Genomic DNA, 115,343 nt, shown 5'->3' with positions numbered 1-115,343 from the left:
TGCGTGCTGCTCGTATGATTTGGGCGAAACTGGTTAAACAATTTAACCCGAAAAACCCAAAATCGATGGCATTGCGTACACACTCGCAAACTTCAGGTTGGTCGTTAACTGAGCAGGATCCTTTCAACAACGTTGGTCGTACAGCAATTGAGGCAATGGCATCAACATTGGGTGGAACTCAAAGTTTGCACACAAACGCATTGGACGAAGCGATTGCTTTACCAACCGATTTCTCTGCACGTATTGCACGTAACACTCAGTTGTACATCCAACAGGAAACTGAAATTTGTCGTTCGGCCGATCCATGGGCAGGTTCGTACTACGTTGAAGCATTAACGCACGAACTGGCACAAAAAGCATGGGCGCTTATCGAGGAAGTTGAAAAACTGGGTGGTATGGCCAAAGCAATTGAAACAGGTGTTCCAAAGATGCGTATCGAAGAAGCTGCAGCACGTGCACAAGGACGTATTGATGGTGGATCACAAACAATTGTAGGTATTAACAAATACCGTTTGGAGAAAGAAGATCCGATCGACATTCTAGATATCGACAACACTGCAGTTCGTAAATCGCAAATCGAGCGTTTGGAAAAACTGCGTGCTGAGCGTAACGAAGAAGACGTACAAAAAGCGTTGGCGGCAATTACAAAAGCTGCCGAAACAGGCGAAGGCAACTTGTTGGCTTTGTCGGTTGAAGCCGCTAAAAAACGTGCTTCGTTAGGTGAAATTTCAGACGCTTGCGAAAAAATCGCAGGACGTTACAAAGCAGTAATCAGAACTATTGAAGGCGTGTATAAAGCAGAAGCACAAGACAAGTCGGAGTTCCAGGAAGCTCAGGCTTTAGCGAAGAAATTCGCAGAAATGGAAGGTCGTCAGCCACGTATTATGATCGCCAAAATGGGTCAGGACGGACACGACCGTGGTGCAAAAGTTGTTGCTACCGGGTACGCCGACCTTGGTTTCGACGTGGACATGGGACCATTATTCCAGACTCCGGAAGAAAGTGCTAAACAAGCCGTTGAAAACGACGTGCACGTTGTAGGTGTTTCTTCACTGGCAGCCGGTCATAAAACACTGGTTCCTGCCATTATTGCTGAGCTGAAAAAACTGGGTCGCGACGATATTATGGTTATCTGTGGAGGAGTTATTCCTGCACAAGATTACCAATACTTGTACGATGCAGGTGCAGTTGCAATTTTTGGCCCTGGTACCAGCGTTGCAGGTGCTGGTAAAAAAATCCTTGAGATTTTGATCGAAGCTTATAAAGAAGACTAAGGGATTCGCGGTTTTCAACCGCGAGCACGGAGGTTACAAACCTCCCAACCCGTTAAGATATAAAGCCGGTTCCGTTTGGGACCGGCTTTTATTTTGCCTGAAATATCCAACCCGTACCGGGTTGTGTTCGCAACATCTTACGTTGTTGCTACTAAAATCGAACGCATACTGCGTTCATTTTCTTTTCGGTAGATTAATTCAATTGAATAAACTCGGTACGAGTTTGATTTTAATAGCAACAGTATCAATAGCAATCCTTAAAAAGAATCCGGTACGGATTTGATTATAGTAATAGCTCCAAATTACAACGGCAAAACCAAAACCCGGTACGGGTTTGATATACCACCGGCTAATCAAAAAATTCAAACAGATAACTGGTATCGAAATCCACCTCAAACTTCTTCAGGAAGTCAAGATATTCCTCCCGAAATGTTTTCTTTCGATGATGTTCCTTCTGATTCAAAATGTAATTCACCACCCTATCAATCTGCGATTTGCTGTATGAAAAACAACCATACCCCGCCTGCCATTGAAACTTCCCCGGAAACCAATTCTTATCGTTTATAAAATTCGACGATGCACGTTTTATTTCTTTAATTGTTTCCGATGGTGAATGCTTTGGATTGAAACTCATAAAAACATGAACATGGTCGGGCATTCCGTTAACAGCGTAACTTTTATGCCCCATCGAATTGATTAATCCGGCAATAAACGGGAAGACTTCTTTTTGATAATCTGGTTGAATCAAAGCCTCTCTGAATTTAACTGCAAAAACAAATTGAATATAGATTTGGGTGTAAGTGCCTGGTGACATTTTTCTTTTAAAGGTACAAAACTGAACATGAAATATCCAACCCCTGTCTGCCGACAGGCAGGCGTACCGGGTTGCGTTTGCAACATTTTACAATGTTGCTATTATAATCGAACGCATACTGCGTTCTTTTTCATTGCATTCTAATTCTTTCAATTAATTTAAAACTCGGTACGTGTTTGATTATAGTAACAACACCAACCACAATCCAAAAAAAGAATCCGGTACGGATTCGATTAAAAGAATAGCACACAAAAAGATGCAAAACAAAAAATACATCGAGCGATTTATCACAAAACTCAACATTGGCTTACAATAATGACATCAATCAGCTCGCAAAAATGAAATTATGCTACTTTTACCGACACAATTAAGTCATAATTAAAATCATCTACAATGAGAAAAAAGCTCTGTTCTATTTTACTATTTCTGTTCAGTATTAGTAGTGCATTCGCACAATACACACCGTATTACCAGTACACCTTGCTGCCTCCCGAAGTGATGGATGAAATCATCGGGGAATCATCAGGCGAAACGGCAATAAATCATGTCATTGAAATGGTTGGTTATCAACGCAACCGTCCTGCAAGCGAATATGATTCAGCATACTTCCGCGAAGGCAAATATGTGTTAGACAAATTAAATGAATATGGAATTGCCGGGGCAAAAATCGAACGTTTCGACGGCGGTGAAACCTGGGACGGAATAAAAGGCGAACTATGGGAAGTAGAACCGGGAAGAATAAAACTGGCCGATTATAAAGACATTGCACTTTCGTTGGCAGAAGGAAGCAAACCAACCGATGTAACAGCCGAATTGATTTGGGTAGAAGAAGGTCTGGAAAACGACTTTGAAGGATTGGATGTAAAAGGCAAAATTGTCGTAACATCAGGAACCGTTAGTAGGGTGCATAATACAGCTGTAGATAAAGGTGCTCTTGGTGTTGTTGCCTTTGGCTCGAGCCGCGAGCTAACTGCTCCACTTGCTATTCCTGCAAGTGGAATCAGAGGCGAAAACGCAACTTTTGGTTTTTACCTCACACCACGTGAAGGTTACAAATTGCGCGACCGTTTGATTCATGGCGAAAAAATTAAAGTACATGCTGTTGTCGAGTCGCAAATGTTGCCCTATGATTTGCAGGTTCCAACCTGCGTTATTCCGGGTTTCGATCCTGACGCCGGCGAAGTTATTCTTTCAGCACACATTTTCGAAGGTTATACCAAACAGGGAGCCAACGACAACGTTTCGGGCGGTGCGGCCATTCTTGAAGTGGCTCGCATTATAAACCAGTTGGTTGCCGACGGTCGTATTCCACAGCCAAAAAGAAGCATCCGTTTTATTTGGGTACCTGAATTCTCGGGAACAATTCCATGGGTAAGTGCGCATGCAGATATTATGGAACAAACGCTTTGTAACATCAACCTCGACATGGTTGGACTGCATCTGAAAAGCAACAACTCGTTCTTTAGCATGATGCGCACCACGTTTGGGAATCCGCACTACATAAACGATGTAATGGAAAATTACTTTGTATACATGGGCGAAGTAAACCGCGAAATTCTTGCCAACAGGAAAAACAAAAGAATTGCCAACCAGATTATCGCTCCTAGCGGAACCGACGACGCATTCTATTATCAGATCGAGCAACATTACGGATCTTCTGACCACGAAGTTTTCAATAACTGGACAACTCATGTACCGGGAGTTATGCTGATTACCTGGCCTGATATGTATTACCACACTTCGCAGGATACGCCAGATAAACTCGATGCCACACAAATGAAACGTGCAGCAGTTATTTCTGCAGCCGGTGCTTATAACATTGCTTCGGCTGATGAAGAAATGGCCGGATCGATTGCGGAAACTTCATTTACTTACGGATCGAAAAGAATGGGAATTGAATTGGGTCGTGCTTTGGATGAATTGAAATATGCCGATGCTGAATCGTTTGAATCAACTTGTAAAAAAGTAAAAGCCTATCTGGAAACAACTTCCAATAACGAGTTGGCAACACTTCAATCGGTAACAGAACTGGCACCTAACAGTAAAACGCTTGCCACACAATTGGAAACACTATCTGCATCAACGAAACAGCTTTTCGATGCAAACACAGTAGTTCTTGATAATCAAATTACTCTGGCAGCGGCAAAACTTGGTGTTAAAGTTCCTACGTACAAGCTTACAAAACTTGAAAAAGAAGCCAGCGAATTTATTCCTGTTCCTTCTGAAAAAATCAAGGTTGGTGCTTACCGTGTTGAAGGTGCGGTGCGTGAGTTACCAAAAGAAATTCAGGAAAAATATGCATATAAAAACATTGCAAGTACTACCGAACTTTGTACTTTGATAAATGGCAAAAACAGTGCTTTGGATATTAAAAAGATGCTTGATACCGAAAATAAAGAAGCCTCGGATTTGCAAGACATTTTAAATTATTGCGCGTTGCTGAAAGAAGCAGGACTTATTAATTAAATGATTTCATGAAATAGATTCATCGCATGACTCCAAGTCATACGATGAATAAGAATAGTTGAAGCCGGTTCCGAAAGGGGCCGGCTTTTTTATGGAATAAGCAATTAAACGTAGGTTTCAATTCTCGGCTCTGTCTCAACCTCCCATTTTTAAAAAATTTCAAAAAAAATCGGATTCAATGTAACGAATCACCTAATTTCAGGTATTCATTTCAGTTGATTGATTTAAACATTTCGATTTTAAGCTTGAATGACTAAACAACTTAGCGACGAAATACTGATGAAGCACCTGGCGCGCGGCGATAAAAAAGCGGCGGGCAAACTGTACGACAGGTACCATAAAAATGTATATGGCTACTTCGTTAGGATGACTAACGATGCCGAAGTTGCCCGCGACCTGACGCAGAATGTTTTTCTGAAGGTGCTGAAATACAGTCATAGCTGGACAAAAGATAAAGTATTTGCTTACTGGGTGTTCCGCATCGCACGAAATATTTTAATCGATCACTATAACGAATCGAAAAAGTTCTTTAGCGCGGATGATGTAACAAGAGTCGCTGAACTCGATCAGCAGGATTCGGTACGGGCCATGGAGGCTAAAGAGTCGTTTGAATTTGTGCTTGAAGCCATGAACCAATTGTCACCAGCCGACCGGGAACTAATTGAACTAAACCGTTTCCAGGGCTTTTCTTACAAGGAAATTGCACAAACGGTAGCTTCTAACGAAAACGCAGTGAAAGTGAAAACATTCAGGGCGATACAAAAACTAAAAGAGATTTATACGAACATAATGATTGAATAAAATGGATTGCAACGAGGTAAAAATAAATCTTCCGGAATTTATCGACGGAAAGCTCAATAAAAGCACTTCTGATATGGTAAGCAAACATTTGGAGACTTGTGCTTCGTGCAGAGAACTTCATAGAGAATTGAAATCCTTCCTGCAATTTGCCGGTTCGTTTCCTGAACCAGAACCGCCAGCAGGAATGAAAGAAGAATTCATGCAAATGGCTGAATTAGAACGTGAACCGAAAGGAAGAGCAATCAGAATTCCGGCATGGGCAAAAGTTGCCGCCATGGTATTAATAGTGTTCGGGACCTTTGCATCGGGCTACTTTACCGGATCGAAAAACAACGAAGTTGGCGAGTTAAAAGCAGAAATGGGGCAGTTGAAACAAGATGTAATGCTGGCCGGTTTGCGCGATTATTCGGGGCCACAAAAGATACAGGCTGTTTATGATATTCAATCATCGGGACAGGCAAGCGAAACATTTGTGGATGCACTTGTTCATACCATGAACAGCGATAAAAATGTAAACGTCCGACTGGCAGCAATCAGCGCACTGTCGGAAATGATGGACAAAAACGAGGCGATAAAAACAGAACTTATAAAATCCTTGTCGGTACAGGATAATCCACTGCTACAGATTTCGCTCATCCAGGTGCTGACAGAATCAGGTGTGAAAGAAGCCAAAGATGAAATAGAGTCGATTTCGAACGATGAAAACACCGACCAGCATGTTAAGGAATACGCAAACAGTATGATTAAAACCATAATATAATCCGAAGCAAGGTTTAATGCCGGCAAACCAGTTTTCGGAAACATTCAGGAATTATTAAAACCAATTGTGAAACAGCCAGATGAACACTTTGTGAAAAGAAAACAGAAGGCAAATAATTAAAAATTAAGAAGATGAAAAGAGTAATATATTTAGCAGCAGCACTTATTTTTCCCTTGCTGACTTTTGCGCAGGGAAATAAATATGAGTACACACCAAAGGTGAAAAACCGCGTGGAAATTAAAGATGTTCTGGGAGAAATTACACTGAAAAATGCCAGTGGAGATGCCATTGTTATTGAGTCGGATTTTGATATGGAGAAACCCGAACGTGCCGACGGATTGAAACTTTTGGGTGCACAGGAAGACAACACTTACCTTGGGATTAGCGTGACAGAGGAGAACGGAGTTGTAAGTATTTCGGGTGTTACCAACAAGGTGAAGGATTTCGCCTACACCATTTCAATTCCGCAGGGAGTCGCGGTAAGTCTGGATTACCACAGCCCGTTTGCAAGTTCCGATATTGAAGTAGATTCTTACAAAGGAAGTTTTGAAATTAAAACACTAACAGCAGCTGTAAAACTGAATAACTGTGAAGGACCTTTTACAGTAAGTTCAACCAGTGGCGATATTGAAGCGGTATTCAGCAGTCTCAACCAAACCGAACCGACTTCTCTGGCTTCCGTTAGCGGATTTATTGATGTTACGGTTCCTGCTGCCAGCAAAGCAACTTTCGAAGTTAACAACGTAACCGGGAACATTTATAACAATCTCGATCTTAAAAGTGAAGCGGGTGAAGATGATGACTCAAGAGCCGACGGTTTGGGTGCCATCAAACACCGTAACCACAGCAGTTACACCTTGAACGGTGGCGGACAGAAGTTGATTTTGAGAGCAGTTTCAGGCAATATTTACCTACGCAAAAAGTAAGAAGCCATGAAAAAAGCAGTACTAATTACAGCCCTTCTTTTAGGAGTGGCCACGGTGGGGTTTTCCCAGAAAGTTGTCGACAAAAAGATAGAAACAGAAGGAAAGAAAACAGAACTGAAACTGGATTTTGCCGATAATATCAGGATTGAAGCCTGGGATAAAAACTACGTTGAATTCCATTCAACTGCCAATATCGACGACAATCAATACAACGATTTTTATGAGATAAGCGTGAGCGAAACATCTGGAAAAGCTGAAATTATTGAGAAAATTGACTTCGACGGAATTAAAGAAAAAGTGGGCAAGAAAGAGCTTTGTAATTTTGAAATGGACATCGAATATTCGGTAAAAGTTCCGAAGAACCTCAACTTTAGTGTGAAAACCATTGCGGGAGAAATTGAATTGATCGCCTGCGAAGGAAAAATGGATGTAAATTCCATCAGTGGATTTATCGATTATTCCATCCCGAAAAATCTGGATGCACAGCTGAACCTGTCAACGGTAACCGGCGATGTTTATTCAAACGTTCGTTTTGAGAGCGGTGATGCGGATGAAATCTCGTGGGTTGGCACCAATCGTAAACTGACTTTAAACGGAGGAGATAAGGATATCAAACTTAAAACAGTAAGTGGCGACATCTATTTGAGAAAATATTAACGACCTTAAGAATATATAAGTATTCAGGTAGCCGGTATCCTTTGGGACCGGCTTCTTTGTGTAATATTTTTAATGCCGGAGAAAACAACACAAAAAAAGCGAATCCTTCAGGATTCGCTTTACCAAAACTAACTAATCTAACTACCTAAACTTATGAAAATATTATTTGAGAGCAATGCCGTATTCATATACTCCGTTGTCGCTTACCAATACAGCCTCGTAACTTCCTTTCTTCAATTTCGAAAGATCGACGGCATGATTAACGGCAAATGCCGATCCCAGCTCATCCTCATGGATCAAACGATTACTTTGCTCGTCGAACACATACAACTTAACATCTCCTGCTGCATGATTCAGATACGAGATTTGCAATTTATCATTACTGTATCCAAAATACGGATCAACTTGTTTTACCTGATCTACCACTTTAACATCACCATTTTCAACGGCAAGAGTAGTTGTATTACGCTCATTGTCGAGTTTAACCGTAAGGAGATATTCCCCATTGCTAAGTCGCGAAAAATCGTAGGTATTCAAAACCACTTTCAGCGGCTGCTGAATTTGTTTGTAGTAAACAATATCGTTGCTGCTATTGCGGATTTCCATTTCGAATTGAGCTTCCACCGCATTAGTAACACGAACATGTGCTTCCGCACCTTCACCTGCTGTAACTTTCACGTTCAGATTCCCTGTCGCCATAACTGCTCCCGCCATAATTACGAGAGCTACGGTAAAAAGAACTTTGTTTAACTGTTTCATAACTACACTATTTAACTATTAATAATTATTTTCTAAAGCTATTGACAGCAATATATGGAGAAAGTTTAATTAAAAGCTGTTAATTCATTGTTAAGGATCTTTATGTGTTTTATTATCAAGAAGTAAGGCTCGTGTTAATACCATGTTAAGTCCAAAAAAGAGGATTTAATCACCATTTCCTTAACCACAGAAATTACCGTTTATTCCCCAAAACCTACCGCTTATTCCTCAAAACCTACCGCTTATTAATTATCTCGAACTTTATTCCAATTAATCCTATCTTTGTTCAACCATGACAAAGTACAATGCCATTATCATTGATGACGAGGCAAATGTGCAGGAAGCATTAAAAATATTACTTCAGCGCAACTGTCCGAACGTTAATATTTGCGCAACGGCAGGTTCTGCCGGCCAGGGACGTGAGTTATTAAAAAAATGGGATGTACAGTTGATCTTTCTCGACATTTCGATGCCCGGTGAAAATGGATTCGATTTTTTGGCCAGTATCCCAAAAGAAGATTATGCCATTATTTTTACCACTGCATATGAGGAATACGCGTTGCGGGCAATAAAAACCAATGCCATTGATTACCTGCTGAAACCCATCAATCCCGATGAGTTAAAAGATGCCGTATCAAAGGCCTCTTCTCATCTTGATTTGCGTCTGCATCATAAGGAAATACAGAAGACCTATGAAGAGTCGTTAAACAATCTTACCATTCAGGCGCACGACGGTTTTCAATATGCTCCTAAAATTACGGTGATCGAGAAATTCGGATTTCAGATTATTGAAGTTGATAAGATCAGATACATCGAAGCCGACGGCTCCTACTGTGTTATTCATTTATCAGGTTTACAAAAAGTTGTGTCAAGCAAAACTGTTGGAGAAATAGAAAAGGTTCTTGATCCTTCGGTTTTTATCCGCATACATAAATCAACATTATTAAACATAAGTTATCTGCGCGGTTTTTCAAGTTTTGAAGGAAATTTTGCTATTTTAGATGATGATACCCACTTGGTTATATCGCGAAGAAAGTACAACGAGTTTAAAGATGCTGTTGACAACTTTTCTAAATCTATCGATTAGTGAATAAACGCCTTCTGATATCAATCTTTACCTTATTCATCGCTCCAATCGTTTTTGGGCAAAACCCTTTAATTACCAACTACACCATTGCCGACGGGCTGCCAAGCAACAAGATATTTTGCGTATTACAGGATAACGACGGATTTATGTGGTTTGGCACCAATGCAGGTGTTATTCGTTCTGATGGCAACTATTATAAGCATTACACGACAAAAGATGGACTAAGTTATAACAGCACTGTTCGGATGAAAGAAGACATGGAAGGAAGAATATGGTGCCTAAACACTGATGGCTCAGTAAACTATATTTCGAACAACCAAGTTTTTAACGAGTCGAACACACCTTTTCTTGGTGAAATAAAAACGAACTTTTATTACTACGATTTTTACCAGGATAGAGATTCTACAATTTATCTATTTAACGGAGAAGGCGGTGTTAGTATCATTAAAGGCAATAAATATCTGGATTTTACTTCGACCTATTCTGATGGTTCTCTTATATTCAACATCAGCAAAAGTGAGAACAATAATTTTATATTTTGGGAAAACAAGCGAATTGTGGAAAGATCTCCGATTGACAAAATCGTTGCAGTACACCCACTCGACTTTATTATCAAAAGAGTAATTTCTCTTGAAGACGGGCACTCCTACGTATGCGACCTGACCGGCAATATACACTTATATAAAGGCACTGAATTACAAGTTAGAGATTATATAAAAACAGATTCAGAAAACATCAACGACATTCTTGTTACAGGCGAATACACCTGGGTTTCAACCTTTGATAACGGACTATATTGTTTCGAAAAAGACAGTTTGATATTCCATCAAAAATTATTAAAAATCCAAAACCTGGTTTTGGATGATTATGGTAACATATGGACCGGTTCAAATTCTTATGGTGTTTTTAAAATCAATACCAATATCTTAAAGTATCCTACAATAAGCAACGATAGGTTTAATGGCAAAGCAGTTAGGGGTATTGCCGCATCGAATGATAATTTTATTTGGCTTACCAATGGCGAATCAATCTACGCTTTAAACGAAGGGGAACTGTTTGAGCGGCAACTGCCTTTTGGCCAGAATATATTAGACAAACTTTACCAGTTACCCGATAATACATTACTCATCAGCGGAACCAATACTCCCCTGTATTTCACAAAAAATATTACAGTCGATAAAAAGGACAACAATATCACATTCGATAAACCCGAAAGAACACCCATTCAGATTAAAAAATTCATACCCGACGTTGTCCATTCGAAAGTTTACTTCTATTTAAATGATGACCTGTTTTTTCTTGAACATGAAAAAAATTTCGTACAACATCGGTTAAATTCTGATTGGGGGCGTATACGAAACGCCTTTATGAATTACAGAAATGATTTTGTAATAAATGGCAGCAGTAACTATGTTATTGCAGACAATAAAGTTGATACGGAAACTGTTTATAGCCAGTTTAATGGTAAATGGATTGTATCGAACGCAACACTCGATTCTACAAGTGAAGTACTTCAGATTGAAGACGCTGATGATACCGAGCTGATGTTAATCCGAAATGAAGAATCATTCAACTTACTGCCAGATTTAACAAACCTCATCGACCTAAAGCTGGAAGACCTGATAAGCTATAAAAACACGCTTTTTTTATTTACTGTAAAAACAGTCTATTTTATTTCCGATCCATTAAATGCAATAAGTGGTGACGCTGTTGATATCAACCGGCTAAACATCGAATTCAACAATATCAATAACCTGTTTTGCCACGATGATAAATTATATGTTGCTTCAGATGATGGCCTCACAATAATTCCGGTAAGCGAATGTGAAAATACCGATCCGGTGCCAACAAAACCTTATGTATCAAAGGTATTATTAGATGATGAGGAAGTGTCACTCAATGAGGAAGGAATAAGTTATAGAAACAAAGACCGGCTTAATATTGAATTTTCCAGTCTAAACTTTTCATCGTCACCTGCGAATTACGCATACATGCTTGAAGGTGTAAATAACGATTGGATTACAGGAACCGCCAACCAGGTGGTTTACCTCAACCTAAAACCGGGCGAATACACATTTAAGTTAAAATCCCGCAAAAACATGGAACCTTACAGCGAGGTTATTGAACTTCCTATTGTTGTAGTCCCCACCTTTTACCAACTTCTTATAACAAAAATAGTAGCCATCCTAATTTTACTTTTCCTGGGATTTCTTGTTGTCCGAAGTTATTATCGCCGCCAACTCCTTGTGCGTGAAAAAGACAACCAGTTGGTAACACTCGAAAACCGGGCGCTACAATCGATGATGAACCCGCATTTTATTTTTAATTCATTGGGATCGATACAGAAATTCTTGTTGCAAAATAAGGCGGAAGAAGCCGGAACCTATCTCTCTCAATTTGCCAGGCTGATACGTCAAACCATGAACTCAATTAAATCGAACTCGGTACTGCTGGAAGACGAGGTAGACCGGTTAAGAAATTATATTGAGCTGGAGAGAGTGAGGATGGAAAATCGGTTTGAGTTCGCAATCGTAATTGACCAGAAACTGGAAGAAGATGATTATAATATTCCATCGATGATTGTTCAGCCATTTGTTGAAAATGCAATCTGGCACGGCATTTCTCAGCTCGAAAACAATGGAAAAATAACGATCCGCTTTAATTACTTAAACGAAAAAAGTCTGGAGATTGTAATAGAAGATAATGGTATCGGTTTCGAAAAATCAAAAGCTTTTTCGAGAACAAAAGACCATTTAAATATGGCTTCTACCCTTACGCAAAAGAGAATTCAGTTAATTGGCGAGAAGTACCGTATTAAAACGAAAATCGAATACGAAGAGTTATATCCGGGTGAGGTAAATCCGGGAGCAAAAATTACACTTTTGGTTCCAATTGTGAATTAGGCAAAAACCGTTTATTACTTAAAACCTACCGTTTATTACTCAAAACCTACCGTTTATAAATTACCTAAAATAGTTTAAAAGCAATTTAGTAATATTGATCTGTCATTAAAAGATTGTTCTTTTCATATTGAAATATAAAAACAAGAAGAATTACCTCCCCACATTCTCTTCCTTGTTATAAGCTAAAAAAAGGTTAAACACACCACGTTTTTTCTACAAAAAAACACAAACTGTCCTTCACTGTCCCTGAAAGCATAGCTAATGGTTAAATCAAAAAGCAAAAACAAGGAATTTTAAGCCGGCCCTTCCCAACGGGGTTGGCTTTTTTATTGCTCAATTTTTATCAATCGACGGTGTTTAAACTCCATGTCAATCTCAATCCGAATCAAAACATTCGCATAACTATTTGTTATAACGCTAAATATGGTATTTTTAAAAATTTAATTTTAAAATGCACGAAATGCGGGATCAAACATTAGCACAACTTTATACTAAAGCTTTTCATCAAAATTGGGAAGAAAAGGCATTTTCAGATTTCGAAGGAGGCGACTACAACTACAAAGATGTAGCAGCCACAATAAAATCGCTTCATTTATTTTACCAGTTGGCCGGTCTGCAACGCGGTGATAAAATTGCTGTTCTGGGCAGAAACTCATCAAACTGGGCGGCAACATTTTTATCGGCAATTTCCGCCGGATTGGTAATTGTTCCGATCTTACCCGATTTTAATAAACACGACACCAACCATATTATTAATCACTCGGAGTCAAAGATTGTAATCGGTGCTTCCGCACTTTTGGAAAAGGTTGATTTGGCCTATTCTGAAAACCTGCAGGCAATAATTAAGATTGAGGATTTTTCCTTTTTCGCCGGTAACGATGAAAATCTGCAATACAAATTAAACGACGGACTTCAGTATTACAAGGAAAACCAACTCAGCAAAGAAGCCTTTGTTTTTGAAGAATGGCAGCCCGAAGAGATGTGCATCATATCATATACTTCAGGCACATCCGGTTTTACAAAAGGGGTAATGATTCCGGAACGCAGTTTATTATCGAACATCATTTTCGCCCGCGAACATATGCCATTAGAACCGGGACATAAAATTGTTTCGTTTTTACCAATGGCACACGTATACGGATTACTTTTCGAGTTTCTTTTCCCGATTAGCGTGGGTTGTCACATCACTTTCTTAAGTAAAATGCCTTCGCCGGCTGTAATCACCAAAGCCTTTGGAGAAATTAAACCACACCTCATACTTTCAGTTCCGCTGGTAATTGAAAAAATCTACAAAAAGCGCATTTTACCTGCCATCGATAAACCGAGCGTCAGGTTGCTATTAAAACTACCTATAATCTCTTCAATCATTCTGAAAAAGATTAGAACTAAAATGGTTGAAACATTTGGCGGACGATTCTTCGAAATTGTAATTGGTGGTGCACCGTTAAGCGACGATGTTGAGAAATTCTTTAAGCGAATTAATTTCCCTTTTACCATCGGCTACGGAATGACGGAGTGCGGCCCGCTAATTAGCTACGAGGCATGGAATAAAACAATGCCATCGTCGGCAGGAACACTTGTTGACCGGATGGAAGTACGAATCGATTCGGAAGATCCGTACAATGTGGTTGGCGAAATTCAGGTAAAAGGCGATAATGTAATGTCGGGTTATTTTAAAAACGAGAAAGAAACAAAAGCCGTACTAACTGAAGATGGTTGGCTAAAAACCGGCGACCTGGGTGTAATCGATCAAAATAACTTCATTTATATTCGCGGACGATCGAAAAACATGTTGCTTGGCCCGTCAGGTCAGAACATTTATCCCGAAGAAATTGAAGCCAAACTTTGCAACCAAAACTATATTGCAGAATGTGTTGTTGTTGATCGCGATCATAAACTGGTTGCTCTTGTTTATCCTGATTTCGAATCGATGCAAGCCGATAAAGTGGACAAAAAAGACCTGGAAGCGATTATGGCTGAGAATATGAAAAAGGCCAATTCGGAATTACCGCGGTATGAAAATGTAAGCCGTATTGAATTGGTTGAAGAAGAATTTGAAAAGACACCAAAAAGAAATATAAAACGATACAAATACGTGTAACAAAAAAACTCCGGGAAAATACCCGGAGTTTTTTATTTATAACTATTTGAATCTATTTCTCAAGCTTATTTAAATGCACATCCATTTGTGGGAATGGAATAGTAATTCCAGCCTCATCGAGTGCAACTTTCCCGGCCTCGTAAACATCAAAATAAACCACCCAGTAATCGCCGGGTTTTGTATATGGACGAACAGCCAAGTTAACCGAACTGTCTCCCAACCCTTTCACTCCTACAAAAGGCGCGGGGTCTTTTAAAACCTTTGGATGACTTTCGATAATCTTCATTAGCACATCTTTTGCCTTTTTAATATTCGATCCGTAAGAAATGCCAAAATCCATGTCAACCCTAATCAAACCTTCGGTGGTATAATTTACAATATCGTTGCTCGACACAGCTGCATTTGGCAAAATAACTGTCTTGTTTTCAGGCGTTAAAAGAACTGTAACAAAAATATGTATTTCTTTTACCGTACCAAGATGCCCCTGAGAAACAATAAGATCTCCCACTTTAAACGGTTTAAAAACGAGTATCATTACTCCTCCTGCAAAATTCGATAAGGTTCCCTGCAATGCCATACCAACCGCCAGTCCGGCAGCACCAAGTACAGCAATAAACGATGTGGTTTCGATACCAACCATTTTCGCAATACTTATCAATAGCATTACTTTTAAAAGGATGTTGATCAGACTTTTAAGAAAACCGCGAACCGAAACATTAACATCGCGTTTTTCCATAACCTTTGTCATTCGTCGGGTAATAATCTTGATGACCCAAAGGCCGAGAATTAATACTATTATGGCCGCAATTACTTTCAATCCATATTTAATCAGCAGGTCATAAGCCATTTCCAAATACTCACTTACTTGTTCATTCATTGTGCTAAAAATTTAATTTCTTATCAAGGTAGCCAAATTCTACTTCTGAGTCAAGTGCTTGTAGAACACATTTACAGCCGAAGTGCAAAATGGAAATATTACTACATTTGCTCTTAACCAACTAGTACCAGGATGAATGAAAAGTCAGACTACCGTTTCCCTGAAGGGCGGTTACTTTCCCTCGATTTTTTTCGCGGAATAACAATGTTCCTTCTTGTTGCCGAAGGCACACATCTTTGGTCAGTATTGGTTCAGGAACCGGTTAGCGGAACAATCTTTGAGAGTTTTTTCCAACAGTTTCATCACCACCCCTGGAATGGCTTGAGGTTTTGGGATCTGATTCAACCCTTTTTTATGTTTATCGTTGGTGTGGCAATGCCTTTTTCGTATGCCAACCGAATAAAAAGAGGCGATTCCAGGAGCTCAATTACCAAACACATTATTAAACGCTGTATTATTCTTTTGGCATTTGGCGTTGCATTACACTGCGGATATAATCGGAAACTAGTTTGGGAACTCTGGAATGTGCTATCTCAACTCTCCGTAACCATTTTAATCGCCTATTTTCTTATGCGATATAAATGGTCAGTTCAAATCGCTGTCTCCATTGGCTTGCTCCTTTTAACCGAAGTTTTGTATCGCTCCTTCCCTGTGGAAGGTTTCAATCAACCTTTTGTTAAAGACCACAATTTTGGCAGTTGGATGGACATGATTTTAATGGGTAAAATTAACAATGGTGGTGGCTGGGTAGCCATTAACTGTATTCCAACAGCAGCTCATACCATCTGGGGAGTTGTAGCCGGGCAATTGTTACAATCCGCTAAAAAACCTAGCAAAAAAGTTCAGCTTTTAGTGGTTTCAGGATTGATCATTTTAGTTGCCGGTTATCTACTCGACTGGACTTCAGTGACACCAATAATAAAACGAATTTCCTCCTCGTCGTTTGTTTTGGCCTCGGGAGGATGGGCTTTGCTGGTTCTGGCTTTTAGTTACTGGTTTATTGATATTAAAAAGATTAATCGCTGGATTTTTCCTTTTATAGTTGTGGGCACCAATTCTATTTTTATTTACCTTTTTTCGAACACGGTTGGCGGCCAGTGGCTAAACGGATTCGTCGCAATTTTCACCCACGGAATTTTAGACTGGTTCAATACTCCCGAATTTATTTTAAACCTGATTACCGCTTTAAGCGTTCTGGCTATTGAATGGCTACTTTGTTTTTACCTGTTTGTAAAACGAATACTTTTGAGAGTTTAAAACTTACTTGATATCAACTAAATTTAAGAACATGAACACAAATCGTAGAAATTTTTTAAAAACTACAGCTGCTGCCACAGCAGGAACATTTTTAGTTTCACCGGTACTGGCCGGCCATGCAACCGGTTCGAGGTACAAAATCTCATTAGCGGAATGGTCGTTCCACAAAGCTTTGTTTGCCAACGAAATGACAAATCTTGACTTTCCGAAGCTTACCCGTGAATTAGGAATTGATGGTGTTGAATACGTTAACCAGTTTTTTAAAGACAAAGCCAAAGATGAGAAATACCTGGCCGAGTTAAAGAAAATCACCAAAGATGAAGGTGTTACAAACGTACTTATTATGTGCGATGGTGAAGGAATGGTCGGTCATCCGGAAAAAGCAGAGCGTTTAAAAACTGTTGACAACCATAAAAAATGGGTTGATGCAGCAGCATTTTTAGGTTGCCACTCCATTCGTGTAAATGCCGGAAGCCGTGGCGAATACGAGGAACAACAAAAGCTGGCAGCCGATGGTTTGCGTATGATTTGCGAATATGGCGACAAAGCAAAAATTAATGTGATCGTTGAAAACCATGGAGGTTTGTCGAGCAATGCAGATTGGTTAACGGGTGTTATGAAAATGGTTGACCACAAACGTGTAGGTACCTTGCCCGACTTTGGTAATTTTACGATTAATCGTGAAACCGGCGAAGAATACGACCGCTACAAAGGTGTTGAACTTTTAATGCCCTATGCAAAAGGGGTAAGCGCCAAAACCAATGTTTTTAATGCCGACGGCGATGAAGCTAAAATGGATTATTATCGTCTGATGAAAATTGTTGACGATGCCGGCTACAAAGGTTTTGTAGGCATTGAGTTTGAAGGCACTGAACTGCAGGAACGCGAAGGAGTTCTTGCAACCAAAGCTTTACTCGAGAAAGTATTTAAGACATTATAAATAACTGATAAGCTATCGACAACCCTTTTTATTCTTTCGCGGTTAAATTTTGTTAATCCTCTCAAATTTCGAAACAATATGAAAAGATAACCGTAAAGTTTAAACGACTTTGTATTCCTGAGATGGAACTTAGGGGTTGATTGATAGAATTCAATACAAAGTTAAAAAGGTAATTAGTTGTTTGTCTTTCAAGAAGAAAGCGATGATAGAATCATCGCTTTCTTTGCTTTACACTTGAAGCTATTCTTAAATTAATACCATTTTGTATTCATTTTCAGACCACATCACAAATTTTTCCATATTATTACCCTATAATACATAATAAGAATGTTTCTTCCTTCGAATCAAAACAGGATATTCTCCACCTACAAAAAATGGAGACACATAGTTCTTCTTATATTAATTGTCGAAATTCTTAATATCGGTACGGCCAACGCACAGGAAACAAAGCTAATCGACTCCCGCATATTATTTAATTATTCTTCCGGCTCATTAATCGCTCATACCAAAAACCTATCTCATGTTACCAGGGGATTTACCCACGGGTTTAGTGTTTACAGCAGTAACCTTATTCCCATTCACACAAATAAGGCCGATCGTAAGCAATTAAACATGCTTGACCTTGGATTGCATTATATCCACTTCCCCATAAAAACAGAAGGGCAAATTATAGGAATAACGATAGGAAAAACGGGAACAATCGCCAGGTTTGGGAAAGCATCTCTAATCGGACAATTTGCACCGGGATTTGGTTACAGTACAAATCCATACTCGAAAGAAAACAATAAGAATCTAAATATTTCAACTCATATCGGCCTTTTTGTCCATTCTAATTTATCGCTAAACTTTCCAATTTACAAGAATTGGTACGGTCTTTTTGGCTTTGGTTTTAACCACTTATCAAATGCAAGCATACAACGGCCAAACTATGGTTACAACACTTTAACAACAAAAATTGGAACTTCCTATCTTCTTAAACAAAACAGAGTACCTGCACAAAACGAGAATTACGACAAGTCCCGAAAATATTATTACCATCTCTTTGGTTCCTATTTCAAAACTTCATCGGGTTACTGGGATGGAGAAAGACAAAATAGTTTTGGTCTTCATTCACAAATCGAGAGAAATATATCTGCAAGCCATTCCATTCTTCTCGGTTGTGATTACAACTACAGAAAAGAACTGCACCCTGTTGAAAAACCAGCTGACGAAGAATCTGATAATCTTGCTCACTATTTGGGTATCTCAACCGGCGTAAACTGGAAGATTGGAATTATCGACCTTAATGCTTCATTTGGGGCCTACTTATTAAAACCCTGGACATACTCTAAAAAGACCTATTCTTTACTACATTCTAAAACCTATTTTCTGAAAAACTATTATCTTTTAATTGGTCTTAAAGCTCATAAATTCAGAGCTGAGCTTTTTGAGGCAGGAATCGGCGTTAAACTATAAATGAATTGATGATGCGGTATTTATCGGTTAAAATAGTAATTCTACTTATCGGCTTTTCTCTACTTCCATCGTGTGAGTTTATAGTGGATTCCGTAACCGATGATGCCACAGATGAAGTTGTTTATACCATTAATCCGGATGTTAAAAAGATTGCGCTATACAACGACTTCGACCTTGAACTTATAGAGTCAGAAGATAGTACACTAACATTTTCAGGGCCAAAAGCACTATTAAACGAACTTGAAATAGAAAATATTGATGGTTTACTTGAAATCAGGCACAATAAGTTTGGATCCTGGTATTACGATAAACCATTGTTACAATTGCGCCTTCCTCAAATCGTTCCTATTCAATTATATGGTTTTAACGATGTGTATTGCAGAGACACGCTTCGCACGAGTAAAATCAATTTTTTTGCCGATGGAACAGGAGACATTCATTTAAACGTAAAAAACGACTATGTAAGAGTGTTTGCCAATCATATTAGTAATTTTTATTTATCAGGAGAAACAGAAACACTATCGGTATTATGCACATTTACCAGTGGCTTTTTTGGTTCCGGATTAAAAGCTCAAAATGTAGTTGCAACGTCCATTGGAGCAAATGATATTGTTGTTTACCCAATAAATTCGCTCAAGGCAAAAGTGGAGCAGGTTGGAAATATTTTTTATGTAAATCGTCCACTGGAACTGAGCCTTGAAGAAGGAGAATACAGCACGGGATCGATTATTTATGACGAAAACAAATAAGTGTCAATGTCAATTCTTTTTTCGATAGAATGGTAAATTAGGATCGATTCTTCCGCCACTTCCTCCACGGCCACCATCACCAATCTCAATAAGATATACTAATCCGGCACTGATTTGTGCCGTTAACGATAAGCGACGATTATATTTCAACAAATCGACACCCTCTTCCTGTGCGTAGGTAAAGTTGGGAACTCCATCAATTATGCCTGAATTCAGGACTGTGCATGTTCCGTCAATCTGAAAACTTAAACGATCATTTATCGAATAGTCGAATCCAATACCTCCGCCAATGTGGAAGGCAGGCCAGCTATCTTGTTCACTGTTTTTTGTTCCCCGCGAATATAAAATATCCCAATCCAATTCGGGATCAGGCAATTCACGATAACTCAGGTCTGTTTTAACAAAAGCGACAACGCCGGTAAGCTTTACAAAAGGCGTAAAGGTTTTATCAGGCAAAATAAAGTACTTGTAATTAACAGCCAGGTTAAACAATCGTGTGTTATACGCCAAAGGAGAAACTACAAATTCATCCTGGTAATGTTGAAAATACGGCGTAAGAAAATAGTTAAAATACGGAGGATCGTCGTTATACCCTTTCAGATGCGAGTAGTCCAGTTCCACACCAAAGAATGTTCTTTCGGTAACCTGAAAAAGGACTTCTCCTTCAAAGCCAATCGCCAACTGTGGTGTAAACTTTTCGCTACTGGTAGCCGGTGAAGCCATATAAGCATCAGGATGTGGCACATCGGACGTTCCAAATTCAGAAATGAACATGCCTGAATTTGTTGCTACCCGAAATCCAATAAGCTGGCCTTTAACAGTGTAAGCGCTAAAAAAGGCCAACATTACCATCAAAATCGCTCTTCTAACATCCATCTCTTTGACTTTCAGCCTTTAATTTAAGCCGTTTTTGTCAGAAAAGGAAACAATGTAAAATAAATCTATCTTCTTTCTTTTACCTGCGAAGCATCAACCATCTTGTAAAGTTTATCAGCTCTGCGAATAACTTCTTCGATAGGTACAGAGATTCGTTGTCCTTTTAAACCTTCTTCAACAGGTTTTAAATCAAAACGAATTTCGCTGACAGTTGACTGGTAAACTCCTGTTGTCGGGCCGGTGATAACGATCTCATCTCCTACTTGCAGGTTGTTGGTTTCGAGCTTGAATTCGGCCACACCAACTTTTTTGAAATAGTTGGTACATTTTCCGATATACAATTTGCGTTTGCTGGCCCTTGAACCGTAGTTTTTACTCCACTCGCCCAGTCGCTGACCAAGGTAATAACCATCCCAGAATCCACGGTTAAATACCGTTTCCAAGCGCGTATTCCAGTCTTCTACTTTTTCCTCAGTAAACGAATCATCGAAATAAGCGTCAACAGCCTCGTGGTAGCACTGCGCAACGGTTTTTACGTATTCGGCAGAACGGGCGCGACCTTCAATTTTAAGCACCGAAACTCCGGCATCGAGTATTTTATTCAGGAAATGAATGGTTTTCAAATCTTTGGGCGACATGATATACTCGTTGTCGATCTCCAGTTCGGCACCGGTTTGTTTGTCGGTAACGGTGTAAGCACGGCGGCAGGTTTGCAAACAGGCTCCGCGGTTAGCCGACGAATTCATTTCGTGTAAACTCAGGTAGCATTTTCCGCTGGTGGCCATACACAGCGCTCCGTGCACAAACATTTCAATTTTCATCAATTCGCCGTTTGGCCCGGTAATATTCTGCTTTTTAATCTGGTCGCTAATCTCCCAAACCCGACCGAGATTCATTTCGCGCGCGAGCACCACCACATCAGCAAAGTTCGAATAGAATTTTACCGCTTCGATGTTGGTAATATTTACCTGCGTAGAAATATGAACTTCAAGGTTAATCGAACGTGCGTACTGAATTACCGAAATATCGGCTGCAATAACTGCCGAAACTCCGGCTTCTTTTGCTGCATCGATAACTTCGTGCATTTTATCCAATTCGCCATCAAAAATTTCCACGTTCATGGTAAGGTAGGTTTTTACCTTATTTTCGGTGGCAATACGCACGATTTTACGAAGGTCGTCGAGATTAAAATTATTAGACGAACGCGAACGCATGTTAAGGTTTTCAACACCAAAATAAACCGATCCGGCTCCTCCCTGAATGGCTGCCATTAACGATTCGTACGATCCTACGGGCGCCATTATTTCCACATCTCTTCTTTCCATTGCTTAACCGTGAAGTTTTAAAAATTGCGGTGCAAAGTTAAGATAATTTGGGAATTACAGGAAGGTATAAAAACAGTGATGCCCTCACTCAAAGTAAGGGCATCACCTAATATCGTTTAAACGAATTTCTCGCGTTTCTGTAGATTAAAAAGTCCGTAGAGGACAAAGACGAGTGTTCCGATTCCCATAAAAATGCGGTTCTTCCGGATAATTCCCGCCCAAATAACTTCATTCAGGTTGTTTGGAATATTAAACGGATTTAAAAATGGGTTCCACTGCGTGTGTTCCATTACGTCTTGTAAAATAAGGAGTGCAACCCCAATCAAAACCATCGTTACAGCCGTTCCGTTTCCATTTTTAACAACGGTTGAGAACATAAACGACATTGATCCCAGGAATATAATCGGGTACATTAACTGGTACGACATTTCCATTAAACTTACCCGGTACAAGAGCACAGATGCCAGCGCCGAGAAAAGTACAATGATGATAAACACCAAGGTATAAATCATAATCAAGCGCACCAGCCACACTTTATAACGGTAGTTCGGAATACCAAACAAGATTTCTAACATCCGAGAATCATCATCGTTTTGTATGCCAAAAACTGACGGATAGAAAATGAGCAAAATACCAGGAAATATTAGCAGTTCGTAAACCACATCTTCCGATAAAGAGCCTCCGTTATAAACCGTTTGTATGGCAAAAAACAAAAAGAATGCAAGTGCTGCAATTAAAAACCATATAAACTTGTTCGCAAAAATGATTCGTAAATTATACCGTATCATTTTAACTAAAACATACAGCCTGTTTTTTATATTGAATTGTCGTTCCATAATTCCTTAAACAAAGTCTTTTAACAAACACAAATAAGCATCCTCAAGATTTGGCAATACGCTAACAGCGTCGGGTGCCGGCTTTTCTTTTGCCAAACAACGCATTTTAATATTTTCGCCATCACGCATATGGTGAACAATCATTTGTTTATTGGCCATATTATCGAATTCCTTAGCCGGAACTGAAAATTGCCAAACAAAATTATTACCCATATTCACCATATCGTTTGGTGTACCAAAATATTTCAGATTACCACGATTGATAACAGCCACCTGGTTACACGAGCTTGAGATATCCTCGATAATGTGTGTCGAGAAAATTACGATTCGTTCGCGGCTTAACTCAACCAACAAGTTACGGAAACGAATCCGCTCGCGTGGGTCGAGACCAGCAGTTGGTTCGTCAACCACAAGGATACGTGGCAGGTTCAGCAGAATCTGTGCAATACCAATCCGCTGTTTCATACCACCCGAAAAAGCACCAATTTTATCCTTACGACGTTCCCACATGTGAACACTTTTCAGAACGTATTCCAAACGATCTTCACGTGTTTTTGTATCTTTTATGCCTTTCAATATTGCCTGATAATCCAAAAATTCCCAGGCCGACATATTTTCGTAAGTACCAAAAGCCTGTGGCAGGTAACCGATAAGTCCCTGCAACTCTTCGCGGTACTTTTGAGTATCCATTCCGTTAATCCAGATCTTACCGTAACTCTGCTCCAGAATTCCGGTGATAATACGCATCATGGTAGATTTACCGGCACCGTTCGGACCAAGTAATCCGAACATACCTGTTTTAATTTCAAGTGTTACACCATTCAGTGCACGGAAAGGTTTCTTGCGCTTTCCAATAACCGGAATTTGACGAACCATATTAAAATAACCCCGGCGAAGCGCGCCAAAGCGACCGGTTATACGTGCAATGTTTACATCTTTATTGTGTATGTATTCTCCTGAAGCATAGAAAACGAGTAACAAATACCAGATAATGGCAATAAAAATCACCATTCCAAGGTTATCCCATTCGCGGTAAAAAATAAACAGGAATATCAGTGGTACAATCCAGAATAAGAAGTTGTAAATCCATTTATTCAGCTTCATCCAGATTGCTTTTCCACTTGATTCATTTTTGTTTATCAACACCTGATTTAACGGCACTCTTAGTAAAAAGAGGAAGAAAAATACCAGGTGCGACATGATCCACATCCATAAATTATTTTCGAGATATATGAAGGTGAAATACACGACAAAACCGAACAATGGCAATTGCCAAACCAGATCGGAAAAATCGCGAAGTTTTTTATAGTCTTTTGTAAGCCCCGCACGTTCTCGGATCTTTATTCCAGATTTCCATTCGCGAATAAAACGTGAGTCGCGGTCGTAAACTTTAACCAGTTTCCTGATAGTGATTCGGATCGGTTCATTTTCATCGATCACTTTTTCGCTGGCCTGGCGCAAACTGGTCATTGTAAATGCCACAACGCCCGGTACCAGAATTATCAGAAGAATAAAATCGAGCAACTGCCACACGAAACTGTCTACTCTCAGGTAGATGAATAGTGCACCGAGAATAAATACGGTCAACATTCCTATTTTCAGAATCAGGTTCAGCGATTTTATCCAGTTCAGCGCATTTTCCATTCCCGCATACATTGTTGGAATGAAAACCAGCGTTAACAAGGTACTCAGTGCTAATCCACCAACAACGGTAATTGCAAACGGAGCACCAATAGCGCCAACATATTCAGCCTGACCCATTGCAAGAGGAAACAGTGCAACAATTGTTGTGATAGCCGTAATAAGAATCGGTCGAACCCTTGAAAGTCCTGCTGCCATCAAGGCTCTTGATTTTCGGAAGCCCCGTTTTCGCAGAATATTTGTATAGTCGATAAGAATAATACCGTTGTTAACCACTACCCCAATCAGGATAATAAAACCCATTAAGGTATTGGCATTAAAGAGGCTGTTACCCGTAAAAATAAGTGCCAGGAACGAACCAACCGCAGCCAAAGGAATAGAGAAAATAAGTACAAATGGTGTTGATACCGATTCAAAAACCGATGCCAAAATCATAAGTATCAAAATAAAGGCAGCCGCAATCAGAAACTTAAATTCCGAATACTGATCTTCCTCGTGAATTACCTCAACAGCAACTCCCGAAGGCAATTTATAAGCTTCGATAATACCATCAATTTCCAAACGATAGGCTTCCAGCAGGTCTTTCGAATCGCTGGCTTCATCAACAAAGCTATACGTAAGTTCTATTTGTTTTTCCTGATTCACGCGCGAGATACTGGCCATACCTTCGGCATATACCATCTGGGCCAGCTCATCCATATCGTAAGTTGCACCCTGAGCGTTGTTAACCTGCAAACGGCGCAGATCTTCAATACCTTTGGTATCATCCTCTTCTTCTTCCCCATCAGCCAGTTTTTCCTTGATAACAATCTCGTACTCCTCAGTCCCCTGCTTAAAATTAACACCCGAAGTAAATTCGCGGGTAAACGTTCCAAGTTCCGACATAATATTCTGAAGTGTTATGCCGTATTCGGTGAGCAGTAACTGGTTAAAATACAAGTGAACTTCAGGTCTGTTGTTCGAAACATTTACACTTGCCCTGCGGATCGATTCCAGATCTTCGATGTAATAAAGCAGGTCTTCTCCAACGCCTTTCATCACATCAAAGTTTTCTCCTTTAATTACGATACGCTCCTGATTGGAACCAATACCCATGAATGTCTGGAATCCTTGCGATCCGGAACGACTTCCACCACCGCCACCACGGAAACTGGCACTTGACGTTGGCGCCTCAAGACTTACTTCTCCCTGCGAGATATTACCTACGCGGTCTTCAACATCCTTTTTGATTTCAGCGATCGTACGATCGTCAATATCTTTGTAATCTTCGCGTAAAATAAAGGTCAGAATAGCTTCTTCTGCTTCAATATTAGCCGAAAGATCTTGTTTTTCCGCAATATCTTCCAAACGGCTTTCCACATCAGCAACAACCTTGTCGGTTGCCTCAAGTGTTGCACCGGTTGGCATGGTGACATAAATCGAGAACTGCTCTTCTTCAACTTCCTGCAGGTTGGTGACACTTATGGCCAGCACAATAAACACAGTTAAGAAGAAAAACACCAAGGCCCCAATAATAGTTTTGGCAGGCGCCCTCATACTCGCTTTTAGCAGCAATATATAAATCTGAATTATACGGTTATTGGTTGTTACCTTTTCGTAGAAAACATTGTGCTGACGTTTTCCACGTAACAACAAGTGTGCGGCCATTGGAATAAGCAACAAAGCCACAAACAAGGAAACCATTAAGGTTGAGATGATAGAAACACCAACGTGATTACCCAGTAATTTTACCATGTAATCGGTAGAAAAAACAAAAGGTAGGAAGACCGTAACTGTTGTAAGTGTTGCCGCAACAATTGAACGCCAAACTTCTTTTGTTCCCTGCGTTACAGCCTGCTCGGGACTTACTTTATTCCCCGAAAGCCGGTAAATATTTTCGAGCACCACAATACTGTTGTCGAGCAACATCCCAATGGCTAGTACCAGACCAACCAGTGTTAAACTGTTGAGCGAAATATTAAAGGCATAGAACAGGTTAAAAGCAGTGAATACCGAAATTGGAATGGCCAGTGCGATAAATGAAACAATACGGAGGTTCTTCAGGAACATCCATAAAACAAAAATCGCCAACAATCCACCAACGAGTGCCAGATCAATAATCTGATCGATGTTCTTTTCCATTGTTTCAGCCAGGTTGGTTTGTACAACCACCTGAACATCCTTTGCGGCAAGCTTTTTATTTAATTCCGCTATTTCGTCCTGTACTTTATGCGAAAGATCGATAAGGTTGGCCTGCGAATCGCTTACCAACACCATCGAAACAGCATCCATTCCGTTTACCCGGCTTATTGATGTTTCTTCTTTAACACCGAAAAATACATCGGCAACATCTCGTAAGTAAATCGGGCCGTCGGCAACAACTATATTCTCGATATCAGAAACCTTGTCGTATTCGGCAGTAACATGCACAAAATATTGTTTTTGCGCATCGTGCAGGTATCCGGTAAAAGTTCGGTTAGTAGAATTGCTCGAAATGGCACTTTGTATTTGTGCCGGTGTAATACCATAGGCTTCGCAAGCTCCGGCATCGTAAGTCACTTCAATTGAGCGCTCTTTACCACCATAAACCGACACGGAAGCAATACCATCGATATTTTCCATTTCGGCGGTTATCTCCTGGTCTACAATGTTACGAACACGATCGGCTCCTCCACTTCCCCGAATCTGAAGCTCCATAAACTGGTTGGTGAGCTGATCCATATCGACACGGTTAACCGTAACAATAAAGTTATCGTCAAGGTCAGCAGTAACCAGGTCGATTTTTTCCTGAAGCTTTAAAAAGGTGTATTTAAAATTTACGTTTTGCTTAAAATTTACCTGTATGGAAGCCGAGCGGTTGTTGATAAAGGACGACATATCTTCAATGCCTTCCATTGTTCCGATAGCACCTTCAATTGGAACAACAGCCTGATTTTCCATGTAGGCCGGATCCACCTCTAAACGCGACTGGATCTGCACATACAACATGGGCAGTTCGGCATTTGGCATGAGTTCCACCGGCAACTGTTTGTAGGAAATATAACCCAACAAGGTTAATCCTATAAACAGCATACTGATGAATATTTTTCTGTTAATGATGAATTTCATAATTTTCGTTTAATGGAACGCTGATGACACAGGTTTAGCTGATATTCACAGATTTTTTGTTTGCAGCTATCGCCGAGTATCAATTAAATCAACATCATCTGTGTTCTATTTCTTCTTCACAAAAAGCAACCTAAACCTGTCCAACACATCGTAAACACAAGGTATTACAATTAAAGTAAGCAAGGTTGACGTAACCAGACCACCCACCACAGCCAGTGCCATTGGCGAACGCAGCGAAGCACTTTCACCAAAACCAACAGTAAGTGGTAACAAGGCCAGAATTGTTGTTAAACTGGTCATTATAATTGGTCGGATACGTTGTTGTCCGGCTTGCAAAATGGCTTCTTTACGTTCCACTCCTTCGCGCATGAGCTGGTTAATCCGGTCCACCAGAATTATGGAGTCGTTAACCGCAATACCAACCAGCATAATTACCCCGATAATGGCCATAATGTTGAATGTCTTTCCAAGCAGGAAGAAGATAAGAACACTACCAACGACTGCCAGAGGAATGGTTAACAGGATTGTAAACGGATGAATAAGCGACTCGAACTGAGAAGCCAAAACCATATAAACCAACACAATAGAGAGCAGTAATGCAAAAGTAAGGTTGGTTAACGATTCCTGGCGTTTTTCTTCTTCACCGGTAACCATTATTCGATAATTAGGCAACAGTTCGATTGTTGAAGTTACCTCGCGAATCTCGGCTGCAACATGGTCAAGAGGAAGCCCCTCTTCCAATTGGGCAGTTACTTTTCCGATGCGGTTTTGGTTTCTTCTGAAAATCTCTTTTGGAGAAACGCCATAGCTGATGTCGGCAATCTCGCTTAAACGAAATACCTGGTCGCCCGAGTTGATAATCAATGAACCTATTTCATCAATTCCTTTTTCAGGTACTTTAATGGTAATATCCTCCATTTCGCCATTTCGCTCCATTTCACCGGCATCTTTACCTTGAAGTTGGTCCTGAATCTGCGAAATCACAGTGCTGATATCAATGTTATACATTCCTGCACGCATGCGGTCAACATGAATTTCAACCTCAGGAGCACCGTCTTCAATTGAAGTCTGAACGTTAAAAAGACCATTTACACCCAGCATTTTTTCCTTTACCTGGTTCACAACGGTCTCAATCTCATCCAACTCTTCGCCACGAACTTCAACTACAACAGGCGCCTCATCGGTTCCTAAAATCGACTGAAGTGCACTTTCCTCCTGCGAATAGGAAATTTCAAGTCCTTCAATTCCGGCAGTCAGCTGATCGATGGATTTCACAATACTTTCGGTAGATATTTTTGTGTCGCTTTTAAGAATCAATTTTATTTCGGCGGTGTTTTCCCCTTCAAAAACAGCAGTGCTACTACCAGCAATACTGGATGAAGGACCTGCCTGCGAATAAATTTTATCCAGGTTATCACCCAAATAATCTGTTAAGATCGTTTCCAGGTTTTTAACCGTTGCCTCTGTTCTTGATAGTTTTGTACCTTCCTGAAGTTTCAGGTTCATGGTCAACTCATGAGTCTGAGTTTTTGGCATAAACTCAGTTCCGATAGACGGTATCAAAAGTCCTGCAGCGCCGATGGCAACCGTTGCAACAATTATTATCAACCACTTTGCATCCAACGCTTTTGATAAGAAACGTCCATAACCACCCATCTTAACCGATTTTGATTTTAACGGAGCTGTTCTGTTTCGGTAAAAACGATGGTACATCATCGGGATGAGGAAAATAGCCACAACCAACGACGATAGTAACGAGAATGCTACTGTCCAGGCCTGATCTTTAAACAACTCTCCTGAAGCACCGTGTAAATATACGATTGGCAAAAACACAATAATCGTAGTAAGAGTAGAGGCTGTAATTGCTCCTCCTACCTGTGCCGTTCCCTGAATGGCGGCATCTTTAACACTCATTCCGTTCTCGTGGTTCCGGAAAATATTTTCCATTACCACAATGGCATTATCGACGAGCATACCCGCGCCAAGCGCGAGCCCTCCCAGTGTCATAATGTTTATGGTGAGGTGGTTAAAATACATCAAGTTAAATGTGGCAATAATAGAAATTGGGATCGCCACACTCACGATCAATGTAGTTCCAAACCTGCGAAGGAAGATAAACAGGATCACAACAGCCAGTAGAATACCAATAAGGGCAGTTTCCTGTACCTCCCCGATCGCGCTGCTTATAAAACGTCCCTGGTTGGTTACGCCAATAAGTTCGTAACCGGGAAGCGCTTTTTGTATGCTAACCAATGCCTCGTTTATCTGTTCAACCGATTTTACGGTATTAAATTTGGTTTCTTTATAGATGGAAAGGCCCAGGCAACGTTCGCCATTGATATGCACAATATTTACCGGTTCTTTATTTCCGATAGAAACGGATGCAACATCTTTCAGGTAAACCGGAGCCATCGATACCCGGCTCTGATTAGTTGTTGTTTCGGTATTACGAACTGCTTTGTAACCAACGATAAGATTCTCGAAATCGTCGATGGTTTGTAACATCGATACACCTTTTACAATGTACTGCGTACCCATGTCGGTGATTTGCCCGCCCGATACATTTCGGTTGAAGTTCTCGATACGGCTGGCTACTTCGTCCATGGTCAATCCCTGTCCATCGAGTCGGTAAACATCGGTTTCAATAATAATCTCACTCTCTTCCTGCCCCGAAAGTTCAACTTCTGCAACACCTTCCAAACGAACCAACTCGTTCCGAATATAATTTTCGGCAACTTTTCTCAGTTCGTTCATATTGGTAATTTCTCTGTGTTTCAGCCCGAGAATCATTACGGGAGTTGTATTGGGATCGTGTTGCGTAATCTGCAACTCGTCAATATCAGAGTTCTGAGTCAGCGTATTCAAGGCCTTTTGCAGGTCGAGAAAAGCCTCGTCCATATCTTTGTTCCAGGCATATTCTACTGTAATCTGTGCCGATCCAACCCGTGTTGAAGAAGTTACCTGAATTACGTCCGACTGACGGATGGCAAGCGCTTCAATGTTCTCAACAAACTGCTCCTCCATTTCTTCCGGTGGCCGCTCGCCCGAAGTCACCTCTACAAAAATGCGGGGTGAATTCAAATCGGGAAAAAGATCGACCCCCAGTTTATCGTACGAAATGTAGCCCAGCAATAATACGCCGAGCACAACCATCAGAACGGTAACCGGGTAATCGACAGAAAATTTCGTTAATTTATTCATGATAAATAGTTAGAAGCTCGAAGCCCGAAGCTGGAAATAGTTATGATTTCCGGCTTCCGACTTCCGGCTTATTATAAAATCACTTTAACTTTCGAATTATCGCGGAGGGTTTCGAATCCTTTAATGATTAAACGATCGTTCGCACTTAAACCTTCCACAATTTCAATTTCATCCTGATTAGAAATTCCGGTGGTAATCCGGCGATCGTTTGCAGCACTGTTTCGCCCTACGATAAATACATATTTCCCGCGCGAGCCGGTCAGAATCACGTCTTTTGGAATTACAATTACGCTGTCTTTCTGCGCTGTAATAATGTTGGCTTTAATAAACATTCCCGGACGCAGTTTCATTTCTGGATTGTCGATTTCGAGTTTACCTGCAAAAGTTCTGGTTTCGTCGCTGATGATTGGCGACAACTCAGTAACGTGTCCGGTAAGTGTATCTTCAGTAAGTGTGTAGTTGGTAATCATCACTTCCTGTCCGGTTGTTACATCCGAAATATTTTTCTCGGGCAAATTAATCTCAACATACATTTTATTGTAGGCCATTAAACTTACCATACTTTCTCCTGACGAAACACGAACGCCTTCGGTGTAATAAGGCAAATCAACAATTACACCCGAAAATGGTGCAACAACCTGCATTTTTGCCAATTGAATTTGTGCACTTTCGTAACTGTTTTTTGCATTAATCATCGATACTTCAGAGTTACGCATTTCGAGCAAGGTAACGCCGCCTTTTTCGTACAGCGACTTCTGTTTTTCATATTCCTGCGATGAAATTTCGAGGTTCAATTTTGTCGACTCCATTGCCAGTCCGTTCAGGTACTCGGCATTCTCGAGTTTCACAATAACCTGGCCTTTTTCAACGCGGTCGCCCAACTGAAATTTACGCCCGGTTTTTGGATTTGTCTGCAGGAAATAATTTCCTAAAATCTCGGAAGTAAGCTCTGTTTCGTAAACTGCTTTGGCAGTACCGGTAGTACTTACAAATTGCTGAATACTTTTTAATTTGATGTTTTCAACCGAAACAGGAACTGCAAGCTCAGTTGACTCAGAACTGGTTTGATTGTTGCACGAGATGGCGGCAACAACAACACCCAACAGGATAAGTAATTTTATATGCTTCATTTTGGTATAATTTTCTGGTTTATTCTTTATTATCGATTGAATACAATTCCGAAGGAATAATTGCTTCATTCTTTTCAAAATCGTACAACGACTGTATCTTAAGGTTTAATAATTCGATTTTATAGTTTATCAGTGCCTGACTTAATGCCACTTTCTGAGTAGAAAGCTGGTTTTGATATAGGTTAAGATCCATACCTGTCAGGTCGCCGTTTTCGTAACGCTCCAGGTTAATTTCATAAGTCAGCTGGGCATTCCTTTCGTTTTGCTCAGCCAAATCAATCTGGTTCAACTGGTTCTGAATGTTACGATAAACCTGACGGATATCAACCACAATCTGATTGCGCTCTTCGTTCAGGTTTAACTCCTGCGATTGAATTGAAGCTTCGGCAGCAGCAATTCGTGCTTTACGCTCGCCCCAATCGAAAATTGGAATATTGAAGCTAATTCCTACCGACGGACTTTTTGTTGGGTTCTGATAAATATTACCCAGGTCGCCATTATCGCCGGTGATACCAAATCTCAGGTTCATATCTCCCCTGAATTCGTTCTGTGCTTTGGTACGGATAAGATCAAACTGACTGGTTTCCACATCGATTTCGCGCTGGCGCAACTCCATTCTCGAATTCAAACCATTTTCAATGGCTTTGTCCAAATCTACAGGAACCGGATTCACGCTTACGTCGGCTAAAATCATAATATCCTCAAAAAGATCCATACCCAGATAGAGTTTTAACTGGTCTTTGGCATTTTCGAAAGTAACCTCGCTGTTTTGTAAGGTAGATTTTGCCGACGCCAGGTTTAACTCAGCCTGGTATTCTTCTTCTTTTGCAGCCAAACCGGCTTCAACCTTATTCTTAATTATGTCGTAACTTTTTTGCGTGTTGGCCAGCTCGTCTTTTGCAATCGCCAAATTCATTTGCGCCATATAAACATTGTAAAAGAATTCGGTAACATTCTTTTCAAGGTTTAAATACTGCATTGCGTAACTGATCCTTGCGTTTTCAAAGTTCAACTCCAGTTCTTTTAACTCGAGTTTTAATGAGTTATAAGTAAATAATGGCTGATTCAGATTCAGATACAGGTTATTAAAAAATACCTCACTTTCGGTACTCGACGAAGAGGAATTATTACTCGACCAGCCAAATTCGTTGGTTAACGAGATGGTACCATCGGTTACCAAAATAGGTTGTGCTACGGTAAACAAGGTACTTGTTTCGAAGTTTTCGTTGGTATACCACTCCGAAACACGGTTATCGAAACGACGCTGTTTGCTGTAGTTTACCGGATCAACCTGAAGCGAAAAACGTGACTTTAAAGCTGCACGTTGCGCCTCAAGGTTTTTCTGGTAACGCTCAAGGTTTAATAACGACAGCTTCAAATCGGGGCTCCCCGTTTCGGCAATAATTAAGGCCTTATCGAGGGTTAAGGCTTCTTGTGCCTGAACAGCAAAAGTTGCAGCAACCAATAAAATGGCCATCGCTATCTTTTGCATAAGTTTGATTTTTGTTTTCATACAATAAAAATTTTTCTTCAATGGTACCGCTTAGAATCCGCTCCTGCTGAACAGTTGCTGTTTTCGTCACGTATGTTGATTTATTTTATAATTCCACAATTTTAACTGCGTCAGCATAAATCATTCGCAGCTCGGTTTTGTCGGTCAATTCAATCACTGCTTTTTCTGATGAAAAATAGAACGATCCTAAATGACACCAGCCGGTTTCGTTACTTTGTGCATCAAGGAATGCTTCTTCGGCACCGTCGTCGCCATGAATAATAAAATTGTAACTTCCTTTTTCCTGTTGACGGTTTCGGCCAAAGCCACGTCCTTTGTAGAAATGATAGTAAACATCGTAATATCCCGGCTCTTTCACAGGAACATTCCAGCGTGCAACCTGCTCGCCATTTCCACCTTTAATGTAATAACCGGAACGAACGTATTCCCCAAAAAAGTCGTCACCGGTAATGGCAGTCCAGCTAATTGGCGGACGCCACCAGTTTATTGATGCGTATTTCTGCTCTGTTTCGTCTTCGGTAACTATTAATTTTTCGAGCAAACTCACTTGTTTGTTTTCCGTTATCTCAAAACCGGGATCTTCGTTATCCACAATTTCTTCGTTTGGTAATTTTGTTTGAACGGGCGTGCTGCTGATACGTTCTCCTTCCCAGGCATTCAACTTCAGATCTTCTTCCACTTCGCGGAACATTTCCATATAGGTTTGCGGAATATTTTTCGAAGTGAGCGAATTGAATATTACCATTCGCGGAGAACCATCAAACAGGTAACTCAACTCTTTGGTTTGATGAGCGGTAAGTTTGATCAGTTTATCCACAGTATCTTCCGAACCCATTCCCGGAGGTCCAAATCCGCGGCCGCCACCACCTCCTCCACTGGAGAGTCGGAACGTAAGTTTTATCAAACCATCAATGTCTGAAAAATTGGTGACTTTCAACGAGATCATGGTTTTCATTGCATCACCCGACTTAACTTTTACTCCTTTAATTGGTGAAACCAGGTAACCTGGAAGAGCCTTTGCTTTAAACCAGGTATTCATCATTGGCTCCAGCTCGATATCAAACCGCTCTTTAATTTGTTCAGCAAAATCGTGGAAGCTGATATTTTGGTATTTATTATCATCCAGAACGGTCCGCAGAAAATCTTCAAATTCGGCTTCTCCGGCTTCCAGTTTTACGTTCGAGAATAAAACATCGCCTTTTAATTTGATTACGTCGTTTACAATATCCTTCTGATCAGGATCGGCAAGAATTTCTTCGAATGAATAATCCTGCAATGCAATATTGGCAAGCACTTCAGAACTTTCACCATTCATATTGCTCATAAATAACGAGCGCATATCTGTGGTCTGGCTTTTCAGGTAGGCTTCAAATACCCGGTTGGTAATTGGCCAGTTGTCCGACTGAATATTATTCTGGAAATTATATAACCACGGAAATATGAAATAAGGATTATTCGACGACTCCATACTCATTTCTCCACGCGAAAACGAACGCTCGGTTTCGTTTTCCTCGGTAAATTTATTCAGGAACTCACCGACTACACGCAATTCTTTGTCCTGATCGGTCATTTCAGCACCGCCGCCACGGCCTCTCCAACGGCCCATACGTTCTTTTTGCTTTTCAAAATCAGCCTCGCGCATCATAAACCCTTTTTCCTGAATAAGAACCTGTCCGGGCTGAACAACTTCCTGAACCGAAGTCCACATGCGTTCGTATGTTTTAAATTGTGCCGGCACTTCAACCAAGGCCAGTTTGTCGGAATTGTATTCAAGATCGTAATTCCGTTTGAAATCCTCGAAACGTTCAGATATAACGGATGCCAGCGTATCTTTCGATTCAGGGAAAACATCTTTAAAATAATCGTGCCCCTGCATTAACCACACTCCAAACTGGAAGTTGTTATGCTCCATTGTTTTCAATTCGTATTTTCCGATGGCCAGCGACAACTGAGTTAACGGCGTTTGAGGTTGAAAACGAAACTGGCCTTCTGCCACTTCGGTCATTTCTCCTTGCGAAACAGGCTGTAATCCCGGCTTGGTATTAACAGTAAGCGTATAATTTACGAACTCCGGCATGTACCAGCTTACATCCTCCGAACTGTAAGTAACACCGGTTTTTGGATACCAGTTAGCTTCGCGGGTGAGTAAAACATAATCCGGATTAACAAAGGCATATCGTTTGTCAACATTCAATACAAATTTTCCGTATTTCTCCAGCCTGGTTTCTTCCTCGATGTCGAGGTAACAATAGGCTTCATCAATTTTTCCGGCATACGAGAACTCGATTTTAGCACTGTCGCCGGGTTGCATATTAACCTGATCTGAAATAAGTATCAGATGATTCTTTCGTACAAATGGCAAAGCTTTTCCATCTACCTTCAAATCGTTTACTTCCAAGCCTGCATTCAAACTAAAAATGAGTTTGGTTAATGGCTGTGGCCGGTTATTAACGATCGTCATTGCGGACGTAACGCTAAGAGAATTCCCCTTATGATCAAGTTTTATATCATTCGAAACAACATCTGCAGTGGGTTCGCCTACATACTGATTATTCAGTTCGATAACCTCGGTGCGCAGTTTTTCCGTCTTTTTGAAACTCGTGATATGATTAAATGCCAGATAACCCGAGCCTCCAACGAACACCAAACTAAATATCAGCGATACGTAGGTCATCGGGATAGATTGCGGCAATCGTTTAAGCAGGAAAATGGTAAGGAAAATAAACCCGGCTCCCAAACCAAAGTAAATTCCACGATGAATCAGAAGAACATCGAGATTTCCAAAACCAACAATATCGGAACTTAGCATTGGGATACTAAAAGCCATGTAGTCGAAGATGTAATAATACTTCGCCTGCAACAGAAATAAGGTAATACCAATGTAGCCCAGCACCAAAACAAAAGTAATGGCCTGGTTACGAATCACACTCATTAACAGGAACGACAGTCCCATGATAAAAACAAGTGTCGGGATACTAATCAGTAATAAATAAATGCCGTACGAAACCCAGTCGATAGATGTATTTTTTGCCAGTGCATTAAACACCAGCGCCAAAATTACCACGGCGATGTTAAGGATCATAAACACCTGCATGTTACCAAGTGTTTTCCCGATAACGTATTCGCCGTTGGTCATCGATCGCATGTAAATAACTTCGGTAGTATCGAGTTTTTTATCGCGTTTTAAAAAGTCGGATGCCAGGAATACTGCAATAACAGCCTGTGCAACGTTAAGAATCAACAGGTTAAAATATGGTATCGCACTTGGAATTGCACGAATGGCCCAACCTTCGGAACCGCCGCCTTCAATCACCATCCCAAAGTTCATTCCGAACAGAACCAACAATGAAAGCACACTGAAAATGCGGAAAAACCAACTGCGAAAAAGCGTTTTTCGCTCGTACTTTGCAATTGAAAAGATATTATGTAACGAGATCATTGTTTACGGTTTAAGCGTTTGACCACTGGTTTAGTTTATTCTCCATAAAATGCACATAGGCATGTTCAAGATTCGGATCCATAAGTTTACCCTGGAAACCATCTATTTCATTGGCTACTACCTGAACTTCCCAGCCTCCGTCAATCGGGATGGTAGAAATTACAGGATATTTTTCGTTTATCTCGAGGTACTCCCGTTCGGTGGCCTGTATCAGCCAAACATGTCCTTCGGCCTCTTTCACTAAATCTTCGGGCGATCCGGCAAAAGCCAGTTTGCCTCTGTTAAGCAGCGCCATATTATCGCAGGTACTCGAAATATCGCCAACAATGTGTGTCGACAGAATAATAATTACGTCGCGGGTACTTATGGTGGAAAGTAAGTTCCGGAAACGGATACGTTCCTCGGGGTCGAGTCCGGTGGTTGGCTCATCAACAATAATAATTTTCGGATCGTTTATTAATGCCTGTGCAATTCCCAAACGCCGTTTCATACCACCCGAAAGTTTATTGGCATTCCGGTCGCGAACTTCAAATAATCCAACTTCTTCCAGCATTTGATCGACAGCCGATCGACGAACTGCTGCGTTTCGCATACCTGCCAAACGTGCCGTGTAATCCAAAAATTCGGATGTTTTTAGTTTTGAGAAAAAACTAAAATCCTGTGGCAAGTAGCCTAACATCGAGCGGATTTCCCTGCGGTTTTTCGATAACTCGTAATCGTTATAATAAACTTTACCACTCGACGGTTTCATCAGGGTTACCAAAATTCGCATCAGTGTGGATTTACCTGCACCGTTAGGCCCAAGCAGACCAAACATACCGTTCGGAATTTCAAGGTTTAAGTTGTTTACAGCGTAACTGCCACCCTTGTAAACTTTGTTTAGATTTTCGATTTTTATATGCACAATGCAATAATATTTATAAAGAACAAAGCCTTGGACTTGCAAAGCCTCGAATCGTTTAATATTGTTGGTGCACTTTTGTTATTAAAATTACACTCTATCTTATAAATTTACACCTGCAGTATATTTTTCATGATAAAATGCTTTTGGCTCCCTGAATCATCCGACACAACTATCAGCGCAAACAAAAAAAGGCTTTGCCTCTGCAAAGCCTTTAATACCAAAACTTAAAATCTATTTTTATACAAAGATTCGATACAATTACAAGCATCATTCCTCAGAACGCTTCCGAAGTTTGATGCGATATAAAAAAACAGAGCGGGAGTTACTTCTTACCTTTTTACATGGAAAAATGTGCCTGACTTTTGGAGATTAAAACTGTTTTCTCCGCTCACTTAATTGTTTTCACTTGACCTGAGCAAATGTAATATGCGCAAACAAAGCAATCAAAACACTGCGTTGTTTACGCTTTAAAACACGACGAAAAACAGTTTCGCCGGGCAAAATACTTTTCATAATAAAAAGAGCGCAGGGAGTTAACGCTTACAGATTAAAAAACACGCCATCCTTTATAACTTAGCAATATATTTATGATCTTTTACTTTATCGGTAAGCACTACTTCGTAGGTTCCATGCTCTAAATGGCTCAAGTCAAAACCTTTTTGAATGTCGAGGCCCCTTCCTAAATTATAGCCATAAACATGTTCGCCATCTTTGTAAACATTAAGGAAAACAGGCTTTTTCGAAGTATTTAAAAACGAAACATTCAGATGTTCGTTTTTCATACAAAAGTAGGGCTCGAAACAACGGGTAGCGTCCTCAACCGAAATATTATTGTCTTTTACGGTTATTTTCCGGCTGATGCTTTCATTCCCGTAATTTATACAAACACAAAATTCGCCTTCGCCTAATTCCGACAAATTAAGCATTTGCTTAAACTCTTTACAGCGTTCGGTTTGTTTGTGATAAAGAATTTCTCCGTTGGAGTTAGACAACGTAACCTGTAAAGGAACATTGTAATCAGACTTGTAGGCAACCAATGCAGTATTATCTTCTACCTTCACTACATTCATCTTTGGTAAATCGGTGGCATTTGCAGCTACTGCAAATAATAACACCAGGGTAAAAACCACCCATGCTTTTGTTTTCATGACTTTTCTATTTAATTGTTTTCTAATTAATTGACATGAAAAAAGGATGTTTTGTTACACCCTAAAACCTACTAATCGACGAACAACTCTCTATCGATGACGAACACAAAATAATCCGGCCTAAACAACTGGACAAAAAAAAGGCTACCAGTGCAAATCTGATAGCCTTAACTAAACCAATAACATTTTCTATACTATTTTACTAAACTATATGAAAAATCATTATTCATTGAACTCAGTGTTACTTCGTATTTACCTTCTTTCAAACCTGAAAGATCGTATCCTGAAGCGATGTTAAAATCTTTTCCAAGACTTGATTTGTATACCAAACCGTTTTCATCGTAAATATTCAAACTCAGTTGCTCCTGGTCGAAATTCAGATAAGACAGTTTTAATACGCCGTCAGCAAATGCAAAGTAAGGATCGATTCTTAGTTTCGACTCTCCCACAGAAATACCTTTCGATGCAACACTAATGTCTTTCAACAAACGTGTGTCGTTAATGCGAAGGTCCATGGTGTAATTACCATTTTCAAGATTTTTAAAATCAAAAATCTTCTGATAGCTTGTTAATGGCTTTGTTGTTTGTTTGTAATAAACCAACTCACCATCTTCTGAATGGATGCTCAACTGGAATAATTCAGCATCTTCGTTCAAAATTGAAACTACTGCTCTGTCGGCCGATACCGGCACTACATTCATTTTCGGTTTCTCAACGGCTGTTGCAACTGCTACAATTGCTACTGCCAGTACTGTAGATAATAATTTAATTGTTTTCATAACCATTCGTTTTTTTGTTTAACATTGAATGACAGTACAAACATATATGTTTTACAGCATATATGCCAAATAACATGTTTAAAAAATTAAATAAGTCGTTAATATTTAACATTAGACTTAACATTGTTCTTTTTAACAACCGCTTAACACCTTTATTTACAGGGCTTCAAAAAATTGTTTCGCCGCATTACAATTTTCGTGCCATTTTATTTAGAATAATATTAAATAATGTTTAGCTTATTTTCAACAGAGCGTTAAGTCGCATATTTAAATACCTTATTGTCTTTATTTACAGCACACTACCACACGGCCTGGCAATTCAAGAACCAAAGTCATATCCATCATTTTTACCTCAAAAAAGCACCAAAACGCCTCACAATAACGCCAGAACTTCAGCCTAACACATTCCACCCTTTCCGAAAATATGGCCCACAAAACAGCCTCCGCAACCATTTAACACAAAAAAAATCCGGCAACAATTCCGGATCAAAACAAAAAAAGGCTGCCGGTACAACCGACAGCCTTTCTAAACCAATAACATTTTCTAAACTATTTTTCTAAACTAAAAGAAAAATCATTATTCATTGAACTTAGAACCACTTCGTATTGTCCTGCAGCCAAAGCCGAAAGATCAAAACCTGTTGCAACGTTGAAGTCTTTACCCAATTTTGATTCGAAAACCAAACCATTCTTGTCGTAAATAATCAAATTCAAGTTCTCCTGGTCGAAGTTCAAATAAGTAAGTTTTAAAACATCGTTAGTAAATGCAAAATAAGGATCGATTCTCATTTTCGATTCACCAACAACGATACCGTTCGACGAAATTGCAATATCTTTAATCAATCGTGTATCGTTAACACGTAGATCCATTGTATAATTTCCGTCCTCTATATTTTTGAAATCAAATACCTTCTGGTAAGTATTCGATGGATTTGACGCTTGCTTATAATATACCAGCTCTCCATCTTCAGCGCGAATGCTCAACTCGAACAATGCATCAACTCCATTCAGAATTGAAACAACTGCTCTATCCTCAGAAACAGGAACTACATTCATTTTAGGTTTCTCAACGGCTGTTGCAACTGCTACAATTGCCAATGCCATTACTGTTGTTAAAAATTTAACCGTTTTCATAACTATTTGTTGTTTTTGTATTCAATTTTAAATCACTCTGCAAACATATATGTTTTACAGCAGGCATGTCAAAAAACATATTAAAAAAAATAAGTATCTCATGAAAATTTAACATTGGGGGCTATATGACGAATATCAGTTTTGCAGAATACCTTTATTTACAGGCTTTATGTAAACAGGACACTAAGTATCTCAATTATCATGCCATTTTCGATTTAGCTGTGTTAAATAATTTTAGTATTTTTCAAAAAACGTTAAAATATGCATATAAATATTCTGCAACTCGCAGATGGCGCGAGAAGCGCGAAAGGCACAGTTGTCATTATCGATGTATTACGGGCATTTTCTACAGCCTGTTATGCCATTAATAAAGGAGTTGAAACTATTATTCCGGTTGGCGACATTGAATTAGCTTATCAATTAAAAAAAGATAATCCCGACTACCTTTTAATTGGCGAACGACACGAACGTAAACCCGAGGGTTTTGATTTTGGCAACTCGCCAACACACATTAACGCTGCAACTATTGATGCTAAAACGATCGTTCAGACTACAAGTTCGGGTACGCAAGGAATTGTAAACGCAGTTAATGCCGACGAAATAATAACCGGCAGTTTTGTTAATGCGGGCGCTATAGTTAACTACATCCGAAAAACGAAGCCCAAAGAGGTTTCGCTGGTTTGTATGGGTTTTGCCTGCCAATACCCCACTGCCGAAGACACGTTGTGTGGCGAATACATAAAAAATGAGCTGGAAGGACGACCAAATAATTTCCCGGCAATGGTTCAGCAGATAAAAGAAACTGATGGTGCCCGCTTTTTTGATCCGGCAACTGAAAGCTGGTCACCCGAAAGCGATTTTCACCTGTGTATGGATTTAAACCGTTTTGACTTTGTATTAAAAGTAAAAAAGGTGGGCGATTTAAATTACCTCGAAAAGATTACGCTTTGAGCCAGGCAGTTATTCTCCCTAATCCATCTCCGGAAATCGCAATTTGTTCGTTATATTTATACATATATTAATAGTGGGAATGTAATCAAGGTTAAATTCAATTTACAAAAGCGACTTACATGCTGAAGTCAATACAACCCTGCTCAATAATCCTCAGTACGCTACTTCTTAGTACGTGTAGCTCCTTTCAGGCTTCTTCGCAGGAAAGTATCGACATTTCCTATATTTCAGGATCGGTGTTGGTTCATGCCAAAAAGATAGAACCAATTTCCCATCAGCCCGTCGATGGACTATCCATCAATTACACGTTTAAAAATACAAGAGGCGAACACTGGCGAAAATTTTACAACTTCCCAAACTACGGAATCAATTACACTTTTAAATCGTTTAACAATCCCGATGTTGTTGGAAACGCCCACGCGCTCACAACCTTTTTACAGCTATCTTTTCTTAAACGGCATAATGTTTTCGACGTTGGATTCAAAGGCTCAGCCGGCCTTGCTTATTTAACCGAGAAATTCGACGAGATTTCAAATCCCGACAATCAGGCAATTAGTACCCATTTAAATATTGCCGGCGAAGTTGAATTTTACACCCGGCTGACATTTCATCCTGTGTATATTGGCTATTCCTACGGATTAAACCATTTTTCCAACGGTCTTATTGAATCGCCAAATCTCGGGCTTAATACATTAAATAATCATTTTACGCTGGGCTGGGCGTTCGAAAAACAAGCAGAAAAAGTAAAACCGGACGAGGAAGAACGAGCCCGGCTCATTAAAAATGAATTCTGGGCTTATGCCTCAACCGGCGCCAACAAAGTTAGAGATTACGACAAACGGTTTGTGTTTTTTGCAACTTCGCTCAACTATTCCAAACAAATCAACCCGATCAATAAAATCGGGATAGGTTTCGATTTCATTAACGACGAAGCTTTAAATCAATACGCTATAAAAAACTACAACTTTAATGGAGAATCTGATCTAAGTTTTCGTTGCGGGCCAAATCTTCAGGGCGAATTTTTATTTGGCAACCTGAGTATTCTCGCGGCTTATGGTATTTTCTTTGGCGATCCTTCCAACTACGTGTCGCGTGGTTATTATAAAGTGGGTGCAAAATATTACGCCAAAAACATTATCGGAATTGCAATGATTCGTGCTGTCCCTAAATTTAAAGCCCAGGTAATTGAGTTTGGTTTGGGATATCGATTTCCATGGAATTAAAATTGAGAAGAAAAAGAATTCGATTATCTTCGGCGAACAAAATTTTGATGGTGGCATTCAATGCCATTGCTTTACACCATACATCATACCCTTGTAATGAAAAAATACAATTTCGACGAAATAGTTCCACGCAAAGGAACCAACTGTTTAAAACACGATGCTCTCGAACAATTTTTCAAATCGGCCGACGCTCTGCCACTTTGGGTGGCCGACATGGATTTTAAAACACCCGATTTTATTGTTGACGCCATAAAAAAACGCGCCGAGCATGAAATCTTTGGTTACACCTTTCGTTCCGATTCGTATTACGAGGCTGTGATTTACTGGATGAGCCGACGTCACCAGTGGGACATCAAAAAAGAATGGATATCGTTTAGTCCCGGTGTTGTAGCAGGATTGACTTACGCCATAGAAAGCTTCTCGAAACCAGGCGAAGGTGTTATTGTTCAGCCACCGGTTTATTTCCCGTTTTTCGACAGTGTTAAAGGCACTAACCGGAAAATGATCGAGAATCCATTGAAAAAAGAGAACGGTCGTTATACTTTTGATCTGGAAGATCTGAGATCGAAGATCGACGAGAACACCAAACTGCTGTTGCTTTGTAACCCACAAAATCCTGGAGGAATGGTTTGGACACGCGAAGAACTGGTTGCACTTACAGATATTTGTCTCGAGAATAACATCATGATTATTTCGGATGAAATTCATTCCGACTTAATTTATAATGGTCACAAACACATTCCATTGGCCAGCATTTCAGAAGAAGTAGCACAGAACTGCATGGTTAGCATGGCGCCAAGCAAAACTTTTAATGTGGCCGGGCTTACCTCATCGTTGGTTATCATTCCTAACAAAAGAAAACTGGTAGCCTACGAACGCACCATTGGTGTTGGACACTTACACATGGGTAACATCTTTGGAACAGTAGCACTTGAGGCGGCTTATACACACGGCGACGAATGGCTGGCGCAACTGCTGGATTACCTGTGGGGAAATTACCAATTGCTTGAACGTTTTATTCAGGAAAAACTGCCACGTGTTAAAGTAATGAAACCGGAAGCTACTTACCTGATCTGGATGGATTTTTCGGATTATGGCATGAAAAACGAAGAGCTGTCGAAGTTCACCACAGAAAAAGCAGGTGTGGCGCTAAATGATGGCGGACGCTTTGGAACCGGCGGCGACGGCTGGTTACGTCTGAACATCGGTTGCCAGCGAAGTGTATTGCAGGAAGCGCTTGAGCGTCTGGAAAAAGCATTTGCTTAAGCAATTTTTTGCACCGTCTTTCAAGGCGGTGATACAGAATTTCCCATCTCTGTTAGATTTTTATGGATTTTTGTAGAATTGAATTTACAAAAATCCATAAAAATCAAGAACACTGTTACTGCTTCCATACACCACTCTAAAGAGCGGTGCAAAAAATACAATTACCAGCAATCGTATTTCGAATCGAACTCATTTGACCTTACCGGGATTCTTTTTAACAAAGTCTCCCCAGTTTTTATACTCCTTCGATTTCTGCGGCTTGTTCATTTGAATGAAATGACAAATAGCCACAGCAACGGCATCGGTTTCGTCGAGTACTTTATCCATGTCTTTCAGGTCGTAAACTTTTTGCAGAAAATAAGCTACCTGCTCTTTCGACGCACGGCCCATTCCGGTTATGGCCTGTTTTACCGACAAAGGAGCGTACTCGTGTATCGGCACGTCGAACATCAGTGCTGCCGCCATTAATACGCCTTGTCCACGCCCCAGCTTTAACATCGACTGTACGTTTTTACCATAAAATGGTGCTTCAATAGCCATAACATCAGGGCGATATTCTTTTACCAGGTGCAGCGCCCGCTCGTGCAGGTATTTCAGTCGCATATAATGATCGGAGTATCGCTTGGGCGTAATGTTTCCCATGTGCAAAATAACCGGCTTTTTATCTCTCACCTCTACCAAACCATAGCCGGTTACCGTTGTTCCGGGGTCGATGCCCAATATGCGAAGCGGTTTATCCATTCGATGAAAATAGTAATTTGTTGCTAACCTTTTGGCAAAAGTACAGATTATGTTTTTTGAACCACAATAGACACATAGATCACAATAAACTTTAACGAGACTTGTAGTTTTAGTTGGTTGCTATTTGCCAATTGCCTATTCAACCAGAAATCTTCAATCGTTCTCCTTCGTGTTACTCTGTGCCTTCTTTGTGAATCTTTGTGGTTTAATTTTTTTACCACGAAGAACTCAAAGTACCCACTAAGTTTCACAAAGTCATTCCGAAATCGTGAATCAGAATTCGCAATTCATCATTCAGAGCCTTTTTCTCCGATCGAGCTGCTGAACCAACACACCTGAGATAATAAATAACAAACCAACAAAAGTTGTGAAGTAGATGGTTTCTTTTAGAATAAGGTGAATAAATACCAGCGAAAGGAAAGGAGCAAAAAATACCAGGTTCCCGATTTTGGCGTTGCTGCTGGTTAGGTTCATGGCTTTTAACCACAATACATAAGTAATTCCCACCTCAAAAATACCGGAGTAAATGGTGGCAATAAAAGCTTCGCCCCAATGCACTTTAAACGACGAAAAGATGGCTACAACCGGAGTCAGATAGATAAGACCAATGGCAAAATTGAGGAAGAGTTTTACCACCTGATCGCGTGTGTCTTTTACATTAAATATCCAGTACAACGACCACAGAATGGAACTTCCAACCGCCAGCACAACACCCAGCGGATTGGTGTTACTAAATCCGTCGAAACCTCCCTGAGAGGATATAAAAAACACTCCAACAAAACTGATTAGCAGTGCCACAAAGCTAATCCAGCTGATCTTTTGCTTTAGCATGGGCACCGAAAGCAGTGCCAAAGTAATCGGCCAGATCATATTCAGCGGTTGCGCCACCTGCGCCGGAAGTAATGAATAAGCTTTAAACAACACCAGGTAATAAAGCAACGGATTAAAAGCCCCCATTAACAGCGAATACAACCACTCGCGTTTGGTCTGTTTAAAGATTAAATGCGTTTTACGCTGGCCCACCAACACAAAAAACAGCAACACCACTGTTACTGCCGACACATAAAATATAAGCTGAATAAAATCGTACTCGCGCAACGCCAGTTTAAACGATGTGGCCACGGTTGACCAGAATAAAACCGCCAATCCGGCGTATAAATATGTTTTTACGGTTCGCGACATAGCTGGTAAAATCAGAACGCCAAAGTACGAAAAGAAATTGAATGGTATTTTGCATGTCCAGACAAAACAACAACAAAAAAACGGCTATATTTAATGCAACAAAAACCAAAGGTTATTGAATACACAAACACATATATCACAAATTATGTGACCATTAAACACAGCATCAAGACTCTGATAGTAATGAAACATTTCAACATAAAAAGAAATAAATGGATTAAAAGAATATTCACGATTTCGATAATTATTTTAACAGTAATTGTTGGAATGAACCACCGAAATAATGGAAAATCCGAAAAAGAGAATTTATTAAAAAACGGATTGTTTGCAATAGGAGAAATTATTGACTATTCATCTCCGAAATCAGCATTAGCTGCCCCGAATGTATCAAGTACTGGAAAACCAGCAGAACTACAATTTTCTGTTCGTATAAACGAACAAGAATATATTTGCGATTATGATGAATGGTCTGGGGAAATTCCACATGAAGGGATTGAGGTTGGAAATAAATATTTGGTACTATACCCTAAAGATTTTTCATCAAAGGAGTTTAGGATGCAATTTGATTATCCAATAAAGGATAGTACGGATTTTAAAAGATATGTAGTCGAGTTTGAGAAACGAAGAGAGGAGAAGAATAAAAGAATTGAATGAAATATTTTGAAACATAATACCTCCTAGATTACGATTTGCTCATCATCACCCCGCACACAAGTTAACAATACACCTAAAACTCCGAATTCTCAATAGCCCGCATAAATAAACCTTCTTTTCCTTCCGGCTCTTTATCAGGATACACTTTTCGTAACTCCCTGTATTTCTCACGCGACTCCTCGGTAAACACACTTCCCGGATAACTGGTTAGCATTTGTTTGTACAGCTCTTTTGCTTTTTCCTCCTGCCCGAGGTGGTAGTTATAAATTTCGGCCAGCAAGAACAAAGCATCGTCGCCCAGCAGGTCGTAACTAAAGTCGGTTACAATGGTTTGCAAATACTCGGCAGCCAATTCGTAGTTATTGTTATCCATTTCAATTTTCGCCTTGCGGTAAAGGATATTATCCACCAGTGTGTGATACGGATACGTTTCAGCCAAACCATCCAGAATCGTCAGTGCCTCTTCGCTCCTGTTTTGAAAAAAGCGCAAATCAGCCTTGGCAAACATGGTTAACGGAACCGCTGTCGTATCGAGGTTGAGGTTATTACCAATCAACATCGAAAGTTCCATTGCATCGTTTGCTGTTAGTTTCGAAGTACTGGCTTTTAACACATCCAGCTGTGCTTTTGCCCAGCTAAAATTGCCCATGTAATAACCCAGTTTTGCTTTCTTTAATTTTACCTCATCTCTAAGCGTATTCTTTTTGTTGGCATCAATTACCTGCGAGTAAATCAGCATCGCTTCCCACGGATCGTCGGCATACACGTAAATATCCGCCATTTCAGTTTTAAGCTGCCCCAGTTCTTCGGGTTTTAACTGCGGAACTTTTTCGCCTTTCTCCAACACTGCAATAGCGTCTTCTGTGTCGTTTAAATAAAAAGCCAGCAAATGCGCATATTCGCGCACCAGGTTCAAAGTTGCCGGACCAATTTTCAGGTACAACAAACCATTTTCAAATTCATCAGCCAAAGCTTTTCCCTGTTCCAAAGTTCCTTCCGAATCGTTGGTATATTCCATGTATTTTGCATGAATATTCCTGGCATAAGCCTGTGGAAAAAATGAAGTTTCCTCCCCTTTATCCATTAAATATTCGTATGCTTTTTGGGCCTGTACATACTCTTTGTTGCGCAAAGCAAGGTCTCCCAATTGTGCAATTTGTGCATCCTCGGCACCGGTTCGTTTATCCAACGCTATCGACTGACGCAGCGCACTCGAAAATTTCTTTTCCTGCAAAAAGAACCAGATCAACAGCCGGTTATAACCAATAACATTTGGCTCGGCCTGAATACGTTTTAACACCTGCTCGCGAAACTGGTCGCGCAATCCATCATCAATATCCAGCCGCATGGCCGTCGACAAACTGCTTTGCACCCGCGCCAGATGTTTTTCCCCTTCTTCCAAAAGATTTAGGTACTCTTCCATCATATTGGTGTAATCGCGCAAATACATATACGACCGCGCCAACTCGTAGTTAAACGACTGATCGGGCAATGTTTTTCGGCCTTTCAGATAAACATCGCGGGCCAAACCGTACTCGCCCCACGACAAGAAAGAATTTGCCGTAGTTAAAAAAGATCCCTGGTTCGCCGGTATATTGTTTATCGCATCCTGAAACATTTCCTGCGCTTCCTCATTTCGGTCTTGGCTTTTATAAACCTGCCCCAAATGCACATAATATTCCGGTCGTGGTGTTTTTTGTTTTTTAATCTGGCGTTGAAGTTCCGACTCGGCCTCGGCAAACTCATTCAGACTAATCAAACTATTTATATAATACCTGAAATACGTACTGTTTCGTGTTAATTCGTGCACCTCTTTAAGCAAAGGCGCTGCTTTTTCGAAATCTTTTGCATTGTAATACCGAAGAGCCAGACTCGACTTGGTTTGAATCTCGGAGCGCTTTTGTTGCGCAAATCCTGTATTCAATCCGGTAATTAATATCAGTAGTATAATGAAGTGTCTCATTGTTTTCAGCTTGTTGTACAAAAATAACACAGTTGTTTAAACTATGCTTTTTTTAAGAACAATTTTGAGAGTTAGGAGTTTAATCAATTTTAGTTTGATTTTAAACTTTTACATTTGCAGAAATTTTTCATGAATTATCGGATTATTCTGGTTGATTTTGAATTTTGACGATGTACTTGAAAAAGACGCAGAATAGAACGATATAATAAATTTTAGTCAGTTTAGGTTATGGCACATGAGTTGAAAGGCAGAGAGCGACTGCCGAAGTGGATGAAGATGAAAATGCCGAAGGGAGAAAGTTATTCGAAGGTGAAAAACCTGGTGAACAAGCATGGTTTGCACACCATTTGCACCAGCGGAAACTGCCCGAATATTGGCGAATGCTGGAACAGGGGAACAGCAACATTTATGATTTTAGGAAACATTTGTACCCGAAAATGTAAATTCTGTGCCGTACCCAACGGAATGCCGCTTGCTCCTGATTTGGAAGAACCTAAAAAGCTGGCAGAATCGGTGCGAATTATGGGCGTAAAACACTGTGTTATTACTTCGGTTGACCGCGACGATTTGGAAGATCAGGGCGCAGGAATTTGGGCCGAAACCATTCGCGAAGTAAAACGTGTGAATCCGGAAACTAAAATTGAAGTGCTGATTCCTGATTTCCGTGGAAAAATGGAATTGGTACAACAGGTGATCGATGCCGGGCCGGATGTGATTTCGCATAACCTGGAAACCACCGAAGAACGAACTCCGTTTATCCGTTTTGCGGCAAAATATCGTCGTAGCCTGGATGTGATAAAATACGTTGCCGACAATTTCGGACGGGCAAAATCGGGTATCATGCTTGGTTTGGGCGAAACGCACGAGGATGTGCTAAAAACTATGGACGACTTGCTGGAAGCCGGTTGTAAAGTAATGACCATCGGTCAGTACCTGGCTCCAACAACAAAACATATGCCTGTGGTAGAATACATCGAACCGGAGAAATTTGTGGAATATCGCAATATTGGCATCCGCAAAGGCTTTAAGTTTGTTGAAAGCTCGCCGCTGGTTCGTAGTTCGTACAGGGCCGAAGAACACGTAAAAGCATAAAGAAAGCGATTAGTATTCAGTCGCAGTTGATAGATAAATTGTAAATGAGTTACTGAGTTAGTGAGGATGAAAACTCGTAACTCGCGACTAGCAACTCTTAGCTAAAAAAAGCAAAATGGCAGATTTTAATTTCGTCGATCTTGGATTAAAAGAATATAAAGCGTGCTGGGACTACCAGGAAGAACGTCTTCAGGAGCTGGTTACACAAAAACGTAGCACCGGAAAACCTTCAGCTGACAATCATTTTATTTTGGTTGAGCATCCACATGTTTATACGCTGGGTAAAAGTGGCGACGAAGCCAATATGATGGCCAATGCCGATTTCTTAAAAAAGATCGAGGCCACTTATTTTAAAATTAACCGCGGTGGCGATATCACCTACCACGGTCCGGGACAATTGGTTGGTTACCCGATTATCGACCTGGAAAACTACAAAATTGGCGTGCGCGAATACATCGAAAAAATGGAGGATGCCATTATTGCAACGGTTGGCGAATACGGACTGGCAGCCGGTAGAAAAGAAGGTGCTACCGGTGTGTGGCTTCAACCCGACCACAAAGTGCGTGCACGAAAAATTTGTGCCATCGGGGTGCGTGTTAGCCGCTACGTTACCATGCACGGTTTTGCGCTAAACGTAAACACCGACATGCGTTACTACAATTACATCAATCCGTGTGGATTTGCCTCATCGGCGGTAACTTCAATTCAGCAGGAGCTGGGTAGAGAAATTTCGATGGACGAGGTAAAAGAGATCGCAAAAAGGAAATTTAATGAAGCTTATTAATTGACTGGTCACTGGTAATTAGTCAGTTGACAAGGTTTCGAACTGCGGGCCACTAGCTTCGAGTTCTTTCTTCTTTGTGCACCTTTGTGCCTTCTTGGTGCAACTTTGTGGTATAACCCTTTAAACACGAAAACTTGAACCACAATAGACACATAGGCCACAGCTGTTTAGTTTACTACTTCTAAATTGTTCTATTGCTAAATTGCTCAACTGAAAACTGCGGCTGACAACTGTAAACTTTCTTACTTCTTCTGCATTCTAAAAACATTAATCGCCATTCGTCATTCAATTCTGAGTTTCTGAATCACCAGATTCTTTTATTCGTTTAACAATTTCAGCCTCCGCATTATCGTACACTTTCCGAATTAGCGGATCGTTAAAATTCATGGTGCGCTCTTCAAAAGCCATATCGTTTATCCGCTCAAACAGGCGTTCTTTTGCGCTGCGAATATCTTTCCCGTAAATGTGATACGAATCGGCCTGCCAGTTCATACGACCCAGTTTTACCGTCTTTCCTGTTTTTTCTGCAATTCCGGCAGCTACCACATCTTTACTGAATTGAATAAATCCGAACATATTCAGAAATCCTGCATTCCAGGCATCGTTACTACGGTAGCGAATATTACTGTTGAGCCACCAAATACCATCTTCGTCTTCTAAAATCCGGTACCACAACGATTGTAAACTTGGTGGATCGTCGCAGGTAAAATCAATGTTAGGCATCCAGGTAATCATTTGCGCTTGTCGCGTAAACGGCTGTTCAGCCAACTTATCGATCACATTCTTAATCTGATCCACTCTAAAAGCTCCGACCTCCTTTGATTCTCCGTCAACCAATTCTTTCCAAACGCCATAATTTTGCAAACGGCCATGATATTTGTATTCCGGTCTTTTATCTTCCGGATCGTTCATATTTTTTACCAGGTGATCTTTCAATCCTTCCAGTTCCAGCACGTATTCCCGCAAATCGTCAACACCTCCGGGAAAAGCCATGTGGATCATCGGATCGATCTCCGGCTCCAGTATCGTCAAATTCATGGTACAGTCAATACTTAGTGGATCGCCCGGCCGGTCGTACTGTGTTTTAAACCGGGTTCCTTTACCATATAAATAAATAAGTGCTGTTTCGTATGCCTCGGCCAACGATTTTCCTGTTACCGAAATCACCGGAATGTTCTTCATTTTTATAAGTTTAAGCGATTGAATTGATCGAACGGATTTAAAGATAGAAAAAAGCCCGGCGTATGAAACTTTGGGGTGTATAAAAAATTAGAAGGCCCCATGAACAATTTATCAAGTTTTGCATTTTTTTAATAAGTCTTTAATTTCTTAAGAATTTATTTATAAAACTTTTATATTTTTATCCGATTATAATTAATAATCTATAACCAATTAACCATGAGTAATAAACCTACTTCGAGAAGAAGTTTTTTAAAAGGTGCATTGGCTGCAGGAGCCGGCCTGGTTATCGTTCCGCGTCACGTGTTGGGCGGCAACGGATATCTTGCACCATCCGACCAATTAACAAAAGCAATTATCGGTGTCGGCTCAATGGGCCGCGGTCATATTCCTTACGAGGGCACACGCGTTGTTGCCATTTGCGATGTGGATACCGAACATCTTAAATTGGCAAAAAACCTGATCGACTACGATGTAAAACAGTTCACTGATTTTAGGGAAGTTTGCCAACTGCCCGAAGTTGACATTGTGCACATTGCCACACCACCACACTGGCATGGGATTATGGCTGTTGAAGCTGCCAAAGCCGGAAAAGACATTTGGTGCGAAAAACCAATGACACGTACCATTGGCGAGGGGAAAAAAGTGATGGAAGCCGTAAATGCGCATGGTCGTATGTTCAGGCTGAACACCTGGTTCCGCTTTAAAGACCAGTTTTATGGACTGGGAACCGATGTAAAACCGTTGAAAAAAGTGATTGACAGCGGCATTTTAGGATGGCCGCTGAAAGTCACCGTTAGCGGAATTACCGGCTACAACTGGAAATTCTTCTGGCAGGGTAAACACAATCTTGCTCCGCAATCGGTACCGAAAAACCTTAATTACGATATGTGGTTAGGGCCTGCGCCTTACAAACCATACAATGAAGAGCGTGTTCATGCCAATTTCCGAGGCTATTGGGATTACGATGGCGGCGGACTGGGCGATATGGGTCAGCACTACCTCGATCCTGTTCAATACATGCTGGGCAAAGACGATACCAGCCCGGTAAAAATTGAGGTTGACGCACCACAACAACATTACGATGCCGTGGGTACCTGGCGACGTGTAACTTACACTTATGCGGATGGTTGCCAGATCATTCTCGATGGCGAGAACCGCGACAAAGATGCAGCTTATATTGAAGGCCCAAACGGCAAAATCTACCAGGGATTCCGCTCGGATATTCCTAATCTGCAAAGCTTTATTAAAACCTTACCTGATCCTGAACCTCAGATCGGTTTATTCTCGGAATCAGTAAAAACGCGTAAGAAGTTTGCACTGAACGAGACCAACGGATTCCGGTCGGCAACGCTTGTAAACCTTGGTATTACTGCAGTTCGATTGGGACGTACATTGCATTTCGATCCTGAAAAACTGGAGTTTATCGATGATGAAGGCGCAAACCGCCTGATCAATCAACCAATGCGCGCTCCGTGGACAATCTGACCCCCATCCCCCTAAAGGGGGTTAAAAACATTTGCAACGCAAATGGAACAAGTCCCCTTCAGGGGATTTAGGGGTAAGAAATAAAAATATTAAGGATTATTGATAAAGTATTAATGACAATTACAATGAAAAAATATATAGTTCAAATAACTACGATCTTGCTGCTGACCTGCCTGAGTATGGCCGGAATGGCGCAGGATAACCGAACACTCGACACCAAAGTTGCCGATGTGCTGGCACAAATGCCAACAAAAAATCTCACGCACCGCGACAAAGCGATGAACGACATCTTTTTGATGGGCAACGAGGGCTACCAAAAACTGGCAGCACAACTTGTTCCGCTGGGAACCGGCGATGACACTGCCGTACGTTTTGCACTAAACAGTTTTTCACGCTATGCCAGTCAGTTTGGCAAATGTGATGAACGTGCTTTTGCCGAAGAGAACCTTTTAAAAGCACTCAGCACTGCAAACGACGTTGAAGTGAAGACTTATCTTCTCAACCAACTGAACCTGGTTGCCGGTGAAAAGACAGTTGAGCAGGTTAAAAACTACTTAACCGATGAGCAACTTGTGGAACCGGCAGCACAAACTATTTTATCTACCGAAGATCCGAAAACAGCAGAAGTATTTTTGGCGGCGTTCCCCAAAACTAACGGAGTAACTCAAATGACAATCGTTCGGGCTTTGGGCCAGTTAAAATGCAAACGCGCTGTTCCGCTGATCACTCCTTTGTTAGGTGCAGAAAGCGAATCGATTCAAAAAACTGCACTGGCAGCACTGGCAAATATCGGATCTCCTGATTCTTATAAAACTTTGCTAAACGCGGCATCGGCTGTGGATTTTAATTACGATGCCACAAATGCTACCGAAGCATTTCTGACTTACACCAAACGTTTGGGCGAGCAAAACGAACTTGAATTAATGGAAAAAGCCTGCAAGGCTATATTTAAAGCCAACTCTGCAAGCGACCATCTACATAATTATTCTACCGCGCTCCGCATTTATGCCAACAATCTTGGTTACGAGGCTACTCCTCTTCTTATAGAAGCAGTTGATTCGCCGGATAAAGCATTTCGCTACTCAGCATTGAATATCGCAGAAAACCTGGGCGGTGTTGCCGACACGCGTAAGTGGATTGCCAAAGCTGAAACATCAAATGCCGAAGTTAAAGCAGAAATCATTGACATGCTGGGAAGACGTGGTTGCGAACAGGCAAACGATTTTGTTTTGTCCAGCCTGAATTCGGGTGCTGAAGTAGTTCGCACAGAAGCAGTAATTGCTTTGGCAAAACTACAGGGAAACAAAGCTATTCCAACATTAACAGCACATCTGGCACAAGGAAAAGATATTGAAGCAACAAAAGAGGTGTTGAATACGCTGCTTGATAAAGACCATTTATACCTGATTGCTGCAAATCTGGACGAAACAACAGGAAAAACCAAAGCAGCTCTTATCGGTCTTGTTGGAGCGAAAGCCGGCTCTCAATATTTTGATGAAATTCTGGCCGCAACTTCTTCTTCCGATGCGGATGAAAAAACCGCTGCTTTTGCGGCGCTAAAACAAGTTTCGTCTTACGAAAAAACTGATGAGTTATTAAAGCTTTTACTTTCTGTTTCTGACTCTGCAGAAATTGCAGAAACACAATGGGCACTAATCGCCGCAGTTAAAGATATTGCAGAAGAACAAGAGTCAAACGGCAAAGTTTTGAGCACTTTGGAGCAGTCTAATAAAAAAGCACGACTGTTCCCGATTCTGCCGACAATTGGAGGCGAAACAGCACTTGAAACGGTTACTAAATATTTTAATACATCAACCGGTGAGCAAAAAGAAGCTGCATTTACCGCCTTAACAAACTGGCAGGATTATGCCGCCTCAAAGCCATTATTCGAAATCTGCAAATCAGGAAATACAACATTCAGCCAACCGGCATTCGCAAGTTTTGCAAGGATGGTTGCCGGTGCAAATCTGCCCGACGATCAGAAATTGCTGCAATACCGCAAGATTATGGACTTTGCTTCATCTGCCGACGATCAGAAAAACGTGATCGCTGCCATTGGTCGTTTAAGAACATTCCTTTCGCTGGTTTATCTGGAGCAATTCCTGGATGAAGAAGAGCTGACAGCGACAACTTCACGTGCAATAATGAATATTGCCATGCCAAATAGTGAAGGAGAAGGCGGTTTAACGGGCGACATCGTTCGTCGGATTTTGGGCAAAGCTGAACAAACCTTATCGGGCGAAGACAGTGCTTACGACAAAATTAATGTTCAGAACTACCTTAAAGCAATGCCAAAAGAAAAAGGGTATGTATCGATGTTTAATGGTAAAAACCTGGACGGCTGGCAAGGAATGCTTTTGGATGGCAATCCGATAAAAATTGCCAAACTCAGCGATACAGAACGCGCAAAAGAACAGGAAACAGCCAACATTAAAATGATGGAGAACTGGAGCGTAAAAGATGGAATGATCATTTTTAACGGAAAAGGTGCCAACCTGGTTTCAGAGAAAATATACAAGGATTTTGATATGATCGTTGACTGGCGTATCAGCAAAAAAGGCGATAGCGGAATTTACCTGCGTGGCGCTCCGCAAGTACAGGTTTGGGATACCTCGCGCGTGGAAGTGGGTGCCCAGGTGGGCTCAGGCGGTTTGTATAACAACAACGCCGACAATGTACGCGATCCGTTGCTGGTTGCCGACAACCCAATTGATGAATGGAACACTTTCCGCATTACCATGATAGGTGCTTATGTAACGGTTTACCTGAATGGCGAACTGGTGGTTGACAATGTAAAAATGGACAACTACTGGGACCGCAGCATTCCAATTTTCAGCGAAGGGACTATTGAATTGCAGGCACACGGCAATGAACTGGCTTTCCGCGATGTGTATGTTCGTGAGATTAATACCAAAGAAATTGGCCTTACTCAGGAAGAAATCGACGAAGGATTTGTTTCCTTGTTCAACGGTAAAAACCTCGACGGCTGGCAGGGAAACAAGACCGACTATTTTGCGAAGAATGGCGAATTGGTGGTGAATCCACAAATGGGTGGCCACGGCAACCTGTTCACGGATAAGGAATACAGCGACTTTGTTTTCCGTTTTGAATTCAAACTCACTCCGGGCGCAAATAACGGTCTGGGAATTCGCGCGCCACTTGAAGGCGACGCTGCTTATGTGGGGATGGAGTTACAAATCCTGGATAATACTGCGCCTATTTATGCTAACTTGCACGAGTATCAGTATCACGGATCGGTTTACGGAACGATTCCGGCCAAACGCGGCTTTTTAAATCCGGTTGGCGATTGGAACACCGAGGAAGTGATCGTAAAAGGCACCAAAATAAAGATAACACTGAACGGTGAAGTGATTTTGGATGGCGATATCGCGGATGCCCGCGAAAATGGAACGCTGGATGGTAAAGATCATCCGGGCTTACAAAATGAAAAAGGTTTTATCGGATTCCTGGGACACGGTTCTGAACTGTATTTCCGTAATATCCGAATTAAAGATTTAGGTAAATAATCAATTAATTCGATGAAATAAAGTGGTGGCCTTGCACAAAGTAAGGCCATCACTCAACAACACTTTTTATGAAATTCAGTACTACCATTTTCACGCTTCTGCTAGCACTTTTAGTTTATGGCTGCCAAACAAAAGAAGAGCCGGCCAAACCCAATGTAATATTAATTATGGCCGACGACATGGGTTACGAATGTATTGGCGCCTATGGGTCAACATCGTATAAAACGCCAAACATTGATCAGCTGGCATCCAAGGGAATTCAATTCTCCAATTGTGTTTCTCAGCCTTTGTGTACTCCTTCGCGGGTGAAAATTATGACCGGGAAATACAATTACCGCAACTACGATTTTTTCGGTCACTTAAACCTTTCGGAGTATTCCATTGGAAACATCATGCAAGATGCCGGTTACGAAACTTGTATTGCAGGAAAATGGCAGTTAAACGGGATTTCCTATCAAGACCAGATCGAGGACTGGAACGATAACACCCGCCCCAATAAATTCGGATTTAAAGAGTATTGTTTATGGCAGCTTACCAAAGGGCGTAACCAGGGTGAAAGATATGCCGATCCTTTAATTGAACAAAATGGCCAGGTTTTGGATAGAAACGCCAACGATTACGGACCTGATATTTTTGCGAACTATATTATGGATTTTATCGAGCGAAATCAGGACAAGCCATTTTTTGCTTATTATCCGATGGTACTGGTTCACGATCCTTTTGTGCCAACACCCGATTCGGAGGATTGGAACCAACCTGAATTACGTTACAAAAACGATACAGCATATTTTAAGGACATGGTTGCCTACACCGATAAAATTGTAGGAAAGATCGCCAACAAACTTAAGGAATTGGGATTGGAAGAGAATACCATTCTAATTTTTACGGGCGATAACGGCACACACCCAACTATTTATTCACAATTAAACGATGAAACAATTCAGGGCGCCAAAGGAAATACCATCGATGCAGGTGTTCATGTTCCGCTGATTGTCTCGTGGCCGTCTCAAATTCAAAACAACTCAGTTTTTGAACCTTTAATTGAATTCAGCGATTTCTTTCCAACGCTGGCAGATGTTGTTGGCACCGAAGTAGAATCGGATGGCAAAAGTTTTTATCCTTTAATGACCGGAGAAAAATACATTCCGCGCGAAACTGCATTTGTGCATTACGATCCGCAATGGGGCAAGAATGTAAATAAATACCGCAACCAGTTTATTCGTACTTTGGACTATAAACTTTATCCCGACGGACGTTTTTATAACGTACAAACAGATAAACTGGAAAAGGCTCCATTAAATGCCGATTCGTTAAACACCCAGGAGTCGGAAGTAAAATTGATGCTGGAAAAAGAACTGGAAAAACATCCCGCCTGGAAGTAGTCGTCTTTGATTACAAATCCCCGGTAAAACAAAAATGCCATCTTTTACAACAATAAAAGATGGCATTTTTTTATCTCCAATAATTTGTTCTTCCTAGTTCTTCTTCACATACTGGGTAAGAATAACGATCTGCTGACCATTAACTTTTCCCTCAATATGCTCAGGATTATCGTGTACCAACGAAATATTACGAACAGCAGTTCCGCGTTTTGCAGTAAAACCACCACCTTTTACGTTCAGGTCTTTTATCAAAACAACTGTATCGCCGGCTTGTAAAACAGCCCCGTTACTGTCGAGGTGACGAACCACATCATCCGGATCAATTCCTTCGCCGGTTGCTTCGGCCCATGCCTGTGTTTCTTCGTCAAGGTAAAGCATATCAAGCAAATCCTGTGGCCAACCTTCAGCTTTAAGTCGGTTTAACATTCTCCATGCTACCACCTGAACGGCAGGAACAGTGCTCCACATGCTGTCGTTCAGGCAACGCCAGTGGTTGGCATCCATGGTCTCCGGATCGTTGATCTGACCAGAGCAGATTGCACAAATATAAATGCTGTCTTTTTCGCTTTCCTGTGTTGCCGGCGGCACGGTATAAACACGCAGGTTATCTTCCGATCCGCATAATTCACAAACCGAAGTGCGTTTTTGCATTTCTCTTTCTATACTCATTTTCTTATTTTACTGTCACTTCGGTCTTCCGACTCCCGTCTTCTATCTTCCTAAAACAGTTTCTTAAATCCGATTACATCCTTCACTTCCTGCAAAGTTTTTGCAGCTGATTCCTGCGCTTTTTCAGCACCCATTCTAGCCACTTTTGCCAGGTAGGCATCGTCTTTCAGAATTTCAATAATACGTTCGCGAATTGGCGATGTATAGGCAATAATATCCTCTGCCAGTTGCTTTTTCAGGTCGCCATAGCGAATTTCGCACTTGTTGTATAATTCATCGAAATGCGCCACAGTATCGGGTGTAGAAACGATATCCATTAGTGTAAACAAGTTCTGTACCGCTTCAGGTTTTTCCTGGTTCATTTCTGTTGGACCTGAATCGGTAACAGCACGCATCACTTTCTTACGTATCGATTTTGGATCTTCGTAAAGATTAATTGCATTACCTTCCGATTTTCCCATTTTACCGCTGCCGTCTAATCCCGGAACTTTAATCATATCGCCACCACCAAAAGTGTACGGACGAGGAATTGGAAATACATCAGATTTGTACATGCGGTTAAAACGTTTGGCAAATTTACGCGCCATTTCCAGATTTTGCTCCTGGTCTTTTCCAACCGGCACAAAATGCGCTTTGTGAATAATAATATCCGAAGCCATTAAAACGGGGTAAGTCAACAATCCTGCATTTACGTTATCCGGATTCTGACGGGCTTTATCTTTAAACGAAGTTGTACGCTCCAGCTCTCCCAAATAGGCATTCATATTTAATAAGGCATACAATTCCGAAACCTCAGGAACATCGCTCTGAATGAATATCGTTGATTTCTCAGGATCGATACCGCAAGCCAGATATTCGGCAAGCACTTGGCGCACACCCGACTGCAAATTCTCAGGCGTTGGATGCGTAGTCAATGAGTGAATATCAGCAATAAAAAAGTAGCAGTTAAAATCGTCCTGCATTTTTAAGAAATTCTGCACGGCTCCAAAGTAGTTTCCGAGGTGCAAATATCCTGTCGGTCGTATACCGCTTACAACTGTCGGTTTATTCATTATCTAATTTTTATATGGTGTTGTGCGCAAAGCGCAAAGCCATCTGATTTTTAAGTGAGTGCAAAAATAGAGATTCGTGGGGAAAGTAAAAAAATAAAATTCGCTACAGTCTAAAAATTAATACAGAAGAGGTGGTTTTGAATAAAAACGAGCAGAAATTACGAATCAATCAGGTCGGAAATCTTAGCTCCGGTACAGGCGATCAGGTCTTTTGGATTGATTTTTATCTGCATACCGCGTTTTCCGGCACTAACATAAATGTATTCGAAATTCAAACTGGTTTCGTGAATAAAGATCGGGTAAGGTTTTTTCATTCCCATTGGCGAGCATGCACCACGAATGTAACCGGTAAGTCCCAGCAGTTCTTTCATCAGCACCATTTCCACACTTTTATTCCCCGATATTTTTGCTGCCTTTTTCAAATTAAGTTCATCCGCTCCGGGAATTACAGCTACAAAAACGCCAGTGTTTTTTCCTCGTAGAACCAGCGTCTTAAAAACCTGCTCAACATTCTGCCCCAACGATTCGGCAACATGCGTGGCACTTAAATCCGCCTCATCAACGTGGTACTCAACCAGCTCGTACGTTATCTTTTTGCTGTCGAGTAAACGTGCAGCATTTGTCTTCTTCATCGTGAAATAATTTGAGCACAAAAGTTGAAATTTTTATGCGTTTAGACAAGTTGAATTGTCTTTCCTGACAGGAAATACTTTTTCCTTTAGCTGAAAAAGTATTCAAAAAAGCTACCGCTGACGATAAAAAGCTAAAAATAAATTTGCTCTTCGATCCGATTTTCAAAAGCAACAAGTTCTACTAAAAGCAATCGATAAAGAATTAGAAATATTTTTTCAAGAAGAAATATTAATTAGCTTTACGTACTTGACAGAGAAAGAGATGTACGAAAATATTTTATACGGAAAAGAATGGCACTGGCGTAACGTGAAAATGGAAACACGGGATGCTCGTATTTTTTTCTGTTATAAACTGAAAAGGGATTTGCCGTATTCGTAGGGCAAATCCCTTTTTGTGTTTTAAATTGATAATATAAAAGGAAAAGATTCCTCGCTTTGCTCGGAATGACACTTTGTGATATGTTTTGGGAGTTTTGCAGGCGAAATACCGCCTGCAAAACTCTCCCCTCCTAAATAAGCTTGTCATTCCGAACGTAGTGAGGAATCTCTTAACTGCATACATAAACCAATAAAATAACAAATCATGACTAGACAAAAGAAGATTTTTCTTGATGAATCGGAAATGCCAAAACAATGGTATAACCTGGCTCCCGATCTTCCATCGCCGTTGAATCCGCCACTTGGCCCTGACGGAAATCCTGTGGGGCCCGAAATGTTGGCACCGGTTTTCCCAATGAACCTGATTGAGCAGGAAGTTAGCCAGGAACGTTGGATCGACATTCCTGAAGGAATTCGCGAAATTCTGGTACAGTGGCGGCCAAGTCCCTTAATTCGTGCATACGAACTGGAGGAAGCGCTTGGAACTCCGGCAAAAATATATTACAAAAACGAAGGTGTTTCGCCGGCCGGTAGTCATAAACCAAATACTGCTGTGGCACAAGCCTGGTACAATAAAGAGTTTGGTATTAAAAAACTAACCACCGAAACCGGTGCCGGTCAGTGGGGATCGGCTCTATCGTATGCCTGTGCACAGATTGGCGGTATAGAGTGTAAAGTTTTTATGGTGCGTGTAAGTTTCGATCAGAAGCCTTTCCGTAAGATGATGATGGAAACCTGGGGTGGCAACTGTATTGCAAGTCCGAGTACCGAAACACAAGCCGGTCGCGATATTTTAGCACAGTTTCCGGATACACCCGGAAGTTTGGGGATTGCAATTTCAGAAGCAGTTGAAGCTGCAGTTACCGACCCAACCGGGCAAACACGTTACTCGTTAGGTTCGGTATTAAACCACGTAATGTTGCACCAAACTATAATTGGTTTGGAAGCTAAAAAACAGCTGGCCAAAGTGGGTATCAAAAATCCGGATGTAGTTATTGGCTGCTGTGGTGGCGGTAGTAATTTCGCAGGACTTTCGTTCCCATTTATGTACGATAAAATTCATGGTGCCGACATCCAGATCATCGGAGCCGAACCATTTAGCTGCCCGACTTTAACAAAAGCACCGTTTATTTACGATAACGGCGATGTGGCACAAATGACTCCGCTTTTGGCGATGAACAGTTTGGGACACAACTTTATTCCTGCACCAATCCACGCCGGAGGTTTACGTTACCACGGAATGGCTCCGCTGGTAAGTGCTGCCTTAAAAGATGGTTTAATGGATGCAATTGCTGTTCACCAGAGCGAATGTTTCGAGGCCGGTTTATTGTTTGCCAAAACTGAAGGTATTATTCCTGCTCCGGAAACAACACATGCCATTGCCGCTACCATCCGTGAGGCAAAAAAAGCCAAAGAAGAAGGAAAAGAGAAAACCATCCTTTTCAACTTCAGCGGACATGGTTTGATGGACCTTGTTGGTTACAATAAATACTTAGGTGGCGAATTGCATGATTACGAATATCCGGAATCGGAAATTGCTGCTAACCTGAAAAAACTGGAAGGTTATCCTTTGCCAAAATAGGAAGGTTGGAAGATTAGAATATTAGAATGAGCGCACTGCAGTTTTGTGGTGCGCTTTTTTAGTCAATTCACATTTAATAAGATGAGGGATTCCATCCGTATCAGTTTCAGCAAAAAAGGATGGAATCCTTTGCTTTTAAGCGAGTTGCTCCATACTTTACTTCTTTATGAAACAATTAGAAGAATGCGTAGATCAACTCGTCATCATCAGTGTTCAATACGTCTTGGATATCATCGTAAAAATGTTGTTTACCGACAAGCAAAGCTGATAACTCGGTGGTATAAGGTTCAACAAAATAATTGCCCTGCAGATTTGCGTTTTCGATATGACCCTTCTTTACTTCGAGATAGATTTCGAGTGTTCGGCCGTCGATTTCAACCTTATTGGTGAAGGTGTATTTTGGTGAGTATCCCCAGCGCCAGTTCCAGGTTGTAAATTTTTCGTCAACCAGCTTGTTTATCGCTTCCTCATCGTCAGTCGTAATCTCATAACTTTTGGCTCCGTCTTTTTTGAGTTGCACTCCAATCATAAAATCGATAAATGTTTCTATGTCCATTTCGTTTTTCAGGAATGGAGATATATTGGCCACTTTGCTTCGGTTCGATTGTACCGCTTTGCTCGTGTATTTCCCGGGGATAACTTTTATACTATTTCCCAGATTTTCCAGATCAGAATTAAACAACAAAGTTCCGTGGTGCAACACCCGGTTTTTAAAAACATGCTCAGCATTCCCCGATATCTTCAAACCTTCAATCAGCAAATCGTTTCGTCCCGAAGTTGTGGCTTCAATATCCAGTTGGGCTAGTGCTTCCACCACGGGTTCGGTAAACTGTTTAAACGAAATTTCTGCCGGGCTTCTTACATTTTTGATAAAGGCAAAATTTACATTCCCGGCATCGTGATACACAGTTCCACCACCCGAAATACGTCGTGCTACAGTTATATCATTTTCGCGAACGTAGCGGTAATTTACCTCGCCCAATGCATTTTGGTGTTTGCCTACTACGACAGTTTTATCGCTTTGCCAAAGCATAAAAATATCGTCGTCGAAATTTTTTAGCAGGTACTCTTCGGTAGCCAGGCAGTAAAAAGGATTGTTGTTTTTAAGATTAATGCAAAGCATGGCACAAATATAAGTTTTGCGAGTTACAAAATGTAAGTTACAAAATGTAATATTCTTTTGTATAAAATATTATCATCGGTTGAAAAGTACAAGAATTAAAGGTTTCTCATCATTTTTTCCAACTTTCTTCGTTCTTATTTCAAACCAAAAATATTTAACTGAACAACTTGCTTCCGGTAGATTTGTTTCGTCAAATCCATTAATAATTAAATCATGAAAAAATCATTTGTAACCATTTTCACAACTCTTTCTCTTTTCCTGTTTCTCACAAATTTTGCCTCAGCCCAGGAAACAACAATTTTCGGTATTCACAGAAACATTGAATTAAAAAATGAATCACAAACCAAGGAGGTAAAAATCGAAATGAACGAAAAAGAATGCCGATTTAATCTCAGAATTAACAGTGTTGTTAGAGGTGGCGAAGTAACCATTGAAATTTACAATCCAAATGGGAAAAAGCAGGGAAATTTTTCCGTTGGATGCGAGATACAATCGGACCACGCGCAAGAAACAGTCAATGGTCAAATAAGCAAATTCATTGACAATCCGGAATTAGGTGATTGGAAAATTTTAATAATACCTAAAAATGCTGAGGGTAAGGTGACAATCGAATTTACTCAAGATGTGATCAAAACCTCCAGCAACTAGTCGGCAATGGAGTATTTTAATAGTCGATTATTATTTATCAGTATTTGTTCTCTACTGATATCAAGCCAATTACCTGCCCGATCTCAGATATCAGGAGAACTTAGCTTAGATACTACCTGGAGCCGGGTTATTTATCTTTCGATGATTCCCGGATTCGACCAATTAAATGCCATGTCGAACCAAATGATTATCGACCGGGCAGCAATTGATGAAAATGGTAATTTCTCGTTCACGACGAATTACTTTCCCTACGAATATTATTTATACCGCCTGCATATTTCGAAAAAAGGCGATCCTCCCGCGTCGCTTATCATTGGTGGAAACGATGAAAATCATATTTTTCTGATTGCCAACAAACAATCGGATATAACCATCAGGAACAGAGATTCCGAAAGTATTTTCGGACAAGTTGAAATACAAAATTCGCCTCAAAGTCAATTGTTATATGAAATTGATAAAATGGTACTTTTTGTTGATACAGCTAATTTTAACGGATCACCATTAAAACGGGAACTCATGGAAAATGCACTCGACGAAAAACTCCGCCAGATTGCCGATACTTGTACTTTTCCCCTGACTGGAATATATGCCATTTATAAAAGCAATTTCGAGGCACATAAAGCAACTAATTCTGAATTCTATGTTAGTTTCATTAAGAAATGGAAACAAGAAAAGTCTACTTATTTTGATGAATTCGGAAAAAAGATTCCGGTAAAAACCGATCGTAACCTTTCCTATGTTTCATTAATTTTTGGATTAATAATTGGTATCTTTTTAATGTATTTTATCCAAAAACGAGTAGTGGAAAAATCGGTTAATCCGATTCGCGAATTAACCGTTCAGGAAAGAAACATTTACACCATGCTTCAAAAAGGTAGCTCAAACAAAGAAATTTCTGATGAATTAAATATCAGTTTAAGCACTGTTAAATCCCATGTCAACAGCATTTTTTCAAAATTGAAAGTGAAATCGAGACGAGAAATCCTAAATTTATAACGCCATAAAAAAACCACCCGTCAACTAACGGATGGCATATAGATAGCATATTGCTAATTCACGGGTTTAACTTAATACTTTATATCCGGCAACTATTAAAACGACAAAAACCGCCTCTGCTCTCAGAGGCGGATTCAATCTTAAGTTACCACAACCTTTAGTTAGAAGATTGCAGCTTTATTTTAATATTGTCTTTGTTAGCTTCAACATTTACAACTTCCGATTTTTTCTCGTAAGAAATGTAAGTTGTAACAATCTTATATTCTCCCGGCTTAACACCAGCAAACGAGAAGTTTCCATCAAAATCGGTGTAAGCTTTCATGTCAGTTCCTTCCAGTTTTACTTCAACACCTACAAGCGACTCCCCTGATAATTCGTCGGCAATAGAACCTGAAACTACCATTGTTGCCTGGCTCTCGGTATCAGTACTTTTCGATTTGTTATCTTCTTCTTTCGCATTTACTGCCAAAACTGAAATAACAAGTAATGCTGCAATTAGTACTTTTTTCATCATTTTCATTTTTTGTTTTGTCGATCTTGTACTGCAAAAATACAGGATGACAATTACGGCGTGGTTACACAAATATTACAGTTTAATTAAATCCGTTTTTTATTCATGTTGAAAAACGACTAGTATTTTCGTTCGCTAATCAGCTTACCTTGCTCGTCGTATTTCTTCCAGACTCCGGTCTTTTCGCCATTATCATATTCCAGTTCGTACAACAAATGCCCGTAGTCGTTCCAAATAATCCATTTACCATTCTTTTTACCGTTTTTGTAACGTGCAACCGACACCTTAATACGATGTTCGTTATACATCACCCATTTGCCATGCATCTGGTTGTGTTTGTACGAACGTATTTCGTTAACATGCCCGTTTTTAAAGAAAATGGTTGCTTTTCCGTGTTTCTCACCATCTTTTACTTTTACCTCGCTTTGCAGCGTATTATCGTCGAAATAACTCAGATAGGTTCCGGTAAACTTTTTGGAATTCTTATAATAAATTCCGTCGATTTCTTCAATTTTTTGTGCTTTCGATGCAGTGGTTATCAAAGCCAAAAATCCAACTAAAACCAATAATTTCTTCATCTGTTTAAAATTGTTAATCTGTTATGGTAACAGATGTAACTCTCGATGAATTTTAGTCATTCTCTTTTGTGTAATTTAGAATGCTAAAATTCATGGTCGTTTCATTCTAATTTGTGTGAACTCAATAAGAGGAAAGCCCCGGACTAAATCCGGAGCTTTTAAAATCGGTTTTTAGACCGACTTTAATAAACACTGCATTATTAATGCTTTATATAACCTCTTTTGATTGTAGTTTAAATACATTATCAAGATCTTATAATTCGCCGCTGATCCATGTCCATCCTGAGATATCGATCGGATCTGAATCTTTTCCTGAAGTTAAAGTGTAAGTTTTGGCATCGGCATCAATTACAGTACCTACGGCATCAGAACCATCAATCTGGACATCCGATAATGCGCCTTCACCTTTCAGGTCAAGATCAACATCGTATCCGGTAAGGTGCAAGCTTGTAATTGTAGCTCCCGATTCTTTTTTGAACTGCAGGCCTGTTCCGCCAACTGTTGAAATAGCAGTTACATTGGTAAATACCGGATTGTTATTTACTTTATCTCCTTCGAAAACAGTTGAGAAACCCTCAACAGTGTGCGAGATGTAAGTGTTGGTAATTCCACCACTCCATCCTTCAGTCCAGTCGATAGCGTCATCTTCGCAGTTTTCTACATAAATATTGGTTACAGTAGCTGTACCACCGAAAAACTCAATACCATCATCCGATCCGTCGAAAATGGCAAGATTCTCGAAAGTTGTTCCTGATCCAACTGAGTATAATGAAACACCGTTGTATTGTGATTCTTCGTTGATTTGAGCACCTGTTCCGCGAATTACAAGGTTGGTAACCGATCCTGAATTATCAGTATCGTCGGTACCACCGTAAATAAATCCACCAACTTCAGCTTCTGCATTCTCACCGGCAGTAGTTGTTGCTTTACCACAGATTGTTAAACCACCCCAGTCGCCTGGCTGGCTAAGGTCAGAAGCAATTACAACAGGATTATCAGTTTCACCATTGATGAAAATCTGACCACCCATTAATACTGCGATGTAAACATCAGTACCACCGTTATCAGCGTGAATTTTTGTTCCTGCTGGGATAGTTAATGAAGCACCATCCTGAATGATGTATGAACCTGTTAAACGGTATGTTTTACTTGCGTCAAGTGTTACATCAGCATCAACATTTCCATTCAACTCTACAATCTCTGCCAATTCTGCGTCAATCCACGACCATTCAGTTGGATCAACAGTTGCAGGTGCATTGTATGATTTTGTTGGATCAGCTTCTTCACCATCGATGATTACGTTAGCCAAAGGGCCATCATCTTTCATATCGATGGTTTTTGTATAACCACTCAACGACAAACCGGTGATGGTCATTCCTGATTCTTTTTTGAACTGCAATGCAGTACCACCAGTTGTAGAAACAGCTGTCAGGTTGTTGATTTTGGGATTGTTGTTGTCTTTATCACCTTCAATAACAGTTGAGAATCCTTCGATAGTGTGCTCAACATAAGCGTTATTTACAGTTCCGCTCCAACCTTCTGTCCAGTCAATAGCATCATCTTCGTTATTCTGAAGGAACATGTTTGTTACTGAAACTGTTCCACCGAAGAACTCGATACCATCATCAGAACCATTGATTACAGCAATGTTATTCATCGTTGTTCCCGAACCCAATGCATAACAAGAAACACCATTGTATTGTGATTCTTCGTTGATTTGAGCACCTGTACCTTTAATAACAAGGTAAGAAACCGTACCGGAATTATCCGTATCATCATCACCCCCGTAGATAAAACCACCTACTTCAGCTTCTGAATTTGCTCCGGCAGTAGTAGTTGCTTTACCACAAATGGTTAAACCACCCCAGTCGCCAGGATTGGCATTTGGCGAAGACATTACAACAGGGCTGCTTGCAGAACCGTTGATTTCGATTTTACCACCCATTAATACGGCAAGGTAAACATCTGTTCCACCCGCTTCGGCAACAATGTTTGTTCCGGCAGGAATAGTAAGTGTTGCGCCATCGGCTACAATAAAAGAACCACTCAGATCGTACGATACACTTGCACTAAGTGTATAGTCCTCTTCAAGCGTTCCATCCATAATACCATTGTTAAGATTTTCGATTACCTCATCAACTTCCGGATCAGGGTTAATCGGATCATCGTCATCGCAGCTGACAAATACTGCTGTTGCTAAAAAAGCAAGACCTAAAAATTTGATTGTTAATTTTTTCATTTTAAAATCGTTTAAATTATTCGTTCCACTAATTTTTTAATTCAGATTTATTTTGAGACTTAAACTTAGGTTGATACCTTTTTTGTAAGAGTTTACCACATCGGTGAAGGCTTCACCCGATAAAGGTTTAATCTCTTGTGTTTGCTCGATCTCAGGATTTAACAGGTTCTTGGCTGAAAATTTTAATGAGAATGTTTGATTGATAACCTTGCTCACTACCAGGTCAACAGTTGTAAATCCTTTTTCAATAATTTCGTTGTTGAACAAGGTGGCGCTGTTAACGTAGTCTTCAGGTGCACCCAACGCAAGGATTTTATCCGATGAATAGTTGCCGGTTATTGTTGCCTGAAATTCATTTTCGGTATTGGTTGAATAACTTAAAGCACCGTTAAAAATAAATCCGGCTGCTCCCTGTAATTCAGTTTCGGTTTTACTGTTGTATTGAAAAATATCATACAGATCCTGGTTGTGCCACATTTTTGTAGCGTTTAATGTCATATTCAGATCCGGAGTTCCTGATTCTTCAGCTTTTATAATACCGAAACGAGCTTCCGCTTCCACTCCGTAAACGTCGGCACGTTCGCCGGTGTTGGCGAAGTAAAAGTTACCCGACGATCCACGTGTTTGTGCCATGTTGATCGGGTCGTTAATCATTTTGTAGAAACCGGTAACCGAGAACAACTCACCGCGATCAGGAAAGAATTCCCATTTCAGGTCGAAATTGTAGTTGTCGGATTTTACCAGGTCGGGATTACCTTTTGTTACACGGCCGGTTGGCGACACATATTCAAAAGGTGCCAGTTCCTTAAACTCAGGAAGTGTAATCGTTTTACTGGCAACCAAACGTAAGGATTGTTTTTCGGTAGCCTGGTATTTTAACATCAAGGCCGGCAAAATATTATCGTATGATTCATCGAGGCTGCCAACTCTACCTACGTAGTTGGTAACATCCCAGTTTATCTTTAATTCGTCGCGTTCGTAACGTACACCAAGGTTTCCGCTGAATTTGTCTTTTCCGAAATCAACATTCATAAAACCGGCGTAAACATTTAAGGTTGCATCATAAAAGTCAGGATTTACTTCACGAACTCTCAAGTCACCGCTTTCGTACAAATCAAGATTCAGGAATGCTTCGTCCATGTTGTCTATCGACTGCACCGTTACATTTTTAGCGCGAACTCCATATGGAAGTGAGTAGAAATCACGTCCTTTTGTTCTGAAGTTTCCACCCAGGTTCAGCTTTAAAGTCTTATCCTCTTCATCAATAAATGTGATGTTGTCTTTTATGTAACCGTTCAACTCGTCGTCGCTAATGGTTTGCATCGATTTTTTCTGCTGGAAATCGCCTACATAAGCAAAACCAACCGAATTTTCGTCGAGCATATTCGCTTCGTTGTGAATACGGTTTGGCTCGTCGGCATTAACAATGTTATAACCAACAGCCCATTCCAAACGGTTCTTTTCAGTCAGATTATGTGTTCCGAGTAACTGGTTGATGACAATCTGAGTCTCTTTCAGATTCTGGTCGCGTGTAAATGCTGCTTCCTGTTGTGGCAGCTGGTCGTACGCATAACCTTCACCATTTCTACCTTGCTCGTACAATTCATCGGTGGTTTTAAAAATCACCATACTGTTGTAGTTCAAGGAGTGGTCGGGACTAAAATCGTAAGTCAGATTCAATAACCCGGTAGTGTTAAATTCAGTTGAGTAAGTCTCGGCGTCGGTAAATGAGTTATCCAATACGTTCGAACGGTATTTTTTGTATGTACCGGTGCGGTATTCAAAATCGTTTGAATGCGAAAGTGTTGCAAATACCGAGAAATCATTGTCAAATAATTTGAACTTCTTGCCGGCCATTAACGACAATCCTCTGTTTAAAGGAAAGCGCTGATCTTCGGTGTTCCAGCTCTGATATTTTATGGCATCACTTGTTGCGTAACTCCGGCTATAAAAACCAAATAAGTTTACGTCGTTAATATTTTGCGTAGCCTTGAATCCACCAAAGTTGCCATCTTTCAAAATATTTAATGAGCTACCTGTTGATGCTTCAATTTCAATTTTTTCAGAATAGGTTTTTGAACCGATATTTACAGCTCCCGACGACTGGTCGCCATAGGTTTCAACCGAAAAGGTTTTGTTGATACCAACATTACCAATAATGTCTGTTGAGAACAGGTTCAGATCGATGTTTTTCTTTTCTACATCATCCGACGGAATTGGTAAACCGTTCATTGTAGTGGTTAAATACCTGTCGCCGAGTCCGCGAATATAAATATCGCCGCTACCCTCGTTTTTCGTAACACCCGATATTTTTGATGTAGCAGAAGCTGCATCAGAAATACCCATGCTCGACATTCGTTGCGAACCGATACTCTCTTTAATACCTGAGGCATTTTTCTGATCGATAAGCAACATCGTTTCCGACTCGCGTTTTGCTTTTGCTACCACCTGAACACCTTCAATTTCGAGTGTAGCCGGCAATAACTCAACATTTAATTCTACGTTATTGTCGGGTTTTACTTCAACCTGAAATTCCTGTGTGTCGTACGATATAAAAGAAACAGCGATAGTATGACTACCAGCTTCTACATTTGGTATTACATAATTTCCATCGAAATCGGTAATTGTTCCTTGTGTTGTTCCTTTGATTAATACGGTGGTCCCGATCAGGGCCTCTTTTGTTTTGGCGTCGATTACAGTCCCTTTTATTGTGCCTGTTTGAGCTGTAACTACCATTACCTGAATTAGCAATAGAATGCTAATAAAAAAACGTTTCATATATTTTAAAAGTTGCAGTGTTTATTTATAAACTCATAGAATTTACATAGGCAAAGCAACCCGATATATGTTACAGGCGAATTAAGGACTATTTAAACTTGTATTACATTCGTTTAACGGTTTTGTAATTTTTGGGGGAAACGTGAAATCATATTGCAATAAGTGATTTAAAATCTTAATCTAAGTCAGTTTCTTGTATTTTTTGAGCAGGACATATATGATTTTGGGCTTCATAACTGGAATTGAAGTGGATATTTTGTTGCTTTTGTACCTTCTCTCCTTAATGGTTCTATTTAATTTTCGTCCGGGAGTACGAACGATCTCTATCCAACTTTCTTCGCCGGACGATATACATAACACCTTTTACCCGGGGTGACGTAATTCAAGGAATTACTCTGCCCCGGGCTAAAATATCACGCACTTTCAGCGCTTTTTATTAAAAGCCCCAAAGGGGCGAAAAGCAATAACCCGGTGCGACTGACGGCGGTCAGGATGCGCCGGGAAAAAGAATGAAGGAAATATCGTCCGGCGAAGAAGGTTGATCAACGCTGCTGGTAGTTCCGGACGAAAATTAAAACAACTCCAATTAAAAGCGGCGCAAAAAAAATCAATTGCTTAAATTCAAAATGGCCTCCACAAAAAAAGGCCTCCGTAACTACCGGAAGCCTTTTTCTATTTGGATATCTAATCTTTTACAATTCTCTCGAAATCTACTGTTTTGCCAGCGAGAACAGGAACTCAACACCACCCTCGGCTTTATTGCGTGCTGAAATATTTCCTTTGTGCAACTGAATGGCATTTCTAACAATCGACAGTCCCAGACCTGTTCCGCCCAATTCGCGGGTACGACCTGAATCTACACGGTAGAAGCGTTCAAAAATACGGTTGAGGTGTTCTTCCGGAATTCCCCTGCCGTTATCGGCATAACTGAAATAATGGAATTTGGTATCTTCCAGGTAATTCCGAATCTCGATCTTAATATCCTCTCCTGCATAATTGATTGAATTTTCTAACAAGTTCTGGAATACAGAAGAAAGCAGCGAATCGTTTCCGTTTACCACAACATCCTTGTCAATATCGAGTTTACATTTTATGTTTTTGGCAGCCATTCTGCTCTCCAGGTTCTCCACCACATCCGAAACGATGTTTTTGATATGAACCTGTTTAATCTCGAACAGTTCGCCGGCATCCTCAATATTATTCAACAACGAGATATCGTTTAAAAGCAGGTTTAATCTTTCGGCCTGTTTACTGGCTCTTTCGATAAAGTACTGCTGTTTTGCTTTGTCAATATCCGGATTCGACATCAGCGTTTCAATGTATCCTTTAATGGATGCAAGCGGAGTTTTTAACTCGTGCGCAATGTTCGAAGTTAACTGCTGTTTTAGCAGACGACGTTTTTCCGGACGAGTAATATCAGTGATCAGAATTTCGAAGCTCTTATCGGCAAACACAATACACATCAGTTTAAAGTAACTGTCGTCTTTTTGTATTGTGAACTCGATTTGTGGCAGTTCGTTACTTTGGAATTCGGTGTCTTTGTGCAGATTCTTTTCCAGGAATTTGTTGATTTTTTCAAACTCCGGAATCGTAAAAAAGTTTTCTGCAGAGATCGTCATCGTATCAGAAATGATACTTACAAACTGAATAAAGTTACTGTTTACCAGCATCTTCTCTTTTTGCGGCGTAAAAAATCCAATTCCTTCATGCAGTATATTCATGTGATTGGCCAGGCGGTCTTTTTGCATGGCAATGGAATTGTTGGCCTCGTGCAGATTATTGTAGATTTTTACAATCTGCGAACCGATTTCACCCAGTTCATTATCAGGAAAACGGCCCTCTTCTTCGTTGATCGGTTCGTTCTTTCCGGCCTTTATGGCAAAATCCTTCAACTTGGTAATCGATATGGATAGCCGTTTGGTAAGTTCATTAATTACCAGCCATATTATCAGAAAAATGGCGATGATAAAAAAGATAAACAAACGCTCGGCTTTCAGGAAATTCTCCACGTTAACATCGTAAACCATGGCAGCCCGCACAAAATAATCGTCGTAACTGCGGGCATAATAGTAGAAGTCGGTTCCGGTAGTTGCCGAATGACGAATATTGGCACCCTCGCCTCCAAACAATGCTTTTTGCACTTCGGGACGCTCGAAATGGTTCTCCATTTTTTTGTATTCGTACACAAAACTGTCGTACAAAACAATCCCCCGTTTGTCAATAATGGTCAAACGTATATTGTCTTGCGGTATCAGCACTTTTAAAGTATCTGCACTGCTAAAGTTTTGCGTTTTCATCAAATCGTAATGTTCGATGTAGTTGTGGGCAACCTCGGTAACATTACGCAGTGTGTTTTCAAGTTGCGAGGTTTTATAGTTCTTCTCGCGCTGCAACTGAAACAACAATATGGCTACTGTAAACGATAAAAATACCGCTATAAAGTAGTAAAAGATTTTCCGTCTGAATGTCTGCTGAATTGGCACCTTGTATTGTTTTAAGTTTTTTATTCTGTCTGTTAACTATTGAGTTTATGGTTGCTTGAATGCGTAACCATAACCTGATTTTCCTTTAATGTATTGGCCGTATTTACCAATTTTCTTTCGGAGACGTGCAATGTTTACATCCACATTCCGCTCAGTAACAATTACATCGTCATTCCAAACCCGGTCGAGTATATCGTTTCGGCCAATGTATTGTCCCTGGTGTTTTAGCAAGAGTGTTATTATTTCAAATTCTTTGCGGGTAAGACTAACGGGCTCGTCATCAATCTGTACCATTTTGCTGTTGGCATCTACCTCAAGACCTTCAACTTTGTATACCTTGGTTTGCTTAATATTTTGTCGGCCACGTTTCAGCACGGCTTTAATACGTGCCACCATTTCTTTAATCGAAAATGGTTTTGAAATGTAGTCGTCGCCACCAACGTTAAACCCGGTGAGGATATCGTTTTCAGCGGTTTTGGCTGTCATAAAAATTATGGGTAGCGTAAGCTGTAATTCTCGTCTTATTTTATCAGCCATTTTGTAACCCGACATTTCGCCCATCATTACATCGAGCAAAATCAGGTCGTATTCTTCCAGCGGTAATTTTAGTGCCTGCTCGGCCGAATGCGCCACTGAAGTATCGAAGCCTTCGCTTGACAAATTGAACTCTAAAATCTCACATAAATCTTTTTCGTCGTCAACAACTAATATTTTCGGATTTGATCCCATAATAAATAATTTTCACTCTTACATTAAGGATACTAAAAATACATTATCCTTCATAAAAACAACCTTACTTCAGGTCTTTATGTCGTATATCCTTGCCTTCGATAGAATAAATTGCAGCCTCGGCAATATTTGTCGCCTGGTCGGCAATGCGTTCGATGGTGGTAACCATACTGTTCATGTTAATAAAACTAATCAGTAGCTCTTTATCCTCGTTTGAAGACGTGCTCTTTTTGATGGCCTTTTTCAACATTTTTTTATTGAGCTCGTCAACAACAGCATCGTTTTTTATCGTCCAGATGGCATAATCTTTATCGTCGTTGGTAAAAGCCAGTAACGATTTATTCACCATACTTGAGCTTTGAATAAGCATATTTGAAATCACCTCCGAAAGTTTGGTGTACACTTCGGGAGTTTTAATGCTTTCAACAAAACTGAGCACATTAATAACCATATCGCCCACCCTTTCAAGACTCATAATAATACGATAACAAGCCATAATTTTTCGGATATCGGAAGCAACGGGTTGATATAAAGTAATGGTATTTATAATCTTATCGCTGATTTTAACTTCCATCTTATCCAGCATATTCTCGTTGTCGTACAACTCTTTGCTTTGCTCTTTCGGGAACTTTGTTTCGCCGGTAGAAATGAGCGTCTCCAACAAATCGAGCTGATGAAGCACCAGGTTGGCAAACTCTTCAAAATCGCTCATTATCGCTTTTATGGCATCATCCTTCTTTAAAGTCATAACTGTAGAATTTTAATGAAGTTAAACAAATTAACCGAACTTCCCGGTTAAGTATTCTTCTGTACGACGGTCTTTCGGGTTGGTAAACATGTCTTTTGTTTTACCGTATTCCACCAGCTCGCCAAGGTACATAAACATTGAAAAATCAGAGATTCGCGCTGCCTGCGACATGTTGTGTGTCACCATCAGAATCGAATAATTCTCCTTCAATTTTACAAGCAGATCTTCAATTTTTGAAGTCGCCACAGGATCGAGTGCCGAGGTTGGTTCGTCGAGCAAAATCACTTCCGGATCGAAAGCCAGCGCCCTTGCAATACAAAGTCGTTGCTGCTGACCACCGGAAAGGAATGTTCCTTTTTTATGCAAAGTATCTTTTACCTCGTCCCAAAGGGTAACGTCGCGCAACGAGCGTTCAACCACATCGTCACGCTCTTTTTTCTTTAAACGAATGCCGTTTAGTTTATAGCCGGCAATTACGTTGTCGTAAATGCTCATTGTTGGAAACGGATTCGGACGTTGAAATACCATACCTGCCATACGACGTAATTGAATGGTTGGCATGTGAGTAATATCTTTTCCGTTTAAAATAAGCGATCCTTTTGTTTCGATGTTTTCGTACAATTCGTGCATGCGGTTAATGGCACGCAACATGGTACTTTTTCCACATCCCGACGGGCCCATAATTGCTGTAACCGCGTTTCGCTTAATATCGGCCGAAACGTCTTTTACAGCATAATTCCCCTTATCGTACGCAACCGAAAGATTGCGAATTGAAAGTACAGGATCTTTTATATTTACATCTTCTTTCATTCTTCTTTTTCTATTTCGTTCGGGCAGCTATACGTTTCGATACCAGGTTTAAGGTCAATACCATTCCCATCAATAATAAGGATGAGCTCCAAATCAGGTCAACCATATTCGGGTCGTTGTAAAACTCCCAGATCAGCAGTGGTACTGCACTTGTTGGTTTTGTTATATCCATATTAATCACCGAACTGCCCAGAGCTGTTAGCATCAATGGTGCTGTTTCTCCAAGAATACGCGAAATACCCAACAGAATACCCGTTAGCAAACCGCTAAATCCGGTTGGAATGAGCACGCGCAGAATTACTTTGTAATATGGCACACCCAATGCTACAGCTGCTTCTTTAATCGATTGCGGAATCATTTTCAACGTTTCCTCCGTTGAGCGCACAATCATTGGCAACATCATAATCGACAAGGAAACACTACCTGCCAGTGCCGAAAAACCACTGGTTATGGGTTTTACGATCCACATGTAAGCAATAAGTCCTAATACGATTGAAGGAACTCCCTGCAAAATATCCGAAATATTTCGGGTAAGGTTTGCCAGTGGTTTCCCCGGATTCTCGTAGAGGTAAATGCCTGTAATAACTCCTACCGGAATGGCAATTACTGAAGCCAGAACCACCATTAACAAGGTTCCTGTAATTCCGTTTGCAATACCTCCGGGAATGAGCTCGCCATTGCTGAGCGCAGTCATCGCCTCGAAAGTGTTTGGAGGTGTTTTTATAATAAACTCCAAACTGATCTGACGATAACCTTTTGCCACTAATTTGTAGATAATCAGTACAATCGGCGAAATGGTTATCAGCGACAAAAAGAGCACCAAACCTTTGAAAAGTTTGTCTTTCAAGGTTCTTCGGCTTAGGTTGGCCGCTGTTATTTTTGCTGCAGAATTCATTTTATCCCATTCGTTTTATAATGAACTTACCAATGGCATTTATTATACCTGTTAGCAGGAATAACAACAAACCTATCGCAATCAGAGAGCTGAGTTTCAATCCATCGGCTTCGCCAAACTGGTTGGCAATTACCGAAGCCATTGTGTTTCCGGTACTGAAAAATCCATCGGGAACAATATTGGCATTACCAATCAACATGGTTACTGCCATGGTTTCGCCCAATGCGCGTCCGAAAGACAAAATGTAACCGGCGATTATTCCCGAACGTGCGGATGGTACAACCACACTAAAGATCACTTCCGAACGGGTAGCTCCCAATGAATAAGCTGCTTCTTTCAGTTCGTTCGGTACCATGGTAATAATTTCGTTACTCAGCGATGTGGCATAAGGAATGATCATAATGGCCAGAATGATGCTGGCGGTGAAAATTCCGAATCCCTGGTTGGGCAATCCCAAATCGATAAGCAGCGGACGAAGCACATAAAACCCCCATAAACCGTAAACAATTGAAGGAATTCCGGCAAGCAGATCAACCATGGTTCCCAATACTTTTGCAATTTTGGTTCCGCGGTAATACTCTCCCAGAAACAATGAAACCGAAAATGATAAGGGTAAACTGATCAGCAACGCCGCTACCGACGTAATAATTGTTCCGGCAATAAACGGAAGCGCTCCGTAGTTTTCTTTTCCTTCGGTTGGATTCCAGTTGTTCGACCAAATAAAACTCAGCCCAAAACTTTTCAGTGCCGGAATGGCACCTTCAACCAACGAAAAGATCATTCCTCCGGCTACAAAAAGTATAACGAACGAGGAGAGCAGGAGAACGCCTTTTGTTATTTTATCGCTGTTCATTTGGTGGACATTGAGAAGCTGAGAAAACTGCTTTGCCTGCAGCTTTCCCAGATTCATTAAATCTATCTTCTATAACTTAACCTGACTATTTCAACAATGGTAACCCATCGAAAGTAACCGAACGTAAAATCGTTTTGGCTTTTTCAGCAGCAGCATCAGGAAGCGGTGCATAATGTACCTTTTCGGCCTGACCTTGTGCATCGGCACTTACCAACCAATCAAGGAAAGTAACTGTTGCCAGCGCCTGATCTTTTGAGCGACCATCGTAATTCTGTTCCTTGTAAAGAATGATCCAGGTAAATCCGCTGATCGGGTATGATTCAGGATCGGCAGAATTAGTCAGCATGATTCGTGTATCAGCAGGGATCTCACCTTTTGCAGCAGCACTAACCGATGCAATTGAAGGCTCGATGTAGTTACCTGCGCTGTTTTGTACCAATGCAGTTTGGATTTTTTGCGCAAATGCATATTCCGATCCAATGTAACCAATCGCTCCTTCGGTTTGGCTAATGGTACCGGCAACTCCCGGATTACCTTTAGCACCCATTCCAACAGGCCATTGCAACGATTTTCCTGTTCCTACTGCATCAGCCCATTTTGTGCTGATCTTAGTCATGTAGTCACTGAAAATGTAGGTTGTTCCACTACCATCTGAACGGTGAACGAAAGTGATTTCCATATCAGGAAGTGCCAAACCTTCGTTGTTCGCTTTAATTGCGGCATCGTTCCATTTGGTAATTTCACCCATAAAGATTTTCTCCAACAATTCGTTCGACAGTTTGAGGCCATCAACACCAGGAAGGTTGTAAGCAATAACAACAGCACCCAATACTGTTGGGATATGAACCACTTCAGCAGGCATAGCTGCCAGTTTATCGTCGCTTAAGTAGGCATCGGTTGCACCAAAGTCAACCACTTTATCAGTTAAACTGCGGATACCTCCGCCTGAACCTATTCCGCCGTAAGTAAGCAGTGTTCCAAATTCTGATGTATAGTTCTTAAAAACCATATTGTAATATGGCATCGGGAATGTAGCTCCCGCCGCTGTTAAAGTCACTTTTGAAGTTCCGGCTTTTTCTCCACCTTGTTTGTTTGACGAGTTAGAGCAAGCTCCCAGAATAAATACTGTTAAAATCAGTAGGGCTAAATTTTTCATTTTTATTTATTTAAATTTCTAGTTTTCTGTTTTCTGCGGCTGATTAAAATTTAAATTCAGCACTCAGATACAGGTAAGTAATGTTCTCTGCATCTACCTGGTCAGGATTAAAGAAGCGCACGTTTGGTGTAAATTTCACACCTTTCACAGGAGAATACTCAACACCTGCAATCATCAATTGACCATCTTTACTAATGTTCCATGCTTCAGTTTCACCCTCGAGTTTATCTGAGTTCAGATCATCATAACGGGCAAACAATTTCCAGTTGCTGTTTGGTTTGTACCAGCTGTAAAACGATGTACCGTATTGATTCTGACCGTCTACCATTTTGTAGTTCGACTGGTAGTTATACTCTCCGGCCAATGTGAATTTTCCGTTGGTGTAAGCCAACAAAGTAGCCAACGACTTTTGTTTTACTTCGTCGCCGGTTTGGTCAACGAATACTCTTGCCAAAACATTTTTTACCGGCTTAATAGTAGTACCCGCACCATAGCGCAACAAGTCGTCGCCCTGAATTTTCTTATATCCTTCGCCATTGATCACCGAAAAATCGGCACTGATAAAATCGGCGAATTTGTAATCGATGTTAAAACCAAGGTCGGCGCTTGAATTGAATTTGTACTCATCCTGGTACGATTTCATCATGTAACGGTTTCCCCACAATTTCTCAGAAGCTTTAAACTGAGTGGTTGAAATCATACCGAAATAGAATTTCAGATTGTCTTTTGAATATTGCACGTATGCATTTTTAAGAAATGCCGATAACTGGTGGCCTCCGCCATCTTTTGGATCACCAACATCAAACACAACTTTGGCGTAAAAATCTTCGCTAAAGTTGTACTCATAACCTAAATAAGCACGGGTGTTTTCGAACTCCGAAGCCGTTTCTCCATCAGAAAGCGCAGTATGAAAGTTTGTAAAAATCAAAGCTAGTGGTTTCCCATTTGGTTTAAACTCTTCGGTTTTTTCTTGACTAAATGCTGCAATTGAGATTCCTAGAACCAACAATAACAGTAATGACATTTTTTTCATTTATAACTTAAGATTGAATTTTGTCTGTTTTACGATGGCAAAAGTGTGGCAACAACATTACATGCGAATTACAATAATATTACAAAACGATTAAATTATTCGACACAACACGCTGTAACTCACTGTGTGCCAACACCAGTTCTTTCGCTGTAATAAAATTACAAAACTGTAAACAGCTTTTTTAATTTGGGGAATAGAAAATATTGAAGAGATATTTTCTTGTGAGGCACGTTAACGTGCTTCGCGCTCCCAGAGCACTAAATACATAAAACTTCGAGGCCATAATATTGCACTTGGCCTACATCGCACCAGCTTGTATTACGCCCTTTAATATACTACGAGTGTTATCGGGGTAATTAATTTGTATCGCCTGACCTGATTGCAACCAGTTGGAAAGAATGGCGCGGCAAGCGCCTGTTTTAGTGATAACAGGCACGCCCATTTCGGCCAGCATGGCGGCATTACAAGCTTGTTCGTATTGATTTTTCATGGGGATTACACACAGCTTTTTACCCATAAACAACGCTTCGGCGGGGGTTTCAAAACCGGCAGTGCATACTATTCCTGCACAGCTGACAAAAGACCGGTTAAAACCATCGAGCGAGACCGGGTTAAACTGAATGGAGCCTTTGGTGTAACTTTTCGGGCAGTGTTTTGAAAAAACCTCCCAGCGAACTGATTTGTGCTGACCCAGAATTTTCTCGATCTCAGAATCGCTAAAAGCAGGTAAATAAACCGTGCAGTGACCTTTATCGTTGGCTTTTGCCTTACGAATGGAAGAACGGATTACGGGCGTAAAATTCCGATCATCGAGCTGTTTAAAATGAAAACCATAACGAATTTTTGCCGGCGCATAATGTTTCAAAATAAATTCGCCCAGTCTATCCCTTTTTTCGGGCCGGGCAGCTTTCGGATGTAATACGGCATTCTGATGACTTAGGCCAATACAAGATTTCTTCCGCAGTTTACAAGCCCAGGCTGTTACCGGCTCAAAATCGTTAATTACCAGATCGTATTCGCGAACCGGAATTTTTCGGATGTCGTTTACCAAGCGAAAGAGACGTGCTTTTTTTATGGTTTTCCAAATAGCAACACCACCCTTTTCACCAAAAATAAAACTAAAACCGTACAACTTATATTTAACCGGAAACGGCAAACGGATATCCCCCTGAATTCCACTCACAAGGATATCCGTTTCTCCAATTTCGTTTAAAACAGGAACGATCTCCGTAGCACGTGCCAAATGACCATTCCCTGTGCCTTGTATGGCGTATAAAATCTTCACCGAAATTCGGTCGGTAATTATTCTTTGTTTAAAAATAACTTTTCAACGGCTTCCCACGAGATGTATTTAAAATTCTGGCTTACCAGTTCTTCGCCATCGTAGTTATAACCGTCCTGAACCACCAACATGCCTTTTGGGAATTTGGCTCCCAACGGAACGTTTGTAATGTCAATTCCGTCGGTTTCTTCCACACCGTCAACGTCGCCATCTTCGATACGAAAACTGCCCAGGTATTTATTATCGCCCTGGCGCTCGAAAACCGCGTAACTGTAACTTCCCTGCGACGATGCGATCAGGTAACCATTTACACTGTCGGTGGCGTAAATTGCCAATCCTTCAATATCGTAGTGCATATCTGGATTCTTTTCGGTACTCATTTGCACCAGTGAACCTACTTTCGCTCCACCGGGTTCAGCATCAAATCGGTAAATTCCAACCACTTCTTCTCCGACATATATTATTCCGGTTTCGTCGTCGGCAATCATACCTTCTGTTTGCGTTCCCAGGTTCCACGAGCGCACCAACTTGGCATCGATTTTACTGCCTTTAGCAATTAGTTGCCACTGTTCCACTTCGCCGGCTTTGCTATTCATAAAAACAAAATAGTCGCCCGTTTTTGCACTTCGGTACATGCACAAACCATACACTTCATCCCGCATTTCGGACTTAATTACCCGCGCATGAGCCTCCTCGAGAACACCACCCTTTTTCACCAAATACAAGGATAAAGAATGTGTTGATCGGTTACTGGCAGCCAGCACATCGACTTGCTGATCGCCCAGCTGAAAACCATAACGCAGATCGCAGTTATTCATATTACCGTCGGCGTAATAATTCAGTTGTTTCCCGTCGAGATCGTAGGTTGCCAAACCGCCTTTTTTATCGGTACCAATTACAAAAGACCCCATCACGTTGGTGGTATCGATCCAAATGGCCGGATCATCAGCCGAATCTTCGTTTTTATTTTGCGGAACCGGATCGGTTTCGGCTACGGCAGTTACGGTATTTGTAATGTGCTCGCCGGCTTTTTTTGATCCTTCGCTTGGCCGGTTAACTTCGCAGCCAACAATGGTTACCACCAAAAGTGCGACTAAAACACTTGCTAAAAAAATACGATTACAGGTACAATTCATCGTCGTTCATTTTTATGTAAACAGCTGAGAACACAACGAATCATGTCCTCAGCCTGAACTTTTAAAATCTATTCTATGCGGTAATTACTATTTCCTAAAAATTAAATTTCAGGCCAAAATTTACTTTAATATCGTAGTACTCGGCCTGGTAAGTGTATTGCGACTCACCTTGATAATAACGCAACGGTGTATTCAGAATATTGTTGAGTTCGGCAAAAATCATAAAGTTTTTGTTGAAATGGTAGCTGGTATTAAAATCGAGGTACGAAACCTGATCGTAGTACACATCTTCGAAAGCTTTGTCGCTGTATTCTTCAACAAAATCGCCGGCGTAGTTGTACGACAAACGTGCCGACAGTTTTTTGCCTTCGTAATACAACGATGCATTCAAGGTATTTTCAGGAGTTCCCGGCAATGTTAAATCGTCGTCCTCGCGGTCTTCGATCTGGAAATTGCTAACGGTTGATTTGGTGTAGGTATAGTTGGCGTAGAATCCTGTCTGACGAAGGAAACCAGGCAAAAAGTCGAACTGACGCTGGAAGGCCATTTCAACACCAAACAATTTAGCATCGCCGGCATTAATAGGCTGCGTAAATTTCTCCCAGGTTTGTCCCAGGTAGCTGTAATCCGATTGTATTCCGTTAACGATAAAATCGCTGATGTCTTTGTAGAAAATTCCACCCGAAACCAAACCGATAGACTGGAAGTAATGCTCAGCCATTAAATCGAAGTTCCACGAAGTAGTAGGTGTTAGATCAGGATTACCGATCTCAATTTCGACGTCTTCGTTATTTACTTCAACACGAGGTACCAGGTCGATGTATTTTGGGCGGGCCAGTGTGTTGGTAACACTTGCTTTAATATTTGTATTTCGGCCTACCTCGTATTTCAATAACAACGATGGCAATACGTTGGTGTAGTTATTGTCAACTTCTTCAGTGTCAACCAAATCTTCAACATCACCTTCTTCGTCCAGAATCAGTTCTTTACCAGAGTAGTTAATCGAGGTGTTTTCAAGTCGTACACCGGCCACAACATCCAAACTTCCAAACGACTGATCAAAACGAATATACCCCGCAGTTACATCTTCCGATGCGTCGAAGTTTCCGGCCAGTTCTTCCAAATTTTCTTCGCCTTCAAAATCACCAGAAGTCAGGTCTAAACCACCCAAATATTTTACATCAACATAGGTTCCGGCAACATAATCACCCGCCAGAAAATCGTCTTTTGTTTTAACGATAGTATTATTAAACGCACCACTGTTAAAGCTATCCTCATCAGTAGGCTCGTATTCGTAAAAATCGTTATCGCGGTTTTTGCTTTTGCCTTTGTATTTGGCACCAAAACGTAAAACACTTGTTCCGTTATGGAAAGGATATTTAAAGTCGACTTTAAATTTTTTGTCGATATCCTCCGTATACTGGTGTTCTTCAGTCAACTCATCAAAACCCCACTCGCTGTTAAAATCCTGTGCGTCCGGAGTATTAATAATTACCTGCGGTTTTTCAGGATCAGTAACATTCTGACTGAACTCCACATCTTTAAATTTGTATTGAAGGTAACGCTCGTTTGGCCGGTCTTCGTTGGCTTTAGAGTACGAACCTTTCCAGTCGATTTCCAAACCACCGATCTGATGTTCGCCACCTAATGAAAAATGATAGGTTCGCTGGTCTTCCAGACGTGCATCTTTATTTGTTCCTCCTTTAATCTGGCGTTCAATTTTCGCCACATCTTCATCCAGATCTTTGTAAACAACACGATAACGGTTTTCCCAGTCGTTACGGTGGTTGTACATTACTTTTGCCTCAATTTTGTTGTTGGCATCGAATTTATAATCCAATGCACCGGAGTAACTCTGACGCAAACGCTGAATTAAATAGGTACGCACCTGCATTTCTTTCATCGTTCCGTCGTCGTCCCATTCGGCTTCCAAATCATCCGATCCCATCATATGATCCTGTACCGAAGCTGCCACTGTAAAACCGAGTTTATCATTAAAAAAACGATCGCCATACAACAACGAAAAGTTAGGAGCAACTTTTCCGCGCAATGCGTTATAAGTTCCTCCAACCGAACCTGTAATACGACGCGAATAAGGATTCGATTTGGTTACCAGGTTAACCGATCCACCAATTGCATCGGCATCCATATCGGCAGTAACTACTTTATTTACCTCGATACTCTGAATCATATCTGAAGGAATAAGGTCGAGCTGGATAGAACGTGTTTCAGCTTCGGCAGAAGGAATGCGGTCGCCATCAACTGCTACTGAGTTATATTCGGGCGATGTTCCGCGAATGTTTCCGAAACGCGCTTCACCCTGGTCGTACTGAACGTTAATACCGGGGATACGTTTTAACGCATCGCCAACATTCTGGTCGGGAAAACGTCCTACCTGATCAGACGAAATAATGTTAGTAATGTTCATGCTGCTTTTTTGCTGGTTCAATGCTTTCGATTGTCCCTGCAATGCACCATTCACCACCACTTCTTCGATATCGATACCGGCTTCGAGCTGAAAATTCAGGGTACTGGTTTTACCCGCTGTAACGGATACCTGTTTTACCGATTCTTTAAAACCGATGTACGAAACTTTAACTGTATAATCAGCCGGATCGAGTGTCGCAATCCGATAAAATCCGTTAACATCGGTAACGGCACCTTTATGTAAATCTTCAATAACTACAGCCGCACCAGGCAGAGGCAGATTGTCGGTGTCCACAATTCTACCGGCAATAGTTCCTTTATTTGACGCATTTTCATTTTCGTCTTCGGCCAGCGCTGCAAACGCACTGACAAAGAATAGAATAAATAAAAAGAGAGATAATTTTTTCATTTTAGAATTTGGTTTTTATACGAAGGTCAAAGTTCGTGTAACAACCACAGAAAAGCATTGCAGAACAATTAAAATGGAATTAATAAAAAGGGGGCTTGGTTAATCGAATTGCAATATTTATTTAACAATAAGCACAAAAAAAGAGGAGACTTGCGCTCTCCTCTTTTCCTATCTATCTGTAAAAAACTATTGTCGTGTATTAGTTATAAAGTCGCGTTCCGACTTCACCAGATTTATGGCGTGAAGCAACAGGTTTTCCAATTCGGTGTGTATTTTAAAGTACAATTGCGAATTGCGGGTATTTACCAGTTGTTCTTTCACACGTTTAAATTGTTGTTTTTCATTTTTACGCAACAACTCAACAACAAGGTCCTTTTCCTGAATGAGCTCATCAATTCCGTCGAAACTCTGACCTTTTACCATTTTTGTAACGTTTTTCAGAACAGCAGTTACCTTATCAATAGTTGCGGTTAATTCTGCCGCCTGTTCTTCAGTAAATGGTTTGTGGTTGTTTTCCACGTGAGCGATCATCGGACTCAGCATAAAATGTACAGCATGTGCCATCTCGCGTTTATGCTCAATCATTTGTACGTAATAGTGTGTTGTTTCTGCAGAGTTATCCATCAACTTCTCTGCAATTTTAAACACCTTATCCTTGTTCTTTTTAGCCTTTTTCGAAAGTACTTTACAAGCTTCTTCAGCTTTTCGCAAACCACTTCGGTCTTCGCTTAAAAAGCTTTGCATTCCAATACCAAGAATTTCAGTTGTATTGGCCAGACCTTTTAGAATTTGTTTGGCACTTTTTGTAATAATTACTTCTGTTGCGTCCTCTTCTTCAATATTATCTTCTTCGTCGGCCGCCTTTGCCTTAGCACGTTTTCGGAACAGAATCTGGGTTCTGATCACCATAAACACGGCCACAGCAACAAATAAGAAGATCATAAATTTACCGCTCAGCGAAATAATTAATGCGATCAATCCGGCCACCGAGAAAGCAATTAAAGCGGTTAAAAACCAACCACCAATTACTGCAAACACACCGGATATTCGATAAACGGCACTGTCACGGTCCCATGCACGGTCGGACAATGAAGTACCCATCGCCACCATAAAAGTTACGTAAGTAGTAGAAAGTGGTAATTTTAACGAAGTACCGATTGCAATAAGAATACTGGCCACAACCAGGTTCACCGATGCACGAATCTTATCGAATGCCGGAGCATCTTCATCTTCTTGGTAATACGAGAATTTCTCAAATCGCGATTTTACCGTATTACTCATTGACGAAGGCATAGTCTTCTGAACTTTTTTATTGAAGTTGGTGAATCCACGCACCATAACTCGGGCTGCCAGCGACGAACCAAAACGCTCATCACCTGCATCCTGACGACTAAGGTTTATTTCTGTTTCGGTAACGGCACGTGCTTTTTTCGACATGATTAAAGTGATAACCATTACCAAACCTGAAACAATTAGCATGTATAGTGGAGTACTGCTTTTTCCTGCAAGATTTGCCATCGAGAATTGATCGGCAGGCATTCCTGACGCCGCCCAGTCCTGGAACGATTTAAAACCTGCTACCGGTACTCCAATAAAGTTAACAAGGTCGTTTCCGGCGAATGCCATAGCCAGTGCAAAAGTACCAACCATTACTACCACCTTGAGAATTTTAATTTTGAAGACCCATTTCAGCAGTTGGATTAATACTACCCAAAAAGCAAAACTCACCAACAAAATTAAGCCAACGTTGTGCTTGAAATAATCTTGTAAAGTTTCGCCCGATGCCAGTTCAACTCCTGCATAAGAAGAACCTTTCATTCCTTTAATAACAATAAAGTAGGTGATTGCTGTAATTGCCAGTCCACCAAATATAGATCCAAGATATTTCATTGGACCGCGGTACCGGAACGAAAAGATAAAACGTGTAATGTACATTACCAACGCACCAATCGTAAAGGCTATAAATACCGACATGAGTATACCGGTTATAATCGCCAGTGCCTTACTGGAATTGATGTAATTCGACAATTCGGCTGCTACCGAAAGTCCCATTCCTTTGATTTTTACTGCGGCTACTGCCACTGCAGATCCAAGCAATTCAAAAACGATACTTACCGTTGTTGATGTTGGCATGCCAAAAGTGTTAAACAAATCAAGAAGAATTACATCGGTGATCATTACGGCCAGAAATATGACCATGATCTCAGCGAAATAAAACTGATCGGGATGAAAAATCCCCTTTCGGGCAACTTCCATCATTCCGTTCGAGAATGTGGCTCCAACCAGTACACCAATACTGGCCATTAGAAAGATCACCCATTTAGGAGCGGCTTTCGATCCAATTGCAGAATTTAAAAAGTTAACTGCATCGTTACTTACACCGACAATTAAATCGGATATTGCCAGGGCAAAAAGAACGACCACAAGAATTAAATAAAAATTTTCCATTTATTCGTTTTTAATTATGCTGTCAGATATTAAAATATAAACTTTAATCATTTTGTAATCCACGGCAAAGGTGTTTCAAAAACCAATTGGTTTTGTTACAATTCGATTACATTTTGATTACATTTTCACCTCTTGCCACCAATCGCTCAACGAACTAAGTCCGAATTCAAATTACGAAAAACAAAAAAGCCGGAAAAATTTTCCGGCCTTTTTTAATATTATGTTTTTACTTTTTTAGTTCTTCTGAACCGTATTTGTGATAAAATCGCGATACGCTTTTACCAAATTCACCGAATGCAGTAACAAATACTCCATTTCCGAAATCAGTTTAAAGAACAGTTGAGAGTTGCGCGTATTAACCATCTTGTTTTTGATACGCTTAATCTGGTTTTTCTCCATCTTGTTGATTTGTTCCAGAATTTTATCACGCCCCTCAATCAGCTGATCGATGTCTTCGAAAGTTTTTCCTTCAAAATCTTTTAATACCGATTTAAAGAACTTATCGATATTACCGGCAAGATCTTTTAATTCGGCATGCTGTTCTTCGATGAATGGTTTATGGTTGTTCTCAACGTGAGTAATCATCGGTTCCAGCATAAAGTAAACAGCATGCGCCATTTCTCTTTTATGCTCCATCATTTGCACATAGAAATGACTGGTATCCAATGGTCCGTCGGCCAATTTTGTAATTGTTGTGTAAACCTTGTCGCGATTTCGCTTCGAACGTTTCGAGAATTTTTTCGAGGCCTCTTCAACCTTTTTCAGTCCGGCACGATCTTCATTTAAGAAGCACTCAATACCGTCCTTTACAATCTCGTCGCTCGATTTTACAGCTTTAATCAACTGTCGTGAGCTTTTTTCCAGTATCTGTTCGTGTGCGTCAGCATCTTCAATAACTTCATCTTCTTCAATCGACTGCTGTTCGCGTTTTTTCATCAAGGTGTGTGTACGGATAACCATAACAATTGCAACCGCAACAAATACAAAAATCATAAACTTGCCGCTTAGTGCAATTAGTAAAGCTACAACACCGGAAACTGTAAAAGCTATCAGTGCCGTTAAAAACCAGCCTCCAATAACTGCAAATACACCTGAAATACGATAAACTGCGCTTTCACGATCCCACGCGCGGTCGGACAAAGAAGTACCCATTGCAACCATAAACGTAACGTAAGTAGTTGACAACGGTAGCTTTAGTGAAGTTCCGATAGCAATTAAAATACTTGCTACCACCAAATTTACCGATGCACGAACCTTATCAAACGATGGCGGATCCTGATCTTCTTCACTTACATAAGAATGTGGCTCGAAACGCGATCCTACTCCCCTGGTTATTGTTGTTGGCAAAACATTTACCAAACGATTATTAAATTTAGTCGCTCCACGAACGATAACCCGGGCTGCAAACGACGATCCGAATCTTTCATCACCTTCATTTTGACGCGATAAATCGAGCGAAGTGGCGATTACCGATTTCGCTTTTTTCGACATGATAAGCGTTACGATCATCACTAATCCGGCAACCAGTAACATATAGGTCGGTGTTCCAACTTTCCCGGCAAGCATCGCCATCGAGAAAGTATCCGGATTGCTTGCTCCCTCGGCCACCCATGCCTGGAATGAATTGTAACCGGCCAATGGCACACCAATAAAGTTTACAAGGTCGTTTCCGGCAAAGGCCATGGCAAGTGCAAATGTTCCGGCAAGTACAACAACCTTCAGAATTTTAATGTTGAAGATCCATTTCAGCAACTGAATAAAAACTACCCAGAATCCGAAACTACACAACAACATCAAACCTGTATGATGTTTTACCCACTCCTGAATGGTTTCACCACTGCTCAACTCAATACCTGCATAAGTTGAACCTTTCATTCCTTTAATTACAATAAAATAGGTGATTATCGTAATCGCCAAACCGCCGAAAGCTGAACCAAAATATTTCATTGGCCCGCGGTATTTAAAGGTAAACAACAGACGTGTTAAATATTGTACAATGGCCCCAACCGTGAAGGCAACAAATACCGAGAGCAAAATACCGGTAATAATAGCAAGCGCTTTACTTGAATTAATATACTGCGATAATTCCATTAATACCGAGCCACCTGCAGTTTTAATCTTTACGATAGATACTGCTACGGCTGCTCCAAGTAATTCGAAAACTATCGAAACGGTTGTAGATGTGGGCATTCCGAAGGTATTGAACATATCAAGCAGGATAACGTCGGTTATCATTACCGCTAGAAAAATGATCATGATTTCGGAGAAGACAAACATCTCGGGGTGAAAAATTCCCTTTCGCGCTACTTCCATCATTCCACTCGAAAAAGTAGCTCCAATAAGTACCCCTAAACTTGCCATTAAAAAGATCACCCATTTTGGTGCAGCTTTCGATCCAACTGCTGAATTTAGAAAGTTAACAGCGTCGTTACTAACTCCTACAATCAGGTCTGAAATGGCTAAAGCGAACAGTACTACAACTAGAATCAGGTAAAAGTTTTCCATTTATGTTGATTTTTATTAAAGGTCGGCAAATATAAAGCAAGTAAAAAGTTTAATCGTTTTGTAATATTAATAAAATATTAACTAACCGTGAAATTACCATTAACCAATTAATAACCACTTTTTTATACGGTATTTGAAGCCTTAATTTGCAACGTTGTCGTAACCAATAACGGTTACAACATTGTAAAATACACTTAATGAGAACTTATTCATCGAAATTTCTTGCGATACTGGTTGCGGTAGTTTTAACCTTGCTGGCATTCGGTATAACCTTGCTTGCACATTTGTTAGGCGAAAATATTTTGGTTATCGCTATTTCAACAGTGGCCTTTTTTGGAGTGGCCTACTATGCCATTTTATACATCATTAAAAAATATATTACCGACCGGATCAGACCTTTGTACAACACCATTCGCGATTTGCCTCTGAGCGGAAGGAAGATGGAAGAAAAACTCGACTCGAACAGTTTGCTGTTAAATGTAAAATACGAAGTTGAAGAATGGGCAAAAACCCAGTTAAAAGAGATTGAACGATTAAAAGAGCTGGAAAAATACCGCAAGGATTTTGTGGGAAATGTATCGCACGAACTTAAAACACCGATTTTTAATATTCAAGGTTACGTTTTAACACTTTTGGAAGGTGGATTGGAAGACCCAAAAATCAATAAACTTTACCTGAAACGAACAGAAAAAAGTATCGACCGGATGGTTTCGATTGTTGAAGACCTCGAGTCGATTACAAAACTCGAATCGGGTGAGTTAAAGCTGAACATGACGCGTTTCGACATTGTAAAAACCGTTGAGGAAGTTATTGAAATGGAGCACTGGCAGGCATCGGAAAGCCAGATAGCCGTGCAAATCATTAACAGACCCGACCGCCCGATTTTTGTACGTGCCGATAAAAAACGTATTCTTGAGGTTATTACCAACCTTATCGTAAACGGTATTAAATACGGCAAACAAAGCGGTTATGTAAATATTTCGTTCCACGATTTGGAAGACAATATCATCGTAGAAGTTGCCGATAACGGAATTGGTATCGACAAAAAAGACCTCCGTCGTATTTTCGAGCGTTTTTTCCGGGTTGATAAATCAAGATCACGCGAACAGGGTGGCACCGGGCTTGGCCTCTCAATCGTTAAACACATTATTGAGGCTCACAACCAATCTATTAATGTACGAAGCGTACTGGATCAGGGAACGACCTTCAACTTTACATTAGAAAAGCAAAAGTAGCCTAATCAAAACTTTCCGTAAAAAAAAACGTAAGAGTGGCTATTAATTTGTATTTTGGTTCGATTAAGCACTATTTTAGTTTCGTGTTTATTTTTTGTTTAAAAGAAAGTTAATTGTTCTTTAATAAGTAGCACTTACTTTTGTTCAAGAATTTTATGTTATGAGTGAAAATCAATTTAAAGTACTATTAGTTGATGACGAGTTGGACATCCTGGAATTCCTTAGTTACAACCTTGAAAAAGAGGGCTATGAGGTATTCACTGCACGAAATGGTGTTGAAGCCTTAAAGGTGGCCGAAAAACAGGTTCCACATCTTATTATACTCGACGTAATGATGCCCGAAATGGATGGCATTGCTGCCTGCGAAGAACTTCGTAAAATACCTGCTTTAAGCAGTACCATTATTGCATTTTTAACTGCCCGCGGCGAAGACTACTCGCAAATTGCAGGTTTTGAAGCGGGTGCCGACGATTACATCACGAAACCGGTTCGTCCAAAAGTTTTGGTTAGCCGTGTTAAAGCCTTACTAAAACGTACAGGCGAAGCAACACAAACCGTTGAAGTAGTCGACAGTAACACCGTTACAATCGGAAATCTTTTGATTGACAAGGAACGCTACTTAATTCGTATTGGCGACAATGAAATGATCTTGCCACGAAAAGAGTTTGAATTGCTTTCACTGCTCGTATCGAAACCAGGAAAAGTATTTACCCGCGAAGAAATTTACTATTCAGTTTGGGGCGAAAATGTAGTGGTTGGCGACAGAACAATTGATGTTCACATCCGTAAACTTCGTGAGAAAATAGGTAACGAGCACATTAAAACACTGAAAGGAATCGGATACAAATTTGTTGAATAACAAAGTAGAAAAGATAGATACGAAAGGGGCTTTAAAAGTCCCTTTTTTTGTGTGCAAAATAACCTGTTCTATCTGTTTATACCCATCCTCTTATCCTTCCCTGCGAGCAAGGAAGGACGATTGACAAGTGGAGCAAACCATATCTATTATTACACTCAATGTTGTTGGATTAGAGACTATTGTCTCTCCATTCTTGAAGGGAGAGACAGGAGAGAGGGTAAATTACGTTCTATTTATTTTCTTTTACGATTTCCCGAAAATGAATGTCAATACGCTCCTTACGCGAAATAAATTACAAGATAAAGTACACTAAAACCAAGTCCGTAGCCGGCAATAAGTTCTAACAAACTGTGTTTTCCGAGTATCAATCGGGCAGTCCCAATCAAACCTGACAAAAGCACCACTATTAATATCGAATAAATCGGGTTAATTCCATGCCGGAAAGACAAGGCAAACAAAGTACCGGCCAAACCGCCAATGGCAGCCATATGATTGCTTATCTTCCATTTTAACGAAATAACCAACAAGGCAACCAGCACCAGTACCGAAGCCAACATAAATACCTTAAATTCAGGAACAGCTTGTACCTTTTTTAGCAGTATAAATCCCAGGTAATAAAACACCGATGCACTTAATAACGGAATCACGCGATCGCGGTTATTAGGCATGTTCACATTAAAATTCGGGTTCAGAGATAATATTGCAACCGAAAGCATTGGTAGAATACAGGTAGTAAAGAAAACCACAAGCAATACAAACCTTTTTGCTTCCCATAGAAGCAACTCGAAATAAAACCCGGAATTAAGTAATAAAAACATACCTAAGGTTGGTATGAGTACCGGGTGAAAAATTATTGATATGATTTTTGCGAGTTGTTTGCCCATATTACAATTCTTTGCGCAAACGTGCTACCGGAATTCCCAGTTGTTCGCGGTACTTTGCTACTGTTCTTCGGGCAATGTTGTATGATTTTTCCTTTAAAATCTGGGCCAGTTTTTCGTCGGTTAAAGGTCGGCGTTTCTCCTCTCCTTCAATACATTCCTGCAGAATTTTTTTGATCTCACGGGTCGAAACCTCTTCTCCATCATCTTTTGCCAAACCTTCTGAGAAGAAGTACTTCAGTGGGTAAATACCAAAGTGTGTTTGAATGTATTTGCTATTCGAAACCCTTGAAATTGTCGAGATATCGAGCCCGGTCCTCTCGGCAATGTCTTTTAAGATCATTGGCCGAAGTTTGGTTTCGTCGCCTTCCTGAAAATATTCTTTCTGAAAACTGATGATTTCCGACATGGTCAACAACAACGTAGTTTGCCGCTGGTGAATGGCATCGATAAACCATTTTGCCGAATCCATTTTTTGCTTTACAAAAGTCATCGCCTCCTTGTCGTTTTTTTGCGACTTCTGGTTCTGACTCATGGTCCTCAGCATTTCGGAGTAAGTATCGTTGATTTTTAGCTCCGGAACATTACGTTGGTTTAACGACAAACTCAGCTCTCCATCAACCAGTTCGAGAATAAAATCGGGCACAATGTGCTGATTCGATTTATTTAAGGGATTACTGTACGAACTTCCCGGTTTCGGATTCAACTTCAAAACTTCGTCGATTCCTTTTTTTAACTCTTCGTCCGTCAGTTCAAGTTTTGTTCGGATTTTATCGTAATGCTTTTTGGTAAACTCCGCGAAATAATCTTTTACAATCGTTCGGGCAAGTTTATACTTTGTGTCTTCCTTACGGTTTAACTGAAGCAACAAACATTCGCGCAGATCGCGGGCTGCAATTCCGGGCGGATCAAACTCCTGGATTGCCAGCAAAATCTTTTCGAGCTTTTCTTCCGGAACATCAAGATTCATATTAAAAGCCAAATCATCGCTGATGGCCATTAAATCGCGTCGCAGGTATCCGTCGTCATCAATGTTACCGATAATATATTCAGCCAGTTGCTGCTCATTATCATCTAAATCGGCAAGCCCCAGCTGTTCATGCAAAAACTCATGAAAACTTGTTCCTACCGAAAACGGAACATCAATGTACTTATCGTCTTTTGAATAGTTGTTTACGTTTAACTTGTATGTCGGAATTTCCTCGTCCTCATAATAATCATCCATCGAAAACTCTTCGTTGTCAATATCCGAGTTATTATCCTGTCCGTCATCCATTTGATCGTCAACCGACGATGGACTATCCGACTCCAATTCCAAAACAGGATTCTCTTCCAGCTCTTTTTTGATGCGCTGTTCGAGCTGCATAGTTGGGATTTCCAAAAGTTTGATCACCTGAATCTGCTGAGGTGATAACTTTTGGAGCAACTTCTGTTGTAATGTTAGTTTTTGCTCCATAATCCCAATCGTTAGCCCCGTAAAAATAATATTTTTTTCGGAGTAGCTTTTCTAAATTACACCATCAAAATTCGGCATTCTTCGGTGCGCGCGGGAAGGCGATCACATCGCGGATGTTACCCATTCCTGTAACAAACAGCATAAGGCGCTCGAAGCCAAGACCAAAGCCACTGTGTACTACCGATCCGAAACGACGGGTATCAAGGTACCACCACATTTCGTCAGCAGGAATATCCATCTCCTCCATGCGAGTAGTTAGTTTATCCAAATCCTCCTCACGTTGCGATCCACCGATAATTTCGCCAATTCCAGGGAACAGTACATCCATTGCGCCAACGGTTTTACCATCGTCGTTCTGCTTCATATAGAACGCTTTAATGTCTTTCGGGTAATCGATAAGGATTACCGGACATTTAAAGTGCTTCTCAACCAGGTAACGTTCGTGCTCACTTTGTAAGTCAACACCCCAATCAACCGGGAACTGGAATTTTTTCTTTTTATATGGTTTCGAATTTTTCAGAATATCGATGGCCTCGGTGTATGGAAGTCGCACAAAATCGTTATTCAATACAAACTCCAATTTTTCAATCAGATCCATTGAACGCTGATCCTGTGGTTTACTTTTTTCTTCCTGCTTTAAACGCTCTGCTAAAAATTGCAGGTCGTCCATGCAGTTCTCCAAAGCATATTTAATACAGAACTTCAGGAATTCTTCTGCCAAGTCCATGTTATCATTCAGATCGTAAAATGCCATTTCAGGTTCGATCATCCAGAACTCAGCCAAGTGACGAGTTGTATTTGAATTCTCGGCACGGAATGTTGGACCGAAAGTATAAATCTCGCCAAGTGCCAACGCTCCTAGCTCTCCTTCCAACTGTCCGGAAACGGTTAAGTTGGTTGCTTTACCGAAAAAGTCCTGTGCATAATCCACATCTCCCTCTTCGGTTAATGGTGGATTTTTTGCATCTAACGTAGAAACGCGGAACATTTGTCCGGCTCCCTCTGCATCACTTGCCGTTACAATTGGCGTGTGCAGGTAGTTAAAACCTTTTTCGTTAAAATATTTATGGATGGCAAAAGCCATTGCATGACGGATGCGGAATACCGCGCTGAAAGTGCTGGTACGAAAACGCAGGTGAGCATTTTCGCGCAAAAACTCTAGCGAGTGTTTTTTAGGCTGAATCGGATATTTTTCCGGATCGGCTTTTCCAAGCAAATCAATCGATTTTGCGTTCAACTCAACTTTTTGGCCACTTCCTGCCGATTCTACCAGTTCGCCGGTAACTGCAATTGCAGCTCCGGTTGTAATATCGCGTAACAGTGCTTCGTCGAAACTTTCAACATCAACCACCACCTGAAGATTATGAATAGTAGATCCGTCATTCAACGCAACAAAACTTACATTTTTGCTACCTCGTTTTGTCCTTACCCAACCTTTGGCAACTACCTCGCTGCCTGTTTCTCCATTCTTCAGAATCTCTTTAATTTTCAAACGTGCCATGATGTTTATTTTTTCTGCCTATAATTTGTCTGTTCGGCTTTTTACAGCCTTTTTTACTTTTCGAAATTTGAGCTTACAAATTTATACTTTATTAGCAATTTTATAAACGTAAGGTACATTTTCATCAGATTTTTAATACTTAAGTGAAAAACACCCCTTAAAAACCGGGCACTATTGGAAATTAAACCTTGTAAACAAAAAAAGCTGCCTTAAAAAAGACAGCCTTCCTGCTACAAATACTTATATGTTGTTAGCTAGTTTCCGTTTTTACCATTTTGGCGATTGCCACCCTGATTGCCGTTTGATGTTGCGGTTCCGGTTCCATCGCAATCTCCACCGGCAGTATTGTAACCATTCGAACCGCCCTGTCCATTACCATTTCCACCATTACCATTTCCTCGCGAGTTCGATCCGGCCAAAATAGCGGCATAATCTTCATCTGAAATGTACTGATTGGTGTACTCACCATCCAAAGCAGTTAAGTTGCTTACAAAAGCACGCATATGACTTTCCGAACCTTTTTTAAGATTACCGTAAACCCTGATTATATCGGCATTTGCAGTTGCTCCCATACGCTGGTTCAAATCAGAAATATCAAGATCTTCAATCGTTGCTCCAACAACCAGTGCATCAACCAGACTTGCTGCTCCCTGCGCTGTCAAGGTAACGTATAAAGCAGCTAAATCTTCGTTTTCAAATTCACCTTCAGCACCAGGCTCGGTGTAGGCAATCCCATAGCCCTCCAATAAAGTTTGCACCGCAGTCATGTGAGCTTGCTCGCTGTTGGCAATATTCTGAAAGATGGCCGTACCGTATGAATTATAAAAATTCAGGTAAACATCGTGAGCCAGTTTTTCTTCTTCCAGCATAAAAAGCAATCCTTCAACATCAGCTTCTGTAATTTCGCCATCGTAGGTGCAACTATCTCCAAGTGCTGTTGCAAAGGCTGCACTTTTGTCGGCCAACACCATCGATTCATCAATTTCATCTGTTTGCGAGCACGAGGTAAAAAATAATGCCCCTGCCGCTAAAACTAAACCTAAAATTGTTTTTACATTTTTCATCACTCTAAATTTTTTGTTCAACTTGTTTTATTTAATTCTCTTAATGTTATTTATTAAATTCCCGCAGTCCGTCGGCAATTAACACCTCTTCTGGTGTTATTTTGAAAGTTGCCGTTAGACCAATTTCCGCGATTTCCACGGCCATTATTATTTGCATAGGCTACCTGACCTCCGTTTCCACGGCTAAAGTTTCCACGGCTCTTTCCTTGACCTCTTCTTACATTCTGATTTGGCCCGTAACCGGCGGTCGATTGAAGCTGATCGTACTGTTTTTGCTGATCAGCAGTCAATAAATTTCGAACCTCACCGCGATGAGTCTCAACATTTTTCAGCATTGCTGTTCTAAGCTCGCTTTTCTCAACCGCATTTGTTGTTGAGCGTCGTTGTTCACGTAGTTCCTCCATCGTTTTCTGATGATTGGCTTCGAGTTCCTGAATACTTGTTTCCTGTTCTTCAGTCAGATTCGAAATCTGTGTCAGGCAAGGAAGATTCTGATTGTTTTGTACTGTATTTGCTCTTCTTCCACGTTGTGCAAATACGGTTGTTGTTGTTAACACCAGGGCAAAGAACACCCAGGCAACGTTAATTAACTTGCTAGTTTTCATTGTTCTACTATTTAAATTGTTTTACTATCTATTTTGTCGCCCGTAGCGTGGGCCGCCACGTTGAGGCAACGAAACGTCTTCTTTAGATTTTGTCATCGACAGGAAAATTTCTTTTAGTTTCTCCTGTTGGTTCTCGTCGCAAACTGCTTTCATATCGAGATAATAATCCACAGTCAAATCCTTCAAGGTTTTGTGCTGCTCTCCAATTTCGCTTGAAATCGAATGAAGTTTTGTGGTGTCAGCATCGGCTTTTCCCATTTCTTCCACCATTTCAACTCGAAGAAGAGTTAGCTGATCAGATATCCGGCGTGCACTCCGGTTATAGGTTCTGTTCAATTCCCTAAAAGAATCTACCTGATCGGGTTGTAGGTTCAGTTGCTCGCGGAAAAAACGCGTCCGTTGTTCCGAAGGCATTTCTACCTTTTGTTGCTCTTCTGTAGCTTTTTTATCCTGCTGTTTGTGGTACCAGAATGAAATTCCCATCGACAGGTTTGTAGCTGCCAGAATTACAACTAACCAGATTAATATGCGATATGTATTTTTTGTTGCCATTTGTTATTCCATTAAAAATGATTCGATTGGCTCGTCTTCCAATTCGTTCCAGAAAGGAACCATTTCCTGTTCGGTTAAACTACTGTCGGCAAAAGTTACCTTAGGTGCTTGCCCCAGCTTAAAACCACCGTAAATACCCAACAATAAAATTATTGAAAATGCAACCGGCTGCAGAATCCGAACCAAAACCGGACGTGTTGACGGCTGCTCTTCTGCCTGTTTTTCAAGTCGCGCTTTTACACGGGTAAAGAAGAATGGATTTTCATCTGTTACTTTATCACTTTCCAAAATACTGAGTGTATTTTTCATTTCTTCTGCAAAAAGAGCACACGCTGTACACTCGTCCAGGTGTTTCTGAACCTGCTCCATTTCCGAAACCGGCAGGTCCTTCTCAAGGAAGAAAATTAATTTACTATGTACTTTATTACACTTCATTTTCAGTATTGTTATTAGTATGACACGTTCATTCTTAAAAACTTGCGCTTACATGCACTTTTTTTTGTAGCACTTGTACAATTTTTTCTGCAGGCCCTTTTTTGCCCTAAACAACAGCGATTCAACCGACGCAACCGAGAGGTCCATAACCTCCGCAATTTCCTGGTACGACAGTTCTTCGTATTTATTTAAAGTGAATGCCACTTTCTGATTCTCCGGCAAACTGTTAATTGCCTCTTTTAATATAATTGCCCGCTGTTTGTTCTCCAGGTCGTATTCCGGCTCGTCGGAATTTGCCGTGCTTACCTGCATCACTTCCTTCTTTTTGGCCGCCACCTCATCCTCGAACGAATGAAACCACTTGTGCTTTTTATTATCGCGAATGTGGTTCAACGAGCGGTTAACCGCAATACGGTACAACCAGGTTGAGAGTTTGGCATCGGCCCTGAATTTTTCGACATTACGATACACCTCAACAAAAACATCCTGGGCAATATCTTCGGCATCTTCACGGTTCTGCACCAATCCATAGCAGGTATTCACCACCAACTTCTGATGGTTATCTACCAGCTTTTTGAAAGCCAATTCGCTTCCCTGCTTTAATTGTTCTATGATATCGGTGTCGGACATTCTGATTAGAAAAATACCACTTTTAAAATTTCCTGAAGTTATTCGGAAAGTAATTTGTAAACATCGCGCGGTGGAAGATCATTATTCTCGCCAATTGTACGCAAGGTTTCGGTAGGTTTTGCCTCAATATTGTTCTTTTCCAGAATTTGCATCAACTCCTCCGTACTTTTATTCAATTCTTTTGAGAAATCTTCAATGGTTTTGCGTCCAACACCCATTCCCTGACCTTGATTAGCCGGTTGTTTAACAATGATATCGTAAATTTCAAGAGGTGTTGAATTGTTTGCCTCAGCAATTAACTGTAAGCTTTGTGTATGAATATCCTCGTAAGCAATTTTATGACTGTCCAGTTTTCGGGTAATTTCATCAACCGACTCCATATCCAACTGATGCGCCAGTTCTGTGAGGGTTAATAACTCGGCATGAGGCACGGGTGCCCGCTCTTCGGTTTTCTCCCACGAATTGGTCGCAGTTTCGCCTAAATCCATTACGGTTTGAAAAGGAGGAATTGAAAATACAGTGCCGAAAAAGAATACCAGCACAGCTGCGATCGAAAAAATTAGTTCCTTCTTCTTATTGAAGCCTTTTGTGCTTTTCGATTTAAGATAGGACACAAACGATTTCCAGTTCACTGCAAACAAGTGAAAAATGGAAAGTACGATAAACGCCAGTGAAAAAATGGTATGAATGGCCTGCCAGCCTTCTTTTGATAAACCTGCCAGTTCCCAGTTTACCCAATGGGCGTAACGTCCCGGAGGCGATACATACAAAATTAAACCCGAAACCAGGATCACTAAAATTCCCCAGGTTAATCCAAAACTTATAAAGGCACGCCAGCTAAACTTCGTTTTCATCTTATTTAAAATTTATGTTTTTGTATAATTTTAAAGTATGACACCGAAGCTTTTTAAAACTTGCGCGGGTGTTTCAGAAAATTTTTGGTTTATGCGCTAAGCGCGTTTATACACCTGCGACTTCTTTTGCCGGAGACTTTTTTCTTTCGATCCAATAATAGGCGATTGGCAAAACCATCAATGTTAAAAATGTTGATGTTACGAGGCCACCGATCACCACTGTTGCCAGCGGACGCTGCACTTCAGAACCGGGGCCGGTATTAAACGCCATTGGAATAAAACCCAAACTCGCTACCAGGGCCGTCATCAGCACCGGGCGTAAACGATCTACCGATCCTTCGATGACCAGCTTTTTAAGATCGCCTTTTTTCTCTTTCCGAATCATATTTATATGATCGACCAGCACAATACCATTTAGCACTGCAACCCCAAACAAGGCTACAAAACCAATACTTGCCGTTACCGACAAATACATTCCCCGGAGCCAGAGCAGAAACACTCCTCCCGACAAAGCAAACGGCAGGTTCAATAAAATCAGAATGGCATAACGCATCTTTCCAAAGTTAAGGTACATTAAACCAATAATGATAAAGATGGAAAGTGGCACAACCAGCATTAAGTGACGCATTGCCCGACGCTGATTTTCGAAAGTTCCACCGTAATCAATAAAATATCCTGACGGGATACTTGCACTTTTATCAATCTGCTCCTGCAGTTGGGCAACGTAAGTTCCCAGGTCAATGTTTTTAATGTTGATACCAACGATTAATCTTCGCCAGCCATTTTCACGCTGAATTTCGCGAGGGCCTTCCTGTAATTCAATATTGGCCACACGTTTTAATGGAATATAACCACCACCCGGAAGATGCACCGGAGCTTCTGCTATTTTTGGTAATTGATCGCGTATGTTTTCCGGATAACGTACCACGATTCCGAAATGTCGTTGTCCTTCGTACAATTGACCGGCCTCCTGCCCGCCAATACCGGCTTCAACAACTTTCTGCACATCATCCACGTTCAATCCGAACGAAGCCACTGCTTCACGATCGATATTTACAGTTAAGTATGGTTGTCCTGCCGACTGTTCCACATAGTAATTATCAGTTCCCGGTAAGTCTGTCAGCAATGCAGAAATATTCTCTCCAATTTCATCAAGCACATCCAAATCCTCACCATAAATTTTCACAGCCAAATCGGATTTTACGCCACTTGTTAACTCATCAACGCGCATGGCAATTGGCTGCGTGAAGTTATACGCCAAACCCGGTTCAGTTTGTAAATACGGTTCAATCCTACTAATGATATCATCTTTTGTTACGCCTTTCGACCATTCTTCGATGGGTTTCAGCACAACCCAAACATCGGTTTGGTGCACTCCCATCCAGTCGTTCGCCAAATCTGACCGGCCGGTTTTTGGTACTACGGTCTCCACTTCGGGAATATTTTCCATGATCTTTCCTGCCAGCCAATCGGCATTTTCCATCGATTCTTCCAATGTTACCGACGGCATCCGCACCTGTTCGATCAGAATGGAACCTTCATCAAGTTCCGGCAAGAATTCTGTTCCCAAACGTGTCATTAAAAAGATCGAAACCAAAAAGATAGCCAAAGCCGAAGATCCCACAAACCAAACCTTGTTCATGTTCTTTTCCAGCCCTTTTTGGTAGCGTGGTCGCATCCATTCAATCAGGTAATTCCGGCGAACTTTTACCTTTTTACGGAATACAACAGCTGACATAGCTGGGACAAAAATCAGTGCCAGCAACAACGAGCCAAACACGGCAGCTGCCACTGTTATCGCCATCGGGCGGAACAAAATACCTTCCATCCCACTGAATGTCATGATTGGTACATAAACCATCAGAATAATAAGTACACCAAAAAAAATAGGGCGAACCACGTGATTGGCAGCTTTTCGGATCACTTCATCTTTCGACTCTTTCTTGTTCTTTTGCAGGTCGTGAACAATGTTTTCCACCATTACCACCGAACCGTCAACCACCATTCCGAAGTCGATCGCTCCCAAACTCATCAGGTTGGCTGCCAGCCCGAATTCGCGCATGCCGATAAAAGCAAAGAGCATCGAAAACGGAATTACCATAGCAACAATTAGTGCTCCTGAGATTTCACCCAAAAGCAAAAGCAACACAACAATTACCAGAAAACCACCTTCCATAAGGTTGGTAGAAATGGTTGATGTTGTTCTTTTAATCAGATCCGACTGATCATAGAACTTTTCAACGCTAACACCCTCCGGCAGACTTCGGTTAATTTCTTCAATTTTATCTTCTATCTCCGAAATTACCTCGCGGCCGTTTCCTCCGCGCAACATCATGACAATCCCGGTAATTACCTCACCTTTTCCATCCTTGGTAACACCGCCCTGTCTGATCTGCTTTCCTTCAACAACACTTGCAATATCTTTTATAAAAATGGGTTTGTTATCAATGTTTTTCACGATGATATTCCGCACATCATCCATGCTGGTGATCTGCCCAACACCGCGAATAATGTATTGCTCGCCATTGTGCTGAATGTAATTTCCGCCCGACACGCTGTTGTTTTGTGCGATGGCGTCCATCACTTCCGAAATTCCAATACTGTATGTGCGCAACAAACCCGGTTGAATGATAACGTTGTATTGTTTTACAAATCCGCCAAACGAATTGATCTCCGTTACACCACGTACAATTTTTAATTGCGGGGCAATCAACCAATCCTGAATTTCGCGCAGTTCCGACAGGGAATAATTTTCACCTTTAACTACATACTGGTAAATTTCGCCGAGTGCAGTTGAAATTGGCCCCAGCGAAGGACTTGAAACACCCGGAGGCAATTCATCAACAATGGATTGCAGTCGCTGACTTACAATCTGCCGCGCAAAATAAATATCTGTCCCCTCATCAAACTCCACGGTTACCGCCGAAAGTCCGAATTGCGAAATGGACCGAACTTCAGCCACATCGGGTAAACCGTTCATGGCCGTTTCTATCGGGTAACTTACCAGCTTCTCCACATCAAAAGGAGAATACCTGCCGGCTTTTGTAATCACCAAAACCTGCACCGGCGTTACATCCGGCTGCGAGTTAATGGGCAGGTTTATCAACGAAAAGTAGCCGGCAATAGCCATTAATACCACCAGGGATAAGGCTACGTATTTTTGACGAACACTAAATGAAATTATATTTTGAAGCATCAGCCGAGGATTTTTAAGGTTTTATTCTTCAGAAATAATATCGAAACGAGACAGCGCTTTCAGGCTAAAAACTTTTGTAACTGCCACTTCTTCGCCGGCAGTAAGCCCTGCGGCAACAAACACAAAATCGCCTTTTATTTGATCCACTTCAATGGGGCGGCGTTCAAAAGTATTCGCATCTTTTTTCACAAAAACAATTGCCTGGTCGCCATCATAAGTAAGCGCCTGTAACTGAATGGCCACCGATTCTTTTTGCGACTCGGAAGTGATTGCCAATCGCAGGTTCTCACCGGGTTTTGGCCAGCCATCTTCCGACGGAATGATAATATTTACCACCACCGAGCGGCTGGTTTCATCCAGTCCAGGATTCACCGAAGTAATTTTCCCTTTTATCGTAACATCTTCCTGTTCGCGTTTCGAAATATCAACCGCATTCCCCGGTTCTACCAGCACTGCATCGCCGGGCGAAACATATCCGCGAATAAGCACCTCGTGTGTGTCGAGCACGCGTGAAAGGTTTTCCAGCGCATTTACCGATTGACCGAGTTCCACAAAATTCTTCTCAATTACACCATCTATCGGCGCAACTATTTTAAGTGTCGGCTCAAAATTTCCAGAGTCAGAGAACTTTGCGATCTCCGAATCGGGAACACCAACCGCACGCAATTTGGCGTAGGCCGATTTTAACGATGCCGAAGCACGCTGGTATTCTGCTGTTGCCTGCTCCAACTCGCTGGCAGAACTGATACGTTCTTCAACCAGCTGCTCTAAACGAGCCAAACGGCTTTTCTGAAACGATTCCTGTGCATAAGCCTGCAGGTATTCCGAAACCAGGTTCCCGTATTCCAGACTTTGAATACGAAACAGTTCCTGCCCTTTATTCACACGATTTCCTTCGTAAACTTTAATGGCAGTAACCTGTCCGTTAATTGGCGTACTGATAATGCTGGAATGACCCGGCGATGGAAAAACAACGCCCGGCGCCAAAATCTGATGATCGACAAATTCGCTTTTTATCGCTACCGTTTTTATTGAAAGTTCGTCGCGCTCTTTATCCGACAACTTGATTTCGACCACTTTGTCGGTACCATCTTTTAACGATGGCGGCACATCGGTTTCAACCACTACTTTTTCTTCTTTCGGCTCATTTCCTGAGTTACAGGCTGCAAATGAGAAAAGGATCATTACAATTCCGAAGTGAATAAATTTGGTCTTCATATTGTTTTACTTGTTATTGCTAATAGATTAATTCCTGATCGAAGTACTGCTCGAGGGCAGCCAGTTGCATGTAATAATCGCGGAGGGCGGTTAAATAACGCTGCTCACTTTTCAAATAAATTTGTTGCGCGTTTAGTAGTTCAAGGAGATCGATTTCTCCCAGTTGGTAGGCTCGTAACGACATACTCTGCAATTTTGATGAACGTTCCTGCATCGAATCATGATAACGATTTACGATCGACCGGCTCACCGAATAATTGTGCCAGGCATATTCAATTTCCTTTTTCATATTCAACTGAATTTCCTTTTGGCTCCAAAGCAACTCTTCCTTTCGGGCGGTGGCCATTTGTATTTTGCCTTTCTGATCGAATGGATACCAGATTGGTATACTCAACCCAACTTCGAAACCGTTAAAATCGTAGCCGGTTCCGTAATCCTGTTTGTATAAACTAAATCGAACATCGGGCAAAATGTTGCTTTTGGCTTCTTTCAGAAAATAATCGGAAGCATTCAGCAAATTCATCGACGCGCGGTAAGCCGGCTGCTCTTCCTGAACCGCCAACGCCTGAATTTGCGAAATATCAATATCGGTGGCATAAAGCGTGTCGGCAAACTGAATGCTGTATTTCTGATCTTTAATGGGCAATCCCATAACATTAAAGAGTCCGTAGCGCGCCTGGTGCAAAATCCACTCACTCTGGTCGAGATCATTTCGGGCTTCATCCAGCTGAATTTCGGCATTTGCCAAATCGATGCCGTTTCCCAATCCCGTTTCAAATTTCGAATAAACTGCATTGTACAGGTCTTGCGCAAGATTTAGCTGGTTTTCGCGCGAGCGCTGCAGATAAAGCGCATAAACCACCTCAATGTATTTACTTTTTACCTGCGAACTGATTTCCTTCTCTTTAGCAACAATTACGTTTTGCTGTGCTTCAACCTCCTGTTTTAGTGCCTTTACACGATAAACCGACGTTAACGGGAAATCCACTTCCTGTGTTATGGCCACACGTTTTTCAGCAAACGGAGCCGTTGGATCATCGCTGATTCCTTCTTTAAAATAACTGATTTCGGGAGCTGAAACACCCGTGTTTGTTCTCCACACGTTTTCTTTTTGAACTAAACGTGCCCGCATTTGATTAAGCTCGGCGTTGTTACCAATGGCTTGCTCTACGGCCTGTTTAATGGTTAACAATTCGTCTTGTCCGTAAACACTGCCAGCCAAAAACATCAGGAAAACTAAACTGAATTTTGTTAGTCTTATCATGGTTTTTTGAATTTAACGATCAATTTGTTGTGCATTAAGTTACAAAGAGTTCCGCACTTTGTTTAACAATTCAACATGAATTTATTTATGACCCATAGTAATTAATAATAAAGGTCTCAATAAACATTTGACACATTAAAATGAAAAAACCATCGCTCCCGGGGAAATAAATAGCTTCAGGTTATGGATAAAAATTTAGCTGAATGTTATTCGCTGACTGAATCCTGACTCGGCTCATCTGTTGCGTGGTAGGGAGACGACAGTTTCCGGCCACGGTATGAAAAGCGTTTCGACATGTACGAAAGAATTTCGTTTGCGGTGCTTTCAATAGGTTTGTTGGAAACATTGATAACAGTAAATCCACCGCGGTCGAATACAAACATTGCTTTTCTGATTTCTTCCCGAACCGCTCGTTGATCAACATAAGCATCATTACGGTAATTTTCCCAGTTTGCTATTCTTTTTTGGCGATGCGCAATTAACTGGCTCGCTCCGATATACAATCCGAAAACCCGGTTAGGATCCGCCTCAAACAGTTCATCGGGTGGTTGAACACCCGGCACCAGCGGTACATTTGCCACTTTCCAACCGTACATAGCCAGGTATACACTAAGCGGCGTTTTTCCCGCACGCGAAACACCGGTCAGAATAATTTCGGCGTTGCGCAAACGTTCGGGGCTCATGCCATCGTCTTGCGAAAGAGTGAATTCAATTGAATCGATACGGTCGAAATACTGATGATTGATTTCGCGGTATAAACCGGGGTGCACCATTGGCTCAACGTCGAGTGTTTCGTCTAAATAATTGGCCAACGTTCCCATCAGATCAATGACCTTAACATTAAACTCTTTTCCCAGCTCATTGATTTTGTGGCGCAATTCAGGATTAACCATCGTATGAGCAATTAATCCCCTGTCGGCTTTGGCTTTCATAATTATATCGAAAACCTCATCTTCGGTTGTCACCCTTCCAATAATCTCAACCGGAACTTTATTTTCGGGGTACTGAATCAAAATTGCCTGTACAAGATTATTACCGGCGATTCCTGTTCCGCCGGATACAACATAAATAGGTGCCGGTGATTTTTTGCTCATAACGTGATGCTTCTTTAAAGGGAAACAACCAGCGCAAGAATTTAGTTTATCACAAAAGCAAATTGAATGTCGTTTAGTTTTGAAAATCTGATTTTCAATTCACCCCTGAATCCCCTAAAGGGGACCAGATCGTACTCCCCTTTAGGGGTTGGGGGTAAGATTATGCCAAAGCTTAACTAAACGACATCAAAATACAATTTAAATAGCATGAAATCATAGAATTATTCAGGTTTCAATTGCATTTTAAAACGGGCCTTATTTTCCACATTTTGTTTTGAGAAAAGATCCGGGTGATAGTCGTTATTGAGGTACAATTCTGTTTGATCAAGGTAAAAATCGCTGGCCGGAATACCACTAGTTCCGGTAGGAATAATTGTCTCCGATTCGTCCCAGTCGGCCGCACTAAAAATATGTCGGTGCGATGCACCATGCACGGTTTCGTACAAGTTGGTGTAGGAATACGAATACGGGCAAACCGTATGAAAACTTCCCGGTACCTCAAAAGGACCGCGATTCAGCTTTAAGGCTTTATCCAAAACAGAGACAACACCGAGCGGATGTTTTAAGGAGAATGAATGAATACTACCCCACTTCCACTGTTCAGCATCGGGTCCAAGTTTTTGACTCAGGTCGGCAACAGTTTCCTTGAACGATTGAGCAACAACATCATCAAAAGTTTCTTTCTTATCGGTCATTATATTATCTGTCCACTGCGAATTCCCCTCAGCCAAAAGATTTATCATCAGGTTTTCGAGCAACATTTTCTGTCCTAACATTCTTTGGAATAATTCGGGCGATAGCTCATCTTTAACCAGGTTCTCCATCGATTTGCGATAAAGAATCTCAAAAATAGACGCAGCCTGACTTTCGCGTGTCAGATTATAATCCCAACCTACCAATTTATTAAAAGCTGCTTTTTCAAGTTCATTTAAATCGGCTTGTTTTTTCAACGATTCCACAAAAATCGGAGTCATTTTCTCTGCCGTTTTCGATGTCCAGTCGCTGTGCATGGCTTTAAAATCTTCGATTCCTAATTTCTGTTTTGCTTCCAGCATTTCCCTGATCCGGTCGATGCGGCTTGGCGTTGCATACCAGTGGCTGATGTAATAGGGATAATCCTCAGAAACCGTTTTGTTATTTGCCGACGATACATAACCTCTTTCCGGATTAAACTCGTAAGGCAGCTCCTCAAAAGGTACCAAACCCTGCCAGTCGTACTTGCTGCTGTCGCCCGGATAAATCTGAATGCCCGAGCCTTCGCGAATTGGCACTCCGGCACTGCACTGTAAACCTATATTTCCGTTTACATCGGCATAAACCACATTCTGGCTCACCGATTTAAACGTGCTTACCGCATCGCGAAATTCGCTCCAGTTGTTGGCACGGTTCAACAGGTACACGGTTCGTATTTCGTTACTCATTTCATTTCCCAACCAGCGAATGGACAATGGCGTTTCTTTTTCCTTTTTTAAACGGTTGACCATCGGTCCGCGGTGCGTAAATTTCAATTCCTCTTCCAGCTCTTCACCTTCTTTGGTCTTAATGATCTCTTTTTTAATTTTCAGATCTCGCCAGGCACCATCGAACCAGTATTTTGTTGAATCTTCATTTAATGTTTCGGCATAAAAATCGAGGTCATCCACCATTACGTTGGTCATTCCCCAGGCGATGCTGTCGTTGTGCCCGCAAATCACAAATGGCTGACCGGGAACCACAAGACCGGTTACACTCATTTTCCCCTCAACAACCTGGTGCATCTGGTACCAGATTCCGGGAGCAAACAATCCCAAATGCATGTCGTTGGCCAAAAGCGGCATTCCAGTTTGGCTTTTTTTGCCTGCAACTGCCCAGTTGTTACTTCCGTTAAAAATCTCCGCACCCAGTTCAGTTAGGTTTTCGGTCGCGGATAACAAAGTCTCCGACGCATTAATTTCAATATTCCCAAACTCAGGAAAAACAGCTGTTTTATGGTTTTTCAAATCGGGAATCAGCTCTGCTATTTTTTCATCAGAAACCTCGGCGCGCAACTGGTGCAAGAAATATTCGGTGCCCCAGCCACTCGATAAATCCCACGACATATAACCAATCAGGTTGATACAATGCACCGGTTCCCAAAGCTCGGGTTTATATTGTAAAACTTTAAACTCCGGAGGCAAAGGATATTTCTGAATGTACTGATTCACTCCATCGGCATAAGCTTCGAGTGCAGCAACAATTTCCGGCTTAGAAGTAGCCAGTATCTTTTCCGATTTTTCCTGAATACGCAGGGCACGCATCATCAGGTCGGTTTCAAGCTGGTCTTTTCCAAGAATTTCAGAGAGGCGCCCCTGTGTCACTCTTCGCAATAAATCCATTTGCCACAAACGATCTTGCGCCATTGCAAAACCTACAGCCCGGTACATATCTTTTTCACTTTTGGCATAAATATGCGGTACACCATGTTCATCGCGAAAGATGGAAACCGGCTGTTCTAACCCTTTCAACTTTACATCTTCGTTGTAATCGGGCAAGGCCGAAGTTTTAATATTTTGCAGAACAAGAAAGCCAACAATCACAGCAAGAACAAGGAAGCCCAACACTCCCAATAAAACACTTTTTATGGTTTTCATTTAAAATTGGATTTTTGAAACAAACGAATTAGTCTCTGATTTTTTTATATTTAATGCATAAAAATAAATCAAAAACAGACATTATGAAGAAGCTTGTAATTCTTTTTTTCCTTGGTGTTTACACATTGGCCGGTTATGCACAAAAAGCCGATAATATTGTTGGCGTGTGGTGGAACGATGAAAAAACTACCAAAATCGAGGTTGAAAAACAGGATGGAAAGTACATTGGAACCATTGTTTATATGATTCCTGAGAAATACGAAAACGGAGCGCCGCCAAAAGACGATGAGAATCCGGATCCGGCACTGCGTGACCGTTCTATAGTGGGCATTCAAATTTTGAAAGGTTTTGAATATGACGCAGATAAAGAAGAGTGGAAAAACGGGACCATTTACGACCCGAAATCGGGTAAAACATACGATTGCTACAGCTGGATGGAAGGCGATGATCTACTTAAACTGAAAGGTTTTGTTGCAGGAATTCGCATGCTGGGCAAAAGCTCGGAGTGGTATAGAACAACACTTTAGTTAAATATAGCTGTCATTTCGACGAAGAATGAGGAGAAATCTTTCATCTTGAAACAGATTTCTCAGTCGTACCTCCTTCGAAATGACAGCATTTGATGAACTCATATTGTTAACCCGAAACCTGCACATCAAAGCCGGCCTCGCGCACACGATCGGCGATCATGTTAAGATCTTCCAGCGAAACCTTTTCAAGCGTTTCAATTGGTGTATCGCGGGCAATGGTGTAGATCATAACCTGCAATGGTTTTATTTTTTTCAGCAAATCAATCCAAGCCGAAATTTCTTTTTCAGTAGTATTGTCAATGGTTTTGCCTTTGTAACTTCCGCGCACAAACATGGTTTGGATTATCACCTTCCCGTTAAAAGCAATTAACTGTTCGATGGTATTGGCCAGGTTAAAATTCCCTTTGGGGCAGTCGAGTAATTTTACTGTTTCCTCAAAAGCCGAATCCAGTTTCTGAATGTTGTCTTTGATTTTCAACAATGCTTCAAACACCGATTTACGGTGAATCATTGTTGCATTCGAAAGCACGGCAATACGTGCGTCCGGAGCGATTTCATCGCGCAAGGCAATGGTATCGTCGATAATTCCTGCAAACTCAGGATGCAAAGTTGGTTCACCATTTCCGGCAAAAGTAATTACATCGGGCAATTCGTTGTTTGCCACCATTTCGCAGAGTTTTACCTCCAGCCGCATTTTTACATCGGCACGCGACGGGAAGGTAACTTTTTCCTTGTACTCGCCCGGCGTAAAACCACATTCGCAGTAAATACAATCGAACGAACAGACTTTGGCCTCGGTTGGCAATAAATTAATTCCCAACGAAACACCTAATCTCCGGCTTTTTACCGGCCCAAATATTATTTTATCGAATAGAAATGTTGCCATAGTAGAATCTTTACAGTCAATTAAATTACTGAAAAGGTTTGATGTTTTATGGAGAGGTCAGGCTGCGCCTGTAAAAGAGATCTAAGTTTTAGTTTACTTGATCTCAAATGTTGTTTCGCCAATTTCGTTACCATCGGCAAACAAGTTTACGGTATAAACTCCCGGCATTAATTCAGGTTCGTTAACGTTGTCCCAAAAAATTGCCACCGGTAAATCTTTACCTTCGTAAACCACCTCGCGCATTGCCGAATATTGGATTTTTAAATCTTCAAACTGAAACACATCGTTTTCCGATTTTACCATCAGCAGCTGATCGGGACGCATAATTCGCGCATATATTTCTTTTGGCCCACGTTTAGTTGTGGTATTCTGTCCCAACACAAAGTATATACGCAATTTGGCCGTCCGTTTGGCAAACTTGGTTTCCTTGCTTCTTTCGTTTAAGGCAGTTGCCGTCAACTCGCGGGCTTCAAGCATGGCCGCACGTTTCAGGTTTTGCTGCAATTGTTGCTTTTCCTGATTAAGCTGCTGGTTTTGCTGTTCAACCTCTTTGTATTGTTGTTTTACTTCAAGGTTTTCGGCCATCAACTCTTCGTTTCTGCGGTTTAACGAATCAATTTGCACCACAAAATCGCGCATAATACCACGCAGGGTATTTACCTGGTTTTGATAGTCGGAGATTTTCGCATAACTCACTTTTTTAGTTTGCTCCACTTCCAGCAAAAGGTCTTTTACCTTTGCCTGAGCAACAAACAACTGCTCGTTTATTGTATCGTTTTCGGTTTTTAACGAATCGTAGCTGGCAGCAATTTCCGTAAGCTCAAATTGAATCGAGTCTTTCTCCGCAGTAATCTCCTTGATTATCCCCCTGTTATCGCGACGTTGCATAAAAAACATCACCAATACCACCACCAACACTACCGACAGAACAATAACAATAATATTATTTCTCCTGTCCTTCGACTCATTTTGCATTGCATCAATTTGACTACTCATAAATTATACGCTTTCATCTGCCAGTATTACAGAAAAGGCAAATCATTTTCAGTTTTTGGTATATAACGAAACAAAAATAATAATCTTTTATGCGGGGACAAATAAGCTTAAAATTTATTCAAACAAATAGCTGACATATACGTTTATCTTATTTATATTAATTCTAAATAATAATTTTAACTATTAATTTAAATCACTCTCACAGAAGAGTTAAAACAGTAAATAATGAACAAAATCATATTCCTTTTATGTCTCGCATTTCTATCCGTTTCATTAGAAGTAGTAGCTCAGAACGAACACTCTGATGCAGTAATTATCGGACACGTTGTTACAAAAGGCGAACATATTCCTTTCGTAAACATCTATTTAGAAGGTACCAACTACGGAACCACAACCGACGTAACCGGTCACTACATGATGGTTGATCTTCCGATTGGAGAATTTACCATTGTTGCCAAAATGATTGGGTATAAGGAACAGAAAAAACAAGTGGTTTTAAAAGCCGGCGAAACCATTGAAATTAAATTTGATCTGGAAGAAGACGTGATCCACATGGATGAAGTAGTAATTACCGGAACAAAAACCTTTAAACGCCAAACCGAAAGTGCCGTGATCGTGAATGTGCTCGACGGGAAAACTATCGACAAAGTGGCGGCACAAACTATTTCCGAATCGTTGAGTTTTCAGCCCGGATTACGTATGGAAACCGACTGCCAAACCTGTAACTACACACAGTTAAGAATGAATGGTTTAGGCGGTGCTTACAGCCAGATATTAATTAACGGACGATCGGTTTTTAGTCCGCTAACCGGATTGTACGGATTGGAACAGCTACCTACCGAAATGGTAGAACGTATTGAAGTGGTTCGTGGCGGAGCTTCGGCTTTGTACGGTTCGAGTGCCATTGGCGGAACAGTAAACATCATCACCAAATTGCCGCAACGAAATTCGTACGAAGTTACTTCGAACAATGCCATTATCGGCAGCGATGCGTTGGATTACAACGTAAATGCCACGCTCACTGCACTCTCGCAAAAACGAAATGCGGGAATGGTGTTGTACGACTTTCACCGCGACCGTGATGCTTTTGATGCAAACGATGATAATTTCTCCGAATTACCTTCGGTTACGAATAATTCGTTTGGAATAAATTCATTTTTTCAATTGGATGAAGACCAAAAAATCGAAGCTAATTTTTCGAGCACGCACGAGTATCGTTATGGCGGCGAAATGATAGATGGACCGGCCTATCTGGCAAAACAGTCGGAAGAGCGCACGCACGATGTAATAATGGGTGGTGTCGACTACACTTACAGTCCTGACATGCGGACAAGTTTCGTCGTTTACGGTGCCGGACAATACACGAAACGCAAACATTTTACGGGAATAGCACCTGACGGAGGCGATGAATTGCAAGATTACAACAACGCACCTCCTTACGGGAATTCAAAAAATTACACTTACCAGTTTGGAACGCAGTTGAACCACGCTGTAAACGATTTTGTAGGCGCCGGCACAAACATTTTTACCGTTGGGGCCGAATTTGTCAGCGACGACGTTTTTGATCAGATTGAGTCTTACGCTTACCTGATCGATCAAACGGCAAATAATTTTGGAGCCTTTTTACAAAGCGACTGGTCGATTACGCAGAAGACAACGCTGCTTGCGGGTATCCGCGCCGACAAGCATAACTTTGTCGATAATTTAATTCTAAACCCACGGGTTTCACTATTATTAAAACCCAACTTAAATACACAGCTGCGTTTGTCGTGGTCGACAGGTTTCCGCGCGCCACAGGCTTTTGATGCCGACATGCATATTGCCTTTGCCGGAGGCGGTATTCAAACCGTTCAGCTGGCTAACGACCTGGAAGAAGAACGTTCGCAAAGTTTGAGTGCCTCATTAAACTGGGATAAACCAAGCGAAAAACACATCATTGGCTTTACCCTTGAAGGCTTTTACACACAATTAAAAGATGCTTTTATTCTGGAAGAAATTGGCACCGATGAATCGGGGAATTCCATCATGGAAAAACGCAATGGCGGAAATAGCGATGTGTATGGAGCAACTTTTGAGGCACGGGCAAATTTTAACCGCACACTGCAACTGGAGGCAGGTTTAACGCTGCAGAAAAGTCAATATGAAGAAGAAGTGGCCTGGTCGGAAGAATTGCCGGGAACAAGAGATTATTTACGTACTCCTGAAACCTATGGTTATTATACCATTACCTGGACTCCGGTTTCAAAATTCAGTGCTTCGCTGGCTGGTGTTTATACCGGCTCGATGCTGGTACCGCATTACGGTTTGGCGGGCGATGCCGGCACCATTGATCAAGACGTATTATTTGAATCGCCAACTTTTATGGACATGACACTAAAACTAGGATACACCATAGAATTAAAACGAATTGATTCGTCGATTGAGTTTTTTGGTGGCCTCTCTAACTTACTGGACGACTACCAAAACGACTTCGATAAAGGTAAAAACCGGGACAGCGGATACATCTATGGCCCTGCAAAACCCCGCACGGTTTTCTTTGGAATCAAGTTGTTTAATTAAAAAACAATCACCATATTAAAATTCTATACCCTCTCTCCTGTCTCTCCCTTCACTGAAGGGAAAGACGATTAGCCTCCAAAAGAATCACATTATGAGAGGAACATGATTGAAGTTGCGACGAAGCACAGACCAATCGTCCTTCCTTGCTTGCAGGGAAGGATAAGAGGATGGGTACGAATAAAATATAAATACTACGTTGCATAAAAAAAGCTGTCCGACACTTGTGGGACAGCTTTCTACTCTTCTGTTCAATTATCTGCTACAAAGATCCTATTTTAATTCCAAAATAGATTGTTCGTGGAGTTAACGGCCCATAAACATACGATGGGTCACGGTCAATGCCCGTATCAAAATCGTCCTGGTAGCTGTTGAAAATATTTTTCACACCACCATTCAGCTCAACTTTCATATAATCTGATAAACGCAAATGATAGCTGAGTTTTACCCCGGTATCGATAAAAGAAGTGCTCTCTCTGAGTTCTCCCTGCTCAGGATTAGCCAGTTCCGGTCCGAAATAAGGCACCAACATTTTGCCGGTGTAGTTACTT

86 protein-coding genes (2 of these 86 only partly in view) are annotated in these 115,343 nt (G+C 40.9%); 29 read left to right on the top strand and 57 right to left on the bottom strand.

Annotated elements, in window-relative coordinates; all coding sequences use genetic code 11:
• Nucleotides 1-1,274, top strand: the 3' portion of a protein-coding gene (gene scpA, locus SLH46_RS03400) for a methylmalonyl-CoA mutase (RefSeq protein WP_320279743.1). It extends 883 nt beyond the left edge of the window; the window shows 1,274 of its 2,157 coding nt (coding positions 884-2,157); its start codon lies off the left edge, out of view; it ends in the stop codon at nucleotides 1,272-1,274.
• 349 nt (nucleotides 1,275-1,623) lie between these two features.
• On the opposite strand, the gene tnpA is transcribed toward scpA, so the two are convergent.
• Nucleotides 1,624-2,088 (bottom strand): IS200/IS605 family transposase, encoded by a 465-nt coding sequence (gene tnpA, locus SLH46_RS03395; protein WP_320279742.1) that lies wholly within the window; start codon nucleotides 2,086-2,088, stop codon nucleotides 1,624-1,626.
• Nucleotides 2,089-2,481: 393 nt separating this feature from the next.
• On the opposite strand from tnpA, the gene SLH46_RS03390 reads away from it, so the two are divergent.
• The 5 genes from SLH46_RS03390 (at nucleotide 2,482) to SLH46_RS03370 (ending at nucleotide 7,698) form a co-directional block, all read left to right on the top strand.
• Nucleotides 2,482-4,554 (top strand): M28 family peptidase, encoded by a 2,073-nt coding sequence (locus tag SLH46_RS03390; protein WP_320279741.1) that lies wholly within the window; start codon nucleotides 2,482-2,484, stop codon nucleotides 4,552-4,554.
• A 249-nt stretch (nucleotides 4,555-4,803) separates the two neighbouring features.
• On the top strand, nucleotides 4,804-5,355 hold the full coding sequence (locus tag SLH46_RS03385) for an RNA polymerase sigma factor (protein ID WP_320279740.1): 552 nt from the start codon (nucleotides 4,804-4,806) through the stop codon (nucleotides 5,353-5,355).
• A gap of 1 nt (nucleotide 5,356) precedes the next feature.
• Entirely contained in the window at nucleotides 5,357-6,115 is a 759-nt protein-coding gene (locus SLH46_RS03380; RefSeq protein ID WP_320279739.1) for a zf-HC2 domain-containing protein, read from the top strand.
• Nucleotides 6,116-6,246: 131 nt separating this feature from the next.
• On the top strand, nucleotides 6,247-7,041 hold the full coding sequence (locus SLH46_RS03375) for a DUF4097 family beta strand repeat-containing protein (RefSeq protein ID WP_320279738.1): 795 nt from the start codon (nucleotides 6,247-6,249) through the stop codon (nucleotides 7,039-7,041).
• A 6-nt stretch (nucleotides 7,042-7,047) separates the two neighbouring features.
• Nucleotides 7,048-7,698 carry a DUF4097 family beta strand repeat-containing protein gene (locus SLH46_RS03370; RefSeq protein ID WP_320279737.1) on the top strand — a complete coding sequence of 217 codons (651 nt, stop codon included), beginning with the start codon at nucleotides 7,048-7,050 and terminating at the stop codon, nucleotides 7,696-7,698.
• Between the two features lie 162 nt (nucleotides 7,699-7,860).
• Here the strand turns inward: SLH46_RS03370 and SLH46_RS03365 are convergent, their stop codons facing one another.
• Nucleotides 7,861-8,457: a hypothetical protein gene (locus tag SLH46_RS03365; RefSeq protein WP_320279736.1), complete on the bottom strand. Its 597-nt coding sequence runs from the start codon at nucleotides 8,455-8,457 to the stop codon at nucleotides 7,861-7,863.
• A 292-nt stretch (nucleotides 8,458-8,749) separates the two neighbouring features.
• On the opposite strand from SLH46_RS03365, the gene SLH46_RS03360 reads away from it, so the two are divergent.
• The 3 genes from SLH46_RS03360 to SLH46_RS03350 all read left to right on the top strand — a co-directional run bounded on the left by SLH46_RS03360 (nucleotide 8,750) and on the right by SLH46_RS03350 (nucleotide 14,548).
• Nucleotides 8,750-9,544, top strand: coding sequence for a LytR/AlgR family response regulator transcription factor (locus tag SLH46_RS03360; protein ID WP_320279735.1), 795 nt, complete (start codon nucleotides 8,750-8,752; stop codon nucleotides 9,542-9,544).
• On the top strand, nucleotides 9,544-12,447 hold the full coding sequence (locus SLH46_RS03355) for a histidine kinase (RefSeq protein WP_320279734.1): 2,904 nt from the start codon (nucleotides 9,544-9,546) through the stop codon (nucleotides 12,445-12,447). The genes SLH46_RS03360 and SLH46_RS03355 overlap by 1 nt, the downstream gene beginning before the upstream one ends.
• 460 nt (nucleotides 12,448-12,907) lie before the next feature.
• Nucleotides 12,908-14,548 (top strand): AMP-binding protein, encoded by a 1,641-nt coding sequence (locus tag SLH46_RS03350; protein WP_320279733.1) that lies wholly within the window; start codon nucleotides 12,908-12,910, stop codon nucleotides 14,546-14,548.
• Between the two features lie 52 nt (nucleotides 14,549-14,600).
• Here SLH46_RS03350 and SLH46_RS03345 read toward each other — a convergent pair whose 3' ends face one another.
• A complete protein-coding gene (locus SLH46_RS03345; RefSeq protein ID WP_320279732.1) occupies nucleotides 14,601-15,425 on the bottom strand; it encodes a mechanosensitive ion channel family protein in 825 nt (274 codons plus the stop codon).
• Between the two features lie 132 nt (nucleotides 15,426-15,557).
• On the opposite strand from SLH46_RS03345, the gene SLH46_RS03340 reads away from it, so the two are divergent.
• The 4 genes from SLH46_RS03340 (at nucleotide 15,558) to SLH46_RS03325 (ending at nucleotide 19,826) form a co-directional block, all read left to right on the top strand.
• Nucleotides 15,558-16,682 carry an acyltransferase family protein gene (locus SLH46_RS03340; protein ID WP_320279731.1) on the top strand — a complete coding sequence of 375 codons (1,125 nt, stop codon included), beginning with the start codon at nucleotides 15,558-15,560 and terminating at the stop codon, nucleotides 16,680-16,682.
• Between the two features lie 31 nt (nucleotides 16,683-16,713).
• Complete coding sequence (locus tag SLH46_RS03335) at nucleotides 16,714-17,622, top strand: sugar phosphate isomerase/epimerase family protein (protein ID WP_320279730.1); 909 nt, start codon at nucleotides 16,714-16,716, stop codon at nucleotides 17,620-17,622.
• A gap of 612 nt (nucleotides 17,623-18,234) precedes the next feature.
• On the top strand, nucleotides 18,235-19,077 hold the full coding sequence (locus SLH46_RS03330; RefSeq protein ID WP_320279729.1) for a hypothetical protein: 843 nt from the start codon (nucleotides 18,235-18,237) through the stop codon (nucleotides 19,075-19,077).
• Between the two features lie 8 nt (nucleotides 19,078-19,085).
• The gene (locus SLH46_RS03325) at nucleotides 19,086-19,826 is read left to right on the top strand and encodes a GIN domain-containing protein (protein ID WP_320279728.1); all 741 of its coding nucleotides are present in this window, start codon (nucleotides 19,086-19,088) and stop codon (nucleotides 19,824-19,826) included.
• Between the two features lie 9 nt (nucleotides 19,827-19,835).
• Here the strand turns inward: SLH46_RS03325 and SLH46_RS03320 are convergent, their stop codons facing one another.
• The 12 genes from SLH46_RS03320 to SLH46_RS03265 all read right to left on the bottom strand — a co-directional run bounded on the left by SLH46_RS03320 (nucleotide 19,836) and on the right by SLH46_RS03265 (nucleotide 40,839).
• Nucleotides 19,836-20,702, bottom strand: coding sequence for a hypothetical protein (locus SLH46_RS03320; RefSeq protein ID WP_320279727.1), 867 nt, complete (start codon nucleotides 20,700-20,702; stop codon nucleotides 19,836-19,838).
• 65 nt (nucleotides 20,703-20,767) lie between these two features.
• The gene (locus tag SLH46_RS03315; protein ID WP_320279726.1) at nucleotides 20,768-22,027 is read right to left on the bottom strand and encodes a peptidase U32 family protein; all 1,260 of its coding nucleotides are present in this window, start codon (nucleotides 22,025-22,027) and stop codon (nucleotides 20,768-20,770) included.
• Between the two features lie 116 nt (nucleotides 22,028-22,143).
• Entirely contained in the window at nucleotides 22,144-22,815 is a 672-nt protein-coding gene (locus SLH46_RS03310) for a hypothetical protein (RefSeq protein ID WP_320279725.1), read from the bottom strand.
• Between the two features lie 54 nt (nucleotides 22,816-22,869).
• Entirely contained in the window at nucleotides 22,870-27,591 is a 4,722-nt protein-coding gene (locus SLH46_RS03305; RefSeq protein ID WP_320279724.1) for an efflux RND transporter permease subunit, read from the bottom strand.
• 105 nt (nucleotides 27,592-27,696) lie between these two features.
• Nucleotides 27,697-30,792, bottom strand: a complete 3,096-nt coding sequence (locus SLH46_RS03300) for an efflux RND transporter permease subunit (RefSeq protein ID WP_320279723.1) — start codon at nucleotides 30,790-30,792, stop codon at nucleotides 27,697-27,699.
• Between the two features lie 71 nt (nucleotides 30,793-30,863).
• Complete coding sequence (locus SLH46_RS03295; protein WP_320279722.1) at nucleotides 30,864-31,922, bottom strand: efflux RND transporter periplasmic adaptor subunit; 1,059 nt, start codon at nucleotides 31,920-31,922, stop codon at nucleotides 30,864-30,866.
• A 19-nt stretch (nucleotides 31,923-31,941) separates the two neighbouring features.
• Nucleotides 31,942-33,435, bottom strand: coding sequence for a TolC family protein (locus SLH46_RS03290; protein WP_320279721.1), 1,494 nt, complete (start codon nucleotides 33,433-33,435; stop codon nucleotides 31,942-31,944).
• A gap of 85 nt (nucleotides 33,436-33,520) precedes the next feature.
• Nucleotides 33,521-36,874 (bottom strand): golvesin C-terminal-like domain-containing protein, encoded by a 3,354-nt coding sequence (locus SLH46_RS03285; RefSeq protein WP_320279720.1) that lies wholly within the window; start codon nucleotides 36,872-36,874, stop codon nucleotides 33,521-33,523.
• Nucleotides 36,875-36,884: 10 nt separating this feature from the next.
• Nucleotides 36,885-37,778, bottom strand: coding sequence for an ABC transporter ATP-binding protein (locus SLH46_RS03280; protein WP_320279719.1), 894 nt, complete (start codon nucleotides 37,776-37,778; stop codon nucleotides 36,885-36,887).
• 566 nt (nucleotides 37,779-38,344) lie between these two features.
• Entirely contained in the window at nucleotides 38,345-38,926 is a 582-nt protein-coding gene (locus tag SLH46_RS03275; protein ID WP_320279718.1) for a hypothetical protein, read from the bottom strand.
• Between the two features lie 194 nt (nucleotides 38,927-39,120).
• Nucleotides 39,121-39,705, bottom strand: a complete 585-nt coding sequence (locus SLH46_RS03270) for a hypothetical protein (protein WP_320279717.1) — start codon at nucleotides 39,703-39,705, stop codon at nucleotides 39,121-39,123.
• Between the two features lie 549 nt (nucleotides 39,706-40,254).
• Nucleotides 40,255-40,839, bottom strand: coding sequence for a hypothetical protein (locus tag SLH46_RS03265; RefSeq protein ID WP_320279716.1), 585 nt, complete (start codon nucleotides 40,837-40,839; stop codon nucleotides 40,255-40,257).
• Nucleotides 40,840-41,100: 261 nt separating this feature from the next.
• Here SLH46_RS03265 and SLH46_RS03260 point away from each other — a divergent pair, with 261 nt between their 5' ends.
• The 3 genes from SLH46_RS03260 (at nucleotide 41,101) to SLH46_RS03250 (ending at nucleotide 44,279) form a co-directional block, all read left to right on the top strand.
• The gene (locus SLH46_RS03260) at nucleotides 41,101-41,790 is read left to right on the top strand and encodes a 2-phosphosulfolactate phosphatase (protein WP_320279715.1); all 690 of its coding nucleotides are present in this window, start codon (nucleotides 41,101-41,103) and stop codon (nucleotides 41,788-41,790) included.
• Nucleotides 41,791-41,909: 119 nt separating this feature from the next.
• The gene (locus SLH46_RS03255) at nucleotides 41,910-43,013 is read left to right on the top strand and encodes an acyloxyacyl hydrolase (protein ID WP_320279714.1); all 1,104 of its coding nucleotides are present in this window, start codon (nucleotides 41,910-41,912) and stop codon (nucleotides 43,011-43,013) included.
• A 96-nt stretch (nucleotides 43,014-43,109) separates the two neighbouring features.
• Complete coding sequence (locus SLH46_RS03250) at nucleotides 43,110-44,279, top strand: MalY/PatB family protein (RefSeq protein ID WP_320279713.1); 1,170 nt, start codon at nucleotides 43,110-43,112, stop codon at nucleotides 44,277-44,279.
• A 189-nt stretch (nucleotides 44,280-44,468) separates the two neighbouring features.
• Here the strand turns inward: SLH46_RS03250 and ruvC are convergent, their stop codons facing one another.
• A complete protein-coding gene (gene ruvC, locus SLH46_RS03245) occupies nucleotides 44,469-45,020 on the bottom strand; it encodes a crossover junction endodeoxyribonuclease RuvC (RefSeq protein ID WP_320279712.1) in 552 nt (183 codons plus the stop codon).
• 294 nt (nucleotides 45,021-45,314) lie between these two features.
• Complete coding sequence (locus SLH46_RS03240) at nucleotides 45,315-46,202, bottom strand: DMT family transporter (RefSeq protein ID WP_320279711.1); 888 nt, start codon at nucleotides 46,200-46,202, stop codon at nucleotides 45,315-45,317.
• 93 nt (nucleotides 46,203-46,295) lie between these two features.
• Here SLH46_RS03240 and SLH46_RS03235 point away from each other — a divergent pair, with 93 nt between their 5' ends.
• Nucleotides 46,296-46,856 (top strand): hypothetical protein, encoded by a 561-nt coding sequence (locus tag SLH46_RS03235; protein ID WP_320279710.1) that lies wholly within the window; start codon nucleotides 46,296-46,298, stop codon nucleotides 46,854-46,856.
• Nucleotides 46,857-46,929: 73 nt separating this feature from the next.
• Here the strand turns inward: SLH46_RS03235 and SLH46_RS03230 are convergent, their stop codons facing one another.
• Nucleotides 46,930-48,819 (bottom strand): tetratricopeptide repeat protein, encoded by a 1,890-nt coding sequence (locus SLH46_RS03230; RefSeq protein WP_320279709.1) that lies wholly within the window; start codon nucleotides 48,817-48,819, stop codon nucleotides 46,930-46,932.
• A 228-nt stretch (nucleotides 48,820-49,047) separates the two neighbouring features.
• Between SLH46_RS03230 and lipA the strand changes: the two genes are divergently transcribed.
• Together lipA and lipB are read left to right on the top strand one after the other, a co-directional pair.
• On the top strand, nucleotides 49,048-49,911 hold the full coding sequence (gene lipA / locus SLH46_RS03225; RefSeq protein ID WP_320279708.1) for a lipoyl synthase: 864 nt from the start codon (nucleotides 49,048-49,050) through the stop codon (nucleotides 49,909-49,911).
• 115 nt (nucleotides 49,912-50,026) lie between these two features.
• Nucleotides 50,027-50,695, top strand: coding sequence for a lipoyl(octanoyl) transferase LipB (gene lipB / locus SLH46_RS03220; RefSeq protein WP_320279707.1), 669 nt, complete (start codon nucleotides 50,027-50,029; stop codon nucleotides 50,693-50,695).
• Between the two features lie 285 nt (nucleotides 50,696-50,980).
• Here lipB and SLH46_RS03215 read toward each other — a convergent pair whose 3' ends face one another.
• Complete coding sequence (locus SLH46_RS03215) at nucleotides 50,981-51,877, bottom strand: thymidylate synthase (RefSeq protein ID WP_320279706.1); 897 nt, start codon at nucleotides 51,875-51,877, stop codon at nucleotides 50,981-50,983.
• Between the two features lie 216 nt (nucleotides 51,878-52,093).
• On the opposite strand from SLH46_RS03215, the gene SLH46_RS03210 reads away from it, so the two are divergent.
• The 3 genes from SLH46_RS03210 to SLH46_RS03200 all read left to right on the top strand — a co-directional run bounded on the left by SLH46_RS03210 (nucleotide 52,094) and on the right by SLH46_RS03200 (nucleotide 58,271).
• Nucleotides 52,094-53,362, top strand: coding sequence for a Gfo/Idh/MocA family oxidoreductase (locus SLH46_RS03210; RefSeq protein WP_320279705.1), 1,269 nt, complete (start codon nucleotides 52,094-52,096; stop codon nucleotides 53,360-53,362).
• Between the two features lie 125 nt (nucleotides 53,363-53,487).
• Nucleotides 53,488-56,889 (top strand): DUF1080 domain-containing protein, encoded by a 3,402-nt coding sequence (locus SLH46_RS03205; RefSeq protein ID WP_320279704.1) that lies wholly within the window; start codon nucleotides 53,488-53,490, stop codon nucleotides 56,887-56,889.
• A 68-nt stretch (nucleotides 56,890-56,957) separates the two neighbouring features.
• Nucleotides 56,958-58,271, top strand: a complete 1,314-nt coding sequence (locus SLH46_RS03200; RefSeq protein ID WP_320279703.1) for a sulfatase-like hydrolase/transferase — start codon at nucleotides 56,958-56,960, stop codon at nucleotides 58,269-58,271.
• A 93-nt stretch (nucleotides 58,272-58,364) separates the two neighbouring features.
• On the opposite strand, the gene SLH46_RS03195 is transcribed toward SLH46_RS03200, so the two are convergent.
• The 3 genes from SLH46_RS03195 to ybaK form a co-directional block, all read right to left on the bottom strand.
• A complete protein-coding gene (locus SLH46_RS03195; protein WP_320279702.1) occupies nucleotides 58,365-58,940 on the bottom strand; it encodes a PhnA domain-containing protein in 576 nt (191 codons plus the stop codon).
• Nucleotides 58,941-58,990: 50 nt separating this feature from the next.
• On the bottom strand, nucleotides 58,991-59,992 hold the full coding sequence (gene trpS / locus SLH46_RS03190; protein ID WP_320279701.1) for a tryptophan--tRNA ligase: 1,002 nt from the start codon (nucleotides 59,990-59,992) through the stop codon (nucleotides 58,991-58,993).
• 158 nt (nucleotides 59,993-60,150) lie between these two features.
• Nucleotides 60,151-60,624, bottom strand: a complete 474-nt coding sequence (gene ybaK / locus SLH46_RS03185) for a Cys-tRNA(Pro) deacylase (RefSeq protein WP_320279700.1) — start codon at nucleotides 60,622-60,624, stop codon at nucleotides 60,151-60,153.
• Nucleotides 60,625-61,207: 583 nt separating this feature from the next.
• Between ybaK and SLH46_RS03180 the strand changes: the two genes are divergently transcribed.
• On the top strand, nucleotides 61,208-62,584 hold the full coding sequence (locus SLH46_RS03180) for a TrpB-like pyridoxal phosphate-dependent enzyme (protein WP_320279699.1): 1,377 nt from the start codon (nucleotides 61,208-61,210) through the stop codon (nucleotides 62,582-62,584).
• Nucleotides 62,585-62,759: 175 nt separating this feature from the next.
• Here the strand turns inward: SLH46_RS03180 and SLH46_RS03175 are convergent, their stop codons facing one another.
• Nucleotides 62,760-63,707 (bottom strand): lipoate--protein ligase, encoded by a 948-nt coding sequence (locus SLH46_RS03175; protein ID WP_320279698.1) that lies wholly within the window; start codon nucleotides 63,705-63,707, stop codon nucleotides 62,760-62,762.
• Between the two features lie 213 nt (nucleotides 63,708-63,920).
• Here SLH46_RS03175 and SLH46_RS03170 point away from each other — a divergent pair, with 213 nt between their 5' ends.
• Together SLH46_RS03170 and SLH46_RS03165 are read left to right on the top strand one after the other, a co-directional pair.
• Nucleotides 63,921-64,355, top strand: a complete 435-nt coding sequence (locus tag SLH46_RS03170; protein WP_320279697.1) for a hypothetical protein — start codon at nucleotides 63,921-63,923, stop codon at nucleotides 64,353-64,355.
• A gap of 6 nt (nucleotides 64,356-64,361) precedes the next feature.
• Entirely contained in the window at nucleotides 64,362-65,351 is a 990-nt protein-coding gene (locus SLH46_RS03165; RefSeq protein ID WP_320279696.1) for a helix-turn-helix domain-containing protein, read from the top strand.
• 157 nt (nucleotides 65,352-65,508) lie between these two features.
• Here the strand turns inward: SLH46_RS03165 and SLH46_RS03160 are convergent, their stop codons facing one another.
• The 17 genes from SLH46_RS03160 to SLH46_RS03080 all read right to left on the bottom strand — a co-directional run bounded on the left by SLH46_RS03160 (nucleotide 65,509) and on the right by SLH46_RS03080 (nucleotide 90,371).
• Nucleotides 65,509-65,862: a carboxypeptidase-like regulatory domain-containing protein gene (locus SLH46_RS03160; RefSeq protein ID WP_320279695.1), complete on the bottom strand. Its 354-nt coding sequence runs from the start codon at nucleotides 65,860-65,862 to the stop codon at nucleotides 65,509-65,511.
• A 119-nt stretch (nucleotides 65,863-65,981) separates the two neighbouring features.
• Nucleotides 65,982-66,440, bottom strand: a complete 459-nt coding sequence (locus SLH46_RS03155) for a toxin-antitoxin system YwqK family antitoxin (protein ID WP_320279694.1) — start codon at nucleotides 66,438-66,440, stop codon at nucleotides 65,982-65,984.
• A 253-nt stretch (nucleotides 66,441-66,693) separates the two neighbouring features.
• Nucleotides 66,694-68,679 carry a hypothetical protein gene (locus tag SLH46_RS03150; protein WP_320279693.1) on the bottom strand — a complete coding sequence of 662 codons (1,986 nt, stop codon included), beginning with the start codon at nucleotides 68,677-68,679 and terminating at the stop codon, nucleotides 66,694-66,696.
• Between the two features lie 36 nt (nucleotides 68,680-68,715).
• Nucleotides 68,716-71,457 (bottom strand): TonB-dependent receptor, encoded by a 2,742-nt coding sequence (locus SLH46_RS03145; RefSeq protein ID WP_320279692.1) that lies wholly within the window; start codon nucleotides 71,455-71,457, stop codon nucleotides 68,716-68,718.
• Between the two features lie 710 nt (nucleotides 71,458-72,167).
• Nucleotides 72,168-73,940: a sensor histidine kinase gene (locus SLH46_RS03140; RefSeq protein WP_320279691.1), complete on the bottom strand. Its 1,773-nt coding sequence runs from the start codon at nucleotides 73,938-73,940 to the stop codon at nucleotides 72,168-72,170.
• A gap of 45 nt (nucleotides 73,941-73,985) precedes the next feature.
• On the bottom strand, nucleotides 73,986-74,669 hold the full coding sequence (locus tag SLH46_RS03135; RefSeq protein ID WP_320279690.1) for a response regulator transcription factor: 684 nt from the start codon (nucleotides 74,667-74,669) through the stop codon (nucleotides 73,986-73,988).
• A 64-nt stretch (nucleotides 74,670-74,733) separates the two neighbouring features.
• The gene (locus SLH46_RS03130; RefSeq protein ID WP_320279689.1) at nucleotides 74,734-75,417 is read right to left on the bottom strand and encodes a phosphate signaling complex PhoU family protein; all 684 of its coding nucleotides are present in this window, start codon (nucleotides 75,415-75,417) and stop codon (nucleotides 74,734-74,736) included.
• 30 nt (nucleotides 75,418-75,447) lie between these two features.
• Nucleotides 75,448-76,227, bottom strand: coding sequence for a phosphate ABC transporter ATP-binding protein PstB (gene pstB / locus SLH46_RS03125; protein WP_320279688.1), 780 nt, complete (start codon nucleotides 76,225-76,227; stop codon nucleotides 75,448-75,450).
• A 10-nt stretch (nucleotides 76,228-76,237) separates the two neighbouring features.
• Nucleotides 76,238-77,122, bottom strand: coding sequence for a phosphate ABC transporter permease PstA (pstA, locus tag SLH46_RS03120; protein WP_320279687.1), 885 nt, complete (start codon nucleotides 77,120-77,122; stop codon nucleotides 76,238-76,240).
• Nucleotide 77,123: 1 nt separating this feature from the next.
• Complete coding sequence (gene pstC, locus SLH46_RS03115; protein ID WP_320279686.1) at nucleotides 77,124-78,032, bottom strand: phosphate ABC transporter permease subunit PstC; 909 nt, start codon at nucleotides 78,030-78,032, stop codon at nucleotides 77,124-77,126.
• A 28-nt stretch (nucleotides 78,033-78,060) separates the two neighbouring features.
• Entirely contained in the window at nucleotides 78,061-79,131 is a 1,071-nt protein-coding gene (pstS, locus tag SLH46_RS03110; protein ID WP_320279685.1) for a phosphate ABC transporter substrate-binding protein PstS, read from the bottom strand.
• Between the two features lie 43 nt (nucleotides 79,132-79,174).
• Nucleotides 79,175-80,155 (bottom strand): hypothetical protein, encoded by a 981-nt coding sequence (locus SLH46_RS03105; protein ID WP_320279684.1) that lies wholly within the window; start codon nucleotides 80,153-80,155, stop codon nucleotides 79,175-79,177.
• A gap of 307 nt (nucleotides 80,156-80,462) precedes the next feature.
• Complete coding sequence (locus SLH46_RS03100; protein WP_320279683.1) at nucleotides 80,463-81,449, bottom strand: glycosyltransferase family protein; 987 nt, start codon at nucleotides 81,447-81,449, stop codon at nucleotides 80,463-80,465.
• A 17-nt stretch (nucleotides 81,450-81,466) separates the two neighbouring features.
• Nucleotides 81,467-82,582 carry a phytase gene (locus SLH46_RS03095; RefSeq protein WP_320279682.1) on the bottom strand — a complete coding sequence of 372 codons (1,116 nt, stop codon included), beginning with the start codon at nucleotides 82,580-82,582 and terminating at the stop codon, nucleotides 81,467-81,469.
• A 94-nt stretch (nucleotides 82,583-82,676) separates the two neighbouring features.
• A complete protein-coding gene (locus SLH46_RS03090; protein ID WP_320279681.1) occupies nucleotides 82,677-85,418 on the bottom strand; it encodes a TonB-dependent receptor in 2,742 nt (913 codons plus the stop codon).
• A gap of 186 nt (nucleotides 85,419-85,604) precedes the next feature.
• Complete coding sequence (locus SLH46_RS03085; RefSeq protein WP_320279680.1) at nucleotides 85,605-87,866, bottom strand: inorganic phosphate transporter; 2,262 nt, start codon at nucleotides 87,864-87,866, stop codon at nucleotides 85,605-85,607.
• Between the two features lie 234 nt (nucleotides 87,867-88,100).
• Nucleotides 88,101-90,371, bottom strand: a complete 2,271-nt coding sequence (locus SLH46_RS03080; RefSeq protein WP_320279679.1) for an inorganic phosphate transporter — start codon at nucleotides 90,369-90,371, stop codon at nucleotides 88,101-88,103.
• 197 nt (nucleotides 90,372-90,568) lie between these two features.
• On the opposite strand from SLH46_RS03080, the gene SLH46_RS03075 reads away from it, so the two are divergent.
• Entirely contained in the window at nucleotides 90,569-91,606 is a 1,038-nt protein-coding gene (locus SLH46_RS03075; RefSeq protein WP_320279678.1) for a sensor histidine kinase, read from the top strand.
• Nucleotides 91,607-91,766: 160 nt separating this feature from the next.
• Entirely contained in the window at nucleotides 91,767-92,465 is a 699-nt protein-coding gene (locus SLH46_RS03070; protein ID WP_320279677.1) for a response regulator transcription factor, read from the top strand.
• Nucleotides 92,466-92,743: 278 nt separating this feature from the next.
• Here SLH46_RS03070 and SLH46_RS03065 read toward each other — a convergent pair whose 3' ends face one another.
• From SLH46_RS03065 to SLH46_RS03000, 14 genes are all read right to left on the bottom strand, one after another.
• Nucleotides 92,744-93,349 (bottom strand): phosphatase PAP2 family protein, encoded by a 606-nt coding sequence (locus SLH46_RS03065; protein ID WP_320279676.1) that lies wholly within the window; start codon nucleotides 93,347-93,349, stop codon nucleotides 92,744-92,746.
• A 1-nt stretch (nucleotide 93,350) separates the two neighbouring features.
• The gene (gene rpoN / locus SLH46_RS03060) at nucleotides 93,351-94,802 is read right to left on the bottom strand and encodes an RNA polymerase factor sigma-54 (RefSeq protein WP_320279675.1); all 1,452 of its coding nucleotides are present in this window, start codon (nucleotides 94,800-94,802) and stop codon (nucleotides 93,351-93,353) included.
• A gap of 64 nt (nucleotides 94,803-94,866) precedes the next feature.
• Entirely contained in the window at nucleotides 94,867-96,303 is a 1,437-nt protein-coding gene (gene asnS / locus SLH46_RS03055; protein WP_320279674.1) for an asparagine--tRNA ligase, read from the bottom strand.
• A 254-nt stretch (nucleotides 96,304-96,557) separates the two neighbouring features.
• Nucleotides 96,558-97,367 carry a DUF2202 domain-containing protein gene (locus tag SLH46_RS03050; protein WP_320279673.1) on the bottom strand — a complete coding sequence of 270 codons (810 nt, stop codon included), beginning with the start codon at nucleotides 97,365-97,367 and terminating at the stop codon, nucleotides 96,558-96,560.
• Between the two features lie 53 nt (nucleotides 97,368-97,420).
• Nucleotides 97,421-97,972: a Spy/CpxP family protein refolding chaperone gene (locus SLH46_RS03045; protein ID WP_320279672.1), complete on the bottom strand. Its 552-nt coding sequence runs from the start codon at nucleotides 97,970-97,972 to the stop codon at nucleotides 97,421-97,423.
• A gap of 24 nt (nucleotides 97,973-97,996) precedes the next feature.
• Complete coding sequence (locus SLH46_RS03040) at nucleotides 97,997-98,524, bottom strand: Spy/CpxP family protein refolding chaperone (protein ID WP_320279671.1); 528 nt, start codon at nucleotides 98,522-98,524, stop codon at nucleotides 97,997-97,999.
• A gap of 3 nt (nucleotides 98,525-98,527) precedes the next feature.
• Nucleotides 98,528-98,959: an anti-sigma factor family protein gene (locus SLH46_RS03035; protein WP_320279670.1), complete on the bottom strand. Its 432-nt coding sequence runs from the start codon at nucleotides 98,957-98,959 to the stop codon at nucleotides 98,528-98,530.
• A 48-nt stretch (nucleotides 98,960-99,007) separates the two neighbouring features.
• Nucleotides 99,008-99,589, bottom strand: a complete 582-nt coding sequence (locus tag SLH46_RS03030; RefSeq protein WP_320279669.1) for an RNA polymerase sigma factor — start codon at nucleotides 99,587-99,589, stop codon at nucleotides 99,008-99,010.
• 38 nt (nucleotides 99,590-99,627) lie between these two features.
• Complete coding sequence (locus tag SLH46_RS03025) at nucleotides 99,628-100,443, bottom strand: DUF4405 domain-containing protein (RefSeq protein ID WP_320279668.1); 816 nt, start codon at nucleotides 100,441-100,443, stop codon at nucleotides 99,628-99,630.
• A 106-nt stretch (nucleotides 100,444-100,549) separates the two neighbouring features.
• The gene (locus SLH46_RS03020; protein ID WP_320279667.1) at nucleotides 100,550-103,639 is read right to left on the bottom strand and encodes an efflux RND transporter permease subunit; all 3,090 of its coding nucleotides are present in this window, start codon (nucleotides 103,637-103,639) and stop codon (nucleotides 100,550-100,552) included.
• 21 nt (nucleotides 103,640-103,660) lie between these two features.
• A complete protein-coding gene (locus SLH46_RS03015; protein ID WP_320279666.1) occupies nucleotides 103,661-104,857 on the bottom strand; it encodes an efflux RND transporter periplasmic adaptor subunit in 1,197 nt (398 codons plus the stop codon).
• A 19-nt stretch (nucleotides 104,858-104,876) separates the two neighbouring features.
• Nucleotides 104,877-106,121 (bottom strand): TolC family protein, encoded by a 1,245-nt coding sequence (locus tag SLH46_RS03010; RefSeq protein WP_320279665.1) that lies wholly within the window; start codon nucleotides 106,119-106,121, stop codon nucleotides 104,877-104,879.
• A gap of 206 nt (nucleotides 106,122-106,327) precedes the next feature.
• Nucleotides 106,328-107,215 carry a pyruvate, water dikinase regulatory protein gene (locus SLH46_RS03005; protein WP_320279664.1) on the bottom strand — a complete coding sequence of 296 codons (888 nt, stop codon included), beginning with the start codon at nucleotides 107,213-107,215 and terminating at the stop codon, nucleotides 106,328-106,330.
• Between the two features lie 221 nt (nucleotides 107,216-107,436).
• Entirely contained in the window at nucleotides 107,437-109,824 is a 2,388-nt protein-coding gene (locus SLH46_RS03000; RefSeq protein ID WP_320279663.1) for a penicillin acylase family protein, read from the bottom strand.
• A gap of 83 nt (nucleotides 109,825-109,907) precedes the next feature.
• Here SLH46_RS03000 and SLH46_RS02995 point away from each other — a divergent pair, with 83 nt between their 5' ends.
• The gene (locus SLH46_RS02995; protein WP_320279662.1) at nucleotides 109,908-110,351 is read left to right on the top strand and encodes a DUF2147 domain-containing protein; all 444 of its coding nucleotides are present in this window, start codon (nucleotides 109,908-109,910) and stop codon (nucleotides 110,349-110,351) included.
• Nucleotides 110,352-110,460: 109 nt separating this feature from the next.
• Here the strand turns inward: SLH46_RS02995 and SLH46_RS02990 are convergent, their stop codons facing one another.
• A complete protein-coding gene (locus SLH46_RS02990) occupies nucleotides 110,461-111,240 on the bottom strand; it encodes a radical SAM protein (protein ID WP_320279661.1) in 780 nt (259 codons plus the stop codon).
• Between the two features lie 93 nt (nucleotides 111,241-111,333).
• The gene (locus SLH46_RS02985) at nucleotides 111,334-112,236 is read right to left on the bottom strand and encodes a hypothetical protein (RefSeq protein WP_320279660.1); all 903 of its coding nucleotides are present in this window, start codon (nucleotides 112,234-112,236) and stop codon (nucleotides 111,334-111,336) included.
• A 225-nt stretch (nucleotides 112,237-112,461) separates the two neighbouring features.
• On the opposite strand from SLH46_RS02985, the gene SLH46_RS02980 reads away from it, so the two are divergent.
• Nucleotides 112,462-114,795: a TonB-dependent receptor gene (locus SLH46_RS02980; RefSeq protein WP_320279659.1), complete on the top strand. Its 2,334-nt coding sequence runs from the start codon at nucleotides 112,462-112,464 to the stop codon at nucleotides 114,793-114,795.
• A gap of 259 nt (nucleotides 114,796-115,054) precedes the next feature.
• Here the strand turns inward: SLH46_RS02980 and SLH46_RS02975 are convergent, their stop codons facing one another.
• Nucleotides 115,055-115,343, bottom strand: partial view of a TonB-dependent receptor gene (locus tag SLH46_RS02975; RefSeq protein ID WP_320279658.1) — the final stretch only. It continues 2,078 nt past the right edge of the window; only the last 289 of its 2,367 coding nucleotides appear in the window; its start codon lies beyond the right edge, outside the window — the gene reads right to left on this strand; its stop codon occupies nucleotides 115,055-115,057.

The sequence above is a fragment of the Draconibacterium sp. IB214405 genome (assembly GCF_033963885.1).
GTDB lineage: Bacteria > Bacteroidota > Bacteroidia > Bacteroidales > Prolixibacteraceae > Draconibacterium.
This window is presented reverse-complemented; position numbering and strand designations above follow the sequence as displayed.

Coding starts and splice junctions, on each gene's coding strand:
- SLH46_RS03135 (WP_320279690.1), bottom strand. CDS start 74,669: ATGGGATCAAATCCGAAAATATTAGTTGTTGACGACGAAAAAGATTTA.
- SLH46_RS03200 (WP_320279703.1), top strand. CDS start 56,958: ATGAAATTCAGTACTACCATTTTCACGCTTCTGCTAGCACTTTTAGTT.
- SLH46_RS03250 (WP_320279713.1), top strand. CDS start 43,110: ATGAAAAAATACAATTTCGACGAAATAGTTCCACGCAAAGGAACCAAC.
- rpoN (WP_320279675.1), bottom strand. CDS start 94,802: ATGGAGCAAAAACTAACATTACAACAGAAGTTGCTCCAAAAGTTATCA.
- SLH46_RS03300 (WP_320279723.1), bottom strand. CDS start 30,792: ATGAATAAATTAACGAAATTTTCTGTCGATTACCCGGTTACCGTTCTG.
- SLH46_RS03210 (WP_320279705.1), top strand. CDS start 52,094: ATGAGTAATAAACCTACTTCGAGAAGAAGTTTTTTAAAAGGTGCATTG.
- SLH46_RS03370 (WP_320279737.1), top strand. CDS start 7,048: ATGAAAAAAGCAGTACTAATTACAGCCCTTCTTTTAGGAGTGGCCACG.
- pstC (WP_320279686.1), bottom strand. CDS start 78,032: ATGAATCTGGGAAAGCTGCAGGCAAAGCAGTTTTCTCAGCTTCTCAAT.
- ybaK (WP_320279700.1), bottom strand. CDS start 60,624: ATGAAGAAGACAAATGCTGCACGTTTACTCGACAGCAAAAAGATAACG.
- SLH46_RS03090 (WP_320279681.1), bottom strand. CDS start 85,418: ATGAAAAAATTATCTCTCTTTTTATTTATTCTATTCTTTGTCAGTGCG.
- trpS (WP_320279701.1), bottom strand. CDS start 59,992: ATGAATAAACCGACAGTTGTAAGCGGTATACGACCGACAGGATATTTG.
- SLH46_RS03180 (WP_320279699.1), top strand. CDS start 61,208: ATGACTAGACAAAAGAAGATTTTTCTTGATGAATCGGAAATGCCAAAA.
- SLH46_RS03030 (WP_320279669.1), bottom strand. CDS start 99,589: ATGTCCGACACCGATATCATAGAACAATTAAAGCAGGGAAGCGAATTG.
- SLH46_RS02980 (WP_320279659.1), top strand. CDS start 112,462: ATGAACAAAATCATATTCCTTTTATGTCTCGCATTTCTATCCGTTTCA.
- SLH46_RS03340 (WP_320279731.1), top strand. CDS start 15,558: ATGAATGAAAAGTCAGACTACCGTTTCCCTGAAGGGCGGTTACTTTCC.
- SLH46_RS03105 (WP_320279684.1), bottom strand. CDS start 80,155: ATGTCATTACTGTTATTGTTGGTTCTAGGAATCTCAATTGCAGCATTT.
- SLH46_RS03195 (WP_320279702.1), bottom strand. CDS start 58,940: ATGAGTATAGAAAGAGAAATGCAAAAACGCACTTCGGTTTGTGAATTA.
- SLH46_RS03205 (WP_320279704.1), top strand. CDS start 53,488: ATGAAAAAATATATAGTTCAAATAACTACGATCTTGCTGCTGACCTGC.
- tnpA (WP_320279742.1), bottom strand. CDS start 2,088: ATGTCACCAGGCACTTACACCCAAATCTATATTCAATTTGTTTTTGCA.
- SLH46_RS03335 (WP_320279730.1), top strand. CDS start 16,714: ATGAACACAAATCGTAGAAATTTTTTAAAAACTACAGCTGCTGCCACA.
- SLH46_RS03365 (WP_320279736.1), bottom strand. CDS start 8,457: ATGAAACAGTTAAACAAAGTTCTTTTTACCGTAGCTCTCGTAATTATG.
- SLH46_RS03350 (WP_320279733.1), top strand. CDS start 12,908: ATGCGGGATCAAACATTAGCACAACTTTATACTAAAGCTTTTCATCAA.
- SLH46_RS03040 (WP_320279671.1), bottom strand. CDS start 98,524: ATGGCAACAAAAAATACATATCGCATATTAATCTGGTTAGTTGTAATT.
- pstA (WP_320279687.1), bottom strand. CDS start 77,122: ATGAATTCTGCAGCAAAAATAACAGCGGCCAACCTAAGCCGAAGAACC.
- SLH46_RS03010 (WP_320279665.1), bottom strand. CDS start 106,121: ATGATAAGACTAACAAAATTCAGTTTAGTTTTCCTGATGTTTTTGGCT.
- SLH46_RS03310 (WP_320279725.1), bottom strand. CDS start 22,815: ATGATACGGTATAATTTACGAATCATTTTTGCGAACAAGTTTATATGG.
- SLH46_RS03330 (WP_320279729.1), top strand. CDS start 18,235: ATGCTTGACCTTGGATTGCATTATATCCACTTCCCCATAAAAACAGAA.
- SLH46_RS03000 (WP_320279663.1), bottom strand. CDS start 109,824: ATGAAAACCATAAAAAGTGTTTTATTGGGAGTGTTGGGCTTCCTTGTT.
- SLH46_RS03075 (WP_320279678.1), top strand. CDS start 90,569: ATGAGAACTTATTCATCGAAATTTCTTGCGATACTGGTTGCGGTAGTT.
- SLH46_RS03380 (WP_320279739.1), top strand. CDS start 5,357: ATGGATTGCAACGAGGTAAAAATAAATCTTCCGGAATTTATCGACGGA.
- lipB (WP_320279707.1), top strand. CDS start 50,027: ATGGCAGATTTTAATTTCGTCGATCTTGGATTAAAAGAATATAAAGCG.
- SLH46_RS03285 (WP_320279720.1), bottom strand. CDS start 36,874: ATGATCTCGTTACATAATATCTTTTCAATTGCAAAGTACGAGCGAAAA.
- lipA (WP_320279708.1), top strand. CDS start 49,048: ATGGCACATGAGTTGAAAGGCAGAGAGCGACTGCCGAAGTGGATGAAG.
- pstB (WP_320279688.1), bottom strand. CDS start 76,227: ATGAAAGAAGATGTAAATATAAAAGATCCTGTACTTTCAATTCGCAAT.
- SLH46_RS03230 (WP_320279709.1), bottom strand. CDS start 48,819: ATGAGACACTTCATTATACTACTGATATTAATTACCGGATTGAATACA.
- SLH46_RS03360 (WP_320279735.1), top strand. CDS start 8,750: ATGACAAAGTACAATGCCATTATCATTGATGACGAGGCAAATGTGCAG.
- SLH46_RS03315 (WP_320279726.1), bottom strand. CDS start 22,027: ATGGAAAGAAGAGATGTGGAAATAATGGCGCCCGTAGGATCGTACGAA.
- SLH46_RS03305 (WP_320279724.1), bottom strand. CDS start 27,591: ATGAAATTCATCATTAACAGAAAAATATTCATCAGTATGCTGTTTATA.
- SLH46_RS03375 (WP_320279738.1), top strand. CDS start 6,247: ATGAAAAGAGTAATATATTTAGCAGCAGCACTTATTTTTCCCTTGCTG.
- SLH46_RS03065 (WP_320279676.1), bottom strand. CDS start 93,349: ATGGGCAAACAACTCGCAAAAATCATATCAATAATTTTTCACCCGGTA.
- SLH46_RS03215 (WP_320279706.1), bottom strand. CDS start 51,877: ATGAAGAACATTCCGGTGATTTCGGTAACAGGAAAATCGTTGGCCGAG.
- SLH46_RS02995 (WP_320279662.1), top strand. CDS start 109,908: ATGAAGAAGCTTGTAATTCTTTTTTTCCTTGGTGTTTACACATTGGCC.
- SLH46_RS03160 (WP_320279695.1), bottom strand. CDS start 65,862: ATGAAAAAAGTACTAATTGCAGCATTACTTGTTATTTCAGTTTTGGCA.
- SLH46_RS03025 (WP_320279668.1), bottom strand. CDS start 100,443: ATGAAAACGAAGTTTAGCTGGCGTGCCTTTATAAGTTTTGGATTAACC.
- SLH46_RS03320 (WP_320279727.1), bottom strand. CDS start 20,702: ATGGATGTTAGAAGAGCGATTTTGATGGTAATGTTGGCCTTTTTTAGC.
- SLH46_RS03295 (WP_320279722.1), bottom strand. CDS start 31,922: ATGAAGCATATAAAATTACTTATCCTGTTGGGTGTTGTTGTTGCCGCC.
- SLH46_RS03015 (WP_320279666.1), bottom strand. CDS start 104,857: ATGAAGACCAAATTTATTCACTTCGGAATTGTAATGATCCTTTTCTCA.
- SLH46_RS02990 (WP_320279661.1), bottom strand. CDS start 111,240: ATGGCAACATTTCTATTCGATAAAATAATATTTGGGCCGGTAAAAAGC.
- SLH46_RS03130 (WP_320279689.1), bottom strand. CDS start 75,417: ATGACTTTAAAGAAGGATGATGCCATAAAAGCGATAATGAGCGATTTT.
- SLH46_RS03165 (WP_320279696.1), top strand. CDS start 64,362: ATGGAGTATTTTAATAGTCGATTATTATTTATCAGTATTTGTTCTCTA.
- SLH46_RS03385 (WP_320279740.1), top strand. CDS start 4,804: ATGACTAAACAACTTAGCGACGAAATACTGATGAAGCACCTGGCGCGC.
- SLH46_RS03255 (WP_320279714.1), top strand. CDS start 41,910: ATGCTGAAGTCAATACAACCCTGCTCAATAATCCTCAGTACGCTACTT.
- SLH46_RS03290 (WP_320279721.1), bottom strand. CDS start 33,435: ATGAAAACAAAAATCAAACTTATGCAAAAGATAGCGATGGCCATTTTA.
- SLH46_RS03050 (WP_320279673.1), bottom strand. CDS start 97,367: ATGAAAAATGTAAAAACAATTTTAGGTTTAGTTTTAGCGGCAGGGGCA.
- ruvC (WP_320279712.1), bottom strand. CDS start 45,020: ATGGATAAACCGCTTCGCATATTGGGCATCGACCCCGGAACAACGGTA.
- SLH46_RS03020 (WP_320279667.1), bottom strand. CDS start 103,639: ATGCTTCAAAATATAATTTCATTTAGTGTTCGTCAAAAATACGTAGCC.
- SLH46_RS03390 (WP_320279741.1), top strand. CDS start 2,482: ATGAGAAAAAAGCTCTGTTCTATTTTACTATTTCTGTTCAGTATTAGT.
- SLH46_RS03080 (WP_320279679.1), bottom strand. CDS start 90,371: ATGGAAAACTTTTACCTGATTCTAGTTGTAGTACTGTTCGCTTTAGCC.
- SLH46_RS03175 (WP_320279698.1), bottom strand. CDS start 63,707: ATGCTTTGCATTAATCTTAAAAACAACAATCCTTTTTACTGCCTGGCT.
- SLH46_RS03235 (WP_320279710.1), top strand. CDS start 46,296: ATGCAACAAAAACCAAAGGTTATTGAATACACAAACACATATATCACA.
- SLH46_RS03150 (WP_320279693.1), bottom strand. CDS start 68,679: ATGAAAAAATTAACAATCAAATTTTTAGGTCTTGCTTTTTTAGCAACA.
- SLH46_RS03345 (WP_320279732.1), bottom strand. CDS start 15,425: ATGAATGAACAAGTAAGTGAGTATTTGGAAATGGCTTATGACCTGCTG.
- SLH46_RS03265 (WP_320279716.1), bottom strand. CDS start 40,839: ATGAAAACGGTTAAATTTTTAACAACAGTAATGGCATTGGCAATTGTA.
- SLH46_RS03260 (WP_320279715.1), top strand. CDS start 41,101: ATGCATATAAATATTCTGCAACTCGCAGATGGCGCGAGAAGCGCGAAA.
- SLH46_RS03145 (WP_320279692.1), bottom strand. CDS start 71,457: ATGAAACGTTTTTTTATTAGCATTCTATTGCTAATTCAGGTAATGGTA.
- SLH46_RS03095 (WP_320279682.1), bottom strand. CDS start 82,582: ATGAATTGTACCTGTAATCGTATTTTTTTAGCAAGTGTTTTAGTCGCA.
- SLH46_RS03085 (WP_320279680.1), bottom strand. CDS start 87,866: ATGGAAAATTTTTATTTAATTCTTGTGGTCGTTCTTTTTGCCCTGGCA.
- SLH46_RS03270 (WP_320279717.1), bottom strand. CDS start 39,705: ATGAAAACAATTAAATTATTATCTACAGTACTGGCAGTAGCAATTGTA.
- pstS (WP_320279685.1), bottom strand. CDS start 79,131: ATGAAAAATTTAGCCCTACTGATTTTAACAGTATTTATTCTGGGAGCT.
- SLH46_RS03240 (WP_320279711.1), bottom strand. CDS start 46,202: ATGTCGCGAACCGTAAAAACATATTTATACGCCGGATTGGCGGTTTTA.
- SLH46_RS03045 (WP_320279672.1), bottom strand. CDS start 97,972: ATGAAAACTAGCAAGTTAATTAACGTTGCCTGGGTGTTCTTTGCCCTG.
- SLH46_RS02985 (WP_320279660.1), bottom strand. CDS start 112,236: ATGAGTAGTCAAATTGATGCAATGCAAAATGAGTCGAAGGACAGGAGA.
- SLH46_RS03070 (WP_320279677.1), top strand. CDS start 91,767: ATGAGTGAAAATCAATTTAAAGTACTATTAGTTGATGACGAGTTGGAC.
- SLH46_RS03005 (WP_320279664.1), bottom strand. CDS start 107,215: ATGAGCAAAAAATCACCGGCACCTATTTATGTTGTATCCGGCGGAACA.
- SLH46_RS03155 (WP_320279694.1), bottom strand. CDS start 66,440: ATGAAGAAATTATTGGTTTTAGTTGGATTTTTGGCTTTGATAACCACT.
- SLH46_RS03275 (WP_320279718.1), bottom strand. CDS start 38,926: ATGAAAACAAAAGCATGGGTGGTTTTTACCCTGGTGTTATTATTTGCA.
- SLH46_RS03325 (WP_320279728.1), top strand. CDS start 19,086: ATGATGCGGTATTTATCGGTTAAAATAGTAATTCTACTTATCGGCTTT.
- SLH46_RS03170 (WP_320279697.1), top strand. CDS start 63,921: ATGAAAAAATCATTTGTAACCATTTTCACAACTCTTTCTCTTTTCCTG.
- asnS (WP_320279674.1), bottom strand. CDS start 96,303: ATGGCACGTTTGAAAATTAAAGAGATTCTGAAGAATGGAGAAACAGGC.
- SLH46_RS03035 (WP_320279670.1), bottom strand. CDS start 98,959: ATGAAGTGTAATAAAGTACATAGTAAATTAATTTTCTTCCTTGAGAAG.